Annotated in this window: 106 protein-coding genes, 1 tRNA gene and 1 riboswitch (2 of these 108 running past the window's edge); of the genes, 50 read left to right on the top strand and 57 right to left on the bottom strand. The window is 39.4% G+C overall.

The window, feature by feature from the left end:
• Positions 1-344 carry the 3' portion of a bifunctional phosphopantothenoylcysteine decarboxylase/phosphopantothenate--cysteine ligase CoaBC gene (gene coaBC, locus RMB13_RS04850; RefSeq protein ID WP_311084555.1) on the top strand. 910 nt of this gene lie to the left of the window's left edge, so 344 of the gene's 1,254 nt are visible here — the last part of the coding sequence; its start codon lies off the left edge, out of view; its stop codon occupies positions 342-344.
• Positions 345-408: 64 nt separating this feature from the next.
• Here the strand turns inward: coaBC and secF are convergent, their stop codons facing one another.
• From secF to queA, 5 genes are all read right to left on the bottom strand, one after another.
• Positions 409-1,374 (bottom strand): protein translocase subunit SecF, encoded by a 966-nt coding sequence (gene secF / locus RMB13_RS04845; protein WP_017392409.1) that lies wholly within the window; start codon positions 1,372-1,374, stop codon positions 409-411.
• 8 nt (positions 1,375-1,382) lie between these two features.
• Positions 1,383-3,284, bottom strand: coding sequence for a protein translocase subunit SecD (gene secD, locus RMB13_RS04840; RefSeq protein ID WP_004638762.1), 1,902 nt, complete (start codon positions 3,282-3,284; stop codon positions 1,383-1,385).
• 51 nt (positions 3,285-3,335) lie between these two features.
• Complete coding sequence (gene yajC, locus RMB13_RS04835) at positions 3,336-3,665, bottom strand: preprotein translocase subunit YajC (RefSeq protein WP_003655131.1); 330 nt, start codon at positions 3,663-3,665, stop codon at positions 3,336-3,338.
• Positions 3,666-3,762: 97 nt separating this feature from the next.
• Positions 3,763-4,896, bottom strand: coding sequence for a tRNA guanosine(34) transglycosylase Tgt (gene tgt / locus RMB13_RS04830; protein ID WP_004638765.1), 1,134 nt, complete (start codon positions 4,894-4,896; stop codon positions 3,763-3,765).
• A 295-nt stretch (positions 4,897-5,191) separates the two neighbouring features.
• Positions 5,192-6,229, bottom strand: coding sequence for a tRNA preQ1(34) S-adenosylmethionine ribosyltransferase-isomerase QueA (gene queA, locus RMB13_RS04825; RefSeq protein WP_311084554.1), 1,038 nt, complete (start codon positions 6,227-6,229; stop codon positions 5,192-5,194).
• A 182-nt stretch (positions 6,230-6,411) separates the two neighbouring features.
• On the opposite strand from queA, the gene RMB13_RS04820 reads away from it, so the two are divergent.
• The 9 genes from RMB13_RS04820 to RMB13_RS04780 all read left to right on the top strand — a co-directional run bounded on the left by RMB13_RS04820 (position 6,412) and on the right by RMB13_RS04780 (position 16,638).
• Positions 6,412-6,498: transfer RNA gene (locus RMB13_RS04820), tRNA-Leu, on the top strand.
• A 532-nt stretch (positions 6,499-7,030) separates the two neighbouring features.
• Positions 7,031-8,302 carry a sensor histidine kinase KdpD gene (locus RMB13_RS04815; protein WP_017389863.1) on the top strand — a complete coding sequence of 424 codons (1,272 nt, stop codon included), beginning with the start codon at positions 7,031-7,033 and terminating at the stop codon, positions 8,300-8,302.
• A 67-nt stretch (positions 8,303-8,369) separates the two neighbouring features.
• Positions 8,370-11,120 (top strand): bifunctional [glutamate--ammonia ligase]-adenylyl-L-tyrosine phosphorylase/[glutamate--ammonia-ligase] adenylyltransferase, encoded by a 2,751-nt coding sequence (gene glnE / locus RMB13_RS04810; RefSeq protein ID WP_311084553.1) that lies wholly within the window; start codon positions 8,370-8,372, stop codon positions 11,118-11,120.
• A gap of 24 nt (positions 11,121-11,144) precedes the next feature.
• The gene (locus RMB13_RS04805; protein WP_151743457.1) at positions 11,145-12,071 is read left to right on the top strand and encodes a branched-chain amino acid transaminase; all 927 of its coding nucleotides are present in this window, start codon (positions 11,145-11,147) and stop codon (positions 12,069-12,071) included.
• Between the two features lie 67 nt (positions 12,072-12,138).
• A complete protein-coding gene (locus RMB13_RS04800; protein ID WP_311084552.1) occupies positions 12,139-13,029 on the top strand; it encodes an ELM1/GtrOC1 family putative glycosyltransferase in 891 nt (296 codons plus the stop codon).
• A gap of 22 nt (positions 13,030-13,051) precedes the next feature.
• The gene (locus tag RMB13_RS04795) at positions 13,052-14,080 is read left to right on the top strand and encodes a glycosyltransferase (protein ID WP_056483543.1); all 1,029 of its coding nucleotides are present in this window, start codon (positions 13,052-13,054) and stop codon (positions 14,078-14,080) included.
• A complete protein-coding gene (locus RMB13_RS04790; RefSeq protein ID WP_311084551.1) occupies positions 14,077-14,832 on the top strand; it encodes a polysaccharide deacetylase family protein in 756 nt (251 codons plus the stop codon). The genes RMB13_RS04795 and RMB13_RS04790 overlap by 4 nt, the downstream gene beginning before the upstream one ends.
• Positions 14,829-15,596 (top strand): glycosyltransferase family 2 protein, encoded by a 768-nt coding sequence (locus RMB13_RS04785; RefSeq protein WP_311084550.1) that lies wholly within the window; start codon positions 14,829-14,831, stop codon positions 15,594-15,596. Before RMB13_RS04790 ends, RMB13_RS04785 begins: the two co-directional genes overlap by 4 nt.
• 7 nt (positions 15,597-15,603) lie before the next feature.
• On the top strand, positions 15,604-16,638 hold the full coding sequence (locus RMB13_RS04780; RefSeq protein ID WP_311084549.1) for a glycosyltransferase: 1,035 nt from the start codon (positions 15,604-15,606) through the stop codon (positions 16,636-16,638).
• Here the strand turns inward: RMB13_RS04780 and RMB13_RS04775 are convergent.
• Positions 16,635-17,522 carry a hypothetical protein gene (locus RMB13_RS04775; RefSeq protein ID WP_311084548.1) on the bottom strand — a complete coding sequence of 296 codons (888 nt, stop codon included), beginning with the start codon at positions 17,520-17,522 and terminating at the stop codon, positions 16,635-16,637. The two genes, RMB13_RS04780 and RMB13_RS04775, sit on opposite strands and share 4 nt — an antisense overlap.
• Positions 17,523-17,605: 83 nt before the next feature.
• Here RMB13_RS04775 and RMB13_RS04770 point away from each other — a divergent pair, with 83 nt between their 5' ends.
• Complete coding sequence (locus tag RMB13_RS04770; protein WP_311084547.1) at positions 17,606-18,373, top strand: glycosyltransferase family 25 protein; 768 nt, start codon at positions 17,606-17,608, stop codon at positions 18,371-18,373.
• A gap of 24 nt (positions 18,374-18,397) precedes the next feature.
• Here RMB13_RS04770 and RMB13_RS04765 read toward each other — a convergent pair whose 3' ends face one another.
• Together RMB13_RS04765 and RMB13_RS04760 are read right to left on the bottom strand one after the other, a co-directional pair.
• Positions 18,398-19,336 carry a capsular polysaccharide synthesis protein gene (locus tag RMB13_RS04765; protein ID WP_311084546.1) on the bottom strand — a complete coding sequence of 313 codons (939 nt, stop codon included), beginning with the start codon at positions 19,334-19,336 and terminating at the stop codon, positions 18,398-18,400.
• Between the two features lie 31 nt (positions 19,337-19,367).
• Complete coding sequence (locus RMB13_RS04760; RefSeq protein ID WP_005036150.1) at positions 19,368-19,583, bottom strand: hypothetical protein; 216 nt, start codon at positions 19,581-19,583, stop codon at positions 19,368-19,370.
• A gap of 204 nt (positions 19,584-19,787) precedes the next feature.
• On the opposite strand from RMB13_RS04760, the gene RMB13_RS04755 reads away from it, so the two are divergent.
• Positions 19,788-20,816, top strand: coding sequence for a stealth conserved region 3 domain-containing protein (locus RMB13_RS04755; protein ID WP_311084545.1), 1,029 nt, complete (start codon positions 19,788-19,790; stop codon positions 20,814-20,816).
• A gap of 65 nt (positions 20,817-20,881) precedes the next feature.
• Here the strand turns inward: RMB13_RS04755 and aspS are convergent, their stop codons facing one another.
• Both aspS and RMB13_RS04745 read right to left on the bottom strand, forming a co-directional pair.
• Positions 20,882-22,666 carry an aspartate--tRNA ligase gene (gene aspS / locus RMB13_RS04750; RefSeq protein WP_005036159.1) on the bottom strand — a complete coding sequence of 595 codons (1,785 nt, stop codon included), beginning with the start codon at positions 22,664-22,666 and terminating at the stop codon, positions 20,882-20,884.
• Between the two features lie 171 nt (positions 22,667-22,837).
• The gene (locus RMB13_RS04745; RefSeq protein WP_311084544.1) at positions 22,838-23,602 is read right to left on the bottom strand and encodes a DUF4184 family protein; all 765 of its coding nucleotides are present in this window, start codon (positions 23,600-23,602) and stop codon (positions 22,838-22,840) included.
• A 137-nt stretch (positions 23,603-23,739) separates the two neighbouring features.
• Here RMB13_RS04745 and znuD point away from each other — a divergent pair, with 137 nt between their 5' ends.
• Together znuD and RMB13_RS04735 are read left to right on the top strand one after the other, a co-directional pair.
• Positions 23,740-25,815, top strand: coding sequence for a zinc piracy TonB-dependent receptor ZnuD (gene znuD / locus RMB13_RS04740; RefSeq protein ID WP_311084543.1), 2,076 nt, complete (start codon positions 23,740-23,742; stop codon positions 25,813-25,815).
• A 75-nt stretch (positions 25,816-25,890) separates the two neighbouring features.
• Positions 25,891-27,354 (top strand): phospholipase D family protein, encoded by a 1,464-nt coding sequence (locus RMB13_RS04735; RefSeq protein WP_311084542.1) that lies wholly within the window; start codon positions 25,891-25,893, stop codon positions 27,352-27,354.
• A gap of 276 nt (positions 27,355-27,630) precedes the next feature.
• Here RMB13_RS04735 and RMB13_RS04730 read toward each other — a convergent pair whose 3' ends face one another.
• The gene (locus RMB13_RS04730) at positions 27,631-28,077 is read right to left on the bottom strand and encodes a hypothetical protein (RefSeq protein WP_311084541.1); all 447 of its coding nucleotides are present in this window, start codon (positions 28,075-28,077) and stop codon (positions 27,631-27,633) included.
• Between the two features lie 165 nt (positions 28,078-28,242).
• Between RMB13_RS04730 and RMB13_RS04725 the strand changes: the two genes are divergently transcribed.
• Entirely contained in the window at positions 28,243-28,632 is a 390-nt protein-coding gene (locus RMB13_RS04725; protein ID WP_005036171.1) for an RcnB family protein, read from the top strand.
• Positions 28,633-28,680: 48 nt separating this feature from the next.
• Here the strand turns inward: RMB13_RS04725 and RMB13_RS04720 are convergent, their stop codons facing one another.
• The 4 genes from RMB13_RS04720 to RMB13_RS04705 all read right to left on the bottom strand — a co-directional run bounded on the left by RMB13_RS04720 (position 28,681) and on the right by RMB13_RS04705 (position 33,702).
• The gene (locus tag RMB13_RS04720; protein ID WP_005036172.1) at positions 28,681-29,163 is read right to left on the bottom strand and encodes a phosphate-starvation-inducible protein PsiE; all 483 of its coding nucleotides are present in this window, start codon (positions 29,161-29,163) and stop codon (positions 28,681-28,683) included.
• Positions 29,164-29,283: 120 nt separating this feature from the next.
• Complete coding sequence (locus tag RMB13_RS04715) at positions 29,284-31,065, bottom strand: acyl-CoA dehydrogenase C-terminal domain-containing protein (protein ID WP_004638890.1); 1,782 nt, start codon at positions 31,063-31,065, stop codon at positions 29,284-29,286.
• Between the two features lie 167 nt (positions 31,066-31,232).
• Positions 31,233-33,035 (bottom strand): acyl-CoA dehydrogenase C-terminal domain-containing protein, encoded by a 1,803-nt coding sequence (locus RMB13_RS04710; protein WP_311084540.1) that lies wholly within the window; start codon positions 33,033-33,035, stop codon positions 31,233-31,235.
• 289 nt (positions 33,036-33,324) lie between these two features.
• Complete coding sequence (locus RMB13_RS04705) at positions 33,325-33,702, bottom strand: hypothetical protein (protein WP_005309618.1); 378 nt, start codon at positions 33,700-33,702, stop codon at positions 33,325-33,327.
• Between the two features lie 132 nt (positions 33,703-33,834).
• Between RMB13_RS04705 and baeS the strand changes: the two genes are divergently transcribed.
• On the top strand, positions 33,835-35,493 hold the full coding sequence (gene baeS, locus RMB13_RS04700; RefSeq protein ID WP_005036180.1) for a sensor histidine kinase efflux regulator BaeS: 1,659 nt from the start codon (positions 33,835-33,837) through the stop codon (positions 35,491-35,493).
• A gap of 21 nt (positions 35,494-35,514) precedes the next feature.
• Positions 35,515-36,201: a response regulator gene (locus tag RMB13_RS04695; protein WP_003655179.1), complete on the top strand. Its 687-nt coding sequence runs from the start codon at positions 35,515-35,517 to the stop codon at positions 36,199-36,201.
• Between the two features lie 70 nt (positions 36,202-36,271).
• Here RMB13_RS04695 and RMB13_RS04690 read toward each other — a convergent pair whose 3' ends face one another.
• From RMB13_RS04690 to RMB13_RS04680, 3 genes are all read right to left on the bottom strand, one after another.
• Entirely contained in the window at positions 36,272-36,853 is a 582-nt protein-coding gene (locus tag RMB13_RS04690) for a L,D-transpeptidase family protein (protein WP_311084539.1), read from the bottom strand.
• Positions 36,854-36,930: 77 nt separating this feature from the next.
• Positions 36,931-38,373: a protein adenylyltransferase SelO family protein gene (locus tag RMB13_RS04685; RefSeq protein WP_311084538.1), complete on the bottom strand. Its 1,443-nt coding sequence runs from the start codon at positions 38,371-38,373 to the stop codon at positions 36,931-36,933.
• Between the two features lie 99 nt (positions 38,374-38,472).
• A complete protein-coding gene (locus RMB13_RS04680) occupies positions 38,473-39,645 on the bottom strand; it encodes an acyl-CoA desaturase (RefSeq protein WP_017392438.1) in 1,173 nt (390 codons plus the stop codon).
• A 208-nt stretch (positions 39,646-39,853) separates the two neighbouring features.
• On the opposite strand from RMB13_RS04680, the gene RMB13_RS04675 reads away from it, so the two are divergent.
• Positions 39,854-40,393: an META domain-containing protein gene (locus tag RMB13_RS04675; RefSeq protein ID WP_005050118.1), complete on the top strand. Its 540-nt coding sequence runs from the start codon at positions 39,854-39,856 to the stop codon at positions 40,391-40,393.
• A 30-nt stretch (positions 40,394-40,423) separates the two neighbouring features.
• Here the strand turns inward: RMB13_RS04675 and RMB13_RS04670 are convergent, their stop codons facing one another.
• From RMB13_RS04670 to RMB13_RS04660, 3 genes are all read right to left on the bottom strand, one after another.
• A complete protein-coding gene (locus RMB13_RS04670) occupies positions 40,424-41,137 on the bottom strand; it encodes a glycerophosphodiester phosphodiesterase (RefSeq protein WP_311084537.1) in 714 nt (237 codons plus the stop codon).
• A 74-nt stretch (positions 41,138-41,211) separates the two neighbouring features.
• Positions 41,212-41,790, bottom strand: a complete 579-nt coding sequence (locus RMB13_RS04665; RefSeq protein ID WP_003655191.1) for a cob(I)yrinic acid a,c-diamide adenosyltransferase — start codon at positions 41,788-41,790, stop codon at positions 41,212-41,214.
• A 94-nt stretch (positions 41,791-41,884) separates the two neighbouring features.
• Entirely contained in the window at positions 41,885-43,702 is a 1,818-nt protein-coding gene (locus RMB13_RS04660) for a TonB-dependent siderophore receptor (protein ID WP_056483490.1), read from the bottom strand.
• Positions 43,703-43,737: 35 nt separating this feature from the next.
• Positions 43,738-43,945: riboswitch (cobalamin riboswitch) on the bottom strand.
• Between the two features lie 126 nt (positions 43,946-44,071).
• Between RMB13_RS04660 and RMB13_RS04655 the strand changes: the two genes are divergently transcribed.
• The 4 genes from RMB13_RS04655 to RMB13_RS04640 are packed head-to-tail and all read left to right on the top strand — an operon-like array spanning position 44,072 to position 47,502.
• A complete protein-coding gene (locus tag RMB13_RS04655; RefSeq protein WP_311084536.1) occupies positions 44,072-44,731 on the top strand; it encodes a phosphoribosylanthranilate isomerase in 660 nt (219 codons plus the stop codon).
• Entirely contained in the window at positions 44,715-45,944 is a 1,230-nt protein-coding gene (gene trpB, locus RMB13_RS04650; protein WP_003655197.1) for a tryptophan synthase subunit beta, read from the top strand. Before RMB13_RS04655 ends, trpB begins: the two co-directional genes overlap by 17 nt.
• Before the next feature lie 12 nt (positions 45,945-45,956).
• Entirely contained in the window at positions 45,957-46,469 is a 513-nt protein-coding gene (locus RMB13_RS04645; RefSeq protein ID WP_199943772.1) for a DUF1543 domain-containing protein, read from the top strand.
• A 37-nt stretch (positions 46,470-46,506) separates the two neighbouring features.
• Positions 46,507-47,502, top strand: coding sequence for a DUF2804 domain-containing protein (locus RMB13_RS04640; RefSeq protein ID WP_003655201.1), 996 nt, complete (start codon positions 46,507-46,509; stop codon positions 47,500-47,502).
• A gap of 8 nt (positions 47,503-47,510) precedes the next feature.
• On the opposite strand, the gene RMB13_RS04635 is transcribed toward RMB13_RS04640, so the two are convergent.
• Positions 47,511-48,386: a metal-dependent hydrolase gene (locus RMB13_RS04635; RefSeq protein ID WP_311084535.1), complete on the bottom strand. Its 876-nt coding sequence runs from the start codon at positions 48,384-48,386 to the stop codon at positions 47,511-47,513.
• A 121-nt stretch (positions 48,387-48,507) separates the two neighbouring features.
• Between RMB13_RS04635 and RMB13_RS04630 the strand changes: the two genes are divergently transcribed.
• From RMB13_RS04630 to RMB13_RS04605, 6 genes are all read left to right on the top strand, one after another.
• Positions 48,508-49,557 carry an AraC family transcriptional regulator ligand-binding domain-containing protein gene (locus RMB13_RS04630; protein ID WP_311084564.1) on the top strand — a complete coding sequence of 350 codons (1,050 nt, stop codon included), beginning with the start codon at positions 48,508-48,510 and terminating at the stop codon, positions 49,555-49,557.
• 246 nt (positions 49,558-49,803) lie between these two features.
• Positions 49,804-50,607 carry a tryptophan synthase subunit alpha gene (gene trpA / locus RMB13_RS04625; protein ID WP_017392444.1) on the top strand — a complete coding sequence of 268 codons (804 nt, stop codon included), beginning with the start codon at positions 49,804-49,806 and terminating at the stop codon, positions 50,605-50,607.
• Positions 50,604-51,500 (top strand): acetyl-CoA carboxylase, carboxyltransferase subunit beta, encoded by an 897-nt coding sequence (gene accD / locus RMB13_RS04620; RefSeq protein ID WP_017392445.1) that lies wholly within the window; start codon positions 50,604-50,606, stop codon positions 51,498-51,500. Before trpA ends, accD begins: the two co-directional genes overlap by 4 nt.
• A complete protein-coding gene (gene folC / locus RMB13_RS04615; RefSeq protein ID WP_311084534.1) occupies positions 51,497-52,783 on the top strand; it encodes a bifunctional tetrahydrofolate synthase/dihydrofolate synthase in 1,287 nt (428 codons plus the stop codon). Before accD ends, folC begins: the two co-directional genes overlap by 4 nt.
• A complete protein-coding gene (locus RMB13_RS04610) occupies positions 52,774-53,835 on the top strand; it encodes an SPOR domain-containing protein (protein ID WP_311084533.1) in 1,062 nt (353 codons plus the stop codon). The genes folC and RMB13_RS04610 overlap by 10 nt, the downstream gene beginning before the upstream one ends.
• Positions 53,836-53,922: 87 nt before the next feature.
• Positions 53,923-54,852, top strand: a complete 930-nt coding sequence (locus RMB13_RS04605) for a DUF6929 family protein (RefSeq protein WP_311084532.1) — start codon at positions 53,923-53,925, stop codon at positions 54,850-54,852.
• Between the two features lie 145 nt (positions 54,853-54,997).
• Here the strand turns inward: RMB13_RS04605 and RMB13_RS04600 are convergent, their stop codons facing one another.
• The 3 genes from RMB13_RS04600 to RMB13_RS04590 all read right to left on the bottom strand — a co-directional run bounded on the left by RMB13_RS04600 (position 54,998) and on the right by RMB13_RS04590 (position 57,412).
• Complete coding sequence (locus RMB13_RS04600) at positions 54,998-55,579, bottom strand: dual specificity protein phosphatase family protein (protein WP_311084531.1); 582 nt, start codon at positions 55,577-55,579, stop codon at positions 54,998-55,000.
• The gene (locus RMB13_RS04595; RefSeq protein WP_213073802.1) at positions 55,576-56,388 is read right to left on the bottom strand and encodes an MBL fold metallo-hydrolase; all 813 of its coding nucleotides are present in this window, start codon (positions 56,386-56,388) and stop codon (positions 55,576-55,578) included. The genes RMB13_RS04600 and RMB13_RS04595 overlap by 4 nt, the downstream gene beginning before the upstream one ends.
• 373 nt (positions 56,389-56,761) lie before the next feature.
• A complete protein-coding gene (locus RMB13_RS04590; RefSeq protein ID WP_005050084.1) occupies positions 56,762-57,412 on the bottom strand; it encodes a peroxiredoxin in 651 nt (216 codons plus the stop codon).
• Positions 57,413-57,818: 406 nt separating this feature from the next.
• On the opposite strand from RMB13_RS04590, the gene secA reads away from it, so the two are divergent.
• Positions 57,819-60,539, top strand: coding sequence for a preprotein translocase subunit SecA (gene secA, locus RMB13_RS04585; protein WP_005036220.1), 2,721 nt, complete (start codon positions 57,819-57,821; stop codon positions 60,537-60,539).
• Between the two features lie 132 nt (positions 60,540-60,671).
• Positions 60,672-61,091 carry a hypothetical protein gene (locus RMB13_RS04580; RefSeq protein ID WP_311084530.1) on the top strand — a complete coding sequence of 140 codons (420 nt, stop codon included), beginning with the start codon at positions 60,672-60,674 and terminating at the stop codon, positions 61,089-61,091.
• A gap of 65 nt (positions 61,092-61,156) precedes the next feature.
• Here RMB13_RS04580 and RMB13_RS04575 read toward each other — a convergent pair whose 3' ends face one another.
• Positions 61,157-62,467, bottom strand: coding sequence for an MFS transporter (locus RMB13_RS04575; protein WP_080027750.1), 1,311 nt, complete (start codon positions 62,465-62,467; stop codon positions 61,157-61,159).
• A 133-nt stretch (positions 62,468-62,600) separates the two neighbouring features.
• Positions 62,601-63,242, bottom strand: a complete 642-nt coding sequence (gene trhA, locus RMB13_RS04570; protein WP_003655229.1) for a PAQR family membrane homeostasis protein TrhA — start codon at positions 63,240-63,242, stop codon at positions 62,601-62,603.
• A gap of 128 nt (positions 63,243-63,370) precedes the next feature.
• Here trhA and RMB13_RS04565 point away from each other — a divergent pair, with 128 nt between their 5' ends.
• Together RMB13_RS04565 and RMB13_RS04560 are read left to right on the top strand one after the other, a co-directional pair.
• Positions 63,371-64,582 carry an SAM-dependent methyltransferase gene (locus RMB13_RS04565; RefSeq protein ID WP_005036227.1) on the top strand — a complete coding sequence of 404 codons (1,212 nt, stop codon included), beginning with the start codon at positions 63,371-63,373 and terminating at the stop codon, positions 64,580-64,582.
• 12 nt (positions 64,583-64,594) lie between these two features.
• Positions 64,595-65,014, top strand: a complete 420-nt coding sequence (locus tag RMB13_RS04560; RefSeq protein WP_311084529.1) for a GNAT family N-acetyltransferase — start codon at positions 64,595-64,597, stop codon at positions 65,012-65,014.
• Positions 65,015-65,043: 29 nt separating this feature from the next.
• Here RMB13_RS04560 and RMB13_RS04555 read toward each other — a convergent pair whose 3' ends face one another.
• The 5 genes from RMB13_RS04555 to RMB13_RS04535 form a co-directional block, all read right to left on the bottom strand.
• Positions 65,044-65,904 (bottom strand): patatin family protein, encoded by an 861-nt coding sequence (locus RMB13_RS04555; protein ID WP_311084528.1) that lies wholly within the window; start codon positions 65,902-65,904, stop codon positions 65,044-65,046.
• Positions 65,905-65,915: 11 nt separating this feature from the next.
• Positions 65,916-66,173 carry a hypothetical protein gene (locus RMB13_RS04550; RefSeq protein WP_004638947.1) on the bottom strand — a complete coding sequence of 86 codons (258 nt, stop codon included), beginning with the start codon at positions 66,171-66,173 and terminating at the stop codon, positions 65,916-65,918.
• 164 nt (positions 66,174-66,337) lie between these two features.
• Positions 66,338-68,473: a 3-hydroxyacyl-CoA dehydrogenase NAD-binding domain-containing protein gene (locus tag RMB13_RS04545; RefSeq protein ID WP_311084527.1), complete on the bottom strand. Its 2,136-nt coding sequence runs from the start codon at positions 68,471-68,473 to the stop codon at positions 66,338-66,340.
• 18 nt (positions 68,474-68,491) lie between these two features.
• Positions 68,492-69,697 (bottom strand): acetyl-CoA C-acetyltransferase, encoded by a 1,206-nt coding sequence (locus RMB13_RS04540; protein ID WP_311084526.1) that lies wholly within the window; start codon positions 69,695-69,697, stop codon positions 68,492-68,494.
• Positions 69,698-69,867: 170 nt separating this feature from the next.
• Complete coding sequence (locus tag RMB13_RS04535; protein ID WP_004638954.1) at positions 69,868-70,878, bottom strand: AraC family transcriptional regulator; 1,011 nt, start codon at positions 70,876-70,878, stop codon at positions 69,868-69,870.
• 208 nt (positions 70,879-71,086) lie between these two features.
• Between RMB13_RS04535 and RMB13_RS04530 the strand changes: the two genes are divergently transcribed.
• From RMB13_RS04530 to RMB13_RS04505, 6 genes are all read left to right on the top strand, one after another.
• Positions 71,087-72,205 carry a CaiB/BaiF CoA-transferase family protein gene (locus RMB13_RS04530; RefSeq protein WP_311084525.1) on the top strand — a complete coding sequence of 373 codons (1,119 nt, stop codon included), beginning with the start codon at positions 71,087-71,089 and terminating at the stop codon, positions 72,203-72,205.
• 155 nt (positions 72,206-72,360) lie between these two features.
• The gene (locus tag RMB13_RS04525; protein ID WP_311084563.1) at positions 72,361-73,593 is read left to right on the top strand and encodes a carbohydrate porin; all 1,233 of its coding nucleotides are present in this window, start codon (positions 72,361-72,363) and stop codon (positions 73,591-73,593) included.
• Between the two features lie 174 nt (positions 73,594-73,767).
• Positions 73,768-76,173, top strand: coding sequence for a glucose/quinate/shikimate family membrane-bound PQQ-dependent dehydrogenase (locus tag RMB13_RS04520; protein WP_311084524.1), 2,406 nt, complete (start codon positions 73,768-73,770; stop codon positions 76,171-76,173).
• A 166-nt stretch (positions 76,174-76,339) separates the two neighbouring features.
• Positions 76,340-77,983, top strand: coding sequence for a nitrite/sulfite reductase (locus RMB13_RS04515; RefSeq protein WP_017392463.1), 1,644 nt, complete (start codon positions 76,340-76,342; stop codon positions 77,981-77,983).
• On the top strand, positions 77,976-78,461 hold the full coding sequence (locus tag RMB13_RS04510; RefSeq protein ID WP_004638960.1) for a DUF934 domain-containing protein: 486 nt from the start codon (positions 77,976-77,978) through the stop codon (positions 78,459-78,461). Before RMB13_RS04515 ends, RMB13_RS04510 begins: the two co-directional genes overlap by 8 nt.
• A gap of 81 nt (positions 78,462-78,542) precedes the next feature.
• Entirely contained in the window at positions 78,543-78,896 is a 354-nt protein-coding gene (locus RMB13_RS04505; protein ID WP_311084523.1) for an SMR family transporter, read from the top strand.
• A 51-nt stretch (positions 78,897-78,947) separates the two neighbouring features.
• Here RMB13_RS04505 and RMB13_RS04500 read toward each other — a convergent pair whose 3' ends face one another.
• The 3 genes from RMB13_RS04500 to RMB13_RS04490 form a co-directional block, all read right to left on the bottom strand.
• Positions 78,948-79,391 (bottom strand): VOC family protein, encoded by a 444-nt coding sequence (locus tag RMB13_RS04500; RefSeq protein ID WP_311084522.1) that lies wholly within the window; start codon positions 79,389-79,391, stop codon positions 78,948-78,950.
• Between the two features lie 131 nt (positions 79,392-79,522).
• Entirely contained in the window at positions 79,523-80,698 is a 1,176-nt protein-coding gene (locus RMB13_RS04495; protein ID WP_311084521.1) for an acetyl-CoA C-acyltransferase, read from the bottom strand.
• 108 nt (positions 80,699-80,806) lie between these two features.
• The gene (locus RMB13_RS04490) at positions 80,807-81,322 is read right to left on the bottom strand and encodes a GspH/FimT family pseudopilin (protein WP_311084520.1); all 516 of its coding nucleotides are present in this window, start codon (positions 81,320-81,322) and stop codon (positions 80,807-80,809) included.
• Positions 81,323-81,701: 379 nt separating this feature from the next.
• Between RMB13_RS04490 and omp38 the strand changes: the two genes are divergently transcribed.
• Positions 81,702-82,742, top strand: a complete 1,041-nt coding sequence (gene omp38 / locus RMB13_RS04485) for an outer membrane protein Omp38 (protein WP_078219676.1) — start codon at positions 81,702-81,704, stop codon at positions 82,740-82,742.
• Between the two features lie 124 nt (positions 82,743-82,866).
• Here the strand turns inward: omp38 and RMB13_RS04480 are convergent, their stop codons facing one another.
• The 5 genes from RMB13_RS04480 to RMB13_RS04460 form a co-directional block, all read right to left on the bottom strand.
• On the bottom strand, positions 82,867-83,025 hold the full coding sequence (locus RMB13_RS04480; protein WP_005036254.1) for a hypothetical protein: 159 nt from the start codon (positions 83,023-83,025) through the stop codon (positions 82,867-82,869).
• Positions 83,026-83,028: 3 nt separating this feature from the next.
• Positions 83,029-84,234 carry an RtcB family protein gene (locus RMB13_RS04475; RefSeq protein ID WP_311084519.1) on the bottom strand — a complete coding sequence of 402 codons (1,206 nt, stop codon included), beginning with the start codon at positions 84,232-84,234 and terminating at the stop codon, positions 83,029-83,031.
• Positions 84,235-84,511: 277 nt separating this feature from the next.
• Positions 84,512-85,972, bottom strand: a complete 1,461-nt coding sequence (locus tag RMB13_RS04470) for an amino acid permease (protein ID WP_005036258.1) — start codon at positions 85,970-85,972, stop codon at positions 84,512-84,514.
• Between the two features lie 21 nt (positions 85,973-85,993).
• Positions 85,994-87,007, bottom strand: coding sequence for a class I SAM-dependent methyltransferase (locus tag RMB13_RS04465; RefSeq protein WP_311084518.1), 1,014 nt, complete (start codon positions 87,005-87,007; stop codon positions 85,994-85,996).
• 63 nt (positions 87,008-87,070) lie between these two features.
• Positions 87,071-88,429, bottom strand: coding sequence for a uracil-xanthine permease family protein (locus RMB13_RS04460; protein ID WP_056483419.1), 1,359 nt, complete (start codon positions 88,427-88,429; stop codon positions 87,071-87,073).
• Between the two features lie 178 nt (positions 88,430-88,607).
• Between RMB13_RS04460 and typA the strand changes: the two genes are divergently transcribed.
• The 3 genes from typA (at position 88,608) to RMB13_RS04445 (ending at position 91,625) form a co-directional block, all read left to right on the top strand.
• Positions 88,608-90,443: a translational GTPase TypA gene (typA, locus tag RMB13_RS04455; protein ID WP_005036264.1), complete on the top strand. Its 1,836-nt coding sequence runs from the start codon at positions 88,608-88,610 to the stop codon at positions 90,441-90,443.
• Between the two features lie 255 nt (positions 90,444-90,698).
• Positions 90,699-91,130 carry a large conductance mechanosensitive channel protein MscL gene (gene mscL, locus RMB13_RS04450; RefSeq protein ID WP_005036267.1) on the top strand — a complete coding sequence of 144 codons (432 nt, stop codon included), beginning with the start codon at positions 90,699-90,701 and terminating at the stop codon, positions 91,128-91,130.
• Positions 91,131-91,271: 141 nt separating this feature from the next.
• Positions 91,272-91,625, top strand: coding sequence for a gamma-glutamylcyclotransferase family protein (locus RMB13_RS04445; RefSeq protein WP_311084517.1), 354 nt, complete (start codon positions 91,272-91,274; stop codon positions 91,623-91,625).
• Between the two features lie 10 nt (positions 91,626-91,635).
• Here RMB13_RS04445 and RMB13_RS04440 read toward each other — a convergent pair whose 3' ends face one another.
• On the bottom strand, positions 91,636-91,926 hold the full coding sequence (locus RMB13_RS04440) for a peptidylprolyl isomerase (RefSeq protein ID WP_003655265.1): 291 nt from the start codon (positions 91,924-91,926) through the stop codon (positions 91,636-91,638).
• A gap of 18 nt (positions 91,927-91,944) precedes the next feature.
• Positions 91,945-92,769 carry a bifunctional DNA-formamidopyrimidine glycosylase/DNA-(apurinic or apyrimidinic site) lyase gene (mutM, locus tag RMB13_RS04435; protein ID WP_311084516.1) on the bottom strand — a complete coding sequence of 275 codons (825 nt, stop codon included), beginning with the start codon at positions 92,767-92,769 and terminating at the stop codon, positions 91,945-91,947.
• Between the two features lie 76 nt (positions 92,770-92,845).
• On the opposite strand from mutM, the gene RMB13_RS04430 reads away from it, so the two are divergent.
• The 4 genes from RMB13_RS04430 to RMB13_RS04415 all read left to right on the top strand — a co-directional run bounded on the left by RMB13_RS04430 (position 92,846) and on the right by RMB13_RS04415 (position 97,807).
• Entirely contained in the window at positions 92,846-93,412 is a 567-nt protein-coding gene (locus RMB13_RS04430) for a DNA-3-methyladenine glycosylase (protein WP_311084515.1), read from the top strand.
• Positions 93,413-93,545: 133 nt separating this feature from the next.
• Positions 93,546-95,708, top strand: coding sequence for a TonB-dependent receptor (locus RMB13_RS04425; protein WP_311084514.1), 2,163 nt, complete (start codon positions 93,546-93,548; stop codon positions 95,706-95,708).
• A gap of 9 nt (positions 95,709-95,717) precedes the next feature.
• A complete protein-coding gene (locus RMB13_RS04420; protein WP_311084513.1) occupies positions 95,718-96,827 on the top strand; it encodes an NADH:flavin oxidoreductase/NADH oxidase in 1,110 nt (369 codons plus the stop codon).
• 56 nt (positions 96,828-96,883) lie between these two features.
• Entirely contained in the window at positions 96,884-97,807 is a 924-nt protein-coding gene (locus RMB13_RS04415; RefSeq protein WP_017389817.1) for an AEC family transporter, read from the top strand.
• 34 nt (positions 97,808-97,841) lie between these two features.
• On the opposite strand, the gene RMB13_RS04410 is transcribed toward RMB13_RS04415, so the two are convergent.
• The 4 genes from RMB13_RS04410 to RMB13_RS04395 all read right to left on the bottom strand — a co-directional run bounded on the left by RMB13_RS04410 (position 97,842) and on the right by RMB13_RS04395 (position 100,609).
• Positions 97,842-98,666 (bottom strand): tetratricopeptide repeat protein, encoded by an 825-nt coding sequence (locus RMB13_RS04410; RefSeq protein WP_198079440.1) that lies wholly within the window; start codon positions 98,664-98,666, stop codon positions 97,842-97,844.
• Between the two features lie 184 nt (positions 98,667-98,850).
• Positions 98,851-99,561, bottom strand: a complete 711-nt coding sequence (locus RMB13_RS04405; protein ID WP_311084512.1) for a DsbC family protein — start codon at positions 99,559-99,561, stop codon at positions 98,851-98,853.
• 149 nt (positions 99,562-99,710) lie between these two features.
• Complete coding sequence (locus RMB13_RS04400; RefSeq protein ID WP_045435442.1) at positions 99,711-100,433, bottom strand: folate-binding protein YgfZ; 723 nt, start codon at positions 100,431-100,433, stop codon at positions 99,711-99,713.
• 59 nt (positions 100,434-100,492) lie between these two features.
• Entirely contained in the window at positions 100,493-100,609 is a 117-nt protein-coding gene (locus RMB13_RS04395; RefSeq protein WP_311084511.1) for a hypothetical protein, read from the bottom strand.
• A 39-nt stretch (positions 100,610-100,648) separates the two neighbouring features.
• On the opposite strand from RMB13_RS04395, the gene RMB13_RS04390 reads away from it, so the two are divergent.
• Positions 100,649-101,101: an SRPBCC family protein gene (locus tag RMB13_RS04390; RefSeq protein ID WP_005050025.1), complete on the top strand. Its 453-nt coding sequence runs from the start codon at positions 100,649-100,651 to the stop codon at positions 101,099-101,101.
• A 48-nt stretch (positions 101,102-101,149) separates the two neighbouring features.
• Here the strand turns inward: RMB13_RS04390 and RMB13_RS04385 are convergent, their stop codons facing one another.
• The 8 genes from RMB13_RS04385 to rutD all read right to left on the bottom strand — a co-directional run bounded on the left by RMB13_RS04385 (position 101,150) and on the right by rutD (position 108,124).
• Positions 101,150-102,022, bottom strand: a complete 873-nt coding sequence (locus tag RMB13_RS04385; RefSeq protein WP_311084510.1) for an NAD(P)-dependent oxidoreductase — start codon at positions 102,020-102,022, stop codon at positions 101,150-101,152.
• A gap of 15 nt (positions 102,023-102,037) precedes the next feature.
• Positions 102,038-103,390: a pyrimidine utilization transport protein G gene (gene rutG, locus RMB13_RS04380; protein WP_311084509.1), complete on the bottom strand. Its 1,353-nt coding sequence runs from the start codon at positions 103,388-103,390 to the stop codon at positions 102,038-102,040.
• A 30-nt stretch (positions 103,391-103,420) separates the two neighbouring features.
• Positions 103,421-103,981, bottom strand: a complete 561-nt coding sequence (gene rutF / locus RMB13_RS04375; RefSeq protein WP_209831965.1) for an NADH-dependent FMN reductase RutF — start codon at positions 103,979-103,981, stop codon at positions 103,421-103,423.
• Positions 103,982-104,077: 96 nt separating this feature from the next.
• Positions 104,078-104,461 carry a pyrimidine utilization protein C gene (gene rutC / locus RMB13_RS04370; protein WP_002116077.1) on the bottom strand — a complete coding sequence of 128 codons (384 nt, stop codon included), beginning with the start codon at positions 104,459-104,461 and terminating at the stop codon, positions 104,078-104,080.
• 45 nt (positions 104,462-104,506) lie between these two features.
• Entirely contained in the window at positions 104,507-105,259 is a 753-nt protein-coding gene (gene rutB, locus RMB13_RS04365) for a pyrimidine utilization protein B (protein WP_311084508.1), read from the bottom strand.
• Positions 105,256-106,374, bottom strand: coding sequence for a pyrimidine utilization protein A (gene rutA / locus RMB13_RS04360; protein WP_311084506.1), 1,119 nt, complete (start codon positions 106,372-106,374; stop codon positions 105,256-105,258). The genes rutB and rutA overlap by 4 nt, the downstream gene beginning before the upstream one ends.
• A 359-nt stretch (positions 106,375-106,733) precedes the next feature.
• Positions 106,734-107,321: a malonic semialdehyde reductase gene (locus RMB13_RS04355; protein WP_311084505.1), complete on the bottom strand. Its 588-nt coding sequence runs from the start codon at positions 107,319-107,321 to the stop codon at positions 106,734-106,736.
• Positions 107,318-108,124: a pyrimidine utilization protein D gene (gene rutD, locus RMB13_RS04350; RefSeq protein ID WP_311084504.1), complete on the bottom strand. Its 807-nt coding sequence runs from the start codon at positions 108,122-108,124 to the stop codon at positions 107,318-107,320. The genes RMB13_RS04355 and rutD overlap by 4 nt, the downstream gene beginning before the upstream one ends.
• 169 nt (positions 108,125-108,293) lie before the next feature.
• Here rutD and RMB13_RS04345 point away from each other — a divergent pair, with 169 nt between their 5' ends.
• From RMB13_RS04345 to RMB13_RS04335, 3 genes are all read left to right on the top strand, one after another.
• Positions 108,294-108,650 (top strand): DUF488 domain-containing protein, encoded by a 357-nt coding sequence (locus tag RMB13_RS04345; protein WP_311084503.1) that lies wholly within the window; start codon positions 108,294-108,296, stop codon positions 108,648-108,650.
• Positions 108,651-108,741: 91 nt separating this feature from the next.
• On the top strand, positions 108,742-109,086 hold the full coding sequence (locus RMB13_RS04340; RefSeq protein ID WP_005036305.1) for a zinc ribbon domain-containing protein YjdM: 345 nt from the start codon (positions 108,742-108,744) through the stop codon (positions 109,084-109,086).
• Positions 109,087-109,298: 212 nt separating this feature from the next.
• The gene (locus RMB13_RS04335) at positions 109,299-109,640 is read left to right on the top strand and encodes a YegP family protein (RefSeq protein ID WP_311084502.1); all 342 of its coding nucleotides are present in this window, start codon (positions 109,299-109,301) and stop codon (positions 109,638-109,640) included.
• A gap of 54 nt (positions 109,641-109,694) precedes the next feature.
• Here RMB13_RS04335 and RMB13_RS04330 read toward each other — a convergent pair whose 3' ends face one another.
• The 3 genes in view from RMB13_RS04330 to RMB13_RS04320 are tightly spaced (at most 58 nt apart) and all read right to left on the bottom strand, a layout consistent with a single transcriptional unit that may run on beyond the window.
• Complete coding sequence (locus RMB13_RS04330; protein ID WP_311084501.1) at positions 109,695-111,410, bottom strand: proline--tRNA ligase; 1,716 nt, start codon at positions 111,408-111,410, stop codon at positions 109,695-109,697.
• 58 nt (positions 111,411-111,468) lie between these two features.
• Entirely contained in the window at positions 111,469-114,567 is a 3,099-nt protein-coding gene (locus RMB13_RS04325; protein ID WP_311084500.1) for an efflux RND transporter permease subunit, read from the bottom strand.
• A 15-nt stretch (positions 114,568-114,582) separates the two neighbouring features.
• Positions 114,583-115,343: the 3' portion of an efflux RND transporter periplasmic adaptor subunit gene (locus RMB13_RS04320; RefSeq protein ID WP_311084562.1), read on the bottom strand. It continues 349 nt past the right edge of the window; 761 of the gene's 1,110 nt are visible here — the last part of the coding sequence; its start codon lies beyond the right edge, outside the window; the stop codon is at positions 114,583-114,585.

The following is a 115,343-nucleotide window of genomic DNA, read 5'->3' as shown; positions in this document are numbered from 1 at the left end:
TTAAGAAGGCAGGGGATGAGTTGAGTGTTTCCCTTGTGAAAAATCCGGATATTGTGGCAACCATTGCGGGTCAGGAAAAACGTCCATTTATGGTGGGCTTTGCAGCCGAAACACAAAATGTTGAAGAATATGCAGCAGGAAAACTGGTCGCTAAAAAACTAGATATGATTGCATGTAACGATGTGTCACGTGCAGATATTGGTTTTGCTTCTGATGAAAATGCCATGACGGTTTTCTTTGCTGAAAACTATCACATGAAAAAGCGTGAGTTAGAGAAAGCATCTAAACAAGAAATTTCTCAACAGTTAGTTGAAGCAATTTCGGATGCATTGCGCCGTAAATAATATGTTTTAAATAAAAAAACCGCGAATGAATCGCGGTTTTTTTATATGTCTTACTTTAGACAACTTAAGGAATTTCATCCTCAAATTCAGGTTTAACCTGAACGATGAAGTCCTGACGGTTAAGTCCACGCCATAAGGCAAAAGCTGTACCGATATAAATTGAAGAGTAAGTACCTACAAAGACACCAACAAACATTGCAACAGCGAACCAGTGTAGACCATCACCACCTAAGAACATCATTGCTAGAACTACAAGCAATAAGGTCATTGATGTATGAATGGTACGACGTAAAGTCTCGGTTAAAGCAATATCGATAATTTCACGAGGAGTCGCTCCGCGAATTTTACGGAAATTTTCACGGATACGGTCTGACACTACGATGTTATCGTTAAGCGAGAAGCCAATAACAGCAAGTACCGCAGCTAAAACCGTAAGGTCAAATGGCCACTGGAATAATGCAAAAGCACCAATAATAATGATGATGTCGTGGAATAAAGACATCACGGCACCCATCGCGAGTTTGAACTCGAAACGGATCGTCACGTAAATCAACATTAAGATAAGTGCAAGTGCAACTGCACCAGCAGAGCGAACATAAAGCTCGTTACCAACTTGACCACCTACAGAGTCCACTTTGTGAACTTCTGCGGCATTGTTTGGCAACTGTACAGCCTTAGTAATCGCGTTATTAAGGTCTTCAACCTTAACTTCTTGTACAGGCATGCGTACAAGTAAGTCTTTATTGCTACCAAGTGTCTGTACTACAGCATCTTTAAAGCCAGCTTTGTCGAGTGCCTGAATAACTTCAGACTGATTTGCTGGTTGAGCATAGTTAAGCTCAGCTGAAACACCACCTGTAAAGTCCAAACCGAGGTTAAGACCTTTAGTTACAATAAAGAAAATACTCGCTAACGTAATAAGGATCGAGAAGATTGCCGCAGGTTTGGCAATCTTCATGAACGGGATGATTTTTGCATCATCCGGACGTCCATATTGTTTTGAATCTTGTTGAGTCACTTTAGTCATCATCGATCTCCTTAAATGCTCAACTTTTTCAAATTACGGCGTTTACCATAAATGATTTGTACAATTGCGCGAGTCACTGTAATTGCAGTAAACATCGAACACACGATACCAATCATTAATGTTACGGCGAAACCTTTGATCGGGCCTGTACCAATTGCAAACAGAATGAATGCAACGAGGAACGTCGTTAAGTTCGAGTCAAAAATGGTGTTGTAGGCTCGATCATAACCGGCCACAATGGCCTGTTTGGGCGATGCACCCCAGAGCATTTCTTCTCGAATACGCTCACATATCAATACGTTTGCATCGACGGCCATACCAATGGTAATAACGATACCCGCAATACCAGGTAAGGTGAGGGAAGCCCCAATCCATGACATAACCGTTAAAATCATTGCCAAGTTAACAACGAGTGCAAAGTTAGCGATTAAACCGAATAGACGGAAGAAAACCACCATCCAGATTGCAACAAGCAAGAAGCCGATTTGAGTTGATAATACGCCCTTATCAATGTTTTCTTGACCAAGGCTAGGACCAACTACACGTTCTTCAACAAAATACATTGGCGCAGCCAAAGCACCTGCACGTAGCATTAATGCAAGTTCTGATGCTTCTTGAGGAGAACTTAAACCGGTAATACGGAAAGTTGAACCTAAAACAGCCTGAACTGTTGCAGCATTGATGACTACAGATTCAGTGTATGGAGTACGAACTTCTGTTTGTGCACCAGTTTTAGGATCTGTGACATAAGTAATTTTTTGCTTATTTTCGATGAACAATACCGCCATGCGTTTACCAACAGCATTACGAGTTGCATCGGACATAAGCTTACCGCCAGCACTGTCGAGAGTAATATTTACTTCGGCACCACCAGAGTCTTGGCTAAAGCCAGAACTTGCATTTTGAACACGCTCACCCGTCAAGATACGGTTACGTTGCAACAAAAGTTGACGACCGCTGTCTAAAGACTCATAAGCAAAAACTTCTGTGCCCGGAGGTAAAGGTTGACCATTATATTTACCTGTATATGGGTCAATATATTGATCATTTGCGTCAGAAACCAAACGGAATTCGAGGTTTGCAGTACGGCCTAAAACACGTTTCGCTTCAGCTGTATCTTGCACACCCGGTAATTCAACGACAATACGGTTGCTACCCTGACTTTGTACCAATGCTTCTGCAACACCAAGTTCGTTAATACGATTACGTAATGTTGTTAAGTTTTGATTCACCGCATATGACTGAATTTCTTGGCGACGTACATCAGTATAAGAAAGCTTTAAAGTAGAACCTGTAGAGCTTGCTAATGCCTGTTGGGTATATTCATTCCCATTACGACGTAAAAAATCCATTGCTGCATCACGGTCAGCATTGTCAGCAAATTGAACAGTGATTACATTGTTTGTTAATGCAAGACTATTAAATTTGATCTTGTTTTCACGGAACTGACGACGCAAATCGGTGGCAGAGGTTTCCATACGTTGGGCAACGGCTTTGTCCATATCTACTTCAAGCAAGAAGTGAACACCACCACGTAAGTCCAAACCAAGTTTCATTGGTTTTGCCCCAATCTTTTGCAACCATTCCGGTGTGGTTGGTGCAAGGTTTAGGGCGACAACATATTGATCACCTAAGTCACGGCGTAATACTTCTTTTGCTTTCAATTGCGCTTCAGAAGAGCTGACACGCAATAGGGCAGCATTATTTGTAAAAGTATTATCGTGACTTGCAATATTTGCTGTTTTTAAAATTTGCTCTGCTTTTTGCACCACACTTTGATCAATTTGGGTGCCAGCTTTGGCACCGGAAATTTGAACGGCGGGCTCATCCGGATATAGACTAGGCAGTGCGTATAATGTACTGATTACCAGAACAACCAGAATCAGTAAATATTTCCATGCAGGGTAACGCATTCGCTTTCTTCTTAAATGAAAAAGCCGTGCTAAAGCACGACTGTTTTATGATTAAAGGTTATTTAGAGTGCCTTCAGGTAATACTGAAATTACGCTGGCACGCTGAATTTTTACTTCTACACCACGGCTAAGTTCAACAACTGCATAGTCACCTTCAATTTTGGTCACTTTGCCCATTAAACCACCAGCGAACACAACTTCACTACCTACACCTAAGCTCTCGATTAAAGAACGGTGCTCTTTAGCACGTTTTGCTTGAGGGCGCCAAATTAAGAAATAAAAGATTGCAACGAATACGACAATCATCAAGATGTTTGGCAAAATACCTGTAGTTGGGCCAGCTGCCGGTGCTGCATGTGCAGCAGAAATTAAAAAGCTCATTTTGATTTCCTAAAGTTAAAAATATGAGTCAGATACCTGACATAATCCTAATTCGTTTTGCAATTTACCTTGTCTTGAGGTTGAGCGCAAATCGGGCTTATTCATCAACCGGACATGGTGGAACTTCTAAACCACGACGGGCATAAAAGTCCTGAACAAATTCATCAAATGTGCCATTCTCTAATGCATCACGCATACCTTCAGTTAAACGTTGGTAATAACGTAAGTTATGAATAGTACCGAGCATAGACGCTAACATCTCTCCACATTTTTCAAGATGGAATAGATAAGCACGGGTAAAGTTCTTACAAGTGTAGCAATCGCAATGTGGATCGAGCGGGCTCTGGTCATGGCGATATTTACTATTACGAATACGTACCAGACCATCAGTGACAAAATAATGACCGTTTCGCGCATTACGGGTTGGCATTACACAGTCGAACATATCGACACCGCGGCGCACCGCTTCAACGATATCTTCCGGTTTACCAACACCCATCAAGTAACGCGGTTTATCTTGTGGCATTTTGCTTGGTAGATAATCTAAAACTTTGATCATCTCATCTTTAGGTTCACCTACAGATAAGCCGCCAATCGCATAACCGTCAAAGCCAATTTCAAGAAGGCCATTTAAAGACTCATCACGTAAGTCTTCATACATACCGCCTTGAATAATGCCAAATAACGCATTCTTATTTTTGAGTTCATCATGATGATGGGTTTTACAACGTTTTGCCCAGCGTAAAGAAAGCTGCAATGATTTTTGTGCTTCTTCATGCGTTGCAGGATAAGGTGTACATTCATCAAAAATCATGACGATGTCAGAGTTCAAAACCTGCTGAATTTCCATAGAAATTTCAGGTGATAAAAATACTTTTGAACCATCAATCGGTGAGCGGAAAGTAACACCTTCCTCTTTGATTTTGCGCATTGCGCCAAGACTAAAAACCTGGAAACCGCCAGAGTCAGTCAAAATTGGCTTATCCCATTTAATAAAGTTATGCAAACCGCCGTGTTCTTTAATCACTTCAAGACCCGGACGCAAATATAAATGGAAGGTATTTCCTAAAATAATTTGTGCCTGAATGTCTTCGATATCACGCGGTAACATACCTTTGACTGTACCGTAAGTCCCCACTGGCATAAAAACAGGTGTTTCAACAACACCATGCTCTAAAGTTAAACGACCACGACGGGCGCGCCCCGACTGACCTAATTTTTCAAACTTCATCTAAAAATCCTGAACACGAGCAGAGGCGAAGAAACAGTTCGCTGCTAAAAAGAGAGCTATTTTCCTTGATTCTGCGATGTAGTTCTACTACTAAATGTAGCCGTTATATAAAAAGATGGGAGAAACTAAGGATAGGTTTTATGGCATAGATATTTTAATGAAGGAAATATCTAAAATTCAGGCTTATAAAAATTATAATCGACTTGGTAAAGCTAATCGATATTGCTAAATATTTGCATCCTTATCATAGAAGATGTGTATAGATGATTAACAATATCGATCAGAATTTTAATTTTTAAACTTCTACCTTATCAATCAGCATTGCATCGCCATAGCTAAAGAAACGATAGCGGCTTTTAACTGCATGTTCATAGGCAGCCAAAATGTTGTCTCGATTTGATAGCGCTGATACCAACATGAGCAGGGTAGATTCTGGTAAATGGAAGTTCGTAATTAAACGGTCTACGATGCAGAACTGGTAGCCTGGATAGATAAAGATTTGCGTGTCGCCAGTCCAAGCCGCAATTTTACCGCTATGGGCTTGAGCTGCACTTTCCAAAGCACGTGTTGCAGTTGTACCTATGGCAATCACTTTATTTCCGCGTGCTTTAGTCGCCAAAATCAGATCAATTGTTTCTTGAGGAACATCACACCATTCACTGTGCATGATATGGTTGGTAATGTCATCAGTACGAACGGGCATAAATGTGCCAGCACCAACGTGAAGAGTCACAAAGGTTTTTTGAACATTTTTTTGTTCTAACTTTGCTAATAATTCTTCATCAAAATGTAAGCTTGCAGTAGGTGCGGCAACACTGGCAATTTTTTCAGGATTATGAAAAACCGTTTGATAACGTTCGGTGTCAATTTCTTCTGCTTCACGGTTAAAGTAAGGCGGAATAGGTAATTGACCATATTGCTCAAGGACAGGCAAGATTGGCTGTGAAAACTCAACCACAAATAAATTTTCGTGACGACCACGTACAATCACAGGAATGTTATCTGCACCAACAAAAAGCTCAGCACCCGCTTTAGGTGAGTTGCTTGATTTAATATGACAATACGCTGTGGTGTGGTTCAGCATACGCTCAACCAAAATCTCAATAGTACCGCCTGTAGAGCGTTTTCCTTTTAGTCGTGCTTTCATGACTTTGGTATCATTGAGCACTAGCAGATCACCTTCTTCGAACAGATCGATAATGTCTGTGAACATGTGATCGTGATATTGACCCTTTGAGTCTAAGTGCAATAACCGCGAAGCACTACGTGATTCGAGAGGGTAACGGGCAATAAGTTCATCAGGTAATTCAAAGGAAAAGTCAGACAGTTGCATATTTGAGAAAAAACACCGCAAAAATTGCGCCTAGTATAAACTTTTTCGCTTTTTTATGGCTGTGCTTCTGGCTTAAATCATGAAAAATGTTTAAGTGGTCTAAAAGTGAACGATAATATTCACTTAGGGTTTGACAAGTTTTACAAACGCGCTAATATACGCAACACAAACATACTTCCTCTCCCGAGGTGGTGAAATTGGTAGACGCGGCGGACTCAAAATCCGCTGTCAGAGATGACGTGTCGGTTCGAGTCCGACCCTCGGGACCATATTCAGAATCGTAAGATTCTACGAAAACCCCTAAGCTAACGGCTTTAGGGGTTTTTTGTTGGTGATAGGAAAGTCGATAGAATTTAAGAAATTAATAGCTCATGATTTGGTTCCGAGGGTCGGACTCGAATTATGAGCTAAGCTTGAGCTTCTAAGAAGCTTTAATTTTCTAAACTTAAGATGTACTGAGGCAAATTCAAAACAAGTTTAATAAAAGCTCAGTAATAATTGACCCTAAGTATGACTGAACATAAAAATCTTTAAACCAAGTTGTACTTTTTTACTAGTATTCTGAACTCGCATTTCTAACATCTTACAATTCTCTACCTTCAAACATTTGTTGTATTTTCCTCAAACATACCCACTTTATGTATCTAAAAACCTTTAATTGAAACTTCACATTTCTATTTTGAAAAGAAAGTTGCTCTTTTAATGTACTGTGTTAAAGTTTGTAGTAGATCATAATGATTATAAGTACATTTCTTTTAAGAGCGGTTCCGACCAAAAACGACAAAATCTGTGAGGCGGGCAATGACATTCCAACATTTAGAACTAAACCAGATTGAGCAGTTAAGTGCTTGTAGAATATCGCTTTTGCTTGGATTAAATGCCGAGCAGAACTATATCGAGCAATTTTTCCGGTTTAGTCTTCGTCTTTTGAAGTGTAAAAAAGCCTTATTGACTTTTAATCAAGAACCTTACTTTTGGCATCGTTGCCCAGATGGTATGACCGCCATTTCGTTTAAACCTTCAAAACATTTAAAACAGTGCTTTGCTAAACAACAGGTGATTAATCACTTACATCCTTCCTATCAAAATTTAACCAACTATTTAAAAGAATTAAATATTGAGTGCAGTAGGGCGTTGGCCGTACATCTTCTACATCCCGATAAAACCTCTATGGGCTTTGCCGTTTTTTTTGATGACGATGCAGCAACATTTGAAGATGAAGACATCCAGTTATTGCTCGATTACTGCTCTACTTTTATGCAACAGGTTGAGTTGAAGTTTAACTATGAAGAGTTAAACGAACTGTATGAGCAACAAGTCGCGATTAATTCAAGTAAAACAAAATTCTTTTCAATCATTTCACATGATCTCCGAGCGCCATTTCATGGTCTGCTAGGTTTTTCAGAAGTACTCGCCAAAGAGCGTGAAACTTTAGATGAATCGAGCATTCAAAACATTGCAGACTATCTATATGACACTTCTCAATCGACCTATAACTTGCTCGAAAGCTTACTGACATGGGCGATGGCTGAGGGTGGGCGTTTTGTTTATCACCCGATTAACTTTAACCTTAGACAAGTCAGTAATATCGTTTTTGATGTTTTATATACCTTAGCTTTAAAGAAAAATATTGAATTGGTGAATGCTGTTCCAGAAGATTTAAAAATCTATGCTGATATCAATATGATGACCTCAGTGATTCAAAACTTGGTGTCAAACGCGCTGAAATTTACAGATGTTGATGGTTCGGGCAAAGTCTTTATTGAAGCCAAACAAACTGGCGAAAATATTGAAATAACAGTGCGAGACACAGGTCTCGGTATGACCAAGCAACAAATGGCGAATTTGTTCCATCCACGTATTACTGCCAGCTTTAAAGGTACCGCAGGTGAAAAAGGTGCGGGTTTAGGTTTGAGCTTGTGTAAACGTTTTGTCGAGATTAATCAGGGGAAAATTAATGTCAGCTCCAAAGAGGGTGTTGGAACTACATTTAAAGTTTTATTACCTTCGGCTCAAGACAGTCATGATCCTCATATCGAATATCAATCATCATCGGAAGCAAAATTAGTCTAATCCCTTTTCCTACCACTACTCGAACTGCTATAACTAAAAAGAGAGTACGAGGAAAAGAGCTTTTTATATGAATGCGGAGCAGTTACAAAAAACATTGCGTGCTAGTCAGTATGCAGAACAAGTTTTAGGCCTGCATCAGGCTGTTTTAGAACAAGATTACCAAATAGATCAATTTACTGCACCGCTCTCAACTGATCAAATTTATCAATTTGTACAAACCACATTAGATGGAATTGGTGACGAAATATCTTGGATGCGCGCACTTCGTATTTTGCGTGGTCGTTTAATGTTTCGCTGGATCTGGCAAGATGCCAATCAGCTTACCGATGTTGTCACACTTACTCGTGAACTTTCTGATTTTGCCGATGCCAGTATTTGTGCGGCAAAGGCTTTTGCGCGTGTAGCACTCGTAGCGAAACACGGTGAACCTGTGGGTTACTCTGGCAAAGTTCAAGATTTGATTGTAGTTGCCATGGGTAAGCTGGGTGCACAAGAGCTTAACCTCTCGAGTGATATCGACCTGATTTTTGCCTTTGATGAACAAGGTGAAACCAATGGTCGTAAATGCATTGATGTTCAGCAGTTCTGTATTTTATGGGGACAAAAACTCATTTATTTGCTTGAGCACATTACCGCAGATGGTTTTGTGTTTCGAGTAGACATGCGCTTGCGTCCTTGGGGAGATGGCTCGGCATTGGCGATTAGTCATGCAGCTTTGGAAAAATATTTAAGTCAGCATGGTCGTGAATGGGAACGCTATGCATGGATTAAGGCACGTGTTGTAACTGGAGATAAAGAAGGGCAAGACTTGTTAGAAATGACACGTCCTTTTGTATTCCGTCGTTATGTCGATTACACCGCTTTTGCTGCTATGCGCGATATGAAAGCCATGATTGAGCGAGAAGTTCTACGCCGTCATATCGAGGATGATATTAAACTCGGCGCGGGTGGTATTCGCGAAATTGAATTTATTGTTCAGGTGTTCCAGCTTATTTATGGCGGGTCTAAGCGTGAGTTACAAGACCGCCAATGTTTAGTCAGCCTTGAGCACATTGGCGAAGCAGGTTTGTTAGAAAAACAGGCCGTTTTAGAATTAGAAGATGCCTATCTGTTTTTACGCCGTGTTGAACATGCAATTCAAGCCCTTAACGATCAGCAAACTCAGCTATTGCCCGAAGAAATTGACCTAAGACAACGCATTATAGATACCTTGGGCTTTGCGAGCTGGAATAAATTTATTGATGTTCTCAATGAGAAACGCCAGAAAGTAAAAGTTCAATTTAAGCAATTGATTGAAGATACAAGTTCAAATGCCGCAACTGAAAACTTTGGACAGTTAGAGCAGCAGTTAGATGAAGTGTTGGATGACAATGCGAAAAATCTGATTCATGAGTTTTGGCACGGTCATGCACTTAAAAAACTACCTTCAAATGCAGTCCAGCGTTTAAAAACATTCTGGCCTCATTTAATTGAAGTGATCTTACAGTCCGAACAACCTCAAACAGCACTTTTACGTTTAATGCCGCTGATTGAATCGGTCATGCGCCGGACAGTGTACTTAGTCATGCTGATTGAAAGTAAAGGGGCATTACAACGCTTAGTTAAAATGGCGACCGTAAGTCCATGGATTTGTGAAGAGCTAACGCAATATCCAGTACTGCTTGATGAGTTTTTATCGATGGACTTTGAATTACCAAAACGTAAGGACTTGGAAGACTCATTACGTCAGCAATTACTTCGTATCGAAATTGATCAGGTTGAAGATCAAATGCGGGTACTTCGCCTGTTTAAAAAGAGTAATGTGTTAACGGTCGCTGCAAGCGATGTGTTAGCTGAAAGCCCACTAATGAAAGTATCCGATGCGTTAACCGATATTGCTGAAGTGAGTGTGAATGCAACCCTTAATTTGGCTTATCAGACCGTAGCAAAACGTCATGGTTATCCATGTGATGCCGATGGGAAACGTTGCTCACTCGATTACAAAGCCTTTGCTGTCATTGGTTATGGCAAGGTAGGTGGAATTGAGCTGGGTTATGGCTCCGATTTAGATCTTGTCTTTATTCATTATCTGGATGAACAAGCCGATACGGATGGAACGAAGTCTATTAGTGGCTTTGAGTTTGCGATGCGTGTCGCCCAAAAGTTTATGTCACTCATGACCACTCAAACCCTTGATGGCCGTGTCTATGAAATTGATACGCGGTTAAGACCTTCAGGTGAGGCGGGTTTATTGGTGACAAGTCTTAAGGCCTACGAACACTATCAGTTGAAAAGTGCATGGCTTTGGGAGCATCAGGCACTCGTTCGAGCACGCTCTATTGCTGGTGATGAGGTGCTTTGCCAGAAATTTGAAATATTTCGCCGTGAGATATTGACTCAATCTAGAGATGAGGCTTATGTTCGTGAAGAAGTGTTGAAAATGCGTCAGAAAATGAAAGACCACCTAGGTTCGTCTTCTGAACAAAAAAAACATGGTATTTTTCATTTAAAACAGGACGCAGGTGGTATCGTCGATATCGAATTTATGGCACAGTATGCTGTACTTGCATGGAGCGGGACGAAACCCGATCTCGCCCATTATTCTGATAATGTAAGAATATTAGAAGATGCTGCTAAAGCAGACTGCTTATCCAGTGAAGATGCCACAGCATTAATTCGAGCCTATCTTAGTGAACGTGCCGAAAGCCACCGTTTAGCCCTTGCAAATCAATCCATGCAAGTCAGCGCAGCGGACTGGCGTAGTACCCGTGCGGTCGTTTGCAATTTATGGCAAAGATTAATAGACCCAACCGCTTCGGTTGAGTTGGATAGTGAATGATTTTATAACAATTTGGAGTGTTCCATGAATTTGGCTGATCGTGATGGTTTTATTTGGCAAGATGGAAAATTAATTGATTGGCGTGATGCAAAGATTCACGTATTAACCCATACTTTACACTACAGTATGGGCGTATTTGAGGGTGTTCGTGCTTATGAAACTCCTAAAGGTACTGCCATTTTCCGTCTGCAAGACCACACAAAACGTTTGTTAAATTCAGCAAAAATTTATCAAATGAAAGTACCGTATGACCAAGCAACGCTTGAACAAGCACAAATTGATGTTGTACGTGAAAATAAATTAGCTTCTTGCTATTTACGTCCCCTCATCTGGATCGGTTCAGAAAAACTTGGTATTGCAGCAACAAATAACACCATTCATGCTGCAGTTGCAGCATGGGCATGGGGCGCATACCTTGGTGATGAAGCAATGGCGAATGGTATTCGTGTTAAAACTTCATCATTTACTCACCATCATCCAAACGTGACCATGTGTAAAGCAAAAGCATCTGGTAACTACACGTTGTCAATTCTTGCTCATCAAGAAGTTGCACATTCTGGTTACGATGAAGCAATGTTAATGGACCCACAAGGCTATGTGTGCCAAGGTTCTGGTGAAAACGTATTCTTAATTAAAGATGGCGTTTTACACACTCCAGATATCGCTGGTGGTGCGCTTGATGGCATTACACGTCAAACAGTAATGACGATTGCTAGAGATCTTGGTTATCAAGTTGTTGAGCGTCGTATTACACGTGATGAATTCTACATTGCAGATGAAGCATTCTTTACTGGTACTGCTGCGGAAGTAACACCAATTCGTGAATACGATGACCGTCCAATTGGTTCAGGTGGCCGTGGCCCAATTACTACTGAAATTCAAAAGACTTACTTTGATGCAGTTCAAGGTAGAAATCCGAAATATGAACACTGGTTAACTTACGTAAAATAAGTTAATCCGTTAACATAAAAAGGCGAACTTTGGTTTCGCCTTTTTATTTTTGGCTTATGGAGCTTTTATGCATATTGTCTATGTCTCTGATGGTAAGGCAGGACATCGCTCACAAGCATTAGGCTTGTTTCAGGCGATGCAAAGACAACAGGCAGATACAACTTTTGAAGAAATCCTTATTTCTGATTTACCTATTATTTCTTTAATTCAGGTACTTTTCTCTTCAAAAACCTCCTTATTTCAACAAGCCCCCGATTTTATATTTGGAGTGGGCAGTCACACTCATTTTCGGGTCTGGTTACTCGGTAAAATTTTTAGAAAAGCTAAAACTATTATTTTGATGAAACCTAACTTACCTGTGGTTTGCTTTGATTATGCTGTTATTCCAGAACATGATGGCATTCATGCCGATAGCCATGTGATTGTCACGCGTGGTGCACTCAATCCAATTCGTAATGAAGATCGCCATCAAGCAGCCAGAATTTTAATAGCCTTAGGTGGCTCATCTAAACGACATCAATGGAACCCAGATAAAGTATTAAGCAGTGTTCAAAAAATTGTTGAGAATAATCCAGACGCTGAAATTATTCTGACGACTTCACGCCGAACGCCAGCAGGATTTATCGATATTTTAAGACAGCAAAGCTTTGCCACACATTTGCAAATATTTCCGGTTGAGCAAACACCTCAAGGCTGGATTTTTGAAGAAATGCAAAAAGCAGAAGCTGTTTGGGTGACAGAAGATAGCGTATCTATGATTTTTGAGGCACTTACTGCGGGTTGTCGAGTAGGGGTAATGGCAATGGACCGTTTGAAAGACGACCGCATTACCTACTCAGTTGATCAAATGTTAGAATCAAAATTAATTTCACAGCAGACTTGTGTTGTACAGTTACCACAACCTTATGCTTTTAAAGAAGCAGACCGTGTGGCAACATATCTTTTAGCGAAAAATTAAATTTTTTATTTTGAGTAAATAAATGAAAATATTGCATATTGCGAATTTTGGCTTTAATAAACAAGGCGCCCATTTTTACTGCACAGACCGTAAAATTTCTGCCGGATTAATTGAAAATGGCCATTTCGTTTATGACTTTAGTTTTCGTGACATGGCTCGCATGGGAACCATTTTTAAAACAAAAAAACTGGGTGCCAGTTGGGCCAATAAAGAAGTACTAAAAGTCGTTAATAATATTGAACCTGATCTGGTACTCATCGGGCATAGTGATTTAATGAGTCCAGATGTTCTCAGACAGATTAAAGAATCTTATCCAAATACTAAAATTGCATTTTGGTATGTTGACCCGCTTTATCTCGAAAGCAAACTCGATTTCGTAAAAGCATTTTCGCCTTACCTAGATGCTATTTTCTGCACAACAGGTGGCGAATATCTACAAAAATTAAAGCAGCCTCATTTAAGCGTCGCCTATTTGCCAAATGTTGGTCACCGTAATGTAGAAACGCTACAACAATTTTCAAACGCTAACACAGACAAGACTTTTATTTTCTGTGGCGTGGTTTATAAAGAACCTGAGCGTGAGAAGTTCTTAAAAGATTTGGCAGATGCATTGAAACAAGGCCATGTGAACTATCAATATTATGGTTGCTTTGAACAGCCAGGTGTTTACGGTAAAGGTTATTATAAGGTTCTGTCTGAGACAAAAATGGGACTCAATTACTCACGCCGTAATGATGTAACCTTGTATAGTTCTGACCGTATTGTACAACTGACCGGTAATGGTTTACTCACCTTTAGCCCAAGAATTCCTGGCTTTGAAAAACTCTACACTGAGCAGGAAGTGGTTTACTTTGATGATCAGTTCGACTTGGCCAAGAAGATACAATTCTTTGATCAGAATCCAGAGCAAGCTGAAAAAATAGCGAAAGAGGGATGGGAGAAAACACGTAAATCTTTCAATGCTAAGCGCATCACCCAATTTATGGTTGAAGTGACATTTAAGCAGCCTCTTTCAGAAAATTATGAATGGTCACATGAGGTTTATGCATGATGTGGTTTTTGTACGTTGCGGTAGGCCTACTAGTACTTGCTGCACTGTTATATGTGCTGGGTAATTATACTTTCTGGCTTCCGTTTCGTTCGAGCAAACTACCACGTATTGTCATGCTGCATCAGGTGACCCCTAAAGATGCGGCCTCTGGCATGAATATGCCTCCTGAAAAGTTTGAACAACTCTTACAGTTGTTGACGCGTAAAAAAGTTACTTTTTGCTTTGTCTCTGAGCTTGAACAATATCGTGGTCAAAAGAACGTTGTTGCTTTAAGTTTTGATGATGGATTTATGGATAATTATCTATATGCCTATCCATTACTTAAAAAATATAATGCAAAGGCAACCATTTATTTGGCTACGCAAATTGAAGGAATTGAAAAGCTAACTCATGAGCAAATCCATGAAATGGCAAGTTCTGGCTTCATAGAGTTTGGTGCGCATACACAACATCATGTGAATTTACTTAAGCTTGATGATCAAACCGCTTATGATGAAATGCTTCAATCTAAAAAAGATGTTGAAGCTTTGGTTGGAAAATGTCCTAGCTTTGCCTATCCATTTGGTCGATTTAACGAAAAGCACCAGAAAATGGCGCAAGAGATTGGCTTTAAAAACGCCGTATCAACTCGTAAAAAAATCGAAGCGTACGAAGCAATTAATCAATTTAATATTCCACGTGTCAGCACGCATGGTGCCATGAATGCTTTACAGATGCGTATCGCCCTTGCTAAAGGACGTTATAAGTTATGAATAAAATTCCATGTAGTGTCTATGTTGTCACTTTAAATTGTGGTGCTTGGTTAGAGCGAACTTTGCAAAGTGTCAGTGATTTTGATGAAGTCATTATTTTAGACTCTGGCAGTACTGACAATACTTATGAAATTGCACAGCGCTTTGAAAATACGCATATTTCTCATCAAGATTGGCAAGGTTATGCTGGGCAAAAAAGTTTGGCTTTAGCAAAATGCCGAAATGATTGGGTACTCAATCTAGATGGTGATGAAGTCTTATCTAACGAGTTAAAACAAGAGATTGTTGAGACCATTCAACAGAACAAGCTTGATGCATTAATCACACCGATTAATGATGTGTTCTTAGGTGTTCCCAACAGCAAACATACTAAAAAGCATGCAAAAGTGCGTTTTTTTCGCAAGTCTAAAGGGCATTACGACCTTGCCAATAAAGTCCATGAAAATGTGATTGTAGATGGTGAATCTCAACGCGCTCAACATGATATTTATCATTATGGCGAGTCGAGCATTTTTGTTAAAGTCGAAAAAAATAATCAATATTCCAACCTCAAAGCACTAGAGAAATACCAAAAAGGAAAGTCTCCAAGCGTTGCAAAATTGGTTTTGGTAATGCCAGTGACTTTCATGAAGTCTTATTTTATTCGCCGTAGTTTCTTAAATGGTTGGCGCGGTTTCGTTAATAGTATGATCAACGCGTTTTATGCATTTCTAAAAGAAGCAAAACTATTTGAACAGACTATGAATAAAGATAAAAATAAGTAGGCAAGCTATGAAAATTGTTCAGGTATTGGCAACGAGTGGCGGAATTGGTGGCTTAGAGCAGCACACTTTTAACTTAGTTAATGAGCTTGCTTTGAACCATGAAGTGCACGTGATCGCACATCCTTGCTACGTAGACAAGTTTAGCCAACAGGTACATTTTCATGCTGTCGACTTTGCTCGTAGCCGTTGGAATATCTTTTTACTTTGGCAACTTAAAAATCTGATCCAGCAAATTCAACCTGTTATTGTTCATGCACAAGCTGGAAAGGCGGCTGAGCTGATTGCCCGCATTAAGCCATTTTTATCTGGCCCGAAATTTGTAACGACGGTACATGGTACTAAAAAGAATAAATCTGCCTATTTGGCAGGTGATGCGGTTATTGCTGTGAGCCAAGCACTCACACAAGGGATTCCCGAGTCGAAAGCACACGTGGTTTATAATGGAGTGTATCCTCAACCTGCTCTTACAGCTGAAAATAAAGAAAAATTACTTCAATCGATTCAAAAAGATTTTGCTGAGTTAGACCCTAGCAAAAAAGTTGTCATGTGTATTGGACGTCTAGAACCAGTAAAAAATATCAGTTTATTGATTGAGTCGATGCAACATATCGATGCCAATTTATGGATTGTAGGCGATGGTTCACTTAGAGCAAGTTTAGAGAAACAAGTCAGTGAATTAAACATGCAAAATCGGGTCGCTTTTCTCGGCTTTAGAACTGATGCTCGAGATTTGGTTCAGTTGGCAGATGTTGTAGTTTTATCTTCTGACCGTGAAGGTTTTCCGTTAGTGATGGTAGAAGCTTTACAGGCCGATAAAGCTATGGCTTCAACTAAAGTGAATGGTGTGATCGAGTGGCTGCCAGAACAATATCTAGCAGAAATTGGAGAGGCAGAGGGCCTAGCAAGTGCAATTCAAGCTGCACTTAAGCCAGATGCACAAAATGACTTTAGCCCTCTGTATGAAAAAGCCAAAGCTGAACTAACTGTGCCAGCCATGGCTGAGCAGACGCTTAATATTTATAAGCAGCTGTTGAAAACTTAATTATTTTTTGGCGTAAGGCGGATGGCATCAAGTACCACGAAGTTATCTTCGACATTAATGGTATGGCAACCGTCATCTGCCTGATTCCAGTCTGGTAAAACCACTTCTAGTAATTTTTCTTCATAGGCTGTTGGGCTAAGCTGAGTAATCGCTTTTAATTCGATATTGCCGCCATAACGTTTTAAAGAATCTTGGCTTGGTCGAACCAGTTGTCCTTTATAAATAAAAGGTTTGCCTGCCATACGAAACTGCTGACTGCCTCGATACACTGGATTCATTGGGTGCTCTTGCCATTCAGGATTCAAAATATCTTCAGTAAAGAATAGATCTAAACGGTCACCAAACTTCTTACAATCACGACGCGTTGAAGTAAAAAGATACCATAAGCCTTCATGATAAAAAGGTGTGCTGTCGACTGCTTCGATATTCTCGATCAGATTAGAATGCTTTTCCCATTTCAGTGGAAACTCATTACATTTCCAAAGCTCAATAGTTTTATTAGCCGAAGTCTCAGGAATCATGTACCAAGTGTCTTCTACTTTAAATACGCAAGGATATGAGAGGTGATAGTCGAGTTTTAAAATAGTCTCAGGTGGGGGGTAGGTGCCATCCTTAAAGACTTCTAAAACAGAAAGAAAGCCTACTGGATGCTGATCATCGACTTCTTCAAAAAAAATGAAATGACGGCCATTTTCATAAGCATAAAAGCTATCTGCAAATGTAAACTTTTTAGGGGAATGGATCTCAAAGAGTGAATCTAATTGCTCAAGTGTTGTAAAAGGTTGTTCTAACCAGCCGAAACGCATATACCAATGAGAGTCAAAAGATTTTGCTTTTTTTGCTTGTTGATATTTGTACCATTTTTTTTGAATTGAACGAATCATGACAATACAAGAAAATAAAAAAGATATATTAACTCTATTTTACATTAGATATGATACTCGCTGTTTAAAAGGGGAATAGCTTAATGAAGATTTATGTTGTAACTATCGAAGATGAAAAATCACCTCGTTTAAGTAAGTTCCTCAATCAGAATTTTTTTAAACAAGGAAATTTACCTATAACAAAGGTAGGAATTAAAGGGGGAGAGCTTTCAGCAAAAGAATATTTTGAAAAAGCTGTAAAAGGGCGCTCCAAACCATTAACTCCAGCAGAGTTAGGCTGTACCTTGTCTCATCTTTTAGCTTTAGAAAAATTCCTAGAAACAGATGAGCAATTTGCTTTGATTTTTGAAGATGATGCTATCTTACCCAACGATTTAAATCGCGAAAATTTGGAAAAAGAACTCAAAAAAATTAATTTGCCTAAAAATATTTTACTTAGTTTAGGCGGTATACAGATGAAAGAAAGTTTAAAAGTTAGGGGGATATTAAAAACTGAAAAACTGTTTAATAAAGATATATTAGAAGTACATCCTCACTTTTATAATCGAGTAAATTATGCTGTTGCGTATGTGGTTGATCGTGAAATGGCTAAAAATTTAATTGCTTATCATCATTTAATTAGAAAAGCAGATGACTGGAGTTATTTGTTCGACTTCAATGAAAATTCCCATATCTTAATGACATATCTAGTAGATCATCCCATAATTAATGTGGGTGAAAAGGATACGCAATTAAGTGCGATCGAGGGAGAGCGTGCAAAATCCTTGGATTTGCCTAAAAGTCGCTATGGTGAATCTATAAATTATAATTTTGCAAAATTAATATATAAAAAATATCCCTTAAATAGATAAATTTTTCAAAAAAAAAGAGGTAATTTAATTACCTCTTTTTTGAAAATCTAAAAAAGAATTATTTTTAAATTTATTTTTAAGTACATATGGCGTTAAAAGAGCTCGATCAGATCCGATTAATTTAATTAGGAGGGGCATTTGATCAGGTCTATGTTTTAAAACTAAAGCTTCAATGAAATAAATGTTGCATTTTAAATCAATATTTTGATATAAAAATGCATTTTTATCACAATTAATCAGCGAGATACTGATTGGCATTTCTCGTAAGACTTTTTGACAAACCACATAAGCGATTAGATACTCAAGTAGACCTATATTTTGAAAGTATTCGGAATAATTTGGCTTTGTATTTTTGATTTCAGAAATATAGTTTTTAACTCCAAGTTTTAAAGCATAAGATAATTCATCTAACCATTTTTTAAAGAAAATATTTCCTTTTTCTGAGGCAAGTAACCAATTCTCGATAACAGGATATTCTTTTACAGTCGTATTAGCAGCTCGATAATATGCAAAAGCAGATGTTTTATTTTTTTTACAAACATCGGTAATCCAATTAAGATTAGTGTAAGTAATAATACTTGCATCTAACCATATCCCCCCATAATAATAGAGAAGATAGAATCTTAATAAATCTGATTTTTGTTGAGGCGTTAAGTTCTTATAAACTGAAAAATCAAAATCACAAAATTCTGATATATTGTCAGAATTTAAAATATGAATTTGATATTCTGGGTTTAATTGTTTTACTTGATTAAAACATCTTTTTACCAGTTCAGGTATCTCTGAGTCCCAATACATCCAAATTATTTTGGGTATAATAATTTGGCAATTATCCAAAGGATTTAAAATAATAGGATCTGCAAAGTTTTCTGAATCAATATTTTTAAATCTTATATCTTTGTAAAACCTTAAATTAAATGACAAATAACGAAAAATTTTTCTTGTAGATTTTCGTAAACCCATAACAACCTCAAATGATAAATAAAAAGAATTTTTATTTATCCGTATTTCCTTTTAAAACCATATAAATCAGGGCAACAAAAATAAGCAATGCACCTGCTAAGCTACTTACGCAGAAATAAAGAATACGTTGATTTGTATTGATGTTAAATAACTCATTGGCAAGGATATAGCGCATGAAAAACCATTGCGCAAGAGAGAATACAATTACGATTAAAGCATGTCGACGTACATCAGGGCGCATTGCCATAATGAATCACCAAGGGAGAAAAAGTGGAGGTATTATGCCATTTGCCCACTCTCATCTCAATAGAGCCTTAATTGAGTAAAATTATGTAGAAAAACTAAAATTATGAATAGATTGTGAATTTTTATTAACATTAATAAACTTTGAGGTCCATTTTTTATCTGAAATTTTCTAGTAAATTTCTGTACTTATTTGGATATATGTTTAATGCAGCCTGTTGATTTTGTAATGATTTGGGTGGATTCAACCGATACGAAATGGCAGCAACAATACATATATTATAAATCCAGAGAAACTAAAACAAAGGCGGTTGAATCTGTTGATCAATGTCGCTATCGCGACTGGAATAATCTTCATTACTGGTTTCGATCTGTTGAGAAATTTTGTCCGTGGGTCAGAAAGATCCATCTGGTGACTTGTGGGCATTTCCCTGAATTTTTAGTCAAAAATCATCCTAAGTTAAATTTGGTCACACACGATCAAATTATAGAACCAAACTGCTTACCGACATTTAACTCACATGCCATTGAAATCAATATTCATAAAATTGAGGGGTTAGCAGAGCATTTTGTCTATTTTAATGATGATACCTTTATCAATAGACCGTTAGAGCCTGAGTTCTTTTTTAAAAATGGTTTACCTTGTGATGGTGTGCGTTTACAGCCACTCATGGTAGTAGGTGAAGAGAACTTTTTAGGCGCAGTTGCTTTGACTGATGTTGCAATTATTAATAAACATTTTGATAAGCGAAAATTATTTCATAAAAATCCCTATGCTCTTTTTAATTATCGTTATTCTATGAGCAGTAATTTGGGGAATTTTTTAAGTTTATATAATCGAAAATTTTCAAGCTTTTATAGTACTCATTTGCCTCAACCATTTTTGAAGTCAGTCTTTGACGAAGTGTGGAAAACTGAAGAGGCTTACTTAAAAGAAGTATCAAGTCATCGGTTTAGACAGCCTTTAGATGTTAACCAATATCTTTTCCGATTATGGCAATTGTGCTCAGGCCGCTTTTATCCTGTAAATATATTTGAACGTGGTCAAAACTTTAACTTAAGGCTACAAAATCTTCCTGAAATTAATAATGTTATTAAGAATGAAAGGCTTCCACAAATTTGTCTAAATGATGATGAACACGTGGTCGATTTTGAAAAGCTTAAAACAGAAATTATTCAAATTTTTGATCAAAAATTTAAAACGCTCTCAAGTTTTGAAAAAGAAATATCTCATTAAAATTTGAAAGTTACTTAATAAAAAACCCTGCATAAGCAGGGTTTTTTAATTTGAAAATCTAAAAATTATTTAGTTTCTTCAGCTTTTGGCTTTTCACGTAAGCGGATGCCCAAGTCACGAAGCTGATTTGCTTCAACAGGAGCAGGTGCTTGAGTAAGTGGACATTCAGCAGTCTTAGTTTTAGGGAATGCAATAACGTCACGAATAGAAGTCGCGCCAGTCATTAACATCACTAAACGGTCAAGACCAAATGCTAAACCACCGTGAGGAGGAGCACCGTAACGAAGCGCATTTAGTAAGAAGCTGAATTTCTCTTCTGCTTCTTCATCAGAAATACCAAGTGCTTCAAAAATCGCTTTTTGCATTTCTAATGTATAAATACGAAGTGAACCACCACCAACTTCAGTACCGTTCAATACCATGTCGTAAGCAACAGAAAGTGCTTCACCTGGATTGCTCTTCACTTCTTCTACGCTTGATTTTGGTAGCGTGAACGGATGGTGAACAGAAGTCCATTTGCCATCGTCAGTTTCTTCAAACATTGGGAAGTCAACAACCCAAAGTGGAGCCCACTCACAAGTTGAAAGGTTCAAATCATGGCCAATCTTCACACGAAGAGCACCCATTGCATCATTTACAACTTTAGCTTTATCTGCACCGAAGAATACGATATCGCCATCTTGCGCACCAACACGTGCCAACAATTCAAGTACGATCGGTTCAATGAATTTCACGATTGGAGATTGAAGACCTTCAATTCCTTTAGCGAGTTCATTAACTTTGATATAAGCCAAACCTTTTGCACCATAGATGCCAACGAATTTGGTGTATTCATCGATTGCACTACGTGGCAATGACGCTGCACCTGGAACACGTAAAGCAACAATACGACCTTTAGGATCTTTTGCAGGACCCGCAAATACTTTGAACTCTACTTCTTGCATTAAGTCTGCAACGTCAACGAGTTTCAACGGAATACGCATGTCAGGTTTGTCTGATGCATAGTCACGCATTGCATCTGCGTAAGTCATACGTTGGAATTTATCGAATTTAACGCCAAGAAGTTCATCGAACATCTTCACAGTTAGGACTTCCATTAAGTCCATAATGTCATCGTCACTCATGAACGATGTTTCAACGTCGATTTGAGTAAATTCTGGTTGACGATCGGCACGTAAGTCTTCGTCACGGAAACATTTCGCGATTTGGTAGTAACGATCAATACCACCCACCATCAACAATTGTTTGAATAATTGTGGTGATTGTGGAAGTGCATAGAAACTGCCATTTTGTACACGACTTGGTACTAAATAGTCACGCGCACCTTCAGGAGTTGCACGTGTCAAAATAGGTGTTTCAACGTCTAAGAAACCATTGTCTTCGAAATAATTACGAATAAGATTAGTCAATTTAGAACGGAAGCGTAAACGATCCAACATTTCAGGACGACGAATATCTAAGAAACGATATTTCAAACGAATTTCTTCAGAAATATTGGTATTTTCATCATTTAACGGGAATGGAGGTGTTTCTGAAGCAGCAAGAACTTCGATGTCTTTACCCAAAACTTCAATTTGACCACTCACCATGTTGGCATTTTCAGTACCTTCATAACGGCGACGAACACGACCTGTAATTTTTAATACATATTCAGAACGTGCTTTATCAGCAGTTGCAAATGCTTCTGGAGTATCTGGGTCAATAACTACTTGAACGAGACCATCACGGTCACGCATATCAAGGAAAATAACACCGCCATGGTCACGGCGACGATGTACCCAACCGCATAGTGTAACGGTTTGGTCGATTTGGGCTTCAGTTAAAGAGCCACAGTAATGAGTTCGCATCATAATGAAGATTATCCAAACTATATTGGCTGAAAAGACGGATGCGTAAACCGCGCACCGTCAAAAAAAATAAGTTTTCGATTATGCCTTGTTGCATGGTTTGTCACAAGAAGTAGATCAAAAAACCGCAGAAATTAACCTGAAAATGAGCAATTTGGCAGCAAGTTTCCCGATTCATCCCATTCTTTGTTGCCGATCTAAAAACAAGAATAATAAGCATCCTAAGCTGAAGGTACTTAACCAGCCCTGCATAAACTCATTAATCGAACGGCCTGTAAAATAATAGGTATCAGCATGCCAAACCTCATGAGGAATGTAGCGAGCATAATCCCAAAAAGAAAATAAACCCAAGAGCGTAGATAGAATAAATAAAGACCATGCAAAAATTTTAATTTTTCTACTTACTTTCCAATGCTGTTTATAACGCTGGTAATAGTGAATACACATCCAAGCGAGAAAAGGTAAAGCAAGAGCGGAGGAACCTAGTTGCAAAAGACGATGTAATGGATATGGACGTCCAAAAAGATGAACTGTTGTCGCTAATACATCTTTAAATACAAAAGTCCGAAAGTCTGCATGCGTTAAACCATCCCAAATCAGATGAGTCGCTATGCCGATGATGAGTGCAAATATGATTCCAATAAAAAATATAGAAATACGTTTTAAAGAATTGAGCGCAAGATCATGTTGTACACCAAAAAAACGGTACACCACTGGACGGTAAAGAAAATACCAAACAGCACAAAACAGTAAGCCTAATGCAAGATTGGGATAGATCAGTCCTTTCCATTGGTGAGTCAGCATGCTGGCATGAACTGTAAATAAGCGGTAAAGATCGGGTGTCATACTCCCAATGGCTAACGCAGCAATCGGTAAAGTGTTTTGGCTAAGCTTGGATAGAGGAGGAGCGATAACGGCATGAGAGATTGTAAAAGGCATTAGAAATCAAAAATTACTCACATCATTTAATTGACCAGTCTAACGAATCGTCTAATTAAAAATGTTTTTTATTGCAAAACAAACGAAATGTTATAATATAACAAAAATAAAACATATCGTGATTCGGGACACATCCAATGCAGTTTTATAAAAATATTTTGACCTTATCCATTTTAGCTGTCATATCCGTTCCTTTGTTTGCAGCAGAAAGTGAAAATGTTGAAAAGTTAGAAACCATTCGAATTAAGGCTCATCCACTTGAGCAAACTTCACAGGATTTTGCTGTTGCAGATACTGTCGTTGACCAAAAGCATTTATCGCAAGGTGCTGCGACCATTGGGGATGCGCTGAGTAGCGAAGTGGGAATTTACGCTAATCAGTTTGGGGCTGGTTCGAGTCGTCCTGTTATCCGTGGACAAGATGGGCCACGCGTTAAAGTACTGCAAAATTCATCAGAAAATATTGATGTCTCGACGTTGTCTCCTGACCACGCTGTCACTGTAGATCCTGTGCTGGCGAAACAAGTCGAAGTAATTCGCGGCCCTTCAACTTTACTGTTTGGTGCGGGGACCGTCGGTGGTTTAGTCAACGTCATTGATAACAAGATCCCTACGCAAATGCCTGAAAACGGTTATGAAGGACAAGTTGGCTTACGTTACAACACTGGAAGTGATGAAAAACTGGCGAGTGCTGGTGTAACTGTTGGCTTGGGTAGCCAAGTTGCTTTACGTATTGAGGGGTTAACACGTGACGCGAATAACTACATTGCGCCGAATTATATTCATGAAGGTGAAAAAGAGCGCCGTGTAGACAATACTTTTGCTCAGGGCGATTCAGTTAACGTTGGGTTGTCTTGGATTTATGACCGTGGTTATACAGGTATTTCTTATAGCAACCGTCGAGACCAATATGGTTTGCCTGGGCATAGCCATGAATATGAAAGTTGTAGTGCTCATCTAACAGGAATACCGCATTTACATTGTGGCGATCATGAGCATGAAGATGGTGAAGAAGCTCATGACCATGGAAATGAAGAACATGAGCACGAACATGGTGGTCCATGGATTGATTTAAAATCTGAGCGTTATGATTTTAAAACTGAGTTAAATGATCCATTTGCAGGCTTTCAAAAGTTACGCGCACAAGCAAGCTATACCGACTATCAGCATGATGAAATTGAAGAAGGGGCAATTGCAACCCGATTCCAAAACAAAGGCTATGACGGGCGTATTGAGTTAGTACATAACCCTATTGCTGATTGGGAAGGGGTCATTGGCGCGCAGTTAGGCCAGCAAAAATTAGATTTGACTGGCGAAGAAGCTTTTATGGCTCCGACCACTACCAAAAAGTGGAGTGTATTTGCCTTAGAACATAAACAATGGAAAGACGTACATTTTGAGCTTTCTGCACGTGCAGATCAGCAAGAAATTGATGTAGACGACAACTCAAAACAAGATTTTGATGGTTCGGCATTTTCTTACGCAGGTGCTGCGAACTGGGAGTTTGCGCCAAACTACAAACTCTCTTTTGTAGCTTCACATCAAGAACGTCTGCCTTTAGCTCAAGAGTTATATGCAAATGGTGGGCACTTTGCGACAAATACTTATGAGTTAGGAAATGATCAACTCAGTAAGGAAAAATCGAATAATGTTGAGTTAGGTTTGCATTTTGATAAGGACAAACTCGACTATCATCTTCATGTTTACCATAACTGGTTTGATGACTACATCTATGCGCAAACCCTTGACCGCTATAAAGACTTCCGTTTAGTTCAATACACTCAAGATAAAGCACGTTTCTATGGTGCAGAGGGTGAAATTGGTTATCAAATTACCCCAATGTACAAGATCAGTGCTTTTGGTGACTATGTGCGCGGTAAAATTGATGCAGAAGGTAATGCTCCACGTATTCCAGCAGGACGTTTAGGGACTAAAATCGACGCAGACTTCGGTGATGGATTTAGCGGTTCTGCCGAGTATTATCATGTTTTTAACCAAGACAAAATCGCGGCCTATGAGACCGAAACTGAAGGCTATAATATGCTAAACCTTGGTGTGGCATATTCAGGGCAATATGCTGCAAAAACAGATTATCGCGTCTATATGAAAGCGAACAATTTGTTAGATGACACCGTTTATCAACATGCTTCGTTCTTATCCAATATTCCACAAGTTGGACGCAATTTTACAGTAGGTGTTGATTTTAAATTTTAAGGGTTTAACACGAAACTAAACTTGAAAAATCATACCAAAAGACCTAACTTGAAACTATCAAGTTAGGTCTTTTTTATGCGTATTTTTCAACGAATTCATCAAAAAATAAATTGGTCAGGGCGTCGTTATATGGCGATATTACTTTGCGTTGTTGCTATTGCATATCTTGCATCGGCAATTTACCACACAGTAAAACCATTGCCACAAGGGATTAACTTTAGTGGCAAGCTTAGACATGCCGATGTCAAATTTTTAGCAGATAAAACCTACCTTGATGCAAAAGGGCAACAACAGGTTGATCAGCACATCTTTGATGAAATCTTGAAAATGATTGATGAGGCCAAAACCACGATTGTGGTGGATATGTTCTTGTTTAATTCAGAAGTTGGCGATTCAAAAATAAAGCAAAGACCACTCATGCAAGAGTTAACTGATGCATTGGTAAGTAAAAAAAGACAAAATCGCCAAATTCAGATTGTAATGATTACTGACCCGATTAACTCGGTCTATGGGGGCTTAAAACCTGAAAATTACCGTCAGTTACGTCAAGCAGGTGTTGATGTGATTGAAACCAATTTAGGCCCATTACGTGCGTCTAACCCATTCTGGTCCGGCTTATGGTACATCTGCTGCCAGAATGTTGGAAATAATCCTGAAAAAGGCTGGTTACCAAATCCGTTCGGTGATGAAAAAATTACACTGCGTAGCTATTTAAACTTATTTAACTTTAAGGCGAATCACCGTAAAACCGTGGTAGTTGATACCGATGCTGGCTGGAAATCACTTGTAACTTCTGCAAACCCACATGATGGTAGTTCTAGACACTCAAATGTTGCATTGGTTGTAACGGGAGCCACAGCAGCTGATGTTCTACAAACTGAAGCAGCGGTTGCAAGAATGTCGGGAAGTAGTGCACCCTCGCTCATTTTAGGTGATTTTGAAAAAGACGTAACCAAACCTCAAGTCCAAGTCTTAACTGAAGGGGCGATTTATCAATCTGTATTAAAATTGATTAACTCAGCTAAGCCTAAAGAGCACCTTGATTTAAGTATGTTCTATTTATCTGAACGTAAGATTATTCAGGCTCTAAAAAGTGCTCAAGATAGAGAGGTTATTGTTCGCGTTTTGCTTGATCCAAATAAAGATGCTTTTGGCCGACAAAAAAATGGTATTCCAAACCGTCAGGTGGCCTCAGAGCTTCATGCTGTAGGTATTCCAATCCGTTGGTGTGATACCCATGGCGAGCAGAACCATAGCAAAATGATCTTAAAATATAACGCTCAGCAAGCTGAGTTGATTGTAGGATCGGCTAATTTTACAGCCCGTAATTTAAAAAATTATAACCTTGAAACTGACATGCTGGTCATTGGAAAAGTTCAAGATCAAGTCTTTAAAGATGCTCAAAATTACTTCAATACATCGTGGTCAAACCTGCAAGGTAGACAGATGAGCGTGGACTATGCGAAGTATGCCGATGAGTCTAAAGTGAAGTATTGGATTTATCGTTTTATGGAATGGTCTGGATTGTCGACTTTTTAATTCTATTTTATATAAACGTTGAGGCTATATGTTCACGACGGAGTCTTACCTAGTCTCACCCTAAACCTAGAGCTCATTCGTTACTTTGGTTTTGCCCAAAGTAACCAAAGGCATTTGTCATCCACAAAACCTGTTCAATATCTCCATTTAACCGATTTTATTGCAAAAACAATATATTCATAAATTCGGGCAGGTTGTGGATGACATTTAGCACCAGCGAATATTGGAAAATATTTAATTTCTATATCACTTAGCCTATCCCATCATTGAAATAATTTAAGGTGTTGGCGGAATCAACTGATCCAAAGTCTTATCATCTAACTTTTCCAATTCACTCAAATCAGTCTTAATTTTCCACTGTGACTCATCATCAACAGGATTTGGCAAACGCGCTTCAAGCCAATCACAGACTACATCTGGAGAAAACTCCGGATGATTACACTGAATAATCCACGATAAAAAATCTTTTGCTTCACCATTCATATACGGAGGTGGAGAAACAGGAAAGAATAAGGTCGGTAGGCGTTCGTTTGTTGATAGGTAGTTTAAAACATGCCCTAACTCTTGAACTGTTTGCCATGCAAGTGGGTGTTCTACATCAATACTGAACTTAAACCACCAAGCGTGTTCGCCATCTGCTCCATTCGCCATGATACGTGCTTCTTGCACACTTGGAACTTTGCAGAAAAACTGATGAAGACGTTCAAAACTGATTTCAGACACAGCAATTGACCTAGCTAGAAAAAAGCTAATGTTAGCATAGATACAGATTCTTCATATTTTCTTTATAGTCATTACAAACCTTAGCAATGTTATCTGTTTTATTCATGGTTTCTCCTTGACTGTCTTCTAATCTAGTTTCATATCAAGATTAAAAGGAAATAGGGCATGAAAAAGCCAATCGTTCTTGTACTTTCGACGTTAATGTTAGGTATATCAGCTACCGCGATGGCCGATACAAATCATCGTTGGGATAATAATCATGGTAGAGACCATGACCGATATGAACATCGTGATCGTGATGACCGTCGCCATGATTATCGTAATGATCATCGGGCGCCAAGTTGGTCAAATGCCGATCGTGGAAAGCACTATGGTCGATATGTAGCATTTAAACGCGGTGATCGTATTCCTGCGGAATACCGTAATAGTCGCTATTATGTTTCAGACTGGAGATCGCATCGTTTGTATGAGCCGCCACGTGGATACCGTTGGGTTAAAACACCTAACCAATATTTACTCGTAGACTCAAAACATCAAATTTATCGTGTCCGTTAATTTTGAAATATAGAATATATAAATGGCCTCAATGTTGAGGCCATTTTTCTATGCTAATTCATCATCTTGAGGTTGAGGGGGCTTTAAGGTTGTGGGTGTTTTTGCATGCTTTTCTTTCATCACTGAAGGATAATTCCAAGATGCAAAACGAACGACTAAGATAGAAAGGGCTAAAATAAGAATTGAGCCTGTAATAATGACTTGGTCCATATCCGCTTTATGGTCATGTTGGATATCTGAAATGAGTAAACGGGTTAATGCCGTAATCGCAACATAAATAAGAAAGCGTACAGGCATATGATTGGTTTTAAAGTAAATCCCAACCATTGCTCCAAGCTCTAAGTATATAAATAATAATAAAATATCATCAATTGAAGCATACTTTTTGACTGTCAAAATTTCAAAAACAGTATTGGCTGCGGACCACGCCACCATACAGCCAATAATAAACAAGGCTAAATAATGAAAAGCTTCAACGGCATAATGACCAAATCGGTCCAGAATACGCTCATACTTTTTGGGATCAGGCATAGTAAAATCTTTTGTTTGCTTCGTAATGTTTAGAAATTAAACAAATTTCATGCCAATTGAAATAGTAGATACAAAATAAAAAACGCCTGATTTTTCAGGCGTTTTTTATAAAGAACTTAATTAAGCTTGGTTCGTAAAGTAATCTTCACTAAAGCCCATAATTAAGTCAGAACCTGCTTTGATTTTAGCAATACGCGCATCAATATCTGGCAAGATACGTTCAACAAAGTATTGAGCTAAAGCAAGTTTGTTTTGATAGAAATCACCAGATTTATCTTTGGCAGCAGCAGCAATTTTCGCAAACATATAAGCGAAGCTGAGTAAACCAACTGCATGTAAGTAATCAACCGCAGCTGAGTTCGGGAAGTCTACATTTTCAGCAGCTTGTTCAATAATAAACTGAGTGATTGCTTCAATTTCAGTTGCAGCATCTAAAGTGGCATCTTTAATGAAGTTCAAGTCTGTGTCTAAGTCATTTGCAAAGTCACGGATTTCAGTGATGTATTCAGCAATGAACGCACCGCCACATTTAATGGTTTTACGACCAATTAAATCTTGAGATTGAACGCCGTTTGTTCCTTCGTAGATTTGAGCAATACGAAGATCACGGATACATTGTTCCATACCCCATTCACGAATATAACCGTGGCCACCAAATACCATCTGAGCATCTAAAGTTGCTTGGAATGCTGTATCTGTAAGGTAAGCTTTAGCAATAGGTGTTAAAAGCGCAACGCGATTATTGGCTTTTTTCACAGCTTCGGCATCAGTTGAGAATTTAGTGATATCGAGCTGTTGACCTACATAGACCGCAAATGCACGTGATGCTTCATTGTTTGCACGTACGTTTAACAACATACGACGCACGTCACCATGTACCAAAATGCTATCTGCTGGTTTGTTTGGTGATTGAACACCTAAAGCACTACGGCCTTGTAAGCGGTCAGTCGCATATTGTGCTGCATTTTGATATGCAAACTCAGATGCACCTAAACCTTGAATACCCATAGATAAACGTTCGTAGTTCATCATGACAAACATGGCAGCAAGACCTTCGTTTTCTTTACCAACGAGGTAACCTTTTGCTCCATCAAAGTTCATCACACAAGTGGCAGATGCTTTAATCCCCATTTTATGTTCGATAGAACCTGGACCAACTAGATTGCGTTCACCTAATGAACCATCTTCATTCACAAAGTACTTAGGTACGATGAACAAAGAAATACCACGTGAACCAGCAGGTGCATCTGGAGTTTTAGCAAGTACCAAGTGAATGATGTTTTCTGCTAAATCGTTGTCACCACCAGTGATGAAGATTTTAGTACCTGTAATGTTATAAGTACCATCTTCATTAGGTTCAGCTTTAGTTTTGATAATACCTAAGTCAGTACCTGCATGTGGTTCTGTCAAACACATCGTGCCTGACCATTCGCCTGAATAAATCTTAGGTAAGTAAGTTTCTTTTTGTTCTTGAGATGCATAGCTGCTTAAAGCCATGCCTGCACCCACAGAAAGAAGCGGGTAGAGCATAAATGATGGGTTAGTTGCAAATAACATTTCATCAGAAAGAACGGTGAGCATTTTTGGCATGCCTTGACCGCCCCATTCTTCGTCGGCCCCTAAGCCAATCCAACCGCCTTCTGCATATTGACGGAATGCATCTTTAAAACCTGCTGGAGTGAACACCTCGCCGTTTTCATAGCGAGCGCCTTCTTCATCACCGGTACGGTTTAATGGATGAGTCACGTTCTGAGCAAATTTAGCCATTTCTTCTAAAATTGCTTCAGCAGTTGCGGCATCTACATGAGCGAGTTTCTCATTAGACTGCCAAAATTGTTCTGCTTTGAATACATCATTTAAGATGAATTTCATATCAGCTAAAGGAGCATTGTAAATTGGCATAATCGTTCACCTTTTTTGTGCACATTGGCCTGTGCTAGATATCCTGTTAAACGAAATGGATATGGAATTTAAAGTGTAAATTTATCATTGATTTTATAAAAAAAGGACCGTCAAAACTGAGCAGTCCTTTTTCGTTTTTTAACATTGCATATCGCAACTAACTATGGTTAGAAAGCGAAATGTTCAGCATCTAATGACATTAATGGATCTAAGCCACCAGCAATAACATCTACATGTGAGCGAACACGTGGCAAGATTTTTTTGAAGTAGAATCGAGCAGTTGTTACTTTTGCATTGTAGAAATCAACTTCGCTAGTACCTTCTGCTAATTTCTCTTGTGCAACAAGTGCCATACGAGCCCATAGGTACGCTAAAGTGATATAACCTGAGAAGTAGAGGTAGTCTACAGCAGCAGCACCTACTTCATCTGGGTTTTGCATTGCACGCATACCAATTTGCATAGTGAGATCGCCCCATTCTTTGTTAAGCGCTGCAAGCGGCTCAACAAATTCTTTCATGGCAGCGTTGTCTTTGTTTGCTTCAACAAATTTGTGAACCATTTTGGTAAAGTCTTTCAGCATTGCACCTTGAGTTTGCAATACTTTACGACCTAACAAATCAAGTGCCTGAATTTCAGTTGTACCTTCATACAAACATGAAATACGTGTATCACGTACGATTTGTTCCATGCCATGCTCAGAAATGAAACCATGACCACCGAAGACTTGAACACCGTGCTTAGCAGACTCAGAACCAGTTTCAGTTAAGAATGCTTTTGCAATTGGAGTCAATAAAGACAAGATGTTGTCAGCAAACTTACGCTCTTCTTCTGTTTCGCCTTTTTCAACGATGTCAGCGTATTGAGCAAGTAAGTAAACAAGTGCACGGCCGCCTTCAGCAAACGCTTTTTGAGTTAAAAGCATATTACGTACAGCAGGGTGAACGATAATCGGATCTGCATCTTTTTCTGGAGCTTTCGGACCAGAAAGTGAACGCATTGCTAAACGTTCTTTCGCGTAAGTTAACGCACCTTGGAAAGATGATTCAGATGCTGCTAAACCTTGAACAGCAGTACCAATACGTGCTGTGTTCATGAAGGTGAACATACAGTTCAAACCACGGTTTTCAGGTCCAATCAAGTAACCTTTAGCTTGGTCAAAATTGATGACACAAGTTGCGTTACCATGAATACCCATTTTGTGTTCGATAGAACCACAACGTACCGCATTACGCTCGCCAATAGTTCCATCTGCACTTACATGGAATTTAGGAACGATGAATAATGAGATACCTTTAGTACCTTTCGGTGCACCTGGTAAACGTGCAAGAACGATATGGATGATGTTTTCAGCCATGTCGTGTTCACCAGCAGAGATAAAGATTTTCTCGCCAGAGATTGCATAACTACCATCAGCATTTGGTTCTGCTTTAGAGCGGATAATACCTAAGTCCGAACCTGCATGAGATTCAGTTAAGCACATCGTACCTGTCCAAACACCTGAAACAAGGTTTGGTAAATAAGTATCTTTCTGTTCATCAGAACCATGATGTTCTAATGTACGTACAGCTCCGTGAGACAAGCCTGGGTACATACCCCAAGACCAGTTTGCTGTACCAACCATTTCAGAAATTGCAATACCTAGAGAGTTAGGTAAAGCCTGACCACCGTATTGTTCTTCTGCTGATAAAGACGGGAAGCCAAGTTCAATATATTTTTGATAAGCTTCTTTAAAGCCTGTTGGAGTGGTAACTACGCCATCATTCCAAGTACAACCTTCGCGGTCGCCAACTTGGTTTAAAGGAGAAAGTTCATTTTCACAAAAGTCTGCCGCAGCTTCTAAATATTGATCAACCAATTCACGGCTTACGTTACCTTGGAAATCAGGTAATTTTGCATAGTGTTCTTCAGCATTTAATAATTCATGCAAAACGAATTGCATATCACGTAAGGGCGCTTTGTATTGTGGCATATCGGGTTCCTCAATACTGGTGAAACCAGAGTTATAATCTTAATCTATGATAATGTGCCATGAGGCACCTTGGACTATTACATCGTGCAACAACTTGCATAACTGCACAAGCACCTCAGGACCTTTACTTTGTGACTGCAAAGTCAAGAAAAAAATGCTTAAACTAGCTAAGTGCTTTGAGTGTAAACACTTTTGGTTATGTTTATATGATACAAATAGTCAAAATCGTAAATAGTTATGTATAAACAAAAGGCGCCTATAGGCGCCTTTTGTTTCATGATTTTTAGAATTATTTTGCTTGAGCTGATGCAGGAGCAGGGGCGTTAACTGGTGGTTGAGGGCGCTTTGGTTCAAAACGAAGGTTACAAGTACCTTCAAGTGTCTTATCTCCAACTTGAACATTTACTGCTTGTCCGTTGGCCTTACCATCACATGCTTTTTGGATTTGTTCAAAGCGAGCTTGACGTTCTGCACGGTGCTGTTCCCATGCTGCTTTTTGTTCTGGTGTGAACTCACGATGTTTCATACGGTGGTGGCCTTCACGTGGGCCATCTTGCATCATGCCACGTTCTGGCTTAGGTGGTTGAGTCGTCGATTGACAAGCCGCTAAACTTCCCATTGTTACAATTGCCGCACTGAATAATGCAATTTTTGCCGTCATTTTCATATTTAAAGCCTTTTAATGTTGTGTTTACCATTGGCTTAAAGATTAGATAATAAAGATGTAGAAACAATGGAGAGTTTTTCTTTTCGTTGTTGGTTACAATGCCAAATATAGGGTAAAAATGAGAGAGTGCTTTTGAACGTTCTACGTGTTCCCATTGCATTACGGTTATTTTTAACAGTCTTGCTCACCACATTGCTTATTGCGACTGCAAGCTTGAGTGTTTTGCACTGGACAATGCAAAAGAACTTTGCCAAATATGTGGCCGACGTTGAAATGCAAAAGCTCGACCGTCTCATTACTAATCTTGGCAATGTCTATACGGTGTACCATGATTGGGGAAATGCGATTCAGGCACAAATTTTACAAATCGAAGGGACTGCGGCTCCCGATGATTATGATCGCCTCTCGCAGTGGTGGCTTCGTCGTCAATATGATATTGCCATACAACAGCACTCTTTCGATGAACATGCCCTCATCAATATTTCACCCGAAGTTACGCCAACAAATAAAAATACTATTTTTAGCGATGAAGAGTTAAAAACGCTTGAGCAAAATTTACCTTCTCAATATCAACCGTTTGAAGGTCTACGTTTCCCTTTAAGTGCAAACCAGTTTCGTCCAAGTGATGATAAAAATAAGTCAAAGAAGGGGAGCTTAAAAGATATTGAAACTCAAAATGGTAAGAAGCGTTTTATTGCTTTACCTGACCGTTTGGGTTTAAGTTCTCGTTTATCTTTATATGATGCAAATCACCAGTTTGTGGTTGGTGAACCGCCTTCTTCAGATCAGATGTCATTTCGCCCGATTATCTTAAACAATCAAGTCGTGGGATATTTGGGCTTAAAACCCGTTTTAGATAAAGAAGATGCTTTAAGTATTAATTTCTTTAGTAATCAAAAGCGTTATTTACTCTTAATTTATGCTTTAACCTTGCTCTCAAGTTTAGTTGCAGCACTATTGATGGCGACTTATTTTAAGAAACCGATTCAGCGTTTATTAAATGCGACAAATGAGTTAACTAAAGGAAATTATCAGCATCAAGTTGTTATTAAACGAAATGACGAATTAGGTGATTTATCCACCCAATTGAACCATTTGGCAGAGATTTTACATCGGCATGAAGAATCACGTCGTCAATGGGTAGCGGATACTTCCCATGAATTAAAAACGCCATTGGCTGTATTGCAAGCACAAATTGAAGCAATGCAAGATGGAATTCGAAAGGCAACCCCTGAACATCTTGAAGCGATGATGCGTCAGGTTTCAAGCCTGAAAAAATTAACACAAGACCTTGCAGACTTGGCGCAGGCAGATGCCCAGCAGCTTAAGTGTTATTTGAGTTCTGTCAATCCATGGGAAGTTGTATTACAAGAGGTTGAGAACTTTAAACCGAAACTTGAGCAAGCTGGTCTCGAAATTCAAGTTGAAGGAACAAGTTCTCCGCTATTATTAGATCGTGATCGGTTTAAACAGATTATTGTTAATTTAATTAGTAATAGTATTCGTTACACAGAAACAGGTGGCAAAATTCATATTCATACAGCTCAAACTCCGCAGGAGTGGACTTTGTATGTTGATGACAGCCCATTTGGTTTAAATGATGAGCAGTTATCTCGTTTAGGTGAACGATTCTATCGCGTAGATGATTCGCGTACGCGTAGTACAGGTGGAACAGGGCTAGGCTTGGCTTTGTCTTGTAAAATTGCGCAGGCGCTCGGTGGTACACTCAGTTTTGAACATTCACCCTTAGGTGGTTTACGTTGTGTACTCACTTTTAAAAAGCAGAGTTAAATATAAAAGGAAAAATATCTCATGAAACATGTGATGTTGGTTGAAGATGAAGTCGAATTGGCGCATTTAGTGCGTGATTATCTTGAAGCTGCCGGTTTTGAAGTAAGTATGTTTCATGATGGTCAAGATGCTTATGCGAGTTTCCAGCAACGTAAACCTAATTTAATGGTTCTGGACTTAATGGTTCCACGAATGGATGGTTTGACCATTTGCCGTAAGGTTCGTGAACAGTCAGATTTGCCGATTATTATGGTGACTGCTCGTACCGAAGAAATCGACCGCGTCTTGGGTCTGAATATGGGCGCTGATGATTATGTATGTAAACCGTTTAGCCCAAAAGAGTTGGTTGCTCGCGTACAGGCCGTTTTACGTCGTTTAGAACGTAAGGCAGAGCCTGAACAAAATGATTCTTTCCGAATTGATAAAGCACAGCAAAGAATTTGGTATCAACAAAAATCGTTGAGCTTAACACCAACCGAATTTCGTTTACTTGAGCTATTTTTAGAGCATGTTGGACAAGTCTATTCACGAGCACAATTATTGGATCATATTAATCCAGATAGTTTTGACGTTGCCGATCGTGTGATTGACAGTCATATCAAAAACTTGCGTCGAAAAATTAGTGAAGCGGCTGAAACTGGTAACCGCCATGAGTGGATTCAAGCAGTTTACGGTGTAGGTTACCGCTTCGAATATCCAGAAGAATAAGCACTCACAAAAGTTATTCTGTGGATAACCACAATGTTATCCACAGAAAATGTGGATAATTTTAAAGATTTTATGGATAAATTATAATCTTTGTATGATTTGGCACGAATTGCCAAATCTCGTCTATATCTGAATTTCTAACGGCGATACATCCTAAAGTCCAATCCTTATGTGGCATATAAGTCGAGCTAAAAGGTATAGATAAAAAGGACTTTGGAACAGATCCATGAATCATGATATCTCCACCAGTTGGTTGATTATGTTGCTTGGCATAAGCAATATCTTTCGCATCGGGATAGGAGATATGCAAAGATTTATAGTACGCACTTTGTGAGTTTCGCCAATCTATAGAATAAACCCCTTCAGGTGTTTTACCGTCATTTTCAAAGTGTTTATGTCCTTTAGGATTAAAGCCTAGACGAATAGGATAACGACGGATTACTTCCTCATTATTTTTGAGTAGAAGTACGCGTTGATTTTTAAATACTTCAATTGAGGTGATGGGCTTGGTCTTGATTAGTTCTAAGATCTCTTCGGTTGAAAGAGCTTTATGGGATGAGGTAAAAGTCGGTAAATATTTTTCATAATTATAAAAAGCGATTCCCAATGGAATCATGAGAAGTGTACAAATAATGATAGGTCTAATTTTCATATATTATTCTTTAATGTTTAAGAAACTCTCTAAGCTATCACTGAAGCGGCTTAAGAGAGTTTTAGTCTTTTAAAATATTAAGAAGAACAGCTTACCGCTACATCTGGTACGTCACTGGGTAAAGGACCTAAATCTTGTGGCTGTTCAAGTTCTGGTTGTCTTGTATACGGCTGATCAAGCAGCTTAAACAAACGGTCTACTTCGCTAAAATCATCTCGTTCAGCTGCTTCAATAGCACGTTGAGCCATGTGATTCCGTAATATATAAACTGGATTAGCTTTTTGCATATTCGCATCAAGCTCATCTGTATCTTGATGTTCACGAATGCTTTGATATTGGCTAAGAAACTCATCAAACTGTCGAATATCAAGGCAATCATCTCGTAGAGTTTTATATTCTTTATTTTGAAGTCGGATAAAGCTCTGAGTGTAGTCGAGTTGTTCAGTCTGTAAGATTTTTAAAAAACTAAAACTACAATCAAGGCTGTCTTTATGAAAATGAGGTAATCCCATTTTTTTACATAAACCAGTTGTGTAATGTTCCATGAAGGTTGGTTCAAATTGTTCTAAGCAACGCGCTAACTCTTCTTTGAACTGATCCTTTTGTTCAGGCTCAGCGAGAGGGATTAAGTTGTTTAACCACGTCCATAAATTCCAATGACCTATACTTGGTTGATTTTGGTAAGTATAACGGCCTTGATAATCCGAGTGGTTATTGATCCAGTTCGGACGGAAGCGTTCCATGAAGCCATATGGACCAAAATCAAGTGTAGAACCAGTAATGTTAAGATTGTCTGTATTCATCACACCATGAGCAAATCCAACCAACTGCCATTTTGCAATCATGATTGCAGTACGCTCAACCACCTTTTTGGCAAAGGATAAAATAGGGTTCTCAGTTTCTAGACACTCAGGATAATGCCACTCAATACATTTTTGAGTGAATTCTGGCAGCAACTCTGGAGCGTATTGATTAATCCATTCAAAATGCCCTAAACGGATATGACATTCAGATGTTCTTAGTAACATTGCTCCCAATTCTAGTTTTTCGCGCTGTACCCCTTGAGTGGAGGTTGTAAAACCTACCGCGTGACTAGAAGCGACTCCTAAAGCATTTAAAGCATGCCCAGCTAAATATTCACGAACCACAGAACGCAACACTGCGCGTCCATCTCCCATTCTTGAATAGGGTGTCGGGCCTGCACCTTTTAGATGTAGATCTATGGTTTGACCCTTTGTATTAAGTATTTGCGCAATCAGTAAGCCACGACCATCACCGAGTTGTCCCGCCCATTGTCCGAATTGGTGACCAGCATAGACCATAGCAAGAGAAGGAAATTCAGAGAAAGTACGCTGTCCGCTACAGATTTCAACCCATGCATTTTTTTCGTCTTCTGACCATTGCAGCTCATTAGCCAAAGCAGTATTGAAATGGCCTGCTTTTGCACCACGTAAAGGTGATGGTTGCTGAACATGGAATAATTTAGACGGAAGTGAAGAGTAAAGCGGATTAAATTGCATGGGCTTGGCAAAATAGAGAAAGCAGATTTCACTATACCATAGTTAAAAAGCGGGCATAAAAATAGCTCCCGAAAGAGCTATTTTAGATAAGAACTTATTTTAGTCTGATACTACATTAGTGTTCTTTTTAATGTTACGCATTAAAGTTTCTAAACACTCACGATGATGACTTAAACGGTGTTCAAGCAATTGAAAATCAACTTTAAGCTTGTGATCCATTCTATGAATCTTTTCAGCCATTGCTGCTTTTTTCGCTTGTAGTTCTTGCTCTTTTAGCTTTGCCCAGTCATTTAATGTATGGGTAAAAGCTTCGTATTCCTGAGCAATACGTTGTTTCATCTGAGTCATATCAGCATTTACATTGTGACCATAAATAGCAAGGTCTTGTTCAGCGTATTTAAATTTCATCGCCAATTCTGCTTTTTTAATATTAAAGCTTGGAATACGACGTAAATTTTTAGCTAAACCAAGTTTAGAACATGACCAGATCAACCATTTTGTTGGATCATATTGCCACCATTTCACACCATTACGATAATCGTATTGGAAGATGTGATGATAGTTATGGTAACCCTCGCCCCAGGTAGCAATGGCTAACCAGAAATTATCACGTGCAGTGTTTTCGTCTGTATAAGGACGTTTACCCCACATGTGGCAAAGCGAGTTAATAAAGAAAGTCACTTGATGGCTAATGATTAAACGTAATAGACCACCTATGAGGACTACACCCCACAAATCGCCAGTTGCCCAACCAATTAAGCCTAAAATTCCAACATGAACTGCAACTACGAGTAAACCATAGTATTTATGCTGGAACATGACCAGTTTATCGTTCAATAAGTCTGGTGCATTTTTAAAATCTGGCTCAGATGGTGAATGATCACGGATCATCCAACCCATATGGGCATACCAAAAACCACGATTAATTGAATATGGATCTTCATCAACATGATCAACATGTCGATGGTGTGTACGGTGACCAGATGCCCAGAACAAAATACTATTTTGTACGGCAAATGTACCACCAATCATTAAAAGAATTTTAAGTGGTAACGACGCTTCATAAGCTCGGTGAGCCCAAAGGCGGTGGTAACCAGCAGTAATCCCCATACTACTTAGAGCTAAAAGAAAAAATAAGCTTACCCATGCACTTACACTAAAATCATAATAATACGCATAAATCGGGATTATGATTGCAGCAAGAATTGGTAAACCAATTAAGGTAATGCTAGCGGTCCAGTTAATTGGGGCTTTGAGTGGGGCGGAAGTCATATCCGGCAGCGCTCCTAGAAACCTTGTCAGACAAGGTACAAAGACAAAACGACATAGCAAAACCAATCATCAAGATATATTGCTATTCTATCCTTCATATTAGCACGTGCTTAGTGAGAATCACTAACATTATTGTACAGATGTATTGAAAGAACGGTAACAGATTTAAACCATGTCACAGAGTTTTTCAAGTAGGAGAAGTTGTTTAATGAACGTACAACGATTGAAAAAAAAGAACAGCATTGATATTGCAAGAAAATTATCATTGAAGTGTGTCTTGGTCACAATCAGTCTTGTATTAGCCGCATGTCAAAGTACCCCACAACAAAATATTCAGAAAGGCCAGAAAGCTCAAGTAAAACCAGTCCATCGCGTACAACCTCCTGTAGTAAAAAAGAGAGTAAGTCCTGATGGGATTCAAGATATTGATTGGCAGATTACCCAGATTAATGGTCACAAGGCTAAGTTTTTTAATCAATGGCCAGTTCTTTCTTTAAATTCTGCTGTCAAAACAGTATCAGGCCATACGGGCTGCAATGGCGTTTTTGGTCGATATACTTTTGATTTCAGTCAACAGAAGCTTGATATGCAGGTCAATGCAGGACATTCAAGTTGTGATGGCGCATTGGCTCAAGAGGCAGAGTTGATTGATTCTTTACAGCGTATTCAAAAGTTTCAGTTGGTAGGGAATACACTCTATTTGCTTGACCAAAGCGGTCAGCGATTGATTCAGGCACAAAAGAAATAATAAAAGGTGGTTTTACCACCTTTTTTATATTTACAGAGCTTGTAACATCGTAGTTGGAATATCTGTAATTAGCCCCTGTACATCTAAATCCCGTAAAAATTTAGCTCGTTCAATGTCATTTACTGTCCAAACACTAATATTTAGGTTTGCTTGTTGTGAAAGCTGAATCATTTCATCTATTGCGAGTTGATCATGCCAGCCAATATGACAGCAACCATATTGATGAGCGAGTTCAATTGCGATTGCACCCACTGGAAGTTCAACCAATAAGCCTCGTTTAAATTGAGAATTCATCTCACGTAAAGCAGTTAAAATTTGAAGGTCAAAACTTGTGATTGTTACGACTTTCTCATAACCCTGCAATTCAGTCTCAAGCTTTTGAACGAGTCTTTCTGCTAAAGCCATGTCTCTTACCGCTTTTACTTCAACTTCAATATGATCGAAGTTATCAAGTAAGTTTAAAACGCCTGTAAGTGTAGGTGTTGGTTCAGAGTTTGGCCAATTGGGCCAGTTTTGACGATGATCAAATGATAATGCTTGAGACAAATTAGATTGCTCAACAATTTGATCTATTCCTGCGGTACGTAAAAAGTTGTCATCATGGATCACAACTAATTCTTGATCTTGAAGCTGACGAATATCAAATTCGACACCACGAATACCTAGATTTTTTATGTGCTGAAAACCACCTAGCGTGTTTTCAGGAGCTTCTTTGCGTGCACCACGATGACCAATAATGCGCATAATTTTCTTCTATCAACTATTTTTAATGATGGTCTCTTCAAAAGAGCAGAGACCATTCTTAATCTAATCTATTTTTAAATAATCTCATTAATATTTTTTTGCCAAAGCACTTCTTGTCCACCTTCAGCACGTTGTAAAGCGCGGGATGCAACAAACAACCAGTCAGACAGACGGTTTAAAAGCTGGAGCGCTGTGGTTTGAATATTTTGGTCGCGTGTTTGTACTGACATTAGCGATCTTTCTGCACGACGGCAAACAGCACGTGCCTGATGGGCATAACTGCAAGTTAAAGAGCCTGATGGTAGAATAAACTCTTTCAGCATCGGTAAGTCTTCATTCATACGGTCAATTTCTTTTTCAAGAAATTCAATGCAAACAGGCTGAAGTAAATTGTAGTTTGGAATACAAACCTCGCCGCCTAAGTCAAAAAGCCAGTGTTGAACTAAGCTCAAACTCTTATCCCAATTTGCTTTGTCGGTCACTTGACTGGCTGTGATTTGAGCTCGAAGAACGCCAATAATGGCATTTAGTTCATCGACATCACCAAGTGCTGCAATCCGTAAATCATCTTTGGCAACACGAGAACCATCGCCTAAACCTGTTGTACCTGAGTCGCCTGTGCGTGTATAGATTTTGCTTAAACGGTGTCCCATGATGGATATCCTGAACATAAAAAAGGGGATAATGTCGGTCAGAACATTACCCCGAAACTGGAGTTAAGAAAATATTTTTATAATAAAGTTTTGCTTAGTAGCTTAAGGTCACACCAGCTGATGCAAGGCGGCCGCCGTTAATATAATAGCTTCCACTACCATATGCGGTGCGATATTTAGAGTCACTTATGTTTTGAATATTAGCAAAAACATTTATATTCTTATTGATCTTATATTGGCCATGCATATCTACACGGAAATGTCCTGGAATTTGGACATCGTCAAAGGCACTATTGTCGTAATCGCCATTTGCAAGCATCGTAGTTGAGAAGGTATAACGTTCATCTGTCCAACCTGCTGTTAGAGCAATATTTTGACGTGGACGACGGCTTAAATCATCATTATTAGTCTTATTTTTAGCACGGACATAGTTATAGCTTAAATTTGTAAATAGGTTTTCACCTTGCCATTTTATATAAAGTTCACTGCCTTCCATTTTAGCTTTATCAAGATTTCTCATTTGATTAAGAACACCATCAAAATCAATGAGATTATCGACTTCAGTTGTATATAGCGATAGACCAGTTGAAATATTATAGGCTAGTTTCTGGTCTAGACCAATTTCATATGAAAAGCTTTCTTCTGGTTTTAAGTCCGGATTGCCACCATAAGCATACATGTCATTAAGTGTCGGTGCTTTAAAGGCTGAACCAATATTTGCATAAATACTAGTTAATGGTAGAACTTGATAGCGGACAGAGCCTTGAGCAACGGTGTGTGTGCCGAATTTTTCATTGTCTTCCACACGAAGACCAACCTGTGTATTTAATCCTGCCTGATCATATTTATGTTGAATATAATAGCCTGTTGAATCAATATCTTCCTGATATGGCGTACCGTATGAGATAACGTCACCATCAATATTTCGATGTGTTACACCTAATAATAATTTTTGATTTGGTGTAAAGCCCCATTGGCCATAAATTTCAGCTTCTTGGGTTTTGCTATGTACATAATCTGGCGAATTATTTTGATCGATATCATCTTTAAATTGAGAGACGCGTGCGTGTAACGCTAAATTCTCAAGAATATTTACACGTCCTTTGACATTAATGATTTCATTTTTAAAATCTTGAGAAATGAGGTTGCCATTATTGTCATAATCGCTATAGCCTTCATTTTCACTATAATCAACAGAAGCGGCATAATTCTCTTTATCAACGCCTACCTTTGCACTATAACCTTTTTGATCAAATGAGGCATTGGGAGCATTTTTTATATCTTTTACAGGTGTCCCATCGGTTTCTAGGCGTTGACCACGAATTTGTGCATAAAAACCATCCTCTGCTAAATCAGCACCGATAACAGATTTATAAGTTTTATCTTCACCAATCTCACCTGTAACAAAAGCTGAGGTTTTTTCAGGTGTTTTTGAAATTAGCTGTACAACACCAGAAATTGCATCAGTGCCGTACAAAACAGAGGCAGGACCCTTAAGTATTTCAATTTGCTTAATATCAGTTGTATCAATAAATGCGAGTGATGCTGTACCGGACGTTGCTGAATTTAGACGGACACCATCTCTTAATATAAGAGCTTGTTCCGATTTGCCGCCACGCAAGAAAATTGAAGCTATTTGTCCATAACCACCACTTTGCACCATATTAATGGATGCATCTGTTTGTAATAATTGTGGTAAAGATGCGATAGGTGATTGTTCGAGAACTTTTGGCTCAATAATATTGATTCGAGCCGGAACTTCACTCGCTTTTTCAGCACTTTTTGAAGCAGTCACTACAATTGGATCAAGCTGAGTTGCGTTGGTTGTATCTTCAGCAAAAATAACAGGTGAAAACCCCATCGCAATAGCGATAGCCCCTACCAGACGAGTAGGTTGAAAAGTCTTAGACATAACATGCTCCATACATTCACCCCACGTGAATGATCGGGTAGATAGATGAAACAAGTAGGTCTCCGGACTTCAGCGCCATATTTAAGTTATGGACATATTCACCTTCCCACATCATTGCAGTGGTGTAAGTCGAGAACGACTTAAAAAATATGCTTTACATTGTTACCGTTGCGGGGGCAGTGCCGGACTTTCACCAGCTTCCCTAAAGCATTAATTGCTTACACTTGCTTCCAATTTTACGCAGTATAAAGTGGCGATTTATTTCATACAATGTCATTTAGCCCAATTCCCAGAGAACTTTTACGCAAGGGACAAAAATTGCATTACAATGGCGCTTATTTTAAGAAATGGTTGTAGTTTAGGCAGATCATGAGCCCATCAAACCAAAAACGTACACGAGCGAAAATCTGTGGAATTACTCGCCCTCAAGATGTTCAGTCAGTAGTTGCGGCTGGAGCTGACGCAATTGGTTTTGTATTTTTTCCGCCAAGTCCAAGACATGTCACACTCGAGCAGGCACAAGAACTAGTTAAACTTATTCCTCCTTATGTACAACTTGTTGGTTTGTTTGTGAATGCAAGTGCTACTGAGATTCAGTCAGTACTTGATTGTGTTCCCCTAGATGTATTACAACTACATGGCGATGAAACTCCAGAACAATGTCAGGAGATAGCTCACCATTGTAAACGTCGCTGGTATAAAGCGATTCAGGTTAAGCCTGACCTTGATGTTATTGCTGAAATTCAAAAATATCAGGCAGCTGGTGCCAGTGCTGTCTTGCTCGATGCATGGCATCCTGAGCTTAAAGGGGGCACAGGACATCAGTTTGACTGGTCTAAATTCCCAAAACTTGATATTCCATTAATCTTGGCAGGTGGTTTAACTCCTGACAATGTCATTGACGCTATTCATACTACCGGTGCTTTTGCAGTAGATGTGAGCGGAGGCGTAGAGTCCGCAAAAGGTATAAAAGACCAACAACTCATTGAACGATTTATGCAAGGAGTCCAACGTGGATCAGCAAAATAATGTGATTGACTATACACAGTACCCAGATGCTGCAGGGCATTTCGGTATCCATGGCGGACGTTTTGTGTCAGAAACTCTAATGGCGGCATTAGAAGATTTAGAAAATCTATATTCCCGCATGAAAAATGATGAACAGTTTCTGGCAGAATTCGACCGCGATCTCGCCTACTATGTAGGTCGTCCTAGTCCACTTTATTATGCTGAGCGATGGTCAAAAGAGTTAGGTGGTGCGCAAATTTACCTGAAACGTGAAGACTTGAACCATACAGGCTCACATAAGGTAAACAACACGATTGGTCAGGCGCTATTGGCAAAGCTTTCTGGTAAAAAACGTATTATTGCTGAAACTGGTGCAGGGCAGCATGGTGTGGCAACTGCAACAATTGCAGCGCGTTTGGGCCTTGAGTGTGTTGTTTATATGGGTGCTGAAGACGTTAAGCGTCAAGCTATGAACGTTTATCGTATGCGTTTATTGGGTGCGACTGTTGTGCCGGTGCAAAGTGGCTCTAAAACACTTAAAGATGCCATGAACGAAGCGATGCGTGACTGGGTGACCAATGTTGATAGTACTTACTATGTGATTGGTACGGTGGCAGGTCCTCACCCATACCCACAACTTGTACGTGATTTCCAGTCAATTATTGGGCGTGAAGCGCGTAAACAGATTTTGGAACAAGCGGGTCGCTTACCAGATGCATTGGTTGCTTGTGTCGGTGGCGGTTCAAATGCAATGGGCTTGTTCTATCCGTTCTTAAACGATGCCAATGTGAAAATGTATGGTGTTGAAGCTGCTGGTTTTGGTATTGAAACTGGTAAACACTCTGCGCCGTTAAATGCGGGTCACGTTGGTGTGTTACATGGTAACCGTACTTACTTGATGAGTGATGAGCAAGGTCAGATTATCGAAACACACAGTATCTCTGCTGGGTTAGATTATCCGGGTGTTGGTCCTGAACATAGTTTCTTGAAAGATATGAAGCGTGTTGAGTATGTGCCGATTAATGATACAGAAGCTCTACAAGGCTTCCGTGATTTAACCAAAATCGAAGGAATTATTCCTGCTCTTGAAAGCTCACATGCCATGGCTTATGTCTCTAAGCTTGCACCAACGATGTCTAAAGATCAGATTATTATTGCGACCGTTTCAGGTCGTGGTGATAAAGATTTAATGACTGTTGCACGCATTGATGGCGTAGAAATGGTTGAGATGTAAGCGGGAATAAAAATGCCAAGTCTGTTTATGGTAATGTTGGGTGGGCGTCATGCACGCGCAAATACAGAAGTTCATGATGTTGTCATGGCTGTAGGAGATACTTTGGAAGAAGTTTATCCTCAACTTAAACAGGCTTGGTTTGGTGAGGCTCAAGGATTACATATTGATGCTTGGGCTAAGCTTTCTGGAGTAAAATCTCAAGAGCAAAATTATCAAATTCATTTTACTGATGCAGCACCAAAACCAGATGACTTAAAGTTATATTTAATTAATCTGGGCGGATATAATGCTCATGAGTTCGGTGAGCTCCATCGTTATGAGTTTGTTGTTGCACCTAATGCGGTTATTGCAAAACAATTGGGTAAACAATTTATAGATCAACAGTGGCAAAAAGCGCATACAGATCGAGTCATTGATATTGATGACTGCTTAGCGATAGATTGTGTAGCAGGGCGCTATATTCATTTAATAAAAGGCGATTTTGCTGCAACAGTTTGGGAAAATACGTATTTGACCGTGGTATAGGTCATTTGAAATCTAATATTCATATGGAAGTGGGTAAATGGATTTAATTCAAGAAAATGGACAGCCTCGCTATGGGCGTTTTGAATCTGTACCGTCAACCATTCATGTACAACATTATATTTATAAAACCCCTTATGGTAAGGTCTTAAAAGGCTGGCGTAAGCAATTAAAATACAAGAAATTTAAATTCTGTGGCATTCAACATAAGCACTATAGTATTGGTCTAGCAATTGCAGATATTGGCTGGGTCGGTCACGGTTTTTTCTATATTTATGATCATGAAACCCAGCAGGTCATTGAATGGAATGCGATTCAGCCTTTAGGGCATAAAACCTATCTTGATGAACAGCCGTTGTTTAATCAAAGCTATTTTTCTAAATCGCCTTATCAATTTGATATTCAGCATGCGAATGGTGTGCGGTACATTCGAGTCACTAAATATGGTGAGATTCAACTCAGTGCTCGGATTTTTTGTGCTGGCACCGATATATTAAGTTTATGTACACCGACAGGAATTAATGGTTGGACCTATACTCAAAAGCAGACCACGCTGGGTGTAGAGGGGATGTTTATTAATAAACAAAACCAAGTTGTACAATTTGATGAAAAGACTTTTGCATCTTTAGATGATACTTGTGGTTTTTTGCGACCTGAAACAGCTTGGTTTTGGCTTTCATGTAATTTTTGGGATGAACAAGGCAGACGTATTGGTCTAAATTTAGCTTCTGGTGTTAATGAAAGTTTTGGTAATGAAAACTGTTTATGGATTAATGGGGTTTTATTTCCATTAACTGATGTTTTATTTGAAAAAGTAAATGATGAACTTTGGCAAATTAGTTCTCTAGATCAAAAGCTTAATCTACAAATCCATATTGGTTGGTGTAGATACGAAAATATTAATTTAAGAATGATTGGAAGCCAGTTCAATCAGTGGCAAGCTAAAATTAGTGGCACGATTGAGCATGAGACGAATGATGTCATCACTTGCAATGAGCAATACGGTTTACTAGAACAACATTACGCAAAATGGTAACAAGCAGGTTATAAACCTGCTTGCCAGAATGCCTCACCAGCTGCAATAGGGTCATTTGTCTTTTCGAGTGTTTCAATCCAAATAGGATATTGACGAATTACCGGATGCTGACTTGGGTGGAAGTCTTTTTTAAACCAGTCCAGATATTGGCTTTTCATGGCTGTTAATGTGCCATTTTTACCAAAAAACCAAGGTAAACCCTTAAGGCTCATTAAGAGTCTTTCTCTAGAACTAAAACCATCACATTTCAACATGACATTGGTACGATAAAGTGTAAAACCAAACATTAATACTGTTGTAGCAACTAATACAAAGCGACGTGTTGACTCAGGCACTTCACCTACCTGCTTCATTACGTCAAATGCAACATCTCGATGCTCCATCTCTTCAATGGCATGCCATGCAAACAGTGCTCGAACATACGGATGTGCATTTTCCAATGTTTTTTTGTTGCTATAAAACGTCTCTGCCATTAAAGCTGTTAAATGTTCAGCAGCAGCAGTCATGGCAATGTTGTATTGAGGTGAGCGTTTTGTCAGTTCAAAACGGAAAATCCTTTTCAGCGTGGTCGTGAACTGGTCAACAGGCATGCCTTGCTCTTTCATGATCTGATTCATTTTGTCATGAGCAATACCATGTTGAGCTTCTTGTTTAATAAAGTCCACAACTCGTCTTTGTAGTTCTGGATCATCAATTTTGTCACGGAACATACGAACACATTCAATAAAATAACGCTCTCCATCTGGAAAGGTTAAGCTGAGTGCATCGAACATACGAGTCAAAAAAGGATCATTATTAAACCAAAAGCGAGGTGCTTCGTTTAAATGAAAATCTAGATCTTTACGAACCACTGGATCGACCTGATAAGAAACATGTGCGTTCATATTTTTATTTCTCGCATCTAACATGTTCACTAGTATGTCGCGACTGGTCGGCTTTGTTTTGACAGTTATTGCCAATTTTTATACAGTTTACGACAAGGTGGCAGTAAAAAAAGGATGCGCCATGCAGGAGTTTACGATTTCAAATGGTTATTTTTACCTTTGGAATACTTACTTAAAAGAAAAGGGGATGGACTGGCAGGCATTAAATCTAACAGATGTTCAAGTTCGCCAAGTTCAAAACATTTTATCTGCATCTATCGATGCTCAATCACCTTTAACTTTTTTTCTTGAGCTTTTAGAGCTGACCGAATCTCGATTACAAGTTTCCAATTTAGCTTTGGAAATGGCAACTTGTATTACACCTGCCAATTTTGGTGTATTGGGATATATGGCATCCCGAAGTGGTAGCTTTGCAGAGGTTCTTGAATATATCATGAAGTTTCACCGTCTGGTGATTGACGGTGAGCAAGTCGTGCCTATGCAAATCGAGCAAGATGCTTCTAAAATTCGTTTGTATTGGCCGTTGGTTGATGACAGTAATATCATACTTTGTGAATTGACCTTGGCAGCTATGGTACAACTTGCTAAACAAATAGCCCCACTGCATGATTTTCTCTTGCAACAAGTTGAGTTTGTGCACAGCGCACGTGGTCCGTTAGTGCACTATCAGCGTTTCTTTCAATGCAAATTATCATTTGGGAAACCTTACTATGCATTAACTTTTGCAAGTGAGGGACTAAGTATTCGCCCTCAACATGCAGACCCGACCTTAATGCAACTTTTGGTGAAACAGGCAGAAGAGGCGTTAGCTCAGCGTAAAATACAAACAGATTTAGCTCAGCAAATACATTGGATCGTGCATGAATGTTTTAAGCAAAGACAGCAAGCGCCTAAAATAGAAGATATTGCCATCGAGTTGAATATTTCAGTACGAAGCTTACAGCGCCAGCTACAGTCATTAAACACTTCATTTAAATTAATTTTAGATGCAGAGCGCATGAGACGTTGTGAGATATTACTCAACCAAAATGCAAGCCTTACTTTAATTGCTGAGCAGTTGGGATATTCGGACCAGTCAGCACTTGCACGGGCCCATAAAAATTTGACAGGACAAACCTTGCTGACAAGAAAAAGACAATTACAGCTAACCAATAAAAATGCAGTGAAATAGGCATTTTTGGATGGTTTTCTATTCAGATGACGATCTAATAATGGCTCGAAAATAGGAAGCTTTGATCATTGAGAAAAGTTTCAAAATATTGATAAATGTACGCCATGGGTTGTATGAATCATACAATCGAATATCGCCATAACGTTAGACCTGTTCAATGGACAAAAAATAGCGTTAAAATGCGATGTTCTTGTATTTCTACAAACAACTCCTCAATTTTAAATAATTCAAGGAAAGCACAACCCTATGTCACGTCTTGCCACCCGTTTTGAAAAGCTTAAGTCCCAACAACGTAAAGCGCTTGTATCTTATGTTATGGCGGGTGATCCACAACCGCAAGTAACAGTTCCGTTACTGCATAAAATGGTTGCGGCAGGAGTAGATGTCATTGAGCTTGGTTTACCATTTTCAGATCCAATGGCTGATGGTCCGGTAATTGCGCTTGCAGCTGAACGTGCGCTTGCAGCAGGGACTAACACATTAGATGCTCTTAATATGGTAAAGGAGTTCCGTGAACAGGATCAGGATACACCTGTTGTTTTAATGGGTTATTTGAATCCGGTTGAAGTGATTGGTTATGAGAAGTTTATTTCTCATGCGAAACAGTGTGGTGTAGATGGCTTATTGCTGGTGGATTTACCACCAGAAGAGTCAAAAGAGTTTGGTGCTGTGTTGAAGCAACATGACATGGATCAAATCTTCTTGCTCGCGCCAACATCTACAGACCAGCGCATTCAACATGTGGCAAATCAGGCAAGTGGATTTATCTACTATGTTTCACTTAAAGGTGTAACAGGAGCAGCAACACTAGATACGGCAGAAGCTGCTGCACGTATTCAGAAAATCAAAAATGCCACTGATATTCCAGTTGGTGTTGGTTTTGGTATTAGTGATGCCGCTTCAGCAAAAGCAATGGGTAGTGTTGCTGATGCTGTGATTGTAGGTAGTGCTTTCGTTAAAAATTTTGCAACGTTGGCAGCGGATGACGCTGTTGAACAGACGGTGAATAAAGTCAAGGAGCTTCGAGCAGCGCTCGATGAGTTAGTATGAATCAAGAAGTGAAATCAGGGAAAGTTCTTAGCCCTTCGACACCATGGACAAAACGTCCGGTTCCAGGTATTGAAGTCGCAAATGAGCAACAAATTCTCAAAGCAACATTTACTGAGCCAACGATTGAATGCCCTGAATGTCATGCTCTAGTGACACGTACAGCAATCTCTTTCAATGCATATGTTTGTCCGCAGTGTGATGAACACTTACGAATGAAAGCTCGTGATCGTTTGAATTGGTTCTTCGATAATGTAGTGACTGAATTAGGTCAAGAGTTTAGCGCGAAAGATCCATTAAAGTTTGTCGACACTAAACCATATCCAGACCGTATGCGTGAAGCGCAAAGCAAAACTGGTGAAACAGAAGCTTTAATTGCAATGCAAGGCAATTTAAATGGCGTAGATATGATTGCTTGTGCTTTTGAGTTCGACTTTATGGGCGGCTCTATGGGTACTGTAGTAGGTGACCGTTTTGTTCAAGCTGCTGAACTTGCTATTGCAAAACGTCAACCATTAATCTGTTTCGCAGCTTCTGGTGGCGCACGTATGCAAGAAGGCATGTTGTCACTTATGCAAATGGCACGTACTTCAGCGGCGATCCAAAAATTAAAAGATGCAGGTTTACCTTATATCGTGGTGTTAACACATCCGGTATATGGCGGTGTAACAGCTTCTTTAGCAATGTTAGGTGATATTCATATTGCTGAACCGAAAGCGATGATCGGCTTTGCAGGTAAACGTGTAATTGAACAAACTGTACGTGAAACATTGGAAGAGCCATTCCAACGTGCTGAATATTTGCTTGATCATGGCGTAATCGATCAGATTGTTCATCGTCATGCTTTACGTGATACTGTATCTCGACTTGTATCGAAATTGATGAACTTACCTTGAATCAACAAGCTCCACTTTCAATAGACTCTTTAGATACATGGCTCAATTATTGGAGCCATGTTCACGTTACAGGGATAGATCTTGGTCTGGAACGTGTAATTCCTGTGGCAGAAAAGCTGGGTGTAACTCAGCCTACTGCTAAAGTTTTTACAGTAGCCGGAACGAATGGTAAAGGCTCAACTACAACTACACTAGCTGCTATATTAAATGAGCAGGGTTATAAAGTTGGGTTATATCAATCACCCCATATCTATCGCTTTAATGAACGAGTCAAATTAGGTGGAGTCGAAGTCGATGATCAAAGTCTGATTGATGCTTTTGTTCAAGTCGATCAGGCTCGTCGCGATTGTGATTTAAGCTTATCTTTTTTTGAAGCAACCACTTTGGCTGCTTTTGTCATTTTTAAACAAAAGCAATGCGATGTATGGGTGCTCGAAGTCGGTTTGGGCGGGCGCTTAGATGTTGTTAATGTAATTGATCCCAATGTTGCGATTATTACTAATATAGGCCTAGATCATACCGATTGGTTAGGCGATACCATTGAAAAAATTGCTTTTGAAAAAGCAGGCATTATTCGTCCACAAATTCCGGTTGTCTTTGCTGGCGAACAACTTCTACCTCAAGCAATTCAAGATAAAGTAGAAAGCACACAAGCAATTTTATATACCGTTAATCGTGATTATTTTTATAAACTCGCCGATGATGGGCAAAACTGGTACTTTGCTTCAGAAGGAACCACTTTAAAGCTTCCTTTAGGTGGTTTAGCCATCGAAAATATTGCGGGGGCGGTTGCAGCCATTTTAAATAGCGGACTTGAAATTTCTCAGTCTGCTTTAGAAAAAGGTATTCAAGCTGCACGCCTAGCCGGGCGTTTTGAACAGCGTCAAGTGGAAGGGAAAACGGTAATTTTTGATGCCGGACACAATCCACATGGTGTTGAATTTTTGTTAAAGCAATTGCGAAATTTCTTAGAATACAATAAACAGTACACAGAAGTTGTCGCAGTATTTTCAATGCTGGCAGATAAAGATATAAAATCAGTAGTCGAATTATTGAAACCTACTGTTTTACATTGGAAAATTGCTGAGTTGAATGTGCCGCGTGCTGCATCGATTCAGCAACTCAATGATGCCTTGCAAGGTCAGACAGTACAACAATATGGCAATATCAAAGAGGCATTTAAATCAGCGCTTGAGCAAACAAATAACAATCAGCTGATTTTGGCCTGTGGTTCGTTTCATACTTTAGAAGCGATTTGGGAGTATTTGGAAGAATGTCAATGAATAACAAACAACGCTGGATGGGTGGTGTTGTTTTACTGGGTGGTGGTGTTTTATTGGCAGCATTACTTCTAAAAGGAAATGAAGAAATAAAGCAGGTTGAAGTTCAGCCAGACGCATCCACAGCGCCAAAAACTCAAACTAAGCCAAAACAAGCAACTGAAGGACAAATGGTACAACTCCAACCTCTAGCGGTTGATGTTGCAACAGAGAAGCGGTTGCTAGAAGAACAACGCCGTTCGCGTGAAAAGGCTGTTGCAGAACAGGAAGCACGCGCAGCTGAGTTTTTAGCCATGCAACAGCAAGCTGAAGCCGATGCTGCTCGTAAAGCGGCTGCCGAATATGCTGCGATTAATGCACGTCGTACAGCTGCTCAAGAAAGTTCAGACAATATTCCGCCGGAAGTTGTCGGCAGCGATGGTAAAGTAAAAAGTCCACAAACTGATGTGAAGAAAAAATCTGTAGATAGTGCAAAAGCAGAAGCAGATAAAAAAGCGGCTGATGCCAAGCGCCAAGCAGAAGCTGACAAGAAAGTAGCTGAAGCAAAACGTCAAGCAGAAGCAGATAAAAAAGCAACTGAAGCAAAACGCCAAGCAGAAGCAGATAAGAAAGCAGCTGAAGCAAAACGTCAGGCAGAGGCTGATAAGAAAGCAACTGAAGCAAAACGTCAAGCAGAAGCAGATAAGAAAGCAGCTGAAGCAAAACGTCAGGCAGAAGCTGATAAGAAAGCATCAGATGCTAAACGCAAAGCAGAAGCTGATAAAAAAGCTGATGCTGAAAAAGCGCGTGAACTGCTGGAAAATGGTGATAAAAAGTGGATGGTGCAAGTTGCATTGGCTGCTAACCAAGCAAATGCAGATGCAATTGTTTCTAAATTACGAGCTAAAGGCTACAAGGTAACTACGAGCCAAACCAGCAAGGGAATCCGTATTATGGTTGGACCAGCGAAAGACCGTGATACAGCAGATGCAGCCCGTAAGAAAATTACTTCTGATTCAAGTTTAAATATGAAATCGGCTTGGGTAATTGACTGGGTACCGCTTGATCAGCGATAACGGCTGATCATCCCCTAAATCAAATCAGGAACACTTCAAAAGCTTTATTCTTGTGAGGAGTGTTCCATTCAATAGGGGATCTTGAAGATGAATACAACGATCAAAATATTAGAACGATTTGTTTTTGCACAAGATTCAGTGGTTAGCGCACTGTCTGGAGTTGTTTGTGTGGGAGATGATGTTTATTTTGTTGGTGATAATCTCCCTTATTTATTAAGAATCAATCGAGCCCAGAACATGGCTGATGCAACGGTCTTTGAAAAAATTCCGTTATTTGATCCTTCAGAGCAAATACCGCTAAGTGCATTAAGCAAAGAACAGAAGCCTGATTTTGAAGCTTTAACCTCCATAAGTTGGAACGGACAATCACAGCTTTTGGTGATGGGCTCGGGTTCTACAGAAAATCGAAAACGAGCATTACTCTATAACCCTGCCAATGATCAGGTCAGAACTTTCTTGGATGCGGTTGATTATGATTTTTTGCAGCATCAGGTTGAATTAACAGGCGGGGCTGATCTCAATATAGAAGCCATATGTTCAGACCATCGTTATCTCTATATCTTTCAACGTGGTAACATAAATCTCCATCATGGGGTTTTAGTCTTTGATTTAATCAAAATTCAAGCAGGAAAATCCTTAGAAAATGCACTTATACATTCGCTCAAACTGAGCTTAGCTGAGCTTGATGGTTCAGCAAGTGGCATTTCAGATGCTTGTCTTTTAGCGGATAAAAATTTGATTGTTGCTACAGCTGCGGTCGAACAAACACTCAATACATATGATGACGGCGCTGTCTTGGGAAGTTTTATTTTGGTGTTTTCGCCTGAGGGTAATGCTTTAGCGGCTCATTTGATTCAAGATGCGAAAGGACAGACGCTGCCAATCAAGGTTGAAGGGATTACTTGGTTCGAGTCGAGATCCGATGGCGAAGTCTTTTTATTAGTGACAGACAGTGATGGTGGTGATTCTGAAATTTTGAAGGTATTACTTAGCAACGCCGCTTTGGGAAAATCATAAAATTAAATCATATTTTTGATGGTCATCTATCTTTAAATGTATGTTTTTCGATGTAATTGATAAGAATGAAAACAATAAATAAGTTGGTGATTGAGCCAACTTATTTGCCTAATAATCGCGTTTGCATACAAAAGCAATCCAGTCTTTAGCTGCTGGAATTCGACAGTTGCTGTCGAGTCCATTTTACATTTTCAGGTGTAAATAGGCGGTCAATATTCTTCCAGATAATATGATAGCCATAACCGCCTTGCTTCATTTCTTTAACCGCATCATCAATTGCCCAATTCTCAAAAATAATACGATACATGGCAACACTGGCTCCTGTACGGTCTGAACCATGGTAGCAGTGCAATAAAACACGTTGATTATTCTGTTTGGCAATCTTAATTTGTTGCATGACTTCTAATAGATATTGTCGGTCAATTGCCCAAGTGTTGATAGGAATATGTGCAAGGTTAAAATTTTCATTTTTAAAAACTAAATCATCTGAAGCTCTAGCTCTTAAATTAATAATGGTACTTATTTGATGACGTTTTAGCTCGGGAACCATTGTTGCATCGGGTTGTTCACTGCGAAAAACAGTATCACTAATCTGATAAAAGTTATGGGCCTCAGAGACTAAGGTCCCCCAGTCTTGGGGGCGATGCTCATGGGCAATACTTTCATGCTGCATACATCCCTGTAAATTTATACAGATGGCAAGTGTGATGAGTGATAATTTTTTCATGTTTGATACCGGTTAAGCTCATAAGGATCATGAGCACAAATTATTTCAATCGTTGGCTCATGTTGAGCTAAATGCTGCAAGCGTTTGAGATTAACAAGACGTTTCTCATTATCTTCTGCAAATGTTTTTTCCAGCAAACTAAGAGATCTTAATTTATTTTTAGGGTTTAACTCTAGGTGTGAGTAGTACGCATCTCCACAAAATAATAACCATTGATTTTGTTGCTTTATGGCAATACCACAATGACCAGCTGAGTGACCCAATAAAGGCACCATTAAAATTTCATCTTGAAAAAGAGGAAAGCCTTTTACTTTCTCTAGGTTAAACCATGCTTCACCTTGTTGATATTCAACAAAGTTCCAGTAACGATGGTCTTTATATTGATTGGTTCTATAGCGAAGTTTGCCTTTAAAATTTGGAAGTTGGGCCGCGTTATATTCTGCTGCTAAAACATGGACAGTGGCATGGGGAAAATCTGAAATTCCACCTGCATGATCAAAATCAAGATGAGTGACAAAAATATGTTGTACATCCTTAGGATTAAACCCGAGCTTTTGGATTTGCTGGATGGCACTAAACTCAAGGTTAGTCTCAATTTTGCCTAAACGTTGGACTAATGAACCTAGTCGCTGCTTCATGTGTAGATAATCTTGCAGCCCGAAGCCTGTATCAATAAGCACTAGACCTCGATCGGTTTCAACCAACAGGCAATGGCAGACAACTTCAGCTCGGAAGCCTTTTTGTCCAAAGAGTGGGGCACAAACTGGGCACATGCTGCCGCACTTTAAATGATGAATTTTATAGATCATGATTTTTATTTTTTATACCGAATCGCTTCGAGTTATAACTGATCTTGGCAGTAAAAACCATGTGTATTCAATACATAAATAAAAAGCCATCACGTTGGATGACTTTTTAGGGTGTGATATTTACTTAAGACTTTCTAAAAATTTGGTACTTATTTCCGATGCTCTGTTATGAACTTTTTAACTGGTTGCATACGTGTTGCTGTCAGTTTTTATTCGAAAAGTTTCGAATGTTTGCCTACGCACTTCGTTTGTCTTGCGCTTCAATTAAAGCCTTTTTAAAGGCTTTTAAAATCAGCACATAACTATCAGTTTTATTAGGAAACTTTAGAATGTTTGCCTACGCGCTTTGCTTGTCTTGCAAGCAATAAAAACTTTAGTCGGTTTTATTGCTTTCAGGCTGTGGTGTTAAGCGTAAATAAGGTTTAACCGCTGTATAGCCTTTAGGGAAGCGCTGTTTAATTTCTTCTTCATCTTTAAGTGATGGCACAATAACGACATCTTCACCTTGCTGCCAGTTCGCAGGTGTCGCTACTTTATGCTTGTCAGTTAATTGTAATGAGTCAACAACACGTAAGACTTCATTAAAATTTCGGCCTGTTGAAGCAGGGTAGGTAATGATTAAGCGAACTTTTTTATTCGGATCAATAATCACTAATGAACGAACTGTCAGTGTTTCACTGGCATTTGGATGAATGAAACCATAGAGTTCAGATACTTTACGGTCTTTATCAGCAATGATTGGAAAATTTACAGTCGTATTTTGTGTTTCGTTAATGTCATTGATCCAGCCCTTATGAGACTCTACATCATCTACTGACAAAGCAATCGCTTTAACATTACGCTTCGTAAATTCATCTTTTAATTTTGCTGTATAACCTAACTCTGTTGTACATACGGGTGTATAGTCGGCTGGATGTGAAAATAAAATTCCCCAACTATCCCCTAGAAAATCATAAAAATTAATTGTGCCTTCACTCGATTCTTGTTGAAAATCGGGGGCTGTATCTCCTAATCGTAGTGTCATGATCGTTCCTCAATTGCTCATAATTTGTTATTCGATCAATGAATATGCAGCATTATCTTTATGATTAAAATTATTGTTTTTGTATTTTATTATGAGTTTTTTATATAAGTGTAAATATATATGACTAAAACTCACTATTTTATGTGCTTAATCAATGTAACTTTAAGGTAAATTTGCTAAATTAGATTTCTCGGAAGTTATGCTTAATAGATGAGCGTTAATGTTACGTTTTTAGGTGCAAGGCACATTACGGGGGACTAGGCGAATGATAAAACCATTCGTCTAACTATCAGATTTTTTTTAGGGGTTTTGTGCAAAACCCTTGTACTTCAAATTTCTGGCACCATAATAAACGACTGAGAAAAAGTTTATTCATTTGACCAAGCAAGATTTAGAGAGTTTATCCATGTTGGCAAGTCTGATCGGAGGTATCTTCGGTACAAAAAATGAGCGCGAACTCAAACGCATGCGCAAAATTGTTGAGCAAATCAATGCGCTCGAGCCGACGATATCAGCTTTAAGCGATGCAGACTTATCTGCAAAAACTCCAGAATTCAAACAACGTTATAATAATGGCGAAAGTTTAGATAAATTACTTCCAGAAGCGTTTGCAGTGTGTCGTGAAGCTGCCAAACGTGTAATGGGCATGCGTCACTATGACGTTCAGCTTATTGGTGGTATTACTTTACATGAAGGTAAGATTGCCGAAATGCGTACCGGTGAAGGTAAAACCCTTATGGGTACTTTGGCGTGTTATTTAAACGCATTAAGTGGCGAAGGCGTTCATGTCATTACTGTGAACGATTATTTGGCACAGCGTGATGCTGAGTTGAACCGCCCATTATTTGAATTTTTGGGTTTATCTATTGGTACGATCTATTCAATGCAAGGTCCTTCTGAAAAAGCGGAAGCTTATCTTGCTGATATTACTTATGGTACCAATAACGAATTCGGTTTTGACTACTTACGTGACAACATGGTGTTTTCTTTAGCAGAAAAGAAACAACGTGGCTTGCACTATGCCATTATCGATGAAGTTGACTCAATCTTGATTGATGAAGCACGTACACCATTAATTATTTCTGGTCAAAGTGAAGACTCTTCACATCTTTATGCTGCAATCAATACGATTCCCCCTAGATTACGTCCGCAAAAAGAAGAAAAAGTTGCAGATGGCGGGCATTTCTGGATTGATGAAAAGCAGCGTTCAGTTGAAATGACTGAAATTGGTTATGAAACTGTTGAGCAAGAACTTATTCAGATGGGCTTGTTGGCTGAAGGTGAAAGCTTATATTCAGCAACGAATCTAAGCCTTGTTCACCATGTGTCTGCCGCTATTCGTGCACATTTCTTATTCCAGCGCGATGTTCACTATATTATTCACGATGGCGAAGTCGTGATTGTTGATGAACATACTGGCCGTACAATGCCGGGCCGTCGTTGGTCAGAAGGTTTGCATCAAGCAGTTGAAGCGAAAGAAGGTTTGGAAATTCAGCCTGAAAACCAGACTTTAGCGACCACAACATTCCAGAACTATTTCCGTTTATATAAAAAGCTTTCAGGTATGACAGGTACTGCTGATACTGAAGCTGCGGAAATGAAAGAAATTTATGGCCTTGATGTTGTGATTATTCCAACTCACCGCCCAATGGTACGTAATGACCAAAACGATTTAATTTATTTAAACCGTAACGGTAAATATGACGCGATTATTCAAGAAATTACGAATATTCGTGAGCAAGGTGTGGCACCGATTCTTATTGGTACAGCGACCATTGAAGCTAGTGAAATTTTATCTTCTAAGTTAATGCAAGCTGGTATTCATCACGAAGTGTTGAATGCAAAACAACATGAGCGTGAAGCTGACATTATTGCTCAAGCGGGTAGCCCGAATGCAGTAACGATTGCAACGAACATGGCTGGTCGTGGTACAGACATTATCTTGGGTGGTAACTGGAAAGCGAAACTTGCCAAACTTGAAAACCCTACTGCTGAAGATGAAGCACGTCTGAAAGCACAATGGGAACAAGACCATGAAGATGTATTGCAATCAGGTGGTTTGCACATCATTGGTTCTGAACGCCATGAATCACGTCGTATTGATAACCAGTTACGTGGTCGTGCAGGCCGTCAGGGTGACCCTGGTGTTTCTCGTTTCTATTTGTCTCTTGAAGATGACCTTATGCGTATTTTCGCAGGTGACCGCGTAGTCGGAATGATGCGCGCGATGGGTCTACAAGAAAATGAAGCGATTGAACACAAAATGGTGAGTCGTTCAATTGAGAACGCTCAGCGTAAAGTTGAAGCTCGTAACTTTGATATTCGTAAAAACTTATTGAAATACGATGATGTGAATAATGAACAACGTAAGATCATTTATTCACAACGTGATGAAGTGTTAGCTGAAAATACCTTAAAAGAATACGTCGAAGAAATGCATCATGAAGTGATGAAAGGCGTGATTGCGAACTTTATTCCACCTGAGTCAATTCATGACCAGTGGGATGTGGAAGGTTTAGAAAATGCTTTACGTATTGATTTGGGCATTGAGCTACCAATTCAGGAATGGTTAGATCAAGATCGTCGTCTAGATGAAGAAGGTTTAGTTGAGCGAATCAGTGATGAAGTGATTGAACGTTATCGTCAACGCCGTGCTCAAATGGGTGATGAATCAGCAGCAATGCTTGAACGTCACTTCGTTTTAAACTCTCTTGATCGTCATTGGAAAGATCACTTAGCTGCAATGGATTACTTGCGTCAAGGTATTCACTTACGTGGCTATGCGCAAAAGAATCCTGAACAGGAATACAAGAAAGAAGCTTTCAACCTGTTTGTAAATATGCTCGGTATTATTAAAACTGATGTTGTGACTGATTTGTCTCGTGTACATATCCCAACACCAGAAGAACTTGCAGAAATGGAAGCTCAACAGCAGCAGCAAGCTGAATCGATGAAGCTTTCTTTTGAGCATGACGATGTAGATGGTTTAACGGGTGAAGTTACACTTTCTCAAGAAACCATGAACGAGTCTGCCGATCAGCAAGCTTTCCCTGTTCCAGAAAGCCGTAATGCACCATGCCCGTGTGGTTCTGGATTAAAATATAAGCAGTGTCACGGTAAGATTTAATCTGCCTTAACGAAAAAAAGCAGAACAATTGTTCTGCTTTTTTTACGTTTGTAGTAAGCCTGTGAATAATGTTTGCAGTTTTAAGCATTAAATGCTATTTACTTCTCATCCAGAGTGTATGTTGGAAAGACAATGAAAAAAGTATTACAACCTTTATTTTTAACTGTTCTTGCTGTGCCTAGTTTTGTTTTCGCAGCAGAAGCAGCTTCAGCCCCTCAAACGACAACGGTTGACAAAGTACTTGCAGCAAAAGGCCCAACTTCGGCTCAAGCTGTAGTGAAGCAAGAAAATACAACAGTGATTAGCCCTCGCACAGGTATTCGCTATACGTTGGGTAACACAGCTAATCGCCCAATTATTTTACAAACCACTGCGATTACTCCGGCAAACTCAGCAAATATTAATCGTATTGTGGCGACTAACCCGGCTTTATCTACGAAGAGCCAAGAAAAAGCAAAAGTGGCTTTAATTGGAGAGGCGGCGGTAGCAGGCCCAGCGGCAGTTGCAGCAAGTAATATGAGTGCTCCTGCAAATCCGACAACAATAAATTAAGCTGTATCTATAAAAAAAGCCGGTCAATGATGAACCGGCTTTTTTTATATAAGAATTTCTAGTTTTTAGATCTGATTATTCACATCATCATTTTTTGTTTCACGAATGAATAAGAAAGCGATGAGTGATAGAAGTGATGCCGCAGTAAGATAATAACCAACTGCATATAAACCATAGGTTTCAGCAAGTTTAGTGGCAATAAGTGGAGCAAAAGATGCACCAAAAATACCTGCCAAGTTAAACGTTAACGCTGAACCCGTATAACGAACTGAAGTTGGGAAAAGTTCAGAAAGAACGGTACCAATCGGACCATAGGTCAAGCCCATAATCGACAAGCCTGTACATAAGAAGAGAAAAACAATTAACGTATTTCCAGACTCTAACATGCTAGAGAAGAACAAACCGAAAATCGCAGCAGCAATACAAACACCAATCGAAGTGGCTTTACGTCCAAATTTTTCTGCAAAAATAGCCGATAATGGAATAAATGCAGCAAAGCATAGTGTAGCAAAGAGTTGAAGTTCTAAGAACTCACCACGCGCATAGCCTAATTTAGTGGTTGCCCAGTTTAAGGCAAATACCGTCGTAAGATAGAACACTACAAACGTACAGATTGCTGCAATCGTACCAAGTACAAGTTTGCCTGTATGTTTAGTTAAGACTTCTTTAAATGGAATATTTACTTCTTTTTGCTTATCCAAGACCTTTTGAAATGCTGGAGTCTCATGGAGTTTTAAACGGATATATAGGCCAACAATCACTAATACAGCACTTGCAATAAAGGGAATACGCCAGCCCCATTGCATGAATGCCTGCTCAGGAATAGCTGCACCCAATAATAAAAATGAACCTGTTGCTAAAATAAAGCCAATTGGAGCCCCAAGCTGTGGGAACATGCCATACCATGCGCGTTTACCCTCAGGTGCATTCTCTGTCGCAAGTAATACAGCACCACTCCATTCACCACCTAAACCTAAGCCTTGCCCTAGACGGCATACAGCTAATAGTAAAGGCGCGGCAAGACCAATTTGTGCATAGGTTGGAAGTAAACCAATACAGACTGTTGAAATACCCATGGTGAGCAAAGCTGCAACTAGAGTGGCTTTACGACCAATACGGTCTCCTAAATGACCGAATAACGCTGCACCGATAGGGCGAGCAATAAAGGCAATGGCGAAGGTTGCTAAAGATTGTAAGACTGCGGCACTGCCACTACTAGCAGGGAAAAACAGGTGAGGAAAAATAATAACGGCAGCTGTTGCATAGATATAAAAGTCGAAGAACTCAATGGTTGTACCGACTAAGCTTGCAAACAAAACCCGCGCTTTTGAATTAGTGGCTACCGCTGGAGCAGCAGTCGCAGAAGTTGACTCCATATAAGACCTTATATCAGTTAAAATTTATTTTTAATTTACTATTCTTTTTAAAGACATATTTTTCTCAAAGAATAGCGTGAAAGAACATCATCCATGACTCTTTCAGGATCACTGAATAAGAGTGAAAAATGAACTAAACAATGTACCAATAGATCGCAAGAAAGTGTGCTCCTGCACCTAAAAGCACAAAAATGTGCCAGATCGCATGGGTATATCTTACCTTTTTTAACGCGTAAAACAATGCTCCAACCGTATAAGCTAAACCGCCAATAATCAAGAAAATCAATGCGTCTTTACTCAAATAAGTACGCATATCATCCATTACAAAAACGGCAAGCCATCCCATTACAATATAGGCCAGCAAAGAAATTTTTTGAAAACGATGGATAAAAACTAACTTGAAAAGTGTACCAATTGCAGCAATGCTCCAGAGTGCAATAAGCAGAATATGGGCTTTTTGTGTAGGAATCGCGATGCTTAAGAAAGGAGTGTATGTCCCCGCAATTAAATAATAAATCGCAGTGTGATCTAGTTTCTTATACCAGTAACGTAGATTTTGTGTTTGGGCAAAGTGATAGAGTGTTGAACTCGTGAAAACCAGAATCAGACTAAATGAGTATACCCATAAACCCACCCACTGAGCAGTTGGAAGATAAGATCCCTTCATAATTAAAAAGATAGAAGCAATAACTGCCATAACGACACCAGCTCCATGGCTGTAGGCGTTAAGTAGTTCTTCTTTAGGATCGTAAGTTTCCAGCACAGATTTACTCATGAGTTTAATTTTTTTGATTAAAAATACAAATGTATAGAAATACAAAACAGTCGTAAAGTTATTTTATTTTTAATCCTAGACCCTTTAAACTTCTATTTTATATGAGTCTTCATTTTTTAGGTATATCCGTGTCGGTTTTCTCCTTTGAGCAAGAACAGCAATTCTTTTATGAAATCAAACAAATGCTTGATGAGCAGACTTTTGAGCGTTTGATTTTGAGCCAATATAAAGGAGAGTTGGAACAACTGGAAAAAATCACTTTCCGTGTTGTAGAGTTACATGGACAAAAACAGCTTTCGGCTTTATATCACTATACAACCCAAGATGTGACCAAAAATTATTCATTTGAAGAGGGCTTAGAACAGATTGCAGCGCTTTTAGTGCAGTGTAAGCAAGCGAACTTATTTTCAACTACTCAAGAAATCCAACTTAAAAAAAATAAGAAAAAAGCCCTATTAAATATAGGTAAAAAGCAGGCCGTAAATTCTGTACAGACAATTCAGACACATGATCGTGAAAAGCAACGCTATGTGCAGCAGGGCAATGCATTTCTAAAAGAGCTTGGTATTACCGATGAAAAAGGCCAAATCATTCCAAGCATGGCCCGCAAATGGAAACAGATAAATAAATTTATTGAAATTTTTGCGAGTGCCTATGAACAGATTGACGCATCTCAGCAAGAGTTACGGATTGTCGATTTCGGTTCAGGTAAAGGCTATTTAACTTTTGCTTTATATGATTATTTGCAAGAACAACAAAAAACACCTCTCATTACCGGCGTTGAATTACGACCCAATCTGGTTGAATTCTGCCAAAAAGTTGCAGATAAAGTTGATTTCAATCATTTAGACTTTTTTGAAGGTGATGTACGTAGTTATCAACCGGAAAAGTTGGACGTCATGATTGCCTTGCATGCTTGTGACATTGCTACCGATTTTGCGATTCATACCGGCATTCGTTTAAATGCATCAATGATTATGTGTGCCCCATGTTGCCACAAAGAGTTGCGCCCACAATTACATAGCCCAGAAGTGTTACAACCCATGCTACAGTTTGGTATTCATGCTGGCCAGCAAGCTGAAATGTTGACTGATACATTACGTGCATTACTTTTAAAAGCTTATGGCTATGAAACCAAAGTCTTTGAGTTTGTATCGCTTGAACATACCAGTAAAAACAAAATGATTTTGGCGACAAAACGTAAGGATGTCACTCAGCCTGATGCCAAGATCATGGCTCAAATTCAAGCCTTGAAAGACATGTATGGTATTAAAAAACAAACTCTAGAATTGTTATTACAAGACCAGTTGCCTATCGAGAATATTGGTTGTAAGTGTTAAGCAGGTTAACCCATGTATAAAATTATAACGGGTGGGTGGAAGCAGCTTGAGAAAGATGCCAAGCTCATCCGTGAGCAAGTTTTTATTCAAGAGCAGGGAATTGCCCCTGAAGATGAATGGGATGATTTGGATGCCATGGTTTTACACTTTATTGTGTATGACCGTGAGCAACCAATTGCTACAGCGCGATTGTTGCCACAGCATAGTGTAGGGCGGGTAGCTGTTTTAATGCCTTATCGAAAACAGGGTATAGGTAAAATTTTAATGCAGCATATTATTGATTATGCGCGCCAGCAAAACTTACCTTATCTAAAGCTTTCAGCGCAAACCTATGTGACCGCTTTTTACGAAGCATTGGGCTTTGTGGTTCAAGGCGAGGAATATCTAGATTGTGGTATCCCACATATTGATATGACTTTAGAGTTAAATTGAGACTTCTTTTTAGAAATCTCAATTTGGCATTATTTCATTGCATTCCAGCTTTCAATGGCTTGTAAACCTGTTTCTAAGCCGACTTCATAGCTATAGCGAAGTTTTTTCGGATTAGTACTTAAACGACCTGCCATATTCTTAAGGGGTGGTGGGCAAACTTCTAAAATTTGCTGGTCTGAGTTAGGGCCGCGGACAAAATCTACTGAAGCATTATATCTGGCACAACGGCTACGTAAGCTATTTGCAAAACCATAATGATGTTTAAAAGCATATTTCGCGAGGAATTGATCGCCTTTACTACTGGCTTTAAAGTAATTTTTTGGACGGGTACGCAAAACTAACAGTTTTTTGACATCACTTTGCTGAGCCGTCCAGCGAACAGGTAGGGCATCTGCAACGCCACCATCAAAGTATGGTTCACCCATAATATCGACGGGATGACGCGTTAAAACTGGAATTGAGCTAGAAGCACGAAGCGCATTTAACAAGTTATCTTTACCCGCACGAAGATATTCTGCCTGTCCTGTTTTGGCATGCGTCAATACCATATAAAAATCAGGATTTTTAGCAAACAGACTTTGCTGATCAAGCGGATGCTCTTGCTCGCCAATCTCCCACATCCATTTTAAATCAAGTAAATCGCCGCCTTTAAAGAAGCGTTTGTAATCGATAAATTCAGGACGGAGTGAGTGATCAGTGTAAAACGTTAAAGTGCGGCCTTGTTGACCTGCTAAGTAGTTTGCAACGTTGGTTGAACCAGATGATACGCCAACATATAAATCGAAAGGGTTGAACTGCTGCTGTAAAAAAGCATCAAGTACGCCACTGGTAAAGGCACCACGCATGCCTCCACCCTCTACAACAAGTGCATTACGGGAAAAATCTGTCATTTGATATCTAATTACTGAGTTGAGTTCTGATGTTCTTTCATATCCATTTCAGACATGTTGTCACTATGTTGAGCGTGTTGCTCTGTGGAATTTTCAGCTTTTTGCTGCATTTGCTCTTGTTGTGCTTTGCGCTGAGCTCCTGGCATATAGTCAGGTTCATTACTCATCGCTAAATAGAAAAAGCCAAGGAAAATCGCACTCAAAACACCAACGATCAGAACAAATTTCCAACCTAAAATTGCTGACTCGGAAGAATTTTTATCGGACATAAGGATTTCTCGAATGTGCTTTAGAAGCACAAAAATGAAGTCTATTTATAGCATATTTAGGCAGGAGGCTGAAATCTTAAAGGTCATAAAGAAAAACCCATATAAATAAAATATATTTATATGGGCAAGGTTTATGCAGTTTTTAAATATCCAATAAGTCTAAGTTATTGAATATTTTGTTTCTGCTCAGCTTTGGTTTTTAGCAAAGTTGGAGGTGTAAAACGTTCACCATATTTGGCAGCTAATTCTTCAGCTCGTTTTTGTGCTTTATCAGTACCGTATTGATTCAGAAACTGGATCGCACCTCCCGTCCAAGGAGCGTAACCAATACCAAAGATAGAGCCAACATTGGCATCAATAACCGACTCCAATACGCTTTCTTCATAGCAGCGTAATGTATCTAAAGCCTGTACAAACAGAATGCGATCGATCATATCTTGTTCAGAAATACCATGATCTTTTTGCCAGCGGTTTAAACCTTCCCATAGATGCTTTTTACCATTTTCTGGATATTCATAGAAACCTGCTCCAGCCGCCTTACCTTTACGGTTTAACTCATGAATCATGGTATGAACGACCTCATCGACAGAGGTCTTAGGCAAATCTTTCCCTTCAGCTTGCAAAGCTTTACGTGCTTCACTGGCAACATGTTCGGTTAAAGTTAAAGATACTTCATCTTGAATAGCGAGGGGACCTACAGGCATGCCTGCTTTAAGTGCTGCCATTTCAATGCGGGCTGGATGAACGCCTTCGGCAAGTAAGCGCATACCTTCTTGAATAAAAGTACCAAACACACGACTGGTAAAGAAGCCGCGGCTATCATTGACAACAATTGGCGTTTTTCCAATTTGTTGTACAAAGTCGTAGGCTTTAGCAAGTGTGTCGCTTGAGGTGTTTTTACCTTTAATAATTTCAACTAACTGCATTTTGTCGACTGGGCTAAAGAAATGTAGTCCAATAAACTTCTGGTCATCTTTACTAGCCGTTGCCAAACCTGTGATTGGTAGGGTGGAAGTATTCGATGCAAAGATTCCACCTTCAGCTAAATATTGTTCAGCTTCTTGAGTAACTTTGGCTTTGAGCTCTTGGTTTTCAAATACAGCTTCAATAATGAGATCACAGCCTTGTAAGTCTTGTGCTGAGGCAGTTGCTGTAATGAGGGATAATACTTGGTCACGTTTTTCTGCGGTCATACGGCCTTGAGAAACGCGTTTATCTAGAAGTTTCTGCGAATAGGCTTTGCCTTTTTCAGCATTTTCAACAGACACATCTTTTAGTACAACAGGAATGCCTTTAATTGCGGTTGAATATGCAATACCAGCACCCATCATGCCCGCGCCTAGCACACCAACTTTAGTGGCTTGCCATTTTGTAACATCGGCAGGGCGGCTAGCGCCAGACTTAATTGCATTTAGACCGTGCCAGAAAGTACCGATCATATTTTTAGAGATATGACCCGTGGTGAGTTGGGTGAAGTAACGAGATTCGATGCGTAAAGCGGTATCTACATCGACCTGAGCGCCTTCAACTGCTGCCGCCATTATTGCTTCAGGAGCAGGGTAACAACCTTTGGTTTTGTCTCTTAACATGGCTGGGGCAATAGCAAGAACTTGAGCAACAGCTGGAGTCTTTGGATCGCCGCCCGGAATTTTATAGCCTTTTACATCAAAAGGTTGTTGAGACTTAGGATTGGCTTTTACCCATGCGATCGCTTTATCTAAAAGCTCTTGTTCGTTTTCGGCAGTGTCATGTATCAGACCTAAAGATTTTGCTTTATCGACACCAAATTGCTTACCTTCCATTAAAAATGGGAATGCGTTTTGTAAGCCAAGTAGGCGTACCATGCGAACAATACCACCGCCACCCGGTAACAGGCCTAAAGTGACTTCAGGTAGGCCGAACTTACTTTTTGGGTCATTGATTGCAATGCGGTGATGGCAGCTTAATGCTATTTCCCAACCGCCACCAAGCGCTGTGCCATTTAAGGCTGCAACTACGGGAATACCTAATGTTTCAATGGTACGTAAATGGCCTTTTAATTTTTCAACCATGTTGAAAAAATCAGTGGCATGTTCGGGCTGAACCTGAATAAGCTCATCTAGATCACCCCCAGCAAAGAAAGTTTTTTTGGCTGAGCGGAAGATAACGCCTGAAAGTTCTGTTTCGGCTTTAAGTTTTTGGGTTGCCTCATCAAGCGAGTCTCGAAACTCGGCATTCATGGTGTTTGCAGATTGACCTGTTGAATCAAGCGTTAAAATGACAATGTTATCGGCATTTTTTTCGTATTGGATTGCACTCATCTTTTATATCCCTAATCTTTATACGCGTTCAATAATGGTGGCAATACCCATACCACCACCAACACAGAGCGTAGCTAAACCGCGCTTTTTATTTTGACGTTCAAGCTCATCAAGTAGCGTGCCTAAAATCATGGCACCCGTTGCACCCAATGGATGGCCTAAAGCAATCGCACCGCCATTTACATTGACTTTTTCTGGTGGAACATTGAGTTCATTGATAAAACGCATTACAACTGCTGCAAAGGCTTCATTGACTTCAAACAGGTCAATATCATCAATGGTGAGGCCAGCTTTTTCTAAGGCTTTACGTGCAGCAGGAGCAGGGCCAGTCAGCATGATCGTTGGGTCAGTACCGACGAGTGCAGTCGCCAGAACTTTAGCGCGTGGCTTTAAGTTTTGTTCTTTCACTGCTTTTTCTGAGGCCAATAAAACAACAGCAGCTCCATCGACAATGCCTGATGAATTACCTGCATGATGAACATGATTGATTTTTTGTGCTTCAGGATATTTTTGTAAGGCGATGGCATCAAAACCCATTTGTCCCATCATTTCAAAACTTGGGTTGAGTTTAGTCAGTCCTTCAACTGTCGTATTTCCTTTAATAAATTCATCTTTTTCTAAAATCACCACACCCGAGTGATCTTTTACAGGAACCACTGATTGATCGAAATAGCCATTTGCCTGAGCTGCTGCAGCTTTTTGCTGAGAGTTTACTGCAAATGTGTCTACATCTTCGCGAGTATAACCATCTAAGGTTGCAATGAGGTCAGCCCCAATACCTTGTGGAACAAATGATGACTTAAGATTTGTTTCTGGGTCTAGCGCCCACGGCCCGCCATCGGAACCCATTGGAATGCGTGACATTGATTCAACACCACCAGCAACCACTAAATCTTCCCAGCCCGAACGAACTTTCATGGCTGCCATGTTGACTGCTTCTAAGCCTGAAGCACAAAAACGATTGATTTGAACCCCAGCAACATCCTCATTCCAACCCGCTGCAATGGCGGCTGTTTTAGCAATATCACCACCTTGATCACCAATAGGAGTTACACAGCCCAGAACAATATCGTCGACTTTAGACGTATCAAGCTGATGACGCTGCTGTAATTCATTTAATAAAGTGGTGAGTAAGGTAATTGGTTTTACTTCGTAAAGAGAGCCGTCTTTTTTTCCTTTTCCGCGTGGTGTGCGAATGGCATCAATAATATAAGCCTCGCTCATAACAGTTCCTTTTTTATTGCTTAAAATTTATTTGTGTTTTGAGTGTACTGGTTTTGATAGCGAGTGCAATGACGATAAGCGCACCAGTCAGGTGATGATTTTTGCCAATAGAGATACAAAAAAGCCCAAGTTGAACTTGGGCTAAATGTGAAACTAAAGAGATTTAAGAATTAGTGGTAACCGTGTAGCTGACGGTATAAACCAGGGGTCACACCTGTCCATTTTTTAAATGCGCGATGGAAAGTACTGGTTTCACTAAAGCCAACTTGTTGTGCAACATCTTCAAGTGTTAATTCAGGATTGAGTAACAAATGAATAGCAGCATCTCGGCGTAGAGCATCTTTCACGCCTTGGTAGCTTTTACCTTCAGCAGCCAAGCGGCGGCGTAAGGTTTGAGGAGACAAGTACAACATTGATGCAACGTCATTAAGCGTTGGCATTTCTTCACCAATCTGGCTTTTGAGTACGTCACGAATACGTGAAGTCAGCGAGTTGGTGTTTTTGAATTTTACTAAAAGCTGAGCAGGAGCTGCTTTTAAGAACTCTTCTAACGTTTTTTCATCTTGACGGATTGGCAAATCAAGATAATCGGCTGCAAAGGTAATTTCAGTACGAGGTGCATCAAACTGCATGACTGGTGCAAAAAATAATGCATCATATTCATCTGCATGAGCAGGACGTGGATAGCTAAAATGAACACGTTCTAAAGGTAAGCGACGTTCAATCAGCCAAGATGCCAAACCATGCCAAATCATTAACATACTTTCAGTAATGAAATGGTCCGGATCTAATGTTTTTGGAATGAGTGGAACTAAACGTGCTTCATGTTTGTCACGCTCTAGGCTTACAGACCATTCATCACCGAATAATTTGTAAAATTGAGATGAGAGTTCAAGGGCTTGGCCCAAGGTTTTTGCATGAATAATCAACTGACACATAATGGCAAAAGTGCCCAAACGACGTGGCTGTACATCAAAACCAACGTGTTCATCTTGTGTGACCATCCACAACATTTTTATAAAACGAGTGTATTGTTCTGGCGAGATTCGAGCTTTAGGTTGACGTAATAGTTCCGCTTCGATACCCACATGTGAAAGTAACGTCTCGACATCCATGCCAAGGCGTTTTACGCCTGTCAAAGCCGCATTCACGAAGTGGATGCTAATCGTATCGCGACTCATATTGAATCCTTCAGTCTCTTTGATGTTCACTTTAAATTGACCTAAATGACCGTCTAAAAAAATAAATTGGCGATTTACAACAGAGTAAAAGCACTTTTTACATGTTAAATTGCCGAAATGATCAAGGTAAATGGCTGAACATGACATTGTTTTGGAATATTTGCTTAACTAATATAAAAGAAAATATGAATAATAGTGGTTAAAAACGATGACGACAGCATTAAATGGACTTAAAGTTCTCGATTTCTCGACACTCTTACCTGGACCTTTTGCCACAATGTATTTAGCCGATATGGGCGCAGAAGTCATCCATATTGAATCTCCATCACGTCCAGATTTAATTCGCATCATGCCGCCTTATGCAAATGGACAAGCAACGGCACATAGTTATTTAAATCGAAATAAACAGTCGATTGTTCTTGATTTAAAAGATCCGGCGAGTATTGAGCTGATTAAAGCCAAGATTTCTGAATTTGATATTGTCATCGAGCAGTTTCGACCTGATGTGATGCGCCGTCTAGGATTAGACTACTCAACGCTTGCAGAAATTAATCCACGTTTAATTTATTGTTCAATTACCGGATATGGACAGACTGGAATCTATAAAGACAGAGCTGGGCATGACATTAATTATTTAGCTTTAGCTGGTATTGCTGGGTATAGCGGCCGACAAGACAGTGGCCCGCCACCGCTTGGTATTCAAGTTGCAGATATTGCAGGTGGTTCACTTCATGCAGTCATTGCTATTTTAGCTGCAGTGGTCGAGCGCGCGCGTAGTGGCATGGGGCAATATATTGATATTTCCATGACCGATTGTGTGGCAAGCTTAAATAGTATGGCTGCATCAGCCACACTTGCTGCACAAGTTGAGCAGGCTCCAGAACATGGCATGCTCAATGGTGGCATTTTCTATGATTATTATATAACGCAAGATGGGCGCTATCTATCAATTGGTAGTCTTGAACCACAATTTATGTCAGGTTTATCAATCGCACTTGATTTACCTTTATTATTACAAAAAGGCGCTTCCTTAGATGTAGAAGACCGACAGGAAGTTAAACAAGCTATTCAAGAAAAAATTAAAACTAAAACCTTTAAAGAATGGCATGAAATATTCGCAAATCTTGATGTATGTGTAGAACCTGTTTTAAACCTAACTGAGGCTTTAAATTCTCCCTTAGCACAAGAACGTGGATGGATTGTGGATGTACCTTTGCAAAATAATACAGCAGATACAGAACCACAATTGGCTTGTCCAATTAAGTTTTCACGATCTAAAATGAGATATTCCTTTATAGGTCAAAAGCTTGGCGAAGGGCGATGGTAAGAGCTTGATGTTATTTTTTAGTCAGGGTGGGTGAAAATTATTATCTGATTAATCAATTAATTAACATTTTGAATAATTTCTTTACATAAAATTAGCGTACCCTTAATAAACAAAGACATAAAAGGTATGTAAACATGAAAGCACATAAATCCTTGATGGCTTCTTGTTTATCCGTTTTATCAATTACCCTTTTTATTCAGCATGCACAAGCTGCGGCTGCATTTGACCCAAATAGTCCGTGGATGTTGGGTGATTGGAACGGTCAACGCACAGCGTTACAAGCACAAGGTTATGATTTTTCGTTTGGATATACCGGTGAATATGCTGGTATTTTAGACTCAAAGCAGACATCTACCCATGGTAGTGCTTATACAGGGCAACTTGCTTTAGGAACTCATTTTGACCTAAATAAAATTTTAGGTTGGCAAGATACAGAAGCTCAAATCACGTTAACTTATCGTGATGGTCAATCACTTTCTGAACATTCACCAGCTTTAGCTGGGCATTTGAGTTCTGTACAGGAAGTGTGGGGGCGTGAGCAAACTTGGCGTTTAACAGATTTGTGGATTAAGAAAAAATTCATGGATCAAAAGTTAGACGTTAAAGTAGGCCGTTTTGGTGAAGGTGAAGACTTTAATAGTTTTGACTGTGATTTCCAGAACTTGGCGCTTTGCGGTTCTCAAGTAGGGAACTGGGTCGGCGATCAGTGGTATAACTGGCCAGTTAGCCAATGGGCAATGCGTGTTAAATATAACTTGCAACCTGACTTATATACGCAAGTTGGTGTATATGAATATAACCCAGAAAATCTGGACCGAGGCAAAGGTTTTAACCTGAGTACGGATGGTTCTCACGGTGCAATTATTCCTGCCGAAGTGGTTTGGTCACCTAAATTAGGTGCTCAAAGCATGGCTGGTGAATACCGTTTAGGTTATTACTACAGTACTGCTGATGCCAAAGAAATTGCAGATGAAACAAAAAATTCTCATAAGCAAGGTGTTTGGGTAACTGCAAAACAAAAAATATTTCAGCCTGCTGATCAAACAGACCGCGGTTTGACTGGTTTTGTAAACCTGACTTTCCACGATTCCGACACCAACAAAATTGATAACATGCAAAATGTAGGCTTAGTCTATAAAGGTTTGCTGAATCAACGTCCTCAAGATGAGTTGGCATTAGGTGTTGCGCGTATCCATATCAACGATGATTGGAACGATGTCCAAAATAAAGAATACGACACTGAATACAATACCGAGCTTTACTACGGTATTCATGCGACGAATTGGCTGACTATCCGTCCAAATGTGCAATATGTTCGTCATGTTGGGGCATTAAAAAATGGTGATAATACTTGGGTAGGCGGTATTAAATTCTCAACTGCATTCTAAGCGTAATTATTCCGAAAACGGATTGTCGAGGGTTAAATCATTGATTGACATAACTTGACCTTCCGTTTTTTTCTTTGTGCCTGAGTTTTATTTTAGATGTATTGATAGGCCAGTTTTTGAACAAAAGCTCGGCGTATCTTTCCGATAAAAATGATGATTGATAAGAGGTGATTTATGAATCAACCTACTTCAAGATCAGGATTAACGACTTTTACCGTAATTATTATTGGGTTATTAGCGTTATTCCTGTTAATTGGAGGTATTTGGCTCGCTACATTAGGCGGTTCAATTTACTATATTATTGCTGGTGTATTACTCCTGATTGTTGCATGGCAACTTTATAAGCGCGCTTCCACAGCATTGTGGGTGTATGCCGCTTTAATGCTAGGTACCATTATTTGGGGTGTCTGGGAAGTTGGAACCGACTTTTGGGCGCTTGCACCGCGTTTAGATATTTTAGGCATTCTTGGTTTATGGTTATTGGTTCCAGCCGTGACTCGTGGAATCAACAACCTTGGATCAAGTAAAGTTGCCTTATCTTCAACGTTAGCAATCGCTATCTTGTTGATGGTTTACTCTGTTTTCAATGATCCGCAAGAAATTAATGGTGAAATCAAAACACCTCAACCAGAAACTGCTCAAGCAGTACCTGGTGTTGCTGAGAGTGATTGGCCTGCTTATGGTCGTACTCAGGCAGGTGTGCGTTACTCGCCGTTAAAACAGATTAATGACCAAAACGTAAAAGATTTGAAAGTTGCTTGGACTTTACGTACTGGCGATCTTAAAACGGGTAATGACTCTGGCGAAACAACCAATCAGGTTACTCCGATTAAAATCGGTAATAACATGTTTATCTGTACAGCTCATCAGCAGTTAATCTCGATTGATCCTGCTACAGGTAAAGAAAAATGGCGTTTTGATCCGAAGCTTAAAACGGATAAATCGTTCCAGCATTTAACTTGTCGTGGTGTGATGTATTACGATGCAAACAACACAACTGAGTTTGCAACGAGTCTTCAAGGCAAGAAATCTAACTCTACACAATGTCCGCGTAAAGTCTTTGTTCCAGTGAATGATGGCCGTTTAGTTGCGGTGAATGCTGATACAGGTAAAGCATGTACTGACTTTGGTCAAAATGGTGAAGTGAACTTGCAAGAGTTTATGCCATACGCTTACCCAGGTGGTTATAACCCAACCTCTCCTGGTGTCGTGACTGGTTCAACTGTCGTTATTGCTGGTTCGGTAACAGATAACTACTCAAACAAAGAGCCATCAGGTGTAATTCGTGGTTACGACGTTAACACTGGTAAACTTCTTTGGGTATTTGATACTGGCGCAGCAGATCCAAATGCAATGCCGGGCGAAGGTACGAATTTCGTTCATAACTCACCAAATGCGTGGGCTCCTTTAGCATACGATGCCAAACTTGATATCGTTTATGTGCCAACAGGTGTAGGTACACCAGACATCTGGGGCGGTGACCGTACTGAGCTGAAAGAGCGTTATGCGAACTCAATGTTAGCGATTAATGCTTCTACTGGTAAATTAGTGTGGAACTTCCAGACAACCCATCATGATTTATGGGATATGGACGTACCATCACAACCATCTTTAGCTGATATTAAAAACAAAGCTGGCCAAACTGTTCCTGCAATCTATGTATTGACAAAAACAGGTAATGCCTTTGTTCTTGATCGCCGTAATGGTCAACCAATTGTTCCTGTGACTGAAAAACCAGTACCACAAACAGTTAAACGTGGACCACAAACTAAAGGTGAGTTCTACTCAAAAACTCAGCCATTCTCTGACTTGAACTTGGCACCACAAGACAAATTGACAGATAAAGATATGTGGGGTGCCACTATGCTTGATCAGCTCATGTGTCGTGTATCTTTCAAACGTCTAAATTACGATGGTATTTACACTCCACCATCTGAAAACGGTACTTTAGTTTTCCCTGGTAACTTAGGTGTATTTGAATGGGGTGGTATGTCAGTTAACCCTGACCGTCAGGTTGCTGTAATGAACCCGATTGGATTGCCATTTGTGAGCCGTTTGATTCCTGCTGATCCAAACCGTGCGCAAACTGCAAAAGGTGCGGGAACTGAGCAGGGCGTACAACCAATGTACGGCGTACCTTATGGCGTAGAAATCAGCGCATTCTTATCTCCACTTGGTTTACCTTGTAAACAACCAGCTTGGGGATATGTTGCAGGCGTAGATTTGAAAACCCATGAAGTGGTATGGAAAAAACGTATTGGTACAATTCGTGACAGCTTACCGAACTTGTTCCAATTACCAGCTGTAAAAATTGGTGTTCCTGGTTTAGGTGGTTCAATTTCTACTGCCGGTAATGTCATGTTTGTTGGTGCAACTCAAGATAACTACTTACGTGCGTTTAACGTTACTAATGGTAAGAAACTTTGGGAAGCGCGTTTACCAGCGGGTGGACAAGCAACACCAATGACTTATGAAATCAATGGTAAGCAATATGTTGTGATTATGGCCGGTGGTCATGGTTCATTTGGTACGAAAATGGGCGACTATTTAGTGGCTTATGCCTTACCAGATAACAAATAAAATGCTTCTATAAAAAGGGCCTGGATTTATCCAGGCTTTTTTTATATCGATTTATATTAAAGCTTATCAATAAAACCGTTATTAAATATGCAAAAAAAGCATTTTATTGATGAATAAAAGCTCGCTATGCTATCTGCCTTAATAATGAATCTACTAGCCATACGCCATGTATTTATATACCGATTTCGATCAGCAGCTGATTAATCAACGAGTTGCTCAGTTCCGCGATCAGACAGAGCGCTATTTAGCGGGCAAACTTTCTGAAGATGAATACCGTCCATTACGTTTGCAAAATGGTTTATATGTGCAACGCTATGCGCCTATGCTGCGTATTGCTGTGCCGTATGGCTTAATGAGTTCAAAACAATTACGTAAAATTGCTGAAGTTTCAACTGAATATGATCGTGGTTATGCACACGTATCTACACGTCAGAACATTCAGTTAAACTGGCCAGCTCTTGAAGATGTACCAGAAATTTTAGCTGAACTTGCAACCGTACAAATGCATGCCATTCAAACTAGTGGTAACTGTATTCGTAACACAACGACTGACCAATATGCAGGTGTAGTTGCTGGTGAAATTGCAGACCCACGTCCAACATGTGAATTGATCCGTCAGTGGAGTACGTTCCACCCTGAATTTGCATTCTTGCCACGTAAGTTCAAAATTGCCGTTTCTGCACTTGAAGAAAAAGACCGTGCTGCAACAGCATTCCACGATATTGGTGTATATATCGTGCGTAATGAAGCGGGTGAAATCGGCTACAAAATTATGGCTGGTGGTGGTTTAGGCCGTACCCCAATCATTGGTAGCGTCATTCGTGAGTTTTTACCACGTGAAGATTTAATTTCTTACTTAGAAGCTGTTCTGCGTGTTTATAACTTGCATGGCCGTCGTGATAACAAATATAAAGCACGTATCAAAATTCTAGTGAAAGCTTTAACTCCTGAAGTTTTTGCTCAGAAAGTTGAAGCTGAATTTGAACACACACGTGAAGCATTAAAAATTCAGCCAGAAATCTTGAAAAAACTGGATGAAGAGTTCATCCCATTTGACTATCAAGATCTGGCAGATGAAGACTTCACTGCTTTATTTGCTGAGCATCCAAAATTCAAGCAATGGTTCAATATCAACACACATGCACATAAAGTGAAGGGCTATCGTATTGTTACGATTTCTCTAAAACGTGCAGGTATCGCACCAGGTGATATGACCACCGAAGAAATGAACTTTATTGCAGATCTTGCTGATAAATATACTTTCGGTGAACTTCGCACGACTCATGAACAAAACATTGCTTTGGCAGATGTGCCACAAAAAGATTTGTTCGATGTATGGCAAGCGCTTGAACAACAAAATATGGCACGTGCACATATTGGTTTTATTACCGATATTATTAGTTGCCCGGGCGGTGATTTCTGTTCACTTGCAAATGCGAAATCAATTCCAATTGCTGAAGCAATTACACGTCGTTTCGATGACTTAGATAAGGTGTATGACCTTGGTCATTTAGACTTAAATATTTCTGGTTGTATGAATGCCTGTGGTCACCACCACGTAGGTAACATCGGTATTTTAGGTGTAGATAAAAAAGGTGCTGAATTCTACCAAATTACATTAGGTGGTAATTCTGACCATGATGCATCAATTGGTGATATCTTAGGGCCATCATTTGCAGCAGATGCTGTTCCTGACGTAATTGAAGAAATATTAAATACTTATCTTGATTTACGTACTGAAGGTGAGCGTTTTGTTGATACATATCGCCGTGTAGGAATTCAACCATTTAAGGAGCGTGCATATGCTTAATACAGCTCTACCAGTGCTTTATAAAGATGGCACGATCGCTGACAATACTTATCAAATCATTGCTGAAGATGGTGTTATTCCTCAAGGTGACGTTGTTGTAACAACAGCTCAACTAGACCAATTAGCAAACATTCAAGGTAAAAAAGCTTTGTATGTGACTGTGAATGATTCACCTGAAGATCATACATTCCCATTAAACGAGCTTAATGCAATTTTCATTGAGTTTGCAGGTTTTGGTGATGGTCGTGGTTACTCATTTGCTGCACTATTACGCCGCCAAGGTTTCCAAGGTGAGTTGCGGGCAACGGGTGATGTATTTAAGGATGTCTTAAACTACTTAAAACGTTCTGGCTTTGATAGTTTTGTCGTAAAAGAAGGCAAAGACGTACAAGAAGCGGCGGCAGGTTTACAAGACTTTACCAATCCATATCAAGCTTCAACCGCTGTACCGCAGGCAAGTTATCAAACTGGTGCTTAAATAGATTTCAAATACGAAAGCTGAACTTAGGTTCAGCTTTTTTTATAAATAATTTTTAAATGACTTAACTGAAGAACAAGAATGCTAGGCTTAATTTCAAAAATAAATCCCGGTGCTTGGTGGTTATTATTTGCCATCGCGACGGATGTACTCTCAACATTCTATTCTGCTAGAGGTAATGGCTTAGTTAATAAGACAGCTCAAGGTATTGCTCTGATTCTATATATGATCTCTTTCGCTTGTGCTGCGATTGCTTTGAAATATATGCAGGCTGGAATTTTGTATGTACTTTGGTCTGGAATTGGCGTATTAGCGACAGCTTTTCTGGCAAAGATTTTTCTTGGGCAAAATATTGATGTGGCGGGGTGGGTTGGAATTGGATTCATTACGGTGGGGCTGATGATTATTGCTCAATTTTCCAATATTGATATTTAGAACCTCATAGAAATATCAGAGTGTTTCTATGAGGCTTAATTGTTGAAAATATTAAGTATCAAGCTGGCAGTTGACCATCCATTTTATGCCAAATTGATCGGTAAACGCTCCGTATAATGCACCCCAGAACGTTTTTTCTAGAGGCATTTCGATTTGACCATTTGCAGATAAAGCATCAAAAAGTTGTTTTGCTTTTTCTTGCTCATCTTTTTCAAGATTAATCGAAATGTAGTGATTATTACCTTGGGTAAAAACGCTGTTAGGGGTACAGAACTGATCATTGGTATCTGATGCCATAAGTACCGTATACTCATTAATTGGCAGTGAAACATGAAGAACCAGATTCTTATCAGCTTCAGATAAAGTCACGCCTTCAGTAGGTGGCATATCGCCATAGCGGCTCAACATGCCAAACTCACCGCCAAAAACTGATTTATAGAAATTAAACGCTTGCTCTGCCTGACCTTGAAAGTTGAGATAGTGATTGAGTTGCATTGTTATAGTCCATTGTTGTTTTCATTTAGAAGAATAAGTTAAAACGTAAAAGTGATTTTGTGGGTCATTTTTTGTAGTTTTTTCATAAAAAAAATCCCGCCGAAGCGGGATTTTGAAATATTGTTTTTTAATTAAATGAGTTCAATTGCAACGGCTGTAGCCTCACCACCACCAATACAAAGAGCAGCAATACCTTTTTTACCGCCAGTGCGTTTAAGAGCATGGATCAACGTAAGAATGATACGAGAACCTGTAGAACCAACAGGGTGACCTAATGCGCAAGCACCGCCATTGATATTTACTTTTTCAGCATCAAGTTTGAAATCATCAATTGGGCACATGGTGACCATGGCAAAAGCTTCGTTAATTTCCCATAGGTCGACATCTTGAGCATTCCAGCCAGCTTTTTTCAGAACTTTCTCGATAGCCCCAACAGGAGCGATTGTAAATTCTGAAGGATGCTGAGAGTTTGATGCTGTTGCGATAATTTTCGCAAGCGGCTGTAAACCACGTTGAGCAGCAACTTCACTTGATGTTAGTACTAATGCAGATGCACCATCCGAAATAGAACTCGCATTTGCAGCAGTAATTGTACCGTCTTTTGCAAAAGCTGGTTTAAGCGAAGGAATTTTGTCGATCTTTGCATTTAGAGGTTGTTCATCTTGATCAACAACAACATCGCCTTTGCGATTAGGCACGGTAACCGAAACAATTTCATCTTTGAAATAGCCTTCAGTAATCGCTGTTTGAGCACGTTTCAAAGAACGAATTGCAAAGTCATCCATTTGCTCACGTGTATAGCCACGTGTGTTTGCCATATCTTGAGCAAAAGAACCCATTAAACGACCAGTTTCAGCATCCTCAAGTCCATCAAGAAACATATGATCCTTAATTTCGCCATGACCCATACGATAGCCAGCGCGTGCTTTTGGTAAAACATAAGGCGCATTTGTCATGGACTCCATACCGCCAGCAACAACAATTTCAGCACTACCTGCTTTAATCATATCGGTTGCTTGCATTACTGCTTTCATACCAGAGCCACAAAGCTTATTAATAGTCACAGCACCTGTGGAATCTGGTAAGCCTGCTTTACGCATTGCTTGACGAGCAGGGCCTTGTTTTAAACCCGCAGGAAGAACACAACCCATAATGACTTCTTCGACATCAGTAGGTTGTAAACCTGCTCTTGCGATTGCTTCTTTAATGGTTACAGCACCTAGTTCAGGCGCAGTAAGTCCCGATAACGATCCTTGAAAACCACCCATGGCAGTACGAGCACCATTAACAATTACGATGTCAGTCATTGTTCTAATCTCCAGTTGTTCTTAATCTCAAAATAAGAAATGTTTAAAACCTAGGCAGTATATTGCAAAAATCATTGGGAGCTATCTTCTGCATTAGACTGTAGAGTTCTAACAATTTTTAATATCTTCTAAACGAATATGTCCCATTTTGCTGAGAACCAATTTAAAGTTTTTAAGCTGATCATAAGAACAATATGTAAAACTGCCGTTAGACTCACGTGGCAGTCCAGTGTCTCCCTGAAATACAATACTATTTAATTTTTTTCCAAATTTTTGAAATTTTAAAGAACCATAACGATGATTAAGTTCAACATTGGTCAATATCTCTTCGTCGCTTTCTCTCTGTAGATTATGATTTATGTCTACAAAGCTTATAAGGCTTGTATCCCAATTACTATTACACAGCGTTAAATCAACACTTGGGCAAAGTACGACACTCTTATGTCGTAGAATTGCGTCGTATTTGGCTTTTTGTATATGAATTGTGAGTAGTCGAGGAGTGTTTTTTAATTCTACCGAAGCCATAAATTGATGGTATAACGGAAGAGCTATAGTGAACATAATCATAAGAATTGTGAGCGTTATAATGAGTTCCATTAGTGTGAAACCAGGAGATTTAAACATTAAAATTCCTTAATATATAAAGAAATATTTTGATTTTATGCGTTCTATCAATGATTTATATGGCTTTTTATAATGAGGAAACACAAAATTAAATAAAGGTTATCAGGACGCTAGAATACTGGTAAAATCACCATAAGCGAAAGAAAGAAGTTGTTCATATTTGCTAGTTGAGTAAAAAATTACCGAATTACAACGGAAATTGTAAGTAATTTTGTCAATAATTTACTTGATTAAAATTATCAAGCACTTGGAAAGTCTATCAAGTGTTTGTATGATTCAAATGTGAATAGCTTAAAAATAATACTGGGGTAAAAATATCTCAGGGGCCAATAAATTTAGGCTGAGCTTGAACAACAATTGTTATCTCTGGAGGATATCCATGAAATTGAGTCGTATTGCACTTGCTATGCTTGTCGCTGCTCCATTAGCTGCTGCTAATGCGGGCGTAACTGTTACCCCTTTGTTAGTTGGTTATACTTGGCAGGATACTGACCATAACAACGATAAATTAACAAGTCATGAGGAATTACAAGATGATTTGTTCGTTGGCGCTGCACTAGGTGTTGAATTAACTCCTTGGTTGGGGTTCGAAGCTGAATATAACCAAGTTAAAGGTGATCTTGAAGGTACTGGCGTAGCTGGTTCTGAATATAAACAAAAAACTATTGCGGGTAACTTCTACGCAACTTCAGATTTGATTACTAAGAACTACGACAGCAAATTTAAGCCGTACGTATTGTTAGGTGCTGGTCAAACTAAAACTGAATTTGATGGTGGTGTTGATAAAAAAGACACTATTGGTAACGCTGGTGTAGGTGCTTTCTATCGTTTGAATGATGCATTATCACTTCGTACTGAAGCTCGTGGTACTTATGATTTTGATGAGAAATACTGGCGTTATACAGCTCTTGCTGGTTTAAACGTAGTTCTTGGTGGTCACTTGAAGCCTGCTGCTCCTGTAGTAGAAGTTGCTCCAGTTGAACCAACTCCAGTTGCTCCACAACCACAAGAGTTAACTGAAGACCTTAACATGGAACTTCGTGTGTTCTTTGATACTAACAAATCAAATATCAAAGACCAATACAAGCCAGAAATCGCTAAAGTTGCTGAGAAGTTAACTGAATACCCTAACGCTACTGCACGTATCGAAGGTCACACAGATAACACTGGTCCACGTAAGTTAAACGAACGTTTATCTTTAGCTCGTGCTAACTCTGTTAAATCAGCTCTTGTAAACGAATACAACGTTGATGCATCTCGTTTGTCTACTCAAGGTTTCGCTTGGGATCAACCGATTGCTGACAACAAAACTAAAGAAGGCCGTGCTATGAACCGTCGTGTATTCGCGACAATCACTGGTAGCCGTACTGTAGTTGTTCAACCTGGTCAAGAAGCGGCAGCTCCTGCAGCAGCTCAATAATTTGAGTTCTTGAACAGTAAAAAAGCGACTCGTTAGAGTCGCTTTTTTTATTGCGATTTTTAAAATATTTAATCATTTCTATGTCTCCTTCATAATAATTTCTTTTGTTTACTGTCTAAAATATTTACCAATCACCCTTTCTCAATTGCTGTTTAGTATCTTGTCTATCTCTACGATGTTGGGCACGAGGTTTTTCCGTTTCATGCATCCCACCTTTGTGAAGTAAAGGGGAAAGAGCCACCTGATTACGGACTTTGATTTTTGACATTTCTTTAATTTTCATATTTTAACCTTTAATACATAAAACTTGTTTAAGTGTGTGGACAACTTCAATGAGGTCAGCCTGATTTGCCATGACTTCATCAATATCCTTATAAGCACTTGGGATTTCATCGATCACACCACTGTCTTTACGGCATTCAATACCTTGGGTTTGTTCAATAAGGTCTTGCTGGTTAAAAAGGTTTTTCGCCTTGCTTCGACTCATCTTACGACCTGCTCCATGAGAACAAGAACAAAATGACTCAGCGTTTGCTTTACCTCTAACGATATAAGATCTTGCTCCCATTGAACCTGGGATAATGCCTAACTCATCTAAACCAGCACGAATTGCGCCTTTTCGGGTAATCAATAAATTTTCACCAAAATGTGTTTCACGGCTTACATAGTTATGGTGACAATTAATTGCTTCTTTTGTCATTTGAAAAGAGGGTAGAAGAGGGCGAATTGCTTCTAATATTAATCGCATCATTTCTTTGCGATTTTCAAAAGCATATTCTTGAGCCCATTCTACCGCTTCCACATAATCATCGAAACTTTTTGAGCCTTCGGCAAAATAACTCAAATCTTTATCAGGTACATGACCAAAACGATGCTGAGCCTCTTTCTTGGCTAACTCAATAAAATAAGTGCCAATAACGTTACCAAGCCCTCTACTACCCGAATGCAGCATGATCCATACGTCTTGATTTTCATCAATACAGAGCTCGATAAAGTGGTTGCCGCCACCTAAAGTGCCCAATTGTTTTTGCCATGTCGCATCAAATTGTCGAAGCATCCGGACAAGACCAGGATGCTTTTTGATAATCGGCTCTAAGCTTTTTTCAAGTGGAATAATGCTTGAAGCTTTTGCCTTGATTTGTTTATGTAAGGCAAATCCAACGGGGACTTTACGCTCAATAGCATCTCGTAAACGACTTAAACTATCTGGCAATTGAGAAGCCTTTAGACTTAAACGAATTGCATTCATTCCACAGCCAATATCTACGCCTACAGCAGCAGGAATAATGGCATGTTTAGTCGGAATAACACTTCCTACAGTCGCACCTTTTCCGACGTGAACATCTGGCATGACTGCAATATGAGAATAGATAAATTGCAGTTGAGCCATTTTCTTAAGTTGTTCAATACTTTCACTATCTATATCTTGAGTGAAAATTTTAACGGGAACACCATACAGTGCCTCCTCGTTTAATATTTTTTGTATGCCCATAATTTTTCTCTTATTTTTGTCCGAGCAGGCATAAAAAAAACCTAGCGAATGCTAGGTCTTAAATTTGAGCATTCGGACAAGTGAAGTGAATTTGTACACTTGTCCGTGAGCTGACATCGTGCCAAATCATTTAGTCTGTTTTACCTTGTACTGTTGGCATGATGTCCTCCTTATTTAAAAGTGCCGTTGAAAATCTGAACGGAATTGTACGCTTTTTAAATCAAAGATCAAGTTTTTGATCTTTGATTAACTTTAAATTACCTATTAGAACCGACTTTTAATCTTGTTCAGGTTTGACGTTCATCTGATCATAAGGGATCAGTTTAGTTTTATTTTTCCACTTATAGCCTAACCAGATAATTAAAAACAATGGCAAGCTAATATAGGTTGAAAGTAAGCCTAACCAGTCAATTTTTCCACCTAAAATGGCTTGATAGTTTTGTCCCAAAATAATGATTGAACATAGGATAAATGCAAACCAAGGTGCAAATGGGAAAAATTTGGCACGGTATGCTAAATCTTCTAATTTATATCCTTGAGCAATATAACCTTTGCGGAAACGGTAGTGCGAAATAGCAATTCCTAACCAAACAATAAAACCGCACATACCTGACATATTGAGTAGCCAGTTAAATACTTGTTTTTCACCAATAAAAGTCGTCAAGAAACAAAATGCAGCGATAAATGTTGTGGCATATAGTGCATTCATTGGAACGCCACGACCATCAAGTTTTGCAAACCACCTTGGAGCACGGCCTTCTTGAGCCATTTTAAACAACATACGGGTTGAAGAATACATGCCCGAATTACCTGCAGATAAAATAGCGGTAAGAATGACAGCATTCATTAAACCAGCAGCAAACGCAAAGCCAACTCTTTCATAGAGTAAGGTAAATGGAGAAAGCGCAATATTTTCAGTGGTAGCAGCTTGCAACAAATTTGGGTCATCATAGGCAATGAGAGTGCCGATAATGAAAATACATAAGATATAAAACAGTAAGATTCGCCAGAAAATCTGTTTGATTGCAAGTGGAATCGTCTTCTTTGGATCTTTTGATTCACCAGCAGCAACGCCAACCATCTCAGTTCCTTGGAAAGAGAATCCGGCAATCATTGCAACACCAATCATGGCCTGTAAACCACCTACAAAAGGTGCTTCTTTATAGGTCCAGTTTCCAAAAGCTGCGACACCTGGAGTTAGCATAATCTTAATGATCATGGCTAAACCAATGATAATAAAGGCAACGATGGCGATCACTTTTACCATTGAGAACCAGAATTCGCTTTCGCCGAATCCCTTTACAGTCATTGCATTAATCATAAAGATAACGACAAGGAACAGGGCACTCCAATAGAATCCTGGTATATCAGGGAACCAGAATTTCATAATAAACTGAACTGCAACAAGTTCGAATGCAACCGTAATTGCCCAGTTGTACCAGTAGTTCCAGCCTAGAGCGAAACCAAAGCCCTCTTCGACATAGCGACTGCCGTATGTAAAAAAAGCACCAGAAGTTGGGGTGTGGGTTGCAAGCTCACCTAAGCTGGTCATTAAGAAGTAAATCATAATACCAATGAGAGAGTAGGCGAGTAGCGCTCCACCCGGACCAGCATTTGCAATGGTTGATCCAGAAGCAAGGAAGAGGCCTGTACCAATGGAACCACCAATGGCGATCATATTCAGATGACGAGCCCCAAGCTTACGCTGGAGTTTTTCAGGAGCATGTGTTTCGCTCATGGAGATTCCTTACATAGTTTGTTATGCACAGGCATATAACACCTTAAAGCCTTGAAGATCAGTTTTAATCTGGCACTGACCAAAGTGCTTCTCAATTAAGATCGGATAGTTTAAAAAACGGTTTGCTACAATCCATAGCTCACCTGATGCCTTTAAATGTTTTTTAGCGTTTTGGCAGAGTCCTTCACTTGCATCATAGTTGGTATGAATACCTTGATGGAAAGGGGGATTACTGACAATGGCATCGAGTTCTGTTGGAGCGTCTGCAATACCTATAACAGGCTGCAATCTCAACTGGTCTGAACCTATTCCATTTCGACTAAAAGTCATTTCCGTTGACCGTAAAGCGAAAGCATCAATATCTAGGGCATGAATAATATTACTTGAATTTATTTTTGCCAAATAGCAACTGATAATTCCAGCACCACACCCGAAGTCGGCAATTCTACCTGATTTCACCTGATTAAGATAAGGGAGTAAAACAGCAGTTCCGACATCTAGATGATTTTGGCTAAAGACACCGGGTAGGGCGCAAATCGTAAGCTCTTGTTCATTCACATGAACAGTATAAGTTTTAAGCCATTTTTCCAGAGGTTTAATCTGTTCTGTTTTCTCAATCTTTAAGTGCCACAATTGACAGTGGCGGGCACTATCAAGTTTTAGTACTTTGCCGAAATTTTGTAATTGTTTGGCCGCTCTTTCTACGCCACCCTTTTTTTCACCGACTAAAAAAACAGCTTGATCGGTTTTAAGATGACTCATCACTACATGCAATATGTAATTCAAGAGCTCTTTAGATTTTGGAACAAAAATGATTGCTTGGTCGAATTCTTGTGATGGAAACTCAACTGAGAAGTGCGCTTCTGTTCCATTATTTATAAATCCCTGATAGTCGGCATGGTTCCATGTCCAGACTGACGCATCAGTCCCAGCGGGTAATTGACTGACTAAGGCATCATTCGGTGCATTAATTAACAAGATTCTACCTTTTAAATAGTCTTGCTGTCTTAATACCACTTCACTTCTAGGATCCATGTACATCTCTCATGAAGAAGAATGCCCAGTGGGAGCTGGGCAGTAATCAAGATTAAAAGTTAGTTATTTATGCGTTTCAGGAAGTACAACATTTAAAATCAATGCTGCTATACCACCTGTCGCCACGCCAGAGCTAAAAATATTTTTAAATAATTCTGGAAGGTGTTCTAAAATTTGAGGAACTTGAGCAACACCTAAACCTAATGCAAGTGAGATGGCAATAATTAATAAAGCTCGGCGATCAAGGTGAACTGAAGAAAGAATATTAATACCAGATGCAGCCACTGCACCGAACATTACCATAACAGCGCCACCTAATACTGCTTGAGGAACTGCTTGTATCACACCAGCTACCGCAGGAAATAGACCTAATAAAATCAGTAAAATGGCAATCCAGATACCTACATAGCGGCTAGCAACCCCAGTGAGTTGAATTACACCATTATTTTGAGCGAAAACAGAACTAGGGAAAGTGTTAAATAATCCTGCCAATAAAGAGTTTGCACCATTAACTAACACGCCACCTTTAATACGTTGCATCCATACTGGGCCATTAACAGGTTGGTTGGAAAGTTTACTAGTTGCTGTCACATCACCAATTGCTTCTAAAGAGGTCACCAAGTAAATGAATGCCATTGGAATGAACAATCCCCAAGAAAAGCTCAAACCAAAGTGCATTGGTGTTGGAATTTGTACGAGTGGCGCATCTTTAATACCAGAGAAATCTAGATGTCCCATAAATCCAGCAAGAATGTAACCACTCACTAAAGCGATTAAAATAGCTGAACTTTTAATCCAAACCACTCGAATACGATTTAGAACAACAATAATGGCAAGTACGGTACATGACATAATAAGGTTGTCTGCACTTGCAAAAGTATGATCTTGCATGGCTTGGTAGCCACCACCCATACTAATCAAGCCTTCTTTAATAAGTGTTAAGCCAATTAATAGAACAACAATACCAGTCACCAAAGGAGTAATTAGTCTTTTTACCCATGGAAGAATTTGCGAAACACCCATTTCAATGAAGGAACCTGCAATGACCACACCAAATATTGCAGCCATGACTTGGTTTACAGGTGTTCCTGCGGCAACCATTGCACTACCAATCCCAATAATAGGACCAATAAAGTTAAAGCTTGTGCCTTGAACAATAAGAAGACCGGCACCAAATGGACCAACTTTTTTACATTGTAAAAATGTAGCAATGCCCGAAATCACCAAAGACATCGATAAAATCATGTTAGTTTCAGTGCGTGAAACACCTAAAGCTAAACAAATTAAAAGGCCAGGCGTAACAATTGGTACAATAATCGCAAGCAAATGTTGAAAAGCTGCTAAAAAAGCTATCAACGGTTTTGGCCGATCATTTAAGCCATAAACAAGGTCTAAATGGTCTTGGGAATGTTGACTGGACATGGGTGTAGGTACGCCGCAATTTCGCAAATTGGCGCTATTCTAATCGAGATAACTATCTTTACAAAACGAAATACAGGCTATTAGAAATTTTTTTTGTCAATGTCAATAAACTGTCACTACTCAAGAGTAGTGTTTTTCTGTATAATTTGCCCTCAAATTTCAGGCGTTTCGAATTTTCATGTCAGATATCAAAAATCTCCGTAATATCGCAATTATTGCGCACGTCGACCACGGGAAAACCACACTTGTCGATAAACTTCTTCAGCAATCAGGTGCTCTCGGTGACCGAGCAGGCGAGATTGAGCGTGTCATGGACTCGAACGCGCTTGAAAGTGAACGTGGTATTACCATTCTTGCAAAGAACACTTCTATTACTTGGTTAGATAAGCGTACTGATACAACTTACCGTATCAACATCGTTGACACCCCGGGACACGCCGACTTCGGTGGTGAAGTAGAACGTGTATTGTCGATGGTTGACTGCGTATTACTGCTCGTTGATGCTCAAGAAGGTCCAATGCCACAAACTCGCTTTGTAACTCAAAAAGCGTTTGCTCGTGGTTTAAAACCAATTGTTATTATTAACAAAGTTGACAAGCCAAGTGCACGTCCAGACTGGGTTATCGATCAAGTATTTGATTTATTTGATAACCTTGGTGCAACTGATGAACAATTGGATTTCCCAATCGTTTATGCATCAGGTTTACGTGGTGTTGCAGGTCCTGCACCTGAAGAACTTGCAGAAGACATGACGCCGTTGTTTGAAACGATTGTAGACATCGTTGAACCACCAGCAGTTGATGCTGACGGTCCATTCCAAATGCAGATTTCTTCACTTGACTATAACAGCTTCGTAGGTGTTATCGGTGTTGGTCGTATTCAACGTGGTTCAGTAAAATTAAATACTCCTGTTACTGTAATTGACAAAGAAGGCAATACACGTAACGGTCGTATCTTAAAAATCATGGGTTACCATGGTTTAGAGCGTATTGATGTTGATTCAGCATCTGCTGGTGATATCGTATGTATTACTGGTATTGATGCGCTTAACATTTCTGACACGATTTGTGATCCGAAAAATGTTGAAGCATTGCCAGCTTTATCTGTAGATGAACCTACAGTATCTATGACATTCCAAGTAAACAACTCTCCGTTTGCTGGTAAAGAAGGTAAGTTCGTAACTTCACGTAATATCCGTGAACGTCTAGATCGCGAATTAATCCATAACGTAGCTTTACGTGTTGAAGATACTGACAGTCCAGACCGTTTCAAAGTATCTGGTCGTGGTGAACTTCATCTTTCAGTTTTAATTGAAAACATGCGTCGTGAAGGTTTCGAAATGGGCGTGTCACGTCCACAAGTAATCATGAAAGAAATCGACGGTGAAAAACAAGAGCCTTACGAAAACGTAACTTTTGACGTTGAAGAACAGCATCAAGGTTCTGTTATGGAACAAATGGGCTTCCGTAAAGGCGAAATGACCAATATGGAAGTTGACGGTAAAGGCCGTATCCGTATTGAAGCAACTGTGCCTTCACGTGGTTTGATCGGTTTCCGTTCTGAATTCTTGACCATGACTTCTGGTACAGGGATCATGACATCAAGCTTCTCGCATTATGGTCCAGCAAAAGCTGGTACTGTTGCGAAACGTCAAAATGGTGTATTGATTTCAATGGTTCAAGGTACTTGCTTGGGCTATGCATTATTTACACTTCAAGACCGTGGTCGTTTATTCGCGAAGCCACAGTTAGAAGTATATGAAGGCATGATCATCGGTATTAACTCTCGTTCAGATGACATGGTTGTTAACCCAACTAAAGCGAAACAGTTAACTAACGTTCGTGCATCTGGTACTGATGAAGCATTAACTTTAACACCTGCAATGGAATACACGCTTGAACAAGCGCTTGAATTCATTGAAGATGATGAATTAGTTGAAGTTACTCCAAAGTCAATTCGTATCCGTAAGCGTTACTTGACTGAAAATGAACGTAAACGTAACCGTGATAAATAATTTTTCTTAAGTGAAAAAGAAAAAACCGCTAAATTAATTTAGCGGTTTTTTTAATCGTTATATTTGCAATTAAACTAAGCTTAAAATCATATTTTTCTTCTCAGTTAATATGTTGTTAAAGTGTGAAATAACTTTCTTTTTTTGATAAAAATATTAAATTATCAATATCATGGCGAGTACTATCTAAATGGATAAGATGCCAATGAAAAAGAAAAATATAACGTGTTTTAACCCCCGACATCTGGAGATGTTTAGATGAGTATTATTCAAGAATTTAAAGAATTTGCCGTGAAAGGCAATATGATGGATTTAGCCATTGGTGTGATTATTGGTGGTGCTTTTGGCAAAATCGTAGACTCTTTAGTAAAAGATATTATCATGCCGCTTATCACTGTAATTACGGGTGGTGGTGTTGATTTTTCGCAGAAATTCATTGTTCTAGGAGCAAATCCTGCCAATCTGCAATCTTTAGATGCTTTGCAAAAAGCAGGTATCAATGTTTTAACCTATGGTAATTTCCTCACCATTTTAATCAACTTTATTATTTTGGCTTGGGTTGTGTTCTTAATGGTGAAATTATTAAACAGACTTCGCCGTGATAAGAATGAACCAGAAGCTCCAGCTGCAACTCCTGAAGATATTCAATTATTGCGTGAAATTCGTGATGAGTTGAAAAAGCAAGCTTAACAATCTTCTGAATTAATAAAAAACGGTACTAAAGGTGCCGTTTTTTATTACTAAGTATTTTATGTTGGACTAAAGATATTGATAAAATTGAAAGGTTACCGATAAGTTCAACTACACATATTGTAAAAGGGGTATAAATAAATGAATCAGCTTTTTGTGTATGGAACCTTATGCCCAAATAAAGCAAATGCTCATATTTTAGAGCAGATTGGCGGTAACTGGATAAAAGCCAGTGTGCGTGGTGTGATTCATATTTTAGATTGGGGACCCGACAAAGGCTTAAAAGCAATTGTTTTAGACGAAAAAGCCGATTGGGTAGAGGGTTATCTGTTTAGCACAGAAAAACTGGCAGAAAACTGGCAGATGCTTGATGATTTTGAAGGTTTTCAATATCAACGTGTCATAGCAGATGTGAAGCTTGAGTCGGGTGAACAGATCAAAGCTTGGACATATCAACTGAATGCGCAGGCTCAAGCTTCTGAAAACCACAATTAAAATAATGGAATCAACGTAAGCTACTCATTCTGAATTTAACTTCTAAAAGATGATAACCAAATTGGCTTTTTATTGGTCCTTGTAGTACACGCTCAGCGGCTGTAAATACCACTTTATCAATCACTGGTACCAGCTGTCCTTTTTTGACCTCGCCTAATTCACCACCGCGTTTTGCTGAATTACAAGTTGAATATTGCTTGGCAAGTTTGGCAAAGTCAGCACCACTTTGTAGCTTCTTTTTTAACTGTTCGGCTAAGTCTTTATCTTTGACCAGAATATGTCGGACGATTGCTGTTTGCATTATGACTTCCTCTGAAAATTAGAGCTTATTGGGCTTTTTGAGGGGTTGGCACTCTGGGCAAAATACACTTGCACGTTGTCCAAGTTTCAAGTTTTCTAATGTGGTTTCACAGTTAACACACATCTGTCCGGCACGTCCATACGCTAAAAGGGTCTGTTGGAAATAACCATTTTCACCCATGGCATTGCTGTAATCACGTAAGGTCGAACCGCCCAAATCAATCGCCGATTTTAAAATCCGTTTGATTTCGATCACCAGTTTCTCGATTTGTTCAAGGCTTAGGTCCGCAGCAGGTTGTGCGGGATGGATCCCGACATTGAATAAACTTTCAGTTGCATAAATATTGCCAACACCAACCACAACATGATTATCCATAAGTGCAATTTTTGTGCCGACAGATTTATTTTTAAGTTTTGAAGCTAAATATTCTGCATTAAAGTCGGTACTTAAAGGCTCGGGCCCTAAAGTATCAATCAACTTCCCTTGTGTTTCAGAGTTTAGCCAGAGAATGCAGCCAAAGCGACGCGGGTCATGATAACGTAACTCATGTTCCTCAAAGCGAATGATGAAGTGATCATGTTTTCTAAGCTCATCATTTGGCTGACACAAGCGGAAGCTGCCTGACATTCCTAAATGCCAGAGCATTTGATCTTGCTCAAACTCTGCCAAGATATATTTTGAGCGTCGATTTAATCCAATAAGATGTTGCCCAACAAGTTTTTGAACATCATCTGGTATTGCCCAGCGTAAGCTAGGATTGCGTACTTCTACACTTTGAACTTTTTGATTCAATAAGGGAAATAAACTGGTTTTAGTTGTTTCGACTTCGGGTAACTCAGGCATCGCCAACTCGCAGAATTAACAGATATACTGGAATAATCAAGTATATCGTGTGGTATGTAATATTTCAGAGATTACTATGTCAGATATTTTACCATTAAGCTGGTTTCAACGTGAAACTTCACAGGTTGCTCATGATTTAATCGGATGCGTGTTATGTAAGCGACAAGCTGATGGACACGTCATTCGATGTACGATTACCGAAACCGAAGCTTATTTAGGAATTCGAGACAAAGCTTGCCATAGCTACAATGATAAACGTACAGCTCGAACAGACGTGATGTATGGTTTAGGTGGCACGATTTATGTCTATTTAATTTATGGCATGTATGAAATGCTCAACCTCATTACTCAGACAGAAGGTATCCCTGAAGGGGTAATGATTCGTTCTGCATTTTTGAATGGTGCTTCAACCAAAAAAGAATATAAGCTTTTAGCTGGACCCGGCAAACTCACACGATATTTAGGAATTGATCGAAGTTTAAAAGGTCAAGCTCTAGGAGAGGAATCTGGACTGTGGATTGAAGCAGCATCCACTCAGCCTGAAGTGGTGATGACACCACGTATCGGAATTGATTATGCCGAAGAGGCAAAAGATTGGCCTGAACGATATTGCTGGAAAGACCATCCCTCTTTAAGTCGTTAATTAAAGTAGGTAGTAAAGTCTTTGATAGTGATTAAGTGTGTTCCAGATTTAAAACAATGCAGAGCAAATTCTATATCCAGACAAGACACTGCTTTTTGTTATCATAACTACAATATAAATAAAGGAAATAAGCATGTCCTTATTACGCTTAGACCGACTTCATTACTGTATTTTGATGAGTATGGGCTGTATTTCTAGCCCACTCGTTTGGGCAGATGACTTAGCTCAAGACATTACGGTATTGCCAACTTTACATGTGGAAGCAACGCGTACCGATACAACCTATTTGCAAACACCAGCTTCAGTTTTTAGAGTTGATGCGCCTCAACTCGATACTTCTTCACAAGTAAATTTAACTGAAGTTGTAAAAGGCATACCGAGTTTACAGATTCGTAATCGTGAAAATTATGCACAAGATTTACAGCTCTCCATGCGTGGTTTTGGTGCACGTTCTACTTTTGGTGTTCGAGGTATTCGCCTGTATGTTGATGGGATTCCAGCAACGATGCCAGATGGACAAGGTCAAACCTCTAATATCGATTTAAGTAGTCTGGACCATGTTGAAGTTCTAACAGGACCTTTCTCTTCACTTTACGGAAACTCATCTGGTGGGACGATTTTAACGTCTACTAAAGAAGGGCAAGGGAAAGACTCGATTGAGCTGAGTTATTCGGGCGGAAGTCATGATAAAAGCAGAGCTGGACTTGTGTTACAAGGTGGAGCAAAGGGTACGAATGAACCAAGTTATGTTATTAGTTCATCATACTTCGATACCGATGGTTACCGAGAACATAGCGGTGCAGAGAAAGTATTAAACAATGCAAAACTCAGTTGGAATCTTGATGATGGCAGCAAAATTAACTGGGCGACCAACTATGTCAAAATCCATGCAGATGATCCACAAGGCTTATCATATGCACAGTGGAAAGCTAATCCTAAACAGGTTAATGACGCGGAAAATATTTATAAAGTTCGTAAAGACATTGAGCAAACCCAAACGGGTGTGACTTGGTCTAAACCGATTAATGATAAAAATGAACTCTATGTCATGGCATATTTAGGCAATCGCCAAGTTACTCAATATCAATCTATTCCTATGTCGACTCAAGAGGCTAACAATAATCAGGCTGGTGGAGTCATTGATTTTGAACGTATTTATTATGGTACTGATCTTCGTTGGACAGGCAAAGAGTTACTTCCCAATACGACTGTAAGTGTCGGTGTTGCACTCGATGCAATGGATGAAGATCGTAAAGGTTTTGAAAACTTTAATTTGGTAAATGGTCAACCTTCTTATGGCGTCAAAGGTAATTTACGCCGTGATGAAGATAATACTTTGTGGAATATTGACCCTTATTTACAAGCTTCATGGCAGTTCTTACCCACATGGCGTTTAGATACGGGCGTACGCTATAGCAGTGTCCATTACAAATCTAAAGATAACTATTTAAGTAATGGCGACGATAGTGGCAAGACTGATTACAGTAAAGTTTTACCTTCTGTTGCGTTAAGCTGGCAAATTTTACCTGAACTCATGGCATATATGAGTTATGCCAAAGGATTTGAAACGCCAACTTTTACTGAGATGGCATACCGTCGAGATGGGGAAAGTGGTTTTAATTTTGATTTAACAGCATCAACAAGCGATACCTATGAAACAGGCTTAAAATCACAAAACCGTTTAGGTGATTTTACTTTGGCAGTTTTCCAAACTAAAACCAAAGATGACATTGTTTCTGCAGGGAATTCTAATGGTCGTTCAACGTTCCGTAATGCAGATAAAACTTTACGTGAAGGTGTAGAGTTTACATGGAATAAAAAGTTGTGGCGAGATTTAACTGCTACCGCTAGTTATGCCTATTTAGATGCAACCTTTGATGCTGATATTCCAGCCTCAGGAAGTATTGCTCAAATTCCATCAGGCAATGCGATACCGGGTATTGCTAAAAATCAGGCTTATGCATCTTTGGCTTGGCAACCTACGCACGGTCTATATGGTGGTGTAGATGTACAGTATATGGATAAAGTATACGTGAATGATACCAACAGTGACGCAGCGCCAAGCTACAGTGTAACCTCAGCTAATGTTGGTTATGCATGGGTGGTGAATGATTGGAAAATAATTAGTTTTGCTCGTGTAGATAATCTTTTTGATAAAAACTATGCGGGATCAGTGATTGTAAATGACAGCACACAAATCAAAGTAAACGGTCAGATGGTACCTGCTAAACGCTACTTTGAGCCAGCGGATGGACGTAACTGGAGTGCAGGTTTACGTGTAATTAAGCAATTCTAGGAATTAAAAATGGCAAAATTATTTGAAACGGTTAACTTTGGTTCACTACAACTGGTCAATAGAATTGTAATTGCCCCAATGTGCCAATATTCGGCAACAGATGACGGTGAAGTGACCTATTGGCACGAACAGCAATGGGCAAATTATGCATTATCTGGTGCAGGGCTTTGTATAGTAGAGGCGACTGCTGTACAAGCTGAGGGGCGTATTAGTTATGCTGACCTTGGACTTTGGAATGATCAGCAACGTGACCAAATCAAAACGTTATTGGGTAAGGTTAGAACACTTTCACCCATGCCATTTGGAATTCAGTTAGCACATGCCGGTCGTAAGGCTTCTACTGAAAAACCATGGTTAGGCAAAGGGCAAATTCCAAAAGATCAGCCACATGGTTGGCAAACGGTTGCTCCAAGTGAAAGTACCTTTTCTGTTCATGATGCTGCACCGCATGCTTTAACCATTGCTGAGATTAAACAAGTTCAACAAGACTTTGCAGCAGCAGCAAAACGTGCCGTAGAAGCTGGCTTTGAGTTAATCGAAGTTCACGCTGCGCATGGTTACTTATTACATCAATTCTTATCGCCAATTGCGAATCAGCGTACAGATGAATATGGCGGTTCTTTAGAAAACCGTATGCGCATGACACTTGAGGTTCTTCAGGCAATTAAATTGGCTGTTCCTGCTGGTTATCCAGTTGGAGTTAGATTGTCTGCGACCGACTGGTTGGACGGTGTAGAACACTGGGATATCGAATCTACCGTTGGTTTATCAAAAGCTTTAGAGCAGTTGGGCGCAGCCTATGTGCATGTGTCTAGTGGTGGTTTACACGAACATCAATCTATTAAGATTGGCGCTGGTTATCAGGTTCCATTTGCTGAACAAGTGAAAAAACATGTGTCTATTCCCGTCATTGCTGTAGGGCTAATTACCGAACCTGAACAAGCAGAAAGTATCCTTACTTCGCATCAGGCCGATGCAATTGGTCTTGCTCGTGCCATGTTATATGACCCAAGATGGCCTTGGCATGCAGCAGCAGCTTTAGGCGCGGAAGTTAAAATAGCACCTCAATATTTACGTTGCCAACCTCACGGGGTAAAACAGCTTTTTAATTCTTTTTAACTGTATCGGGCAAAGTCATCTTTGCCCGTTTTTCTTTAGATGAGTGAGGTCGTTCGGTGGTTTTTCAGGTTATTTTGCCTATCTTGATATTGCTATTGATGGGCTATGTTTGTGTTCTCATCAAATTGGTAACGCCTGAACAGATCCGGGCACTTAGCGCATTTGTGATTAAAATTTCTTTGCCAGCTTTTTTAATTCATTCTTTAGCAAATAAAAACTTACAAGACATTTGGCATCCTGCTTATTTTGTTGCTTATGGCGGTGGCTCTTTAATTTTATTTTTCTTAGCTTTTATTCTTTATCGAAAATATTTTAAAAATAGTTTAACCCATAGCGCCGTAATTGCGATGGGCGCTTCGATGTCCAATACTGGGTTCATGGGAACTGCTATTTTGACTATGTTGATTGGCAACCATGCAGCAATCTATATTTCTTTAACACTAATCATTGAAAATTTATTGATTGTGGCACTCATGCTGATTTTGGCCGAAGCTGGCTTACATCAACAACAGAATCTTTTACCGCTTTTAAAACAAACCTTTTTGAATTTACTCAAGAATCCAGTGATTATCGCTATTTTGGTTGGGATGGGATGCATTCTTTTAGATGTTAACCTTCCTACGACTCTTGATCAGTCTTTAGAGTTACTTGGGCGCACGGCATCACCTTTGGCTTTGTTTGCAATTGGGGGAAGCTTAGTTGGGATTGGAATTACAACAGTAAACATGCAAAGTGTTTTGTTGGCGACATTTAAAGTTATCCTGATGCCATCTGTCATTTTCGCACTCTTTTTAATCACTCCAGATGTAAGCCGTGAAATGCTTTACGCTGGAACATTAATTGCTGCTTTACCGATGCCAATTGCTTTTGGAATTTTTGGACAAGCATATGGTCTAAATGAAAAGGCCTTAACACCTTTAATGATTAGTACAGTTGTTGGTTTTATTGGGGTGAGCGGACTTATTGCTTTGTGGTGGTAAATTAAAAAGCCCCTTGCGGGGCTTAAATTATTCACTATTTTTTGGGGGCTGGCTGTGCAGGAGCCGTGGCTGGTTGTTTACTTTTTTCTGCAATAATTTTATCAACCGAAGCTAAAGATTCTCTAGCATTGGGAACATTTTGGTTAGCTAACTCAGTAAAAATCTTTTTAGCCTGTGGCAAATTTTGTGGAATGATATTGCCATTGGCCATCATAGTCGCTAAAGCCATAGAAGCTGGTGCATAACCTTTTTGTGCAATTGATTGTAAGGACTCAATACCTTGACGTTTCATGAGTGGGTTTTTATTGTCCACACCTTGGCTAATATCATAAAGCGCTTTGACCTGAATCGCAGGGTAGTTGCCCTTTCTAATTAAAGGCGCTAACTTTTGCAGAGCAATTTGATGTGATTGCGGTTTTTTCTGAGCAAATAAAATCGTAGCAATTTTTACAGTCGCATCATCAGAACCTTGAGCCGATGCTTTTTGAATATATTGACTGAATTTATTACTATCTTTGGCAACGCCTAGTTCACCTGTCTCATAGATTTGAGCGAGTGTATAACTCGCTTGGGCATAACCTTTATTTGAGGCATCTTCATAATACTTAAGGGCTTTAGAAGAATCTTTTGCTGTTCCTTGCCCAGTTTGGGTCATATAGCCTAAGTTATAGATGGCTTGAGCATTACCCGTTTGAGCTAGGCGTTGCATTTCCTGAAATGCAGCTGGGTAATTTTTTGCTGCATAGAGTTGTTCAGCTTGTTTAAAAGCATCTGTTTTAGCAGCAGTCGTAGTGTTATCTGCCGCAAAAATTGATGCACTTGAAAGGGTGATTAGGCTTGCGATTAGTAATTTCTTCATTTCTTTTTAACCTTTTACTTCGTAGCTACATCATTCCGTTGATGTATTAAATAGTTTCAAGTTCTCATCATAAATCTTGAACGCTGAAAGTAAACAGCCGATTTGTATATAAAGCACTGCACTTTGGGCAAATTGTGGAGAAAAAATACCCACTCATGTAATTAAACCAGAGTGGGTAAGATTCTTATTTTGCTGACTTGAGTAATGCTTCAATTTGTTTAGCATCACTTGGTACACCCGAAATTCTTTGACCATCTTGTAAGAACAGGGTGGGTGTTCCATCAATATTTAATTTATTACCTAAAGCTATGTTTTTCTGGATTGGTGTCGAACAGTTTTTGCTGGTCGTAGGTAGCTTGCGGTTAAGCATATAGTTGGTCCATGCCTCTGCCGGATTCTTTGAACACCAGATTTGATTTGAAACTTTTTCGGCGTTCGGATGCAGACTGGTAAGAGGGTAAAGGAAGACATATACCGTTACGTTGTCTACTCCAACCATATTTTGTTCTAAGTGTTGGCAATATGGGCAGTCAGGATCGCTAAAGATATAGATGGTGCGCTCGCCTTTTCCTTTTACATATTTAATCGCTTGATTAAGCGGTAAGCTTTTAACATCAATCTTACCCAATTCGGCAATTCGTTCATCAGTCATATTTTTTTGTTGTTTAATGTCTACTAGATTACCTACAAAAAAATATTTGGCATCTTGGTTGGTATAAACAATACGACCGCTTGTATACACTTCATAAATGCCTTGTACAGGAGATTGATAAACACCCTTTACAGGCAAATCGGGATAATTTGTCTTAAGATTTTGTTCAAGTGTTTTAACATCAGCATGAGCAGAACCGAAAATAGCCAAACTCAACATGAGTGTAGCAAGTTTAGTCTTCATCTTTTTTCTCTTTAATTTCAACAGGGTTAATGATGGCATATAAAACTTAAAAAATTGACGTTCTAATTTAATGAATTCATTAGTATTTTGTATCTATAAAAAAGCCCACAAGTTTATAGGTGGGCTTTCCAACTTAAGCAAATAATGAGTTATTGTGGTCTGGCAACATCACCGCTTAAGGCTTCAGGTAAATCAAGAACTTGAAGGCCTAGCTCTTCTAGAGCAGCAGGTTTAGCCACAACTAAAGCAAGATAACCTTCCTCATTTGCAACACTATTGACGACTTCAATATCGTTATGGAGTTGAGCTTTCGCCGCAGGTGCTTCACCTGTACCTTGCACTAGATGTAACCAGTGTTTTGGTTTTGCTTTAAACCAAAGGCGCGCCACAATTTCCTGACCTAGGTAACAGCCCTTATCGTAATTAACGCCTTCGCGTTGGTGCAAACGTAATTCTTGAGGTTGAAACTCGTGTTCTGTTGCCTGCGTAATCCAAGCTTGGCCAGTCATGATTGCTTGTTTTTGCCATTCAGAAATATCAGTTTCTAGTGCAGAAAACTCAGTCTGATGACCAGAGATTTTTGGAAAAGCAGGACCTTGTTCACTCAAGGTCATTTTCGAAAAAGCACCAAATTTTTTAATATGTTTGGCAAACTCTTCTGCTTGATCTTGAGCAACTACGATTTCAAAACTTTCAGCATTAATCTTTTTTAACCACAAGCCAAAGTGGATACGACCTTTAAGATCACAGATGGCTGTATAGCGTGTTTCATTTTCAGCTAAACGTTCAGTATCTACAGTAACTTGGCCTTGTAAAAACTTTTGTGCATCTACACCGTTTAAAGCATATGAGGAGAAAGCGAGCAGACTCATGATTAATCTCAAATTCAATATGTTTCTTTATGATTGCCGACTATTTTGCTCCATTTTTACTAAAAAATCAGCCATAGTTTTCGTAATTTGATTTTGCATAAAAGATAGTTTTTTTGTTTAAAAAAACACCAAAAATATACGTTCGGATGAATCCGCAGGTTTAAGCTAATAAACATAATTTCGATAATTCAAAGGAAATTAAAATAAGGAGAATAATGATGGCAACAGGTACAGTGAAATTTCATCGAGTGTTTAAGGCACCAGCAGAGCGTGTTTATCGTGCATTTTTAGATCCAGACGCTTTAGTAAAGTGGTTACCACCTCATGGTTTTACCGCAAAGGTTCATAGTTTTGATTCAAGTGTGGGTGGCTCATACAAAATGAGTTTTACCAATTTTTCGACAGGTTCAACACATGCTTTTGGTGGAACCTATGTTGAATTAGTTCCAAATGAATTAATTCGCTATAACGACCAATTTGATGACCCTAATTTACCCGGGACTATGCAGGTCACCATTACATTAAAAACGGTATTGGTAGGTACAGAAGTACATATTACTCAAGAAGGAATACCAGAAGTTATTCCTGTGGAAGCCTGCTACTTAGGGTGGCAAGAATCTTTATCTTTACTTACCTTATTAGTTGAAGCTGAAATTCCAGATCAATAAAATTACTCTACTTTTCTTATGAAAAAGAGTAGGTCGTACGACCTACTCTTAACATAGCTCTAGTTGGTTTTTTTGTTCCAATATTTTAACTATGGCTGAAAAATCGACTTGTTGTGCATCGATTTTGGAAATCTGATTAAACTGTTGCTGAATAAGACTAAAAGTTGGAAGTTCTAAATTATTTTGAGTAACGAGATTTAGTGCAATTCCAATATCCTTTTGTAATAAATCTAATGCAAAAGTTTTTTCAAATTTGCGATTTAAAACACGTTGCATCATGATGTGTTCTGAAACATTACTTTTGCCACTAGAGTGGTTAATACAGTTCATTGCGGAATGTAAATTTACGCCTTGAGATTTAAGGATACTTAATCCCTCTGCCAACGCCCAAAGATGTGTTGCCATTAATGTGTTATTGATGGCTTTTACTGCAAAGGCAGCACCACTTCCGCCGACATATTCAACTAAATTAGCAAATGCTTGAATGATGGGTTTTGCTCTTTTAAAAGCAGACTCATCGCCTCCAACCATTACCGTAAGTGTTCCTCGTTCAGCTCCAATCGTTTGACCTGAAACTGGTGCATCTAAATAATCAACTTTATTTAATTTGAGCTGTTGGCTGAGTTTCCTTGCAGTCTCTGGCACACCGCTAGTGCAATCTACCCAAATACAGCCTTGTTTTAGTTGAGAATCCGCAATTAAATTTTCTACATCTTGGCTAGTAGGTAGGCATGAAAAGATAATATCTGCTTGTAGAGCTTGTGTCAGGTCTACAGCCTGCGTACCAAAGGTTTGTTCATGTTGCTTTGCTTTAGCAAAAGTACGATTCCAAACATAGACTTGGCTACATACTTGGGTTAAATGGGAAGCCATGTGCCATCCCATTGCCCCTAAACCGATAAATGAAACACTTTGAATCAAGGAGTTTCTCCAGAATTAGAGATGTGGGACAGAATTAAGCGGTTCTACCGATTTTTCAATAGATTGACTTTCGGATTTTTCCATTCTGTTGAGTAATAGGTTAAGAACAATTGCTGCAAGTGTCGCAGTTCCAATACCTCCTAGGTCAAATGGCCCAATATGTAGACTTAAATTGCCAGCACCCATAATGAGACTGACTGCTGCAATAATTAAAGTACTATTTTTGGTGAAATCAACTTTGTTATCGATCCAAATTTTTGCTCCAGCAACAGTAATTAAGCCAAAGACAACAATGGACGCACCGCCTAATAGAGCAACAGGGATGGTACTAATGATTGCTCCAAATTTAGGGGAGAGGCCGAGTAGAATTGCAAATAATCCCGCAACCACAAAAATAGTCGTTGAATAGACTTTAGTTACAGCCATCACACCTATATTTTCAGCATAAGTCGTCATACCTGTGCCACCAACAGAAGCTGATAAACTTGTACAGATACCATCTGCAAAAAAAGCACGACCCATATATGGCGATAAATTACGTTCTGTCATGGCAGAAACTGCTTTAAAATGTCCTAAGTTTTCAGCGACTAAAATAAGCGCAACAGGTGCAATCAATAAAATAGCTTTGGCATTAAAAACAGGTGAGTGAAAAGTTGGTAGGCCAAACCATGCAGCTTGACTGATCGCATTAAAATCGATGGGTTTGCCTAATCCTAAGATATTGGTGAGTAGAAAATAAATAAAATAAGCACTGATGAGCCCGATGAGTAATAGAAGGCGGCGAATCATACCTCTGGTAAAAACGGCAACAGCACTAATGCATAAAATGGTAATTACAGCCATCCACGTGTCAAAGCTATTTGTCGAAACGCTTTTGATTGTTACAGGTGCAAGGTTTAAACCAATAATCATGACAATTGCACCAGTGACCACGGGTGGCATGAGTTTTTCAATCCATGCGGTTCCAGTTTTCATGACAATTAAACCGATGCATGCATAAATCAAACCACAAATGATTGTGCCACCAAGTGCCACAGCTAAATTTGGATTTAATCCAACGCCTGCATAGCCTGTGGCTGCAGCAACTGCGCCAATAAAAGCGAAGCTTGATCCAAGATAGCTCGGCATACGCCCACCTGTAATTAAAAAGAACAAGATGGTGCCAATACCAGTAATAAAAATGGTGAGGTTCGGATCAAAGCCCATGAGTAACGGAGCTAAAACAGTCGCTCCGAACATAGCAAAAGCATGTTGTAACCCCAAAACAATACTTTTACCGGGAGGGAGATATTCATCAATTTGTACGGGAGTTTCTAAATTACCTGCGTGCGGTTTAAATTTAGGAAACCAAGATTCTTTTGTTCGCATAACAGATCCTCTTTTTCATTTTTATCTGCATTAGCATGCTATTTGTAATTCGCAATAACTGCGGTTGAAGTACATAAGTGCATTAAGTCCACTTTGGTGTTTCATTGCTTTGACTGCACAAAATAAGACATCATGACTACCGATACTCATGCTTTGTACAATTTCACAATCAAATGACACCAAGGCCTCATTCAAAATCGGAGAACCAGTGATTAGCTTGCTCCATTCCCCCTGAGCAAAGCGTTCTGGCATTGGCGTTTTCCCGCCAAATATTGTAGATAGCGTACTTTGATGGGCAGCTAAAGTATTGACGCAAAGCACCTCATTTTGTTTAAAAGTATTAAAAACTGATGCTGAGCGGTTGAGACAAACCAATAGTGTCGGTGGTGTATCGGTTACGCTGCATACAGCGGATGCTGTGAAACCTGCTTGTCCCGCAGGCCCATCCGTCGTGATGACATTCACTGCTGCTCCAAGATTTGCCATGCCTTGTCTAAAAGTGTGCTGATCTACTTCTAGGTGTGTGGAACATGGATGAGTCTGTTGAACAACGGATGGAGTTAAAACCTGTTTCTCTTCTCTTTTTTGCATGATTGCTCTCCAACCCCAATGCATAATCTTTACAATGAATCGAGGCTAAAACATCACATCAGTTACGATGCTGAAAGTTTTTATCAGTGACATCGCTTATCCCACATGGGCAATCGATGCAATTTCAATTAAGGCATCGGGTTTCACCAAGCCGCACTGGATACAAAAGCGAGCAGGTTTGTCACCCGGAAAATATTCTGCATATACCGTATTCACTGCGGTATAGTCCGCCCAATCTTTAATGAAAATGGAATTGAACGTTACGTCATCCATGGTGCCACCCGCAGTTTCAATCACTTTTTTGATTGTTTCTAAAATATGGCGAGTTTGTCCTGCAGCATCACCAATACAGACCACATTATTATTTTCATCAAAAGCCAATGTGCCTGAGACATACACAATATTGTCTGCTTTGGTTGCAGGAACATAGGGTGCAAGTGGTGCCGATGTTCCTTCTGGGATAACAACTTGTTTAGACATAAGACGCTCCAAATCAAAAAAATTAGATAAAATTAAATGTATGAATTAGGCAGATTGCTGTAGCAATGCTGATGCCGAACTAAAGGTTTCAATAAAACTATTGGTGTCAGATACCCAGCCAAAAAAAGTTTTAATGTTATATAGGGCCGCGTCGTGAGCCTCTTGAGGTCCGGCTTGATAGCAAGCATCTTTAAGTGCAACACCGAAATATTCCAAAAAGAAACCATCACGTAAGGTGGATTCAACGCAGACATTAGTCGCAATGCCAACGAAGACTAAATTACGAATACCTCGAGTACGTAAAATGCTGTCGAGTGCAGTGTTAAAGAAACCGCTGTAGCGTGGCTTTTCAATAATGATGTCTTGTGGAAGAGGTTGTAACTCATCAATTAAAGCAAAGTCCCAACCGCCTTTAGATAAAAGTTGACCTTGTAACTCGGGCCGTTTACGCATGGTTTTTAAGGCATTGGATTTATGAAAATTTGGTGAACCTAAACCACCAGCCTCGACGTAGTTCTTATCCCAACCATTTTGAAAATAGATGACTTGAATTCCTGCACTATGTGCAGCATCGAGCGCCTTTTTAATATTTTCGACTACAGGTTTAGTCTTTGAGATATCAAAACCTGCTAAATCTAAGTATCCACCTAAAGAGGTGTAGGCATTTTGCATATCAATGACAACAAGCGCAGTTTGTTCTGCTGCTAGTTGAATATGTTCAGGTTCAGCTTTTAATAATTTGCCTGTACCGATCTGTGTCGTGAATTCTGCACACACAATATTAGACATTTCATTCATGCACTTTTCTCCAAAACAGTTGGTTCGGCTTGCTCTGTCAGTTCGGTAACGACGCTTTCACGACATTTCATGAGTGGTTGAATGCGTTGACCAAAATCTTCTATGCCTTGTACAAAGTCATCAAAGGTCAACAAAATTCCTTCTGTCCCTTCAATCTCGGAAATTTCATCGAGCATTTTTGCGACATTTTTAAAAGAGCCAACAATGGTACCCATATTGATGTTGACGGGAGAAACGCTAGAGGCCATGTGGCGAATATTGGTGTCAGTGCCAGACACTTTATCTTTTGCACCTTGGTCTTGTAACCAACGAATAGCATCCATGTCCGCACCATCGTTATAGTGTTGCCACTTCTGCATTGCAGCATCATCTGTTTCGGCAGCAATTACCATAAACAACACATAGGTCTGTACATTGCGTCCAGTTTTGTCGGTTTGAGCTTTTAAGCGATCATTAATTTCGGCATAGGCTGTCGGTGTGTTTAAACCTTTTCCGAAAACAAAGTTGTAGTCAGCATATTTTGCGGAAAAAGCTAAACCTGCATCAGACTGTCCTGCACAGATAATTTTCATATCAGCTTTAGGCTGTGGTTTGACCTGACAATCATTCATCTGGAAGAACTCGCCTTTTAGGTCTGATTTTCCAGTTGCCCAAAGTTCACGTAAAACTTCGACATATTCAGATAAGTAGTCATAGCGCTTAGCAAAATATTCATCGCCAGGCCACATACCCATTTGGGAATATTCAGGCATTTGCCATCCGGTCACGACGTTTAGTCCAAACCGACCGTTAGAAATCGAATCTATGGTCGATGCCATACGTGCCACAATTGCAGGAGGCATGACTAATGTTGCAGCGGTTGCATAAATTTGGATTTTACTGGTGACAGCAGCGAGACCTGCCATGAGGGTAAATGTTTCAAGGTTATAGTCCCAAAACTCAGTTTTTCCGCCAAAACCACGTAACTTAATCATGGAAAGGGCAAAGTCAAAACCGTAGTGTTCAGCACGCTGTACAATTTGTTTGTTTAATTCAAAGGTAGGTTTATATTGCGGTGCATTTTCTGAAAGCAGCCAGCCATTATTTCCAATTGGACAAAAAACGCCGATCTTCATCTTGATTCCCCATCGTGAGTTTAGGAAGCCGAACTGAAAGCTATAAAAGATATAATTTTCAGAATTAATATGTGTTTTTAATAATGCATACTGTGTGCCAACTTTTATATTTTTATATTTATCAGTATTTTATATTTATTGTTTGGTATAATTTTTATCAAATGATAAAAAATAATGCAATCATGCACCAAGGAGAAACTAACTTGCTTCATTGTGCATCATTTGATCAATTTTACTTTTGGAGTATTTACTACATTTAAGGGTTATAAAGCAGCAGAATAAAAAAGGCGACATTAAAGTCGCCGTGTAGAACTAAGGTATTTCTCTTTTGAGCTTGAAGATGGTGTTGTGGACTTTATTCATTCCACCCGACAAGCCTCTTCAAAATTTAAACGGGGGAGGCGAGTATAAACTTTTTGAGGGTCGCCATAGCCGATGTTAATGATGAGATTAATATGATGATTTGTCCCTGCAAAAAATAGCTCATCAACTTGTTTCGCATCAAAACCAGACATTGGCCCAGTATCTAAACCTAAACTACGACATGCCATAATTAAATATGCAGCTTGCAATGAACTATTACGAAAGGCAGTTTCATGTGCTATGGCTTCACTTGATGTAAACCATGATTTTGCATCGGCATATGGGAATAGTTCTGGAAGTTTGTCATAAAATTTTGCATCGGTTGCAACCAAAACAGTGACAGGAGCTGTCATCGTCTTTTCTACATTGCCAGACGACAATGCTGGCTTGAGTTTTTGTTTAGCTTCCGGTGTGGTTAAAAATACAAAACGAGCAGGACTACAATTGGCAGAAGTCGGTGCCATTTTGACCAGATCATAAATTTGTTGAATTTGCTCAGGGCTGACGGCTTTGTCTAACCAGTTGCTGTGGGTTCTGGCTTCTAAAAAGAGTTGATCTAAAATATTTAATGTTTTTGCATTCATGATAAAACCTTAATGCTATGGAAAAATTGGATGAACGTTTGATTTAGTCGTTGAGACTCGGTCACTGTGGAAGCATGTGCACCAGAAGGCAAAATATTGATTTGAGCATGATCAAGTTGAGTAAACAGATCGTGTGATTTATGTACTGGAACTAAAAAATCATCTTGATTAGCAACGATATGAATAGCGGTGTCTTGCAATGCCTGTACGTGCTCTGCTTGTAATTGGAAATCCATCAACGCTTTGAGTCGGACAAATACATTTGTCTTAGGTGGAAAGTTTTGGAGTTGAATATCTTCGGTATTTTTAATGTGACTATGATTCTGAGAAATCCATGCTGGAGGATACAAAAACAATGCCTGTGCACGCACATAGGCTTCAGCGCCTGCTGATGCTAACAATGCGATACGGGCATCAAAACATTTTTGCGTATGGGCATCTAACTCATCCCACGCATTAATCAGTGTAAGGCTGAGCATGGTAATTGAGCTAGATTGTAGTTGTTTTTCGAGTTCCATTCCTATGATGCCACCCAAAGCATGCCCGATCATATGGAACTCATGAATTTGAAGATGTTCTAATAAGTGTAGTACTTGAGTCGCCATGTCACACATATGGTAGTGTGCAGGTAATAAAGCACTGTCTTGGTGACAACCTTCTTGGTCATAAGTCACGACGTTGAAATGTGCACTTAACGATTCGAGTTGTGGACTCCAAAAACTAGCATGACCCCCTAACCCAGATGACAAAATCAAATAAGGGGCGTCTTTTTGAGATGAACATGGATAAATATAATATTTCATTTTTTACCATTTGATAAAATAATTAAAAATTCAAAAGCAATTTATATGCCTGAATTAATGAATAATGGTAAATTTAGACAATATTTAGAGCAAAAGATTCAAATTGTACAGGTAGGCAAATCAATGTGATGATTAATACTATTTAGATTAAGCTGAGTAGGTGTCAGAAATGGATATACACATTAAAAGAATTTATGAAAATGCTGATCCTAGTGATGGAAAGCGTATTTTAGTTGACCGCCTATGGAGTAGGGGAATTAGCAAAGAAAATGCTCATTTAGATTTATGGTTAAAAGAAGTGGCTCCTTCAACTGAACTTCGGAAATGGTTCCATGCAGCAACGCCGGATCATTGGAAAGAGTTTAAGCAGCGTTATCTGGAGGAGCTTGAGACCAACCCAGCAGTGAAAGAGCTACAAGAGATCGCATCGAAGTATAAAGTCACGCTCTTATATTCAGCAAAAGATGTTGAAAATAATCATGCAATTATTTTGAAAGAATATTTATTAAGCAAAAACGCAAAATGAATATATAAATTTTTTTTTGGTAAAAGTGTTTTATTTAAAACTTTAAAAAATGAGTCATATCTCGCATAATATACTTTTTGAGATTTTTTTCATGTCTTTGCCAAATTGCCCAAAATGCCAATCAGAATATACTTACCAAGATGGCGACTTATTGATTTGTCCTGAATGCTCAAATGAGTGGAAAGAAGGAGATGCTTTAGCAACTGAAGAACAAGAAATTATTAAAGATGCTAATGGAAATATTTTAGCCGATGGCGACAGTGTGACTGTAGTTAAAGACTTAAAAATTAAAGGCTCATCATCAGTAGTAAAAGTAGGCACGAAAGTAAAAACGATTCGCTTAGTTCCAGATGCAAGTGACGGTCACAATATCGATTGTAAAATTGATGGTATTGGTCAGATGAAATTAAAATCTGAATTTGTAAAAAAAGCTTAAACTGTTAATTATTATTACATTTCAGCAGAGATATATGTCTATATCTCTGCTTTTTAAAATTCCTAACATCATTATAATTTTATTACGAAAAAGTATAAAAAATGGGCTATTCAAAGAGTGATTGCCCATTTATATTGTCATAAATAACAAATAACTTTCGTCCAGAATAATAACGAAAGTGATACCCACACCAACAAAAAAATGAGGTTTTTATGGCAGGATGGTACGAAATTTCACAATCGAGTGATGGTCAATACCGCTTTATCTTGAAGGCAGGAAATGGTGAACCTATTTTAAATAGTGAGCTATATAAGGCAAAAGCCTCTGCTGCAAATGGTATTGAATCAATTCAAAAAAACAGTGGTGATGACGCGCGATATGAGCGTTTAACTGCAAAAAATGGAAAGCCTTATTTCAATTTAAAAGCTGCAAATCATCAGATTATTGGAACGAGTCAGTTCTATGCAAGTGAAGTTTCACGAGATAAAGGAATTGAGTCTGTTAAAACCAATGGTTCATCAACGACCATCAAGGACTTAACAGTTCAGGCATAAAAACTAAGTTAAAAAAAGCAGCTTCTAAAAGCTGCTTTTTTATTTATGTATTTATTAACGCGCTAACTTAGCTAAAAGTTCTTCTTTGGTTAAATTGCTCGCTTCAGCATCTCGACGGCCTTTATATTCAAAAGTGCCTGCATCAAGGCCTTTTTCACCGATCACGATACGGTGTGGAATACCCATCAATTCAAGGTCAGAGAATTTAACGCCAGGACGTTCGTTACGATCATCAAGTAATACATCAAAACCTTGTGCCTGAAGTTCTGCATAAAGAGATTCTGCTGCTTCAAGAGTACGTGGAGATTTATGCGCATTCATTGGAACAATTGCAATTTCAAAAGGTGCAATGGCTTGTGGCCAGATAATGCCTTTGTCATCGTAGTTTTGTTCAATTGCAGCTGCAACAACACGTGTTACACCAATACCGTAACATCCCATAGTTACTGTAAATGGTTTGCCATCTTCACCTAGAACTTTACAGCCTAAAGCTTCAGAGTATTTAGTACCAAGTTGGAAAATATGACCTACTTCAATACCACGTTTAATTTGTAGTGTACCTTTACCATCTGGAGATGGATCGCCTTCAACTACATTACGCAAATCGAAAACTTCGGTAATTTGCGCATCACGTTCCCAGTTTACACCTACAGCATGTTTGTCAGCTTCATTTGCACCAGCAACGAAGTCTGAAAGAACAGATGCAGCGCGGTCAACAATCACGGCTAAGCCTTTTTCGACTAAACCTTGTGGACCTGTAAAGCCAGCAGTTAAACCAAATGCTTGAAGTTGTTCTTCAGTTGCAAAAGTAAGAGGCGCAGCCACTAAAGGATGCTTCTCGGCTTTAATCTCATTAAGTTCGTGGTCACCACGTACAAATAGAGCAACTACAGGAACCTGACCTTTTTCGTCAGCAACGCCTTGAACCAATAATGCTTTAACAGATTGCTTAGGATCAGCATTTAAGAACTGACATACATCGTCAATCGTTTTCTGATCTGGTGTTTCAACCAATTTTAGTTCTTGAGTAGGGGTTGCACGTTCGCCCACTAAAACAGCCTCAGCCATTTCAACGTTTGCTGCATAATCAGATTCAGTTGAAAATGCGATGTCATCTTCACCACTTGAAGCCAAAACGTGAAACTCATGTGAAGCTGAACCACCAATTGAACCTGTATCTGCTTGTACTGGGCGGAAGTCTAAGCCTAAGCGAGTGAAAATACGGCTGTATGTGTCGTACATCACGTCATAAGTTTCTTGTAATGATTCTTGAGTTGCATGGAAAGAATAAGCATCTTTCATGATGAACTCACGTGAACGCATTACACCAAAACGTGGACGAATTTCATCGCGGAATTTGGTTTGAATTTGATAGAAATTTACAGGAAGCTGCTTATAACTTTTGAGTTCGTTACGCGCCATATCCGTAATAACTTCTTCATGCGTTGGTCCAAGTACAAATGGGTTCGCATGGCGATCTTTAAAGCGTAATAGTTCAGGACCGTATTGTTCGTAGCGACCTGATTCTTCCCAAAGACTTGCGGGTTGAGTCACGGGCATGAATACTTCCATTGCACCTGAACGGTTCATTTCTTCACGAACAATTGCATCTACTTTTTTAAGCACACGTGTTCCCATCGGCAGCCATGTATATAAACCAGATGCCAATTTACGAATCATCCCCGCACGTAACATGAGCTGGTGTGAAATTACTTCAGCATCATTTGGGGTTTCTCTCAACGTTGCAAATAAAAAGCGGCTTGCGCGCATGGAAAAAGTCCTAAAAGTTAAGCGTTATAAAAACGCAGATTATACGATAATCGCTGCATTATGACATGAATCGTCGAGTTTGACGCAGCATAAAGTTTTTCAAGTCATCTAGATAAGTGAAAATGACGGGTACAACCACAAGAGTCAATAGGGTAGAGGTAATCACTCCCCCAATCACAGCGTGAGCCATTGGTGCACTTTGTTCACCGCCTTCGCCAAGACCTAAAGCTAATGGAACCATACCCATCACCATAGCGCTTGTGGTCATTAAAATTGGGCGTAAACGGGTTTTGCCAGCTTGTAAAATAGCATCATAACGGCTGACACCCTGATCCATCGCTTTCTTAATAAAATCGATAAGCAAAATAGCGTTTTTAGTGACAAGACCCATAAGCATGATAATGCCAATAATCGAAAACAGGTTCAGTGTGCTTTGGAACAAGAAGAGGGCAAGGAATACGCCAATGAGTGATAATGGTAAAGACGCCATAATCGCAGCTGGATGAATAAAGCTATTAAATTGAGAACCTAAAACAATATAGATAAATACAATCGATAGGGTAATTGCTGTTAATGCATATCCGGCAGATTCTGCCATATCGGCATTGGCACCTTGAGTGTCAAATGTATAGCCAGCAGGTAGCTTAAACGCCTTTTGCATTTTATCGATGTCTTGGCCAATATCACCACTAGGTCGCCCAGATGTATTTGCCTCAATGAGCACTTCACGCTCAAGATCACGTCGATTAATTTGTGAAGCACCGAGTTTCTCTTCAGTCGTTGCAACTGCGCTAAGTGGAACTAAAATGTTTTGCCCAGTTGCATTGGTTTTATTTGAGTTGAGATATAGGTTCTGAACATCTTGCGGAAGCATACGTTTATTTTCGTTTAAACGAACATTAACGTCATAGTTTTCACCATCCCGATCTTCCCATGTTGTCACATTATCACCAGCAATTAATGGACGAATCGCATTGGCAATTTGTGAAACAGATAGGCCTAAATCACTTGCCAGTACACGATTAATATGAACACCCAAAGTTGGTTTTGGTTCTTTCAAAGAGCTTTCTAAATCAACGACACCTTTAATTTTTTCCATTTCAGCGATAAAACGATCTGAAATTTTTTGTAGTTCATTTAAGTCTGTCCCTTTAATAGAAATCATGATTGGCTTTTGCCCACCCGAGACAGAATCTTGTGCCGCTGCAACAGACGTAACTCGAATGCCCGCTACAGTTTGCAAACGATCGCGGAATTCATTATTGAGCGCATTAAGCTCCTTGTTTCGCTGTTGTTTCGGCTTTAAGGTAACTCCCAAACCGGCGCGGTTTTTACCAGAATCAACCCCACTATTGACAACACCATAAGTTGAAACGACATCTGGAAATTGCCTGATAATTTGGTCAACCTGATGGAGTTTTGCTTGGGTATATTCCAAAGAAGCATCTACAGGAGTTTCGAACTGAATCCGAATTTCACCTTTATCTGGGGTAGGTACAAATTCAGTTCCAATGAGTTTAGAAAGTCCTAATGCCGCAAATAATGAAGCGATTGCAATAATCACCGTGATGAAACGGAAGTGTAGAGCAAGTTTTAATAGCTTTTCATACACATGACTAAGCCGATCTAGCAAATTAGAAATATGGTCAAAAAACCGTTGTAACCAATTATCTTTTTTCTTGACCGGATCTTTCCAGTGAGCAGAAAGCATTGGATCGAGCGTAAAGCTAATAAACATTGAAATTAGAACAGCGGTACTCACTGTTACACCAAACTGATAAAAGAAACGTCCAATCAGTCCGCCCATAAAGGCAACAGGTAAAAAGACGGCCACAATAGTCAGCGTAGTTGCGAGTACAGCCAAACCAATTTCTTTTGTCCCTTCAAGGGCCGCTGTGACATGATCTTTGCCAAGTTCTGTATGTCTTACAATATTTTCCCGAACGACAATCGCATCATCAATTAATAGACCAATACTGAGTGATAGGGCTAACAGCGTCATCATGTTAATGCTAAACCCAAAAGCCCAGATAAAAGTTAGGGTTCCAAGAAGGGTAATGGGTAAGGTTAAACCTGTGATGACGGTAGAGCGGAAAGAGCCTAAAAATAATAAAACAATTAAAACTGCTAAGGCAGCACCTTCAATAATGGTACGGGCAACATCTTTAATTGAAGCACGAATGCCTTTAGAGCTATCAGCTACGACTTTATAATTTAAACCCGCAGGCATCTGAGCTTTTAACTTATCTAAAGTTTGATAAGTTTTGTCGACGACTTGAATTACATTGGCATCGGAACTTTTTAAAATATCAATAGAGACAGCCGTTTTACCATTATAAAAAGCGCTTGATTGTAGTTCTGCTTGAGTGTCTTCAACAGTTGCCACTTGTTTTAAAAAAATCGGTGAACCATTTTTATTGGCAATCACCAAATCGCCAAATGCAAGGGGATGAATAACCTTTGATTGAATCTGTACAACCAGTTCAGAGTTCTTTTGTTGTAAGGTTCCAGCAGGAACTTCAATGTTTTCATTTTTTAACGTATTAATGACCTGATCGATGCCAATACCGTAACTTTGCAATTGCTCAGGAAGAATTTTTATTCGTATTTGTCGTTTGGCATCCCCCAATAAATTCACATTACCGACACCTGAAACGGTTTTGAGTTGAGGCACGATCCGTTTATCGACATATGAACTCAATTGAGCCAAATTCATGCTAGTGGATTCAAATACGACTGACATAATTGGGCTAGAGGAAGGATCGTAGCGCTGTACAATTGGTGTATCAATTTCATCACGGAACTGTGCTGTGACAGGAGCAATTTTGTCTCGAACATCTTGTGCTGCAATGGCTGAAGATGTATCAAGATTAAACTCTGCAACGACCATCGAAAAACCTTCACTTGAACGTGAAGTAATTTGCTTAATGCCTGAAATCGTATTGATTTGATCTTCGAGTTTTTTAGTAATATCTGATTCGACTGCTTCAGGTGAAGCACCTGCATATTGTGTAGTCACTACGACGAATGGAAAATCTATATTTGGAAACTCTTCAACAGTCATCCGTTTCCAAGAAGCTAACCCGAGTACCATTAAGCTGATCATCATCATAATAGTAAAAACGGGGTATTTCACACTGATTCGAGTAAACCACATACGCTATTTGCTACCTTATTTATTTTTGTCGTTTGTAACCGTCACTTTTTTATTAATGTCGGAATCTTCAAATTGAATACGGCTCACCAGATCTGTGCTTTGCAAGCCACCAACCAAAGCAATATTGTCGTTATAGCGTTGTTCAATCACTCGAATTTTAACTTTTTGAATAGTGTGATTACGTACCACCCATACAAAAGGATCATGTTGCATATTTTGAATGCTGTCTAAAGGAATCGTTTGGCCTTGATTGGTATCACTACGAAGAATATTTCCATTAATGAAAGCCCCTATGCTTAACGAATCAATTTTTTCTTTAGGAACTGCAAAAAATTCGATTTGTCGGCTGTCTTGATCTGCAACAGGTGAAATACGAGTAAGCGTTGCGTTTAATTGTTTAGAATTTCCCTGAATCTGATATTGAATACTGTTACCTACTTTAAGAGCAGACTGTTGCTCAATTGGTAACTTGGCCTGTATTTCAAGTTGGTCTGGATTTACGATTTCAAATAGCGTTTGTCCAACCGATACAGTCTGACCAGGTTCTACTTGTCGTTTAGTAATCACACCTGAAATTGGACTGGTAATAATTCCGTCTTGATCAGCCTTTCGAGCAATATCAACATTCGCTTGTTGAGCTTTTACACTTTCAAGTTGGCCTTTGTAGTCAACCTGACTCTGTTCAAACTCGACACGAGCAATAAACCCTTGATTAAACAGTCTTTGCTTTCGGTTCATTAAATTGCGTGCAAGTTCCGCTTGTGATTGAGCTGATG

Source organism: Acinetobacter sp. V102_4 (genome assembly GCF_031799005.1).
GTDB classification, from domain to species: domain Bacteria; phylum Pseudomonadota; class Gammaproteobacteria; order Pseudomonadales; family Moraxellaceae; genus Acinetobacter; species Acinetobacter calcoaceticus.
This window is presented reverse-complemented; position numbering and strand designations above follow the sequence as displayed.

What these genes read in the sequence shown, in the direction of transcription:
- RMB13_RS04395 (WP_311084511.1), bottom strand. Translation starts at nt 100,609, where the DNA reads ATGTTTATTAGCTTAAACCTGCGGATTCATCCGAACGTATATTTTTGG.
- RMB13_RS04405 (WP_311084512.1), bottom strand. Translation starts at nt 99,561, where the DNA reads ATGAAGACTAAACTTGCTACACTCATGTTGAGTTTGGCTATTTTCGGT.
- rutD (WP_311084504.1), bottom strand. Translation starts at nt 108,124, where the DNA reads ATGAAATATTATATTTATCCATGTTCATCTCAAAAAGACGCCCCTTAT.
- aspS (WP_005036159.1), bottom strand. Translation starts at nt 22,666, where the DNA reads ATGATGCGAACTCATTACTGTGGCTCTTTAACTGAAGCCCAAATCGAC.
- RMB13_RS04640 (WP_003655201.1), top strand. Translation starts at nt 46,507, where the DNA reads ATGGATTTAATTCAAGAAAATGGACAGCCTCGCTATGGGCGTTTTGAA.
- RMB13_RS04335 (WP_311084502.1), top strand. Translation starts at nt 109,299, where the DNA reads ATGGCAGGATGGTACGAAATTTCACAATCGAGTGATGGTCAATACCGC.
- RMB13_RS04605 (WP_311084532.1), top strand. Translation starts at nt 53,923, where the DNA reads ATGAATACAACGATCAAAATATTAGAACGATTTGTTTTTGCACAAGAT.
- tgt (WP_004638765.1), bottom strand. Translation starts at nt 4,896, where the DNA reads ATGAAGTTTGAAAAATTAGGTCAGTCGGGGCGCGCCCGTCGTGGTCGT.
- trhA (WP_003655229.1), bottom strand. Translation starts at nt 63,242, where the DNA reads ATGAGTAAATCTGTGCTGGAAACTTACGATCCTAAAGAAGAACTACTT.
- RMB13_RS04675 (WP_005050118.1), top strand. Translation starts at nt 39,854, where the DNA reads ATGAACGTACAACGATTGAAAAAAAAGAACAGCATTGATATTGCAAGA.
- RMB13_RS04775 (WP_311084548.1), bottom strand. Translation starts at nt 17,522, where the DNA reads ATGATTCGTTCAATTCAAAAAAAATGGTACAAATATCAACAAGCAAAA.
- RMB13_RS04560 (WP_311084529.1), top strand. Translation starts at nt 64,595, where the DNA reads ATGTATAAAATTATAACGGGTGGGTGGAAGCAGCTTGAGAAAGATGCC.
- RMB13_RS04590 (WP_005050084.1), bottom strand. Translation starts at nt 57,412, where the DNA reads ATGACACTACGATTAGGAGATACAGCCCCCGATTTTCAACAAGAATCG.
- RMB13_RS04500 (WP_311084522.1), bottom strand. Translation starts at nt 79,391, where the DNA reads ATGCAACTCAATCACTATCTCAACTTTCAAGGTCAGGCAGAGCAAGCG.
- omp38 (WP_078219676.1), top strand. Translation starts at nt 81,702, where the DNA reads ATGAAATTGAGTCGTATTGCACTTGCTATGCTTGTCGCTGCTCCATTA.
- RMB13_RS04345 (WP_311084503.1), top strand. Translation starts at nt 108,294, where the DNA reads ATGGATATACACATTAAAAGAATTTATGAAAATGCTGATCCTAGTGAT.
- RMB13_RS04720 (WP_005036172.1), bottom strand. Translation starts at nt 29,163, where the DNA reads ATGCCTGATCCCAAAAAGTATGAGCGTATTCTGGACCGATTTGGTCAT.
- RMB13_RS04430 (WP_311084515.1), top strand. Translation starts at nt 92,846, where the DNA reads ATGTCAGATATTTTACCATTAAGCTGGTTTCAACGTGAAACTTCACAG.
- RMB13_RS04490 (WP_311084520.1), bottom strand. Translation starts at nt 81,322, where the DNA reads ATGTTTAAATCTCCTGGTTTCACACTAATGGAACTCATTATAACGCTC.
- RMB13_RS04505 (WP_311084523.1), top strand. Translation starts at nt 78,543, where the DNA reads ATGCTAGGCTTAATTTCAAAAATAAATCCCGGTGCTTGGTGGTTATTA.
- RMB13_RS04785 (WP_311084550.1), top strand. Translation starts at nt 14,829, where the DNA reads ATGAATAAAATTCCATGTAGTGTCTATGTTGTCACTTTAAATTGTGGT.
- RMB13_RS04770 (WP_311084547.1), top strand. Translation starts at nt 17,606, where the DNA reads ATGAAGATTTATGTTGTAACTATCGAAGATGAAAAATCACCTCGTTTA.
- typA (WP_005036264.1), top strand. Translation starts at nt 88,608, where the DNA reads ATGTCAGATATCAAAAATCTCCGTAATATCGCAATTATTGCGCACGTC.
- RMB13_RS04665 (WP_003655191.1), bottom strand. Translation starts at nt 41,790, where the DNA reads ATGGGACACCGTTTAAGCAAAATCTATACACGCACAGGCGACTCAGGT.
- RMB13_RS04580 (WP_311084530.1), top strand. Translation starts at nt 60,672, where the DNA reads ATGAAAAAAGTATTACAACCTTTATTTTTAACTGTTCTTGCTGTGCCT.
- rutC (WP_002116077.1), bottom strand. Translation starts at nt 104,461, where the DNA reads ATGTCTAAACAAGTTGTTATCCCAGAAGGAACATCGGCACCACTTGCA.
- secF (WP_017392409.1), bottom strand. Translation starts at nt 1,374, where the DNA reads ATGATGACTAAAGTGACTCAACAAGATTCAAAACAATATGGACGTCCG.
- RMB13_RS04745 (WP_311084544.1), bottom strand. Translation starts at nt 23,602, where the DNA reads ATGCCTTTTACAATCTCTCATGCCGTTATCGCTCCTCCTCTATCCAAG.
- RMB13_RS04540 (WP_311084526.1), bottom strand. Translation starts at nt 69,697, where the DNA reads ATGAGCGAGGCTTATATTATTGATGCCATTCGCACACCACGCGGAAAA.
- secD (WP_004638762.1), bottom strand. Translation starts at nt 3,284, where the DNA reads ATGCGTTACCCTGCATGGAAATATTTACTGATTCTGGTTGTTCTGGTA.
- RMB13_RS04355 (WP_311084505.1), bottom strand. Translation starts at nt 107,321, where the DNA reads ATGAATGCAAAAACATTAAATATTTTAGATCAACTCTTTTTAGAAGCC.
- RMB13_RS04545 (WP_311084527.1), bottom strand. Translation starts at nt 68,473, where the DNA reads ATGAGTGCAATCCAATACGAAAAAAATGCCGATAACATTGTCATTTTA.
- RMB13_RS04610 (WP_311084533.1), top strand. Translation starts at nt 52,774, where the DNA reads ATGTCAATGAATAACAAACAACGCTGGATGGGTGGTGTTGTTTTACTG.
- RMB13_RS04340 (WP_005036305.1), top strand. Translation starts at nt 108,742, where the DNA reads ATGTCTTTGCCAAATTGCCCAAAATGCCAATCAGAATATACTTACCAA.
- yajC (WP_003655131.1), bottom strand. Translation starts at nt 3,665, where the DNA reads ATGAGCTTTTTAATTTCTGCTGCACATGCAGCACCGGCAGCTGGCCCA.
- RMB13_RS04705 (WP_005309618.1), bottom strand. Translation starts at nt 33,702, where the DNA reads ATGAAAATGACGGCAAAAATTGCATTATTCAGTGCGGCAATTGTAACA.
- RMB13_RS04805 (WP_151743457.1), top strand. Translation starts at nt 11,145, where the DNA reads ATGAATTTGGCTGATCGTGATGGTTTTATTTGGCAAGATGGAAAATTA.
- glnE (WP_311084553.1), top strand. Translation starts at nt 8,370, where the DNA reads ATGAATGCGGAGCAGTTACAAAAAACATTGCGTGCTAGTCAGTATGCA.
- RMB13_RS04400 (WP_045435442.1), bottom strand. Translation starts at nt 100,433, where the DNA reads ATGAGTCTGCTCGCTTTCTCCTCATATGCTTTAAACGGTGTAGATGCA.
- trpA (WP_017392444.1), top strand. Translation starts at nt 49,804, where the DNA reads ATGTCACGTCTTGCCACCCGTTTTGAAAAGCTTAAGTCCCAACAACGT.
- RMB13_RS04815 (WP_017389863.1), top strand. Translation starts at nt 7,031, where the DNA reads ATGACATTCCAACATTTAGAACTAAACCAGATTGAGCAGTTAAGTGCT.
- RMB13_RS04555 (WP_311084528.1), bottom strand. Translation starts at nt 65,904, where the DNA reads ATGACAGATTTTTCCCGTAATGCACTTGTTGTAGAGGGTGGAGGCATG.
- RMB13_RS04550 (WP_004638947.1), bottom strand. Translation starts at nt 66,173, where the DNA reads ATGTCCGATAAAAATTCTTCCGAGTCAGCAATTTTAGGTTGGAAATTT.
- rutF (WP_209831965.1), bottom strand. Translation starts at nt 103,981, where the DNA reads ATGCAAAAAAGAGAAGAGAAACAGGTTTTAACTCCATCCGTTGTTCAA.
- RMB13_RS04630 (WP_311084564.1), top strand. Translation starts at nt 48,508, where the DNA reads ATGCAGGAGTTTACGATTTCAAATGGTTATTTTTACCTTTGGAATACT.
- RMB13_RS04670 (WP_311084537.1), bottom strand. Translation starts at nt 41,137, where the DNA reads ATGCGCATTATTGGTCATCGTGGTGCACGCAAAGAAGCTCCTGAAAAC.
- mutM (WP_311084516.1), bottom strand. Translation starts at nt 92,769, where the DNA reads ATGCCTGAGTTACCCGAAGTCGAAACAACTAAAACCAGTTTATTTCCC.
- RMB13_RS04600 (WP_311084531.1), bottom strand. Translation starts at nt 55,579, where the DNA reads ATGAAAAAATTATCACTCATCACACTTGCCATCTGTATAAATTTACAG.
- RMB13_RS04525 (WP_311084563.1), top strand. Translation starts at nt 72,361, where the DNA reads ATGGCTTCTTGTTTATCCGTTTTATCAATTACCCTTTTTATTCAGCAT.
- RMB13_RS04420 (WP_311084513.1), top strand. Translation starts at nt 95,718, where the DNA reads ATGGCAAAATTATTTGAAACGGTTAACTTTGGTTCACTACAACTGGTC.
- RMB13_RS04510 (WP_004638960.1), top strand. Translation starts at nt 77,976, where the DNA reads ATGCTTAATACAGCTCTACCAGTGCTTTATAAAGATGGCACGATCGCT.
- RMB13_RS04760 (WP_005036150.1), bottom strand. Translation starts at nt 19,583, where the DNA reads ATGGCAATGCGCCCTGATGTACGTCGACATGCTTTAATCGTAATTGTA.
- RMB13_RS04685 (WP_311084538.1), bottom strand. Translation starts at nt 38,373, where the DNA reads ATGCAATTTAATCCGCTTTACTCTTCACTTCCGTCTAAATTATTCCAT.
- RMB13_RS04520 (WP_311084524.1), top strand. Translation starts at nt 73,768, where the DNA reads ATGAATCAACCTACTTCAAGATCAGGATTAACGACTTTTACCGTAATT.
- mscL (WP_005036267.1), top strand. Translation starts at nt 90,699, where the DNA reads ATGAGTATTATTCAAGAATTTAAAGAATTTGCCGTGAAAGGCAATATG.
- RMB13_RS04790 (WP_311084551.1), top strand. Translation starts at nt 14,077, where the DNA reads ATGATGTGGTTTTTGTACGTTGCGGTAGGCCTACTAGTACTTGCTGCA.
- RMB13_RS04460 (WP_056483419.1), bottom strand. Translation starts at nt 88,429, where the DNA reads ATGTCCAGTCAACATTCCCAAGACCATTTAGACCTTGTTTATGGCTTA.
- RMB13_RS04425 (WP_311084514.1), top strand. Translation starts at nt 93,546, where the DNA reads ATGTCCTTATTACGCTTAGACCGACTTCATTACTGTATTTTGATGAGT.
- RMB13_RS04645 (WP_199943772.1), top strand. Translation starts at nt 45,957, where the DNA reads ATGCCAAGTCTGTTTATGGTAATGTTGGGTGGGCGTCATGCACGCGCA.
- RMB13_RS04795 (WP_056483543.1), top strand. Translation starts at nt 13,052, where the DNA reads ATGAAAATATTGCATATTGCGAATTTTGGCTTTAATAAACAAGGCGCC.
- RMB13_RS04330 (WP_311084501.1), bottom strand. Translation starts at nt 111,410, where the DNA reads ATGCGCGCAAGCCGCTTTTTATTTGCAACGTTGAGAGAAACCCCAAAT.
- queA (WP_311084554.1), bottom strand. Translation starts at nt 6,229, where the DNA reads ATGCAACTGTCTGACTTTTCCTTTGAATTACCTGATGAACTTATTGCC.
- RMB13_RS04535 (WP_004638954.1), bottom strand. Translation starts at nt 70,878, where the DNA reads ATGAGTCGCGATACGATTAGCATCCACTTCGTGAATGCGGCTTTGACA.
- accD (WP_017392445.1), top strand. Translation starts at nt 50,604, where the DNA reads ATGAATCAAGAAGTGAAATCAGGGAAAGTTCTTAGCCCTTCGACACCA.
- RMB13_RS04480 (WP_005036254.1), bottom strand. Translation starts at nt 83,025, where the DNA reads ATGAAAATTAAAGAAATGTCAAAAATCAAAGTCCGTAATCAGGTGGCT.
- RMB13_RS04390 (WP_005050025.1), top strand. Translation starts at nt 100,649, where the DNA reads ATGATGGCAACAGGTACAGTGAAATTTCATCGAGTGTTTAAGGCACCA.
- RMB13_RS04735 (WP_311084542.1), top strand. Translation starts at nt 25,891, where the DNA reads ATGCGTATTTTTCAACGAATTCATCAAAAAATAAATTGGTCAGGGCGT.
- RMB13_RS04440 (WP_003655265.1), bottom strand. Translation starts at nt 91,926, where the DNA reads ATGCAAACAGCAATCGTCCGACATATTCTGGTCAAAGATAAAGACTTA.
- RMB13_RS04660 (WP_056483490.1), bottom strand. Translation starts at nt 43,702, where the DNA reads ATGTCTAAGACTTTTCAACCTACTCGTCTGGTAGGGGCTATCGCTATT.
- RMB13_RS04575 (WP_080027750.1), bottom strand. Translation starts at nt 62,467, where the DNA reads ATGGAGTCAACTTCTGCGACTGCTGCTCCAGCGGTAGCCACTAATTCA.
- rutG (WP_311084509.1), bottom strand. Translation starts at nt 103,390, where the DNA reads ATGCGAACAAAAGAATCTTGGTTTCCTAAATTTAAACCGCACGCAGGT.
- RMB13_RS04410 (WP_198079440.1), bottom strand. Translation starts at nt 98,666, where the DNA reads ATGAAGAAATTACTAATCGCAAGCCTAATCACCCTTTCAAGTGCATCA.
- RMB13_RS04755 (WP_311084545.1), top strand. Translation starts at nt 19,788, where the DNA reads ATGCAGCCTGTTGATTTTGTAATGATTTGGGTGGATTCAACCGATACG.
- RMB13_RS04655 (WP_311084536.1), top strand. Translation starts at nt 44,072, where the DNA reads ATGAGCCCATCAAACCAAAAACGTACACGAGCGAAAATCTGTGGAATT.
- RMB13_RS04725 (WP_005036171.1), top strand. Translation starts at nt 28,243, where the DNA reads ATGAAAAAGCCAATCGTTCTTGTACTTTCGACGTTAATGTTAGGTATA.
- RMB13_RS04780 (WP_311084549.1), top strand. Translation starts at nt 15,604, where the DNA reads ATGAAAATTGTTCAGGTATTGGCAACGAGTGGCGGAATTGGTGGCTTA.
- RMB13_RS04465 (WP_311084518.1), bottom strand. Translation starts at nt 87,007, where the DNA reads ATGGATCCTAGAAGTGAAGTGGTATTAAGACAGCAAGACTATTTAAAA.
- RMB13_RS04470 (WP_005036258.1), bottom strand. Translation starts at nt 85,972, where the DNA reads ATGAGCGAAACACATGCTCCTGAAAAACTCCAGCGTAAGCTTGGGGCT.
- RMB13_RS04710 (WP_311084540.1), bottom strand. Translation starts at nt 33,035, where the DNA reads ATGCCACAATACAAAGCGCCCTTACGTGATATGCAATTCGTTTTGCAT.
- znuD (WP_311084543.1), top strand. Translation starts at nt 23,740, where the DNA reads ATGCAGTTTTATAAAAATATTTTGACCTTATCCATTTTAGCTGTCATA.
- secA (WP_005036220.1), top strand. Translation starts at nt 57,819, where the DNA reads ATGTTGGCAAGTCTGATCGGAGGTATCTTCGGTACAAAAAATGAGCGC.
- RMB13_RS04445 (WP_311084517.1), top strand. Translation starts at nt 91,272, where the DNA reads ATGAATCAGCTTTTTGTGTATGGAACCTTATGCCCAAATAAAGCAAAT.
- RMB13_RS04635 (WP_311084535.1), bottom strand. Translation starts at nt 48,386, where the DNA reads ATGAACGCACATGTTTCTTATCAGGTCGATCCAGTGGTTCGTAAAGAT.
- RMB13_RS04690 (WP_311084539.1), bottom strand. Translation starts at nt 36,853, where the DNA reads ATGAAAATTAGACCTATCATTATTTGTACACTTCTCATGATTCCATTG.
- rutA (WP_311084506.1), bottom strand. Translation starts at nt 106,374, where the DNA reads ATGAAGATCGGCGTTTTTTGTCCAATTGGAAATAATGGCTGGCTGCTT.
- RMB13_RS04515 (WP_017392463.1), top strand. Translation starts at nt 76,340, where the DNA reads ATGTATTTATATACCGATTTCGATCAGCAGCTGATTAATCAACGAGTT.
- RMB13_RS04530 (WP_311084525.1), top strand. Translation starts at nt 71,087, where the DNA reads ATGACGACAGCATTAAATGGACTTAAAGTTCTCGATTTCTCGACACTC.
- RMB13_RS04765 (WP_311084546.1), bottom strand. Translation starts at nt 19,336, where the DNA reads ATGGGTTTACGAAAATCTACAAGAAAAATTTTTCGTTATTTGTCATTT.
- RMB13_RS04800 (WP_311084552.1), top strand. Translation starts at nt 12,139, where the DNA reads ATGCATATTGTCTATGTCTCTGATGGTAAGGCAGGACATCGCTCACAA.
- RMB13_RS04595 (WP_213073802.1), bottom strand. Translation starts at nt 56,388, where the DNA reads ATGATCTATAAAATTCATCATTTAAAGTGCGGCAGCATGTGCCCAGTT.
- RMB13_RS04680 (WP_017392438.1), bottom strand. Translation starts at nt 39,645, where the DNA reads ATGACTTCCGCCCCACTCAAAGCCCCAATTAACTGGACCGCTAGCATT.
- RMB13_RS04475 (WP_311084519.1), bottom strand. Translation starts at nt 84,234, where the DNA reads ATGGGCATACAAAAAATATTAAACGAGGAGGCACTGTATGGTGTTCCC.
- RMB13_RS04325 (WP_311084500.1), bottom strand. Translation starts at nt 114,567, where the DNA reads ATGTGGTTTACTCGAATCAGTGTGAAATACCCCGTTTTTACTATTATG.
- RMB13_RS04695 (WP_003655179.1), top strand. Translation starts at nt 35,515, where the DNA reads ATGAAACATGTGATGTTGGTTGAAGATGAAGTCGAATTGGCGCATTTA.
- rutB (WP_311084508.1), bottom strand. Translation starts at nt 105,259, where the DNA reads ATGAATGAAATGTCTAATATTGTGTGTGCAGAATTCACGACACAGATC.
- RMB13_RS04495 (WP_311084521.1), bottom strand. Translation starts at nt 80,698, where the DNA reads ATGACTGACATCGTAATTGTTAATGGTGCTCGTACTGCCATGGGTGGT.
- RMB13_RS04715 (WP_004638890.1), bottom strand. Translation starts at nt 31,065, where the DNA reads ATGCCAATTTACAATGCTCCTTTAGCTGATATGAAATTCATCTTAAAT.